Annotated in this window: 104 protein-coding genes (1 of these 104 running past the window's edge); 52 read left to right on the forward strand and 52 right to left on the reverse strand. The window is 59.6% G+C overall.

Annotated elements, in window-relative coordinates; genetic code table 11:
- Positions 1-658: the 3' portion of a LysR family transcriptional regulator gene (locus HDF15_RS17215; protein WP_184257718.1), read on the forward strand. Its footprint begins 266 nt before the window's first position; the window shows 658 of its 924 coding nt (coding positions 267-924); the start codon falls outside the window, past its left edge; the stop codon is at positions 656-658.
- 403 nt (positions 659-1,061) lie between these two features.
- On the opposite strand, the gene HDF15_RS17220 is transcribed toward HDF15_RS17215, so the two are convergent.
- The 11 genes from HDF15_RS17220 to HDF15_RS17270 form a co-directional block, all read right to left on the reverse strand.
- Complete coding sequence (locus HDF15_RS17220; protein WP_184257721.1) at positions 1,062-1,601, reverse strand: periplasmic heavy metal sensor; 540 nt, start codon at positions 1,599-1,601, stop codon at positions 1,062-1,064.
- A gap of 21 nt (positions 1,602-1,622) precedes the next feature.
- Entirely contained in the window at positions 1,623-2,219 is a 597-nt protein-coding gene (locus tag HDF15_RS17225) for a hypothetical protein (protein WP_184257723.1), read from the reverse strand.
- Positions 2,216-2,797 carry an RNA polymerase sigma factor gene (locus tag HDF15_RS17230; protein WP_184257725.1) on the reverse strand — a complete coding sequence of 194 codons (582 nt, stop codon included), beginning with the start codon at positions 2,795-2,797 and terminating at the stop codon, positions 2,216-2,218. The genes HDF15_RS17225 and HDF15_RS17230 overlap by 4 nt, the downstream gene beginning before the upstream one ends.
- A gap of 178 nt (positions 2,798-2,975) precedes the next feature.
- Entirely contained in the window at positions 2,976-3,944 is a 969-nt protein-coding gene (locus HDF15_RS17235) for a hypothetical protein (protein ID WP_184257727.1), read from the reverse strand.
- Positions 3,945-4,013: 69 nt separating this feature from the next.
- A complete protein-coding gene (locus HDF15_RS17240) occupies positions 4,014-5,315 on the reverse strand; it encodes an O-antigen ligase (RefSeq protein WP_184257729.1) in 1,302 nt (433 codons plus the stop codon).
- 62 nt (positions 5,316-5,377) lie between these two features.
- Positions 5,378-6,631, reverse strand: a complete 1,254-nt coding sequence (locus tag HDF15_RS17245) for a right-handed parallel beta-helix repeat-containing protein (protein WP_184257731.1) — start codon at positions 6,629-6,631, stop codon at positions 5,378-5,380.
- Between the two features lie 513 nt (positions 6,632-7,144).
- Positions 7,145-8,212 (reverse strand): AI-2E family transporter, encoded by a 1,068-nt coding sequence (locus HDF15_RS17250; protein ID WP_184257732.1) that lies wholly within the window; start codon positions 8,210-8,212, stop codon positions 7,145-7,147.
- Positions 8,213-8,554: 342 nt separating this feature from the next.
- On the reverse strand, positions 8,555-9,172 hold the full coding sequence (locus tag HDF15_RS17255; protein WP_184257734.1) for a shikimate kinase: 618 nt from the start codon (positions 9,170-9,172) through the stop codon (positions 8,555-8,557).
- Positions 9,173-9,431: 259 nt separating this feature from the next.
- Positions 9,432-9,746 carry a hypothetical protein gene (locus HDF15_RS17260; protein WP_184257736.1) on the reverse strand — a complete coding sequence of 105 codons (315 nt, stop codon included), beginning with the start codon at positions 9,744-9,746 and terminating at the stop codon, positions 9,432-9,434.
- A complete protein-coding gene (locus HDF15_RS17265) occupies positions 9,743-10,405 on the reverse strand; it encodes an RNA polymerase sigma factor (protein WP_014263877.1) in 663 nt (220 codons plus the stop codon). Before HDF15_RS17265 ends, HDF15_RS17260 begins: the two co-directional genes overlap by 4 nt.
- A 160-nt stretch (positions 10,406-10,565) precedes the next feature.
- A complete protein-coding gene (locus HDF15_RS17270; protein WP_184257738.1) occupies positions 10,566-11,621 on the reverse strand; it encodes a ThiF family adenylyltransferase in 1,056 nt (351 codons plus the stop codon).
- 281 nt (positions 11,622-11,902) lie between these two features.
- Between HDF15_RS17270 and HDF15_RS17275 the strand changes: the two genes are divergently transcribed.
- The 5 genes from HDF15_RS17275 (at position 11,903) to HDF15_RS17295 (ending at position 22,563) form a co-directional block, all read left to right on the forward strand.
- Positions 11,903-15,208: an outer membrane protein assembly factor gene (locus HDF15_RS17275; protein ID WP_184257740.1), complete on the forward strand. Its 3,306-nt coding sequence runs from the start codon at positions 11,903-11,905 to the stop codon at positions 15,206-15,208.
- A 17-nt stretch (positions 15,209-15,225) separates the two neighbouring features.
- A complete protein-coding gene (locus HDF15_RS17280) occupies positions 15,226-16,014 on the forward strand; it encodes a peptidylprolyl isomerase (protein WP_184257742.1) in 789 nt (262 codons plus the stop codon).
- A complete protein-coding gene (locus tag HDF15_RS17285) occupies positions 16,011-20,255 on the forward strand; it encodes a translocation/assembly module TamB domain-containing protein (RefSeq protein ID WP_184257744.1) in 4,245 nt (1,414 codons plus the stop codon). Before HDF15_RS17280 ends, HDF15_RS17285 begins: the two co-directional genes overlap by 4 nt.
- Positions 20,256-20,677: 422 nt before the next feature.
- The gene (locus tag HDF15_RS17290) at positions 20,678-21,448 is read left to right on the forward strand and encodes a BON domain-containing protein (RefSeq protein WP_184257746.1); all 771 of its coding nucleotides are present in this window, start codon (positions 20,678-20,680) and stop codon (positions 21,446-21,448) included.
- A gap of 248 nt (positions 21,449-21,696) precedes the next feature.
- Positions 21,697-22,563, forward strand: coding sequence for a UbiA-like polyprenyltransferase (locus HDF15_RS17295; RefSeq protein ID WP_184257748.1), 867 nt, complete (start codon positions 21,697-21,699; stop codon positions 22,561-22,563).
- A 296-nt stretch (positions 22,564-22,859) separates the two neighbouring features.
- On the opposite strand, the gene HDF15_RS17300 is transcribed toward HDF15_RS17295, so the two are convergent.
- Positions 22,860-23,165, reverse strand: coding sequence for a CsbD family protein (locus HDF15_RS17300; protein ID WP_184257751.1), 306 nt, complete (start codon positions 23,163-23,165; stop codon positions 22,860-22,862).
- 92 nt (positions 23,166-23,257) lie between these two features.
- Positions 23,258-23,407 (reverse strand): lmo0937 family membrane protein, encoded by a 150-nt coding sequence (locus HDF15_RS17305; protein ID WP_184257753.1) that lies wholly within the window; start codon positions 23,405-23,407, stop codon positions 23,258-23,260.
- Positions 23,408-23,567: 160 nt separating this feature from the next.
- Between HDF15_RS17305 and HDF15_RS17310 the strand changes: the two genes are divergently transcribed.
- A complete protein-coding gene (locus tag HDF15_RS17310; RefSeq protein WP_184257755.1) occupies positions 23,568-24,431 on the forward strand; it encodes a prephenate dehydratase domain-containing protein in 864 nt (287 codons plus the stop codon).
- Here HDF15_RS17310 and HDF15_RS17315 read toward each other — a convergent pair.
- On the reverse strand, positions 24,416-25,603 hold the full coding sequence (locus HDF15_RS17315) for a hypothetical protein (RefSeq protein ID WP_184257757.1): 1,188 nt from the start codon (positions 25,601-25,603) through the stop codon (positions 24,416-24,418). The two genes, HDF15_RS17310 and HDF15_RS17315, sit on opposite strands and share 16 nt — an antisense overlap.
- A gap of 301 nt (positions 25,604-25,904) precedes the next feature.
- On the opposite strand from HDF15_RS17315, the gene gnd reads away from it, so the two are divergent.
- Positions 25,905-27,368: a decarboxylating NADP(+)-dependent phosphogluconate dehydrogenase gene (gene gnd / locus HDF15_RS17320; RefSeq protein ID WP_184257759.1), complete on the forward strand. Its 1,464-nt coding sequence runs from the start codon at positions 25,905-25,907 to the stop codon at positions 27,366-27,368.
- Between the two features lie 66 nt (positions 27,369-27,434).
- Here gnd and HDF15_RS17325 read toward each other — a convergent pair whose 3' ends face one another.
- Entirely contained in the window at positions 27,435-27,716 is a 282-nt protein-coding gene (locus HDF15_RS17325) for a hypothetical protein (protein ID WP_184257761.1), read from the reverse strand.
- 137 nt (positions 27,717-27,853) lie between these two features.
- Positions 27,854-28,024 (reverse strand): hypothetical protein, encoded by a 171-nt coding sequence (locus HDF15_RS17330; protein WP_184257763.1) that lies wholly within the window; start codon positions 28,022-28,024, stop codon positions 27,854-27,856.
- A gap of 198 nt (positions 28,025-28,222) precedes the next feature.
- On the opposite strand from HDF15_RS17330, the gene HDF15_RS17335 reads away from it, so the two are divergent.
- The 8 genes from HDF15_RS17335 (at position 28,223) to HDF15_RS17370 (ending at position 36,230) form a co-directional block, all read left to right on the forward strand.
- Positions 28,223-28,600 carry an iron-sulfur cluster assembly accessory protein gene (locus tag HDF15_RS17335; protein WP_184257765.1) on the forward strand — a complete coding sequence of 126 codons (378 nt, stop codon included), beginning with the start codon at positions 28,223-28,225 and terminating at the stop codon, positions 28,598-28,600.
- 226 nt (positions 28,601-28,826) lie between these two features.
- On the forward strand, positions 28,827-30,017 hold the full coding sequence (locus HDF15_RS17340) for a type II secretion system F family protein (protein ID WP_184257767.1): 1,191 nt from the start codon (positions 28,827-28,829) through the stop codon (positions 30,015-30,017).
- Positions 30,018-30,061: 44 nt separating this feature from the next.
- On the forward strand, positions 30,062-31,696 hold the full coding sequence (locus HDF15_RS17345) for a GspE/PulE family protein (protein WP_014263899.1): 1,635 nt from the start codon (positions 30,062-30,064) through the stop codon (positions 31,694-31,696).
- 247 nt (positions 31,697-31,943) lie between these two features.
- Positions 31,944-33,068, forward strand: a complete 1,125-nt coding sequence (locus tag HDF15_RS17350) for a hypothetical protein (protein ID WP_184257768.1) — start codon at positions 31,944-31,946, stop codon at positions 33,066-33,068.
- Between the two features lie 3 nt (positions 33,069-33,071).
- The gene (locus HDF15_RS17355) at positions 33,072-33,878 is read left to right on the forward strand and encodes a PilN domain-containing protein (protein WP_184257770.1); all 807 of its coding nucleotides are present in this window, start codon (positions 33,072-33,074) and stop codon (positions 33,876-33,878) included.
- Positions 33,875-34,612 carry a hypothetical protein gene (locus HDF15_RS17360; protein WP_184257772.1) on the forward strand — a complete coding sequence of 246 codons (738 nt, stop codon included), beginning with the start codon at positions 33,875-33,877 and terminating at the stop codon, positions 34,610-34,612. The genes HDF15_RS17355 and HDF15_RS17360 overlap by 4 nt, the downstream gene beginning before the upstream one ends.
- Complete coding sequence (locus HDF15_RS17365) at positions 34,609-35,280, forward strand: hypothetical protein (protein ID WP_184257774.1); 672 nt, start codon at positions 34,609-34,611, stop codon at positions 35,278-35,280. Before HDF15_RS17360 ends, HDF15_RS17365 begins: the two co-directional genes overlap by 4 nt.
- A complete protein-coding gene (locus HDF15_RS17370; RefSeq protein WP_184257776.1) occupies positions 35,280-36,230 on the forward strand; it encodes a type II secretion system protein in 951 nt (316 codons plus the stop codon). Before HDF15_RS17365 ends, HDF15_RS17370 begins: the two co-directional genes overlap by 1 nt.
- 352 nt (positions 36,231-36,582) lie before the next feature.
- Here the strand turns inward: HDF15_RS17370 and HDF15_RS17375 are convergent, their stop codons facing one another.
- The 3 genes from HDF15_RS17375 to HDF15_RS17385 all read right to left on the reverse strand — a co-directional run bounded on the left by HDF15_RS17375 (position 36,583) and on the right by HDF15_RS17385 (position 38,735).
- A complete protein-coding gene (locus HDF15_RS17375; protein WP_014263905.1) occupies positions 36,583-36,756 on the reverse strand; it encodes a hypothetical protein in 174 nt (57 codons plus the stop codon).
- Between the two features lie 4 nt (positions 36,757-36,760).
- Entirely contained in the window at positions 36,761-37,177 is a 417-nt protein-coding gene (locus HDF15_RS17380) for a DUF6677 family protein (RefSeq protein ID WP_221314485.1), read from the reverse strand.
- Positions 37,178-37,559: 382 nt separating this feature from the next.
- A complete protein-coding gene (locus HDF15_RS17385; RefSeq protein ID WP_184257780.1) occupies positions 37,560-38,735 on the reverse strand; it encodes a Xaa-Pro peptidase family protein in 1,176 nt (391 codons plus the stop codon).
- Between the two features lie 148 nt (positions 38,736-38,883).
- On the opposite strand from HDF15_RS17385, the gene HDF15_RS17390 reads away from it, so the two are divergent.
- From HDF15_RS17390 to HDF15_RS17400, 3 genes are all read left to right on the forward strand, one after another.
- The gene (locus HDF15_RS17390) at positions 38,884-40,515 is read left to right on the forward strand and encodes a protease pro-enzyme activation domain-containing protein (protein ID WP_184257782.1); all 1,632 of its coding nucleotides are present in this window, start codon (positions 38,884-38,886) and stop codon (positions 40,513-40,515) included.
- A 336-nt stretch (positions 40,516-40,851) separates the two neighbouring features.
- Positions 40,852-41,307 (forward strand): hypothetical protein, encoded by a 456-nt coding sequence (locus tag HDF15_RS17395; RefSeq protein ID WP_184257784.1) that lies wholly within the window; start codon positions 40,852-40,854, stop codon positions 41,305-41,307.
- A 164-nt stretch (positions 41,308-41,471) separates the two neighbouring features.
- Positions 41,472-41,804, forward strand: coding sequence for a hypothetical protein (locus tag HDF15_RS17400; RefSeq protein WP_184257786.1), 333 nt, complete (start codon positions 41,472-41,474; stop codon positions 41,802-41,804).
- Positions 41,805-41,911: 107 nt separating this feature from the next.
- Here HDF15_RS17400 and infB read toward each other — a convergent pair whose 3' ends face one another.
- From infB to rimP, 3 genes are all read right to left on the reverse strand, one after another.
- Positions 41,912-45,136: a translation initiation factor IF-2 gene (infB, locus tag HDF15_RS17405; protein ID WP_184257788.1), complete on the reverse strand. Its 3,225-nt coding sequence runs from the start codon at positions 45,134-45,136 to the stop codon at positions 41,912-41,914.
- 172 nt (positions 45,137-45,308) lie between these two features.
- Positions 45,309-46,943 carry a transcription termination factor NusA gene (nusA, locus tag HDF15_RS17410; protein ID WP_184257790.1) on the reverse strand — a complete coding sequence of 545 codons (1,635 nt, stop codon included), beginning with the start codon at positions 46,941-46,943 and terminating at the stop codon, positions 45,309-45,311.
- A gap of 123 nt (positions 46,944-47,066) precedes the next feature.
- On the reverse strand, positions 47,067-47,648 hold the full coding sequence (rimP, locus tag HDF15_RS17415) for a ribosome maturation factor RimP (RefSeq protein WP_184257792.1): 582 nt from the start codon (positions 47,646-47,648) through the stop codon (positions 47,067-47,069).
- Positions 47,649-47,898: 250 nt separating this feature from the next.
- Between rimP and HDF15_RS26480 the strand changes: the two genes are divergently transcribed.
- The 7 genes from HDF15_RS26480 to HDF15_RS17450 all read left to right on the forward strand — a co-directional run bounded on the left by HDF15_RS26480 (position 47,899) and on the right by HDF15_RS17450 (position 53,506).
- Positions 47,899-48,336 (forward strand): nucleotidyltransferase domain-containing protein, encoded by a 438-nt coding sequence (locus HDF15_RS26480; RefSeq protein WP_184257794.1) that lies wholly within the window; start codon positions 47,899-47,901, stop codon positions 48,334-48,336.
- A complete protein-coding gene (locus tag HDF15_RS17425) occupies positions 48,257-48,637 on the forward strand; it encodes a HEPN domain-containing protein (RefSeq protein ID WP_260331156.1) in 381 nt (126 codons plus the stop codon). Before HDF15_RS26480 ends, HDF15_RS17425 begins: the two co-directional genes overlap by 80 nt.
- Before the next feature lie 2 nt (positions 48,638-48,639).
- Complete coding sequence (locus HDF15_RS17430; RefSeq protein WP_184257798.1) at positions 48,640-48,975, forward strand: DUF503 domain-containing protein; 336 nt, start codon at positions 48,640-48,642, stop codon at positions 48,973-48,975.
- Positions 48,976-49,057: 82 nt separating this feature from the next.
- Positions 49,058-49,471, forward strand: a complete 414-nt coding sequence (gene rbfA / locus HDF15_RS17435; protein ID WP_184257800.1) for a 30S ribosome-binding factor RbfA — start codon at positions 49,058-49,060, stop codon at positions 49,469-49,471.
- Positions 49,472-49,482: 11 nt separating this feature from the next.
- Positions 49,483-50,487: a bifunctional oligoribonuclease/PAP phosphatase NrnA gene (locus HDF15_RS17440; protein ID WP_260331157.1), complete on the forward strand. Its 1,005-nt coding sequence runs from the start codon at positions 49,483-49,485 to the stop codon at positions 50,485-50,487.
- 156 nt (positions 50,488-50,643) lie between these two features.
- Positions 50,644-52,422: a glycosyltransferase family 39 protein gene (locus HDF15_RS17445; RefSeq protein ID WP_260331158.1), complete on the forward strand. Its 1,779-nt coding sequence runs from the start codon at positions 50,644-50,646 to the stop codon at positions 52,420-52,422.
- A gap of 79 nt (positions 52,423-52,501) precedes the next feature.
- On the forward strand, positions 52,502-53,506 hold the full coding sequence (locus tag HDF15_RS17450; protein ID WP_260331159.1) for an N-acetyltransferase: 1,005 nt from the start codon (positions 52,502-52,504) through the stop codon (positions 53,504-53,506).
- 116 nt (positions 53,507-53,622) lie between these two features.
- On the opposite strand, the gene guaB is transcribed toward HDF15_RS17450, so the two are convergent.
- The gene (guaB, locus tag HDF15_RS17455; protein ID WP_184257804.1) at positions 53,623-55,149 is read right to left on the reverse strand and encodes an IMP dehydrogenase; all 1,527 of its coding nucleotides are present in this window, start codon (positions 55,147-55,149) and stop codon (positions 53,623-53,625) included.
- Between the two features lie 228 nt (positions 55,150-55,377).
- Between guaB and HDF15_RS17460 the strand changes: the two genes are divergently transcribed.
- The 3 genes from HDF15_RS17460 to HDF15_RS17470 all read left to right on the forward strand — a co-directional run bounded on the left by HDF15_RS17460 (position 55,378) and on the right by HDF15_RS17470 (position 59,834).
- Positions 55,378-57,177, forward strand: a complete 1,800-nt coding sequence (locus HDF15_RS17460; protein WP_184257806.1) for an amidase — start codon at positions 55,378-55,380, stop codon at positions 57,175-57,177.
- Positions 57,178-58,149: 972 nt separating this feature from the next.
- Positions 58,150-58,461: a hypothetical protein gene (locus HDF15_RS17465; RefSeq protein WP_184257808.1), complete on the forward strand. Its 312-nt coding sequence runs from the start codon at positions 58,150-58,152 to the stop codon at positions 58,459-58,461.
- A gap of 485 nt (positions 58,462-58,946) precedes the next feature.
- Positions 58,947-59,834: a TIGR03435 family protein gene (locus HDF15_RS17470; protein WP_184257810.1), complete on the forward strand. Its 888-nt coding sequence runs from the start codon at positions 58,947-58,949 to the stop codon at positions 59,832-59,834.
- A 70-nt stretch (positions 59,835-59,904) separates the two neighbouring features.
- Here HDF15_RS17470 and HDF15_RS17475 read toward each other — a convergent pair whose 3' ends face one another.
- Together HDF15_RS17475 and HDF15_RS17480 are read right to left on the reverse strand one after the other, a co-directional pair.
- Entirely contained in the window at positions 59,905-61,188 is a 1,284-nt protein-coding gene (locus HDF15_RS17475; RefSeq protein ID WP_184257812.1) for a POTRA domain-containing protein, read from the reverse strand.
- Positions 61,189-61,233: 45 nt separating this feature from the next.
- On the reverse strand, positions 61,234-62,508 hold the full coding sequence (locus HDF15_RS17480) for a POTRA domain-containing protein (RefSeq protein WP_184257814.1): 1,275 nt from the start codon (positions 62,506-62,508) through the stop codon (positions 61,234-61,236).
- Between the two features lie 640 nt (positions 62,509-63,148).
- Between HDF15_RS17480 and HDF15_RS17485 the strand changes: the two genes are divergently transcribed.
- The 4 genes from HDF15_RS17485 (at position 63,149) to HDF15_RS17500 (ending at position 66,078) form a co-directional block, all read left to right on the forward strand.
- Positions 63,149-63,967 carry a hypothetical protein gene (locus HDF15_RS17485; protein ID WP_184257816.1) on the forward strand — a complete coding sequence of 273 codons (819 nt, stop codon included), beginning with the start codon at positions 63,149-63,151 and terminating at the stop codon, positions 63,965-63,967.
- A 10-nt stretch (positions 63,968-63,977) separates the two neighbouring features.
- On the forward strand, positions 63,978-64,379 hold the full coding sequence (locus tag HDF15_RS17490) for a hypothetical protein (protein WP_184257818.1): 402 nt from the start codon (positions 63,978-63,980) through the stop codon (positions 64,377-64,379).
- Complete coding sequence (locus HDF15_RS17495) at positions 64,376-65,344, forward strand: hypothetical protein (RefSeq protein ID WP_184257820.1); 969 nt, start codon at positions 64,376-64,378, stop codon at positions 65,342-65,344. The genes HDF15_RS17490 and HDF15_RS17495 overlap by 4 nt, the downstream gene beginning before the upstream one ends.
- A 347-nt stretch (positions 65,345-65,691) precedes the next feature.
- On the forward strand, positions 65,692-66,078 hold the full coding sequence (locus HDF15_RS17500; RefSeq protein WP_184257822.1) for a hypothetical protein: 387 nt from the start codon (positions 65,692-65,694) through the stop codon (positions 66,076-66,078).
- Between the two features lie 362 nt (positions 66,079-66,440).
- Here HDF15_RS17500 and HDF15_RS17505 read toward each other — a convergent pair whose 3' ends face one another.
- Positions 66,441-67,433, reverse strand: a complete 993-nt coding sequence (locus tag HDF15_RS17505) for a tagatose 1,6-diphosphate aldolase (protein WP_184257824.1) — start codon at positions 67,431-67,433, stop codon at positions 66,441-66,443.
- Positions 67,434-68,015: 582 nt separating this feature from the next.
- Here HDF15_RS17505 and rph point away from each other — a divergent pair.
- The 5 genes from rph to HDF15_RS17530 all read left to right on the forward strand — a co-directional run bounded on the left by rph (position 68,016) and on the right by HDF15_RS17530 (position 73,999).
- Entirely contained in the window at positions 68,016-68,762 is a 747-nt protein-coding gene (gene rph / locus HDF15_RS17510) for a ribonuclease PH (RefSeq protein WP_260331160.1), read from the forward strand.
- Positions 68,763-68,988: 226 nt separating this feature from the next.
- Positions 68,989-69,255: a UBP-type zinc finger domain-containing protein gene (locus HDF15_RS17515; RefSeq protein WP_184257826.1), complete on the forward strand. Its 267-nt coding sequence runs from the start codon at positions 68,989-68,991 to the stop codon at positions 69,253-69,255.
- A gap of 51 nt (positions 69,256-69,306) precedes the next feature.
- Positions 69,307-69,534, forward strand: coding sequence for a CDGSH iron-sulfur domain-containing protein (locus HDF15_RS17520; RefSeq protein WP_184257827.1), 228 nt, complete (start codon positions 69,307-69,309; stop codon positions 69,532-69,534).
- A gap of 236 nt (positions 69,535-69,770) precedes the next feature.
- A complete protein-coding gene (locus tag HDF15_RS17525; RefSeq protein ID WP_184257829.1) occupies positions 69,771-70,928 on the forward strand; it encodes a hypothetical protein in 1,158 nt (385 codons plus the stop codon).
- 101 nt (positions 70,929-71,029) lie between these two features.
- The gene (locus tag HDF15_RS17530; RefSeq protein WP_184257831.1) at positions 71,030-73,999 is read left to right on the forward strand and encodes a TonB-dependent receptor; all 2,970 of its coding nucleotides are present in this window, start codon (positions 71,030-71,032) and stop codon (positions 73,997-73,999) included.
- Between the two features lie 433 nt (positions 74,000-74,432).
- Here the strand turns inward: HDF15_RS17530 and hmgA are convergent, their stop codons facing one another.
- The 10 genes from hmgA to allB all read right to left on the reverse strand — a co-directional run bounded on the left by hmgA (position 74,433) and on the right by allB (position 85,503).
- Entirely contained in the window at positions 74,433-75,731 is a 1,299-nt protein-coding gene (gene hmgA / locus HDF15_RS17535) for a homogentisate 1,2-dioxygenase (RefSeq protein WP_184257833.1), read from the reverse strand.
- A gap of 184 nt (positions 75,732-75,915) precedes the next feature.
- A complete protein-coding gene (locus HDF15_RS17540; protein ID WP_184257834.1) occupies positions 75,916-77,916 on the reverse strand; it encodes a M1 family metallopeptidase in 2,001 nt (666 codons plus the stop codon).
- A 103-nt stretch (positions 77,917-78,019) separates the two neighbouring features.
- A complete protein-coding gene (locus HDF15_RS17545; protein WP_184257836.1) occupies positions 78,020-79,330 on the reverse strand; it encodes a M20 family metallo-hydrolase in 1,311 nt (436 codons plus the stop codon).
- A gap of 15 nt (positions 79,331-79,345) precedes the next feature.
- Positions 79,346-80,107 (reverse strand): (S)-ureidoglycine aminohydrolase, encoded by a 762-nt coding sequence (allE, locus tag HDF15_RS17550; protein ID WP_184257838.1) that lies wholly within the window; start codon positions 80,105-80,107, stop codon positions 79,346-79,348.
- Between the two features lie 25 nt (positions 80,108-80,132).
- The gene (locus HDF15_RS17555) at positions 80,133-81,377 is read right to left on the reverse strand and encodes an allantoate amidohydrolase (RefSeq protein ID WP_184257840.1); all 1,245 of its coding nucleotides are present in this window, start codon (positions 81,375-81,377) and stop codon (positions 80,133-80,135) included.
- Between the two features lie 14 nt (positions 81,378-81,391).
- Positions 81,392-82,252, reverse strand: coding sequence for a factor-independent urate hydroxylase (gene pucL / locus HDF15_RS17560; RefSeq protein ID WP_184257842.1), 861 nt, complete (start codon positions 82,250-82,252; stop codon positions 81,392-81,394).
- 11 nt (positions 82,253-82,263) lie between these two features.
- Positions 82,264-82,599 (reverse strand): hydroxyisourate hydrolase, encoded by a 336-nt coding sequence (gene uraH / locus HDF15_RS17565; protein ID WP_184257844.1) that lies wholly within the window; start codon positions 82,597-82,599, stop codon positions 82,264-82,266.
- Positions 82,600-82,630: 31 nt separating this feature from the next.
- Positions 82,631-83,179: a 2-oxo-4-hydroxy-4-carboxy-5-ureidoimidazoline decarboxylase gene (gene uraD, locus HDF15_RS17570; protein WP_311733137.1), complete on the reverse strand. Its 549-nt coding sequence runs from the start codon at positions 83,177-83,179 to the stop codon at positions 82,631-82,633.
- 214 nt (positions 83,180-83,393) lie between these two features.
- Positions 83,394-83,969: a peroxiredoxin family protein gene (locus HDF15_RS17575; protein WP_260331161.1), complete on the reverse strand. Its 576-nt coding sequence runs from the start codon at positions 83,967-83,969 to the stop codon at positions 83,394-83,396.
- 130 nt (positions 83,970-84,099) lie between these two features.
- Positions 84,100-85,503 carry an allantoinase AllB gene (allB, locus tag HDF15_RS17580; protein WP_184257848.1) on the reverse strand — a complete coding sequence of 468 codons (1,404 nt, stop codon included), beginning with the start codon at positions 85,501-85,503 and terminating at the stop codon, positions 84,100-84,102.
- Between the two features lie 168 nt (positions 85,504-85,671).
- On the opposite strand from allB, the gene HDF15_RS17585 reads away from it, so the two are divergent.
- Both HDF15_RS17585 and HDF15_RS17590 read left to right on the forward strand, forming a co-directional pair.
- Positions 85,672-86,145, forward strand: coding sequence for a nucleoside deaminase (locus HDF15_RS17585; protein WP_184257850.1), 474 nt, complete (start codon positions 85,672-85,674; stop codon positions 86,143-86,145).
- A 22-nt stretch (positions 86,146-86,167) separates the two neighbouring features.
- Positions 86,168-87,478, forward strand: a complete 1,311-nt coding sequence (locus HDF15_RS17590; protein WP_184257852.1) for a homoserine dehydrogenase — start codon at positions 86,168-86,170, stop codon at positions 87,476-87,478.
- A gap of 210 nt (positions 87,479-87,688) precedes the next feature.
- On the opposite strand, the gene moeB is transcribed toward HDF15_RS17590, so the two are convergent.
- The 4 genes from moeB to HDF15_RS17610 all read right to left on the reverse strand — a co-directional run bounded on the left by moeB (position 87,689) and on the right by HDF15_RS17610 (position 90,776).
- Positions 87,689-88,918, reverse strand: coding sequence for a molybdopterin-synthase adenylyltransferase MoeB (moeB, locus tag HDF15_RS17595; RefSeq protein WP_184257854.1), 1,230 nt, complete (start codon positions 88,916-88,918; stop codon positions 87,689-87,691).
- A gap of 149 nt (positions 88,919-89,067) precedes the next feature.
- Complete coding sequence (locus tag HDF15_RS17600) at positions 89,068-89,349, reverse strand: MoaD/ThiS family protein (RefSeq protein WP_184257856.1); 282 nt, start codon at positions 89,347-89,349, stop codon at positions 89,068-89,070.
- Between the two features lie 15 nt (positions 89,350-89,364).
- Complete coding sequence (locus tag HDF15_RS17605) at positions 89,365-89,799, reverse strand: Mov34/MPN/PAD-1 family protein (protein WP_184257858.1); 435 nt, start codon at positions 89,797-89,799, stop codon at positions 89,365-89,367.
- Positions 89,796-90,776 carry a PLP-dependent cysteine synthase family protein gene (locus HDF15_RS17610; RefSeq protein WP_184257860.1) on the reverse strand — a complete coding sequence of 327 codons (981 nt, stop codon included), beginning with the start codon at positions 90,774-90,776 and terminating at the stop codon, positions 89,796-89,798. Before HDF15_RS17610 ends, HDF15_RS17605 begins: the two co-directional genes overlap by 4 nt.
- Positions 90,777-90,925: 149 nt before the next feature.
- Between HDF15_RS17610 and HDF15_RS17615 the strand changes: the two genes are divergently transcribed.
- Positions 90,926-91,345 (forward strand): hypothetical protein, encoded by a 420-nt coding sequence (locus HDF15_RS17615; RefSeq protein WP_184257862.1) that lies wholly within the window; start codon positions 90,926-90,928, stop codon positions 91,343-91,345.
- Between the two features lie 5 nt (positions 91,346-91,350).
- On the opposite strand, the gene HDF15_RS17620 is transcribed toward HDF15_RS17615, so the two are convergent.
- The 3 genes from HDF15_RS17620 to HDF15_RS17630 form a co-directional block, all read right to left on the reverse strand.
- Positions 91,351-91,641, reverse strand: coding sequence for an addiction module antidote protein (locus tag HDF15_RS17620; RefSeq protein ID WP_184257864.1), 291 nt, complete (start codon positions 91,639-91,641; stop codon positions 91,351-91,353).
- 67 nt (positions 91,642-91,708) lie between these two features.
- Positions 91,709-92,602, reverse strand: coding sequence for a 16S rRNA (cytidine(1402)-2'-O)-methyltransferase (gene rsmI, locus HDF15_RS17625; RefSeq protein WP_184257916.1), 894 nt, complete (start codon positions 92,600-92,602; stop codon positions 91,709-91,711).
- A gap of 56 nt (positions 92,603-92,658) precedes the next feature.
- Positions 92,659-93,765, reverse strand: a complete 1,107-nt coding sequence (locus HDF15_RS17630; protein WP_184257866.1) for a CBS domain-containing protein — start codon at positions 93,763-93,765, stop codon at positions 92,659-92,661.
- 36 nt (positions 93,766-93,801) lie between these two features.
- On the opposite strand from HDF15_RS17630, the gene rsmD reads away from it, so the two are divergent.
- A complete protein-coding gene (gene rsmD, locus HDF15_RS17635) occupies positions 93,802-94,377 on the forward strand; it encodes a 16S rRNA (guanine(966)-N(2))-methyltransferase RsmD (protein ID WP_184257869.1) in 576 nt (191 codons plus the stop codon).
- Between the two features lie 24 nt (positions 94,378-94,401).
- Here the strand turns inward: rsmD and HDF15_RS17640 are convergent, their stop codons facing one another.
- Positions 94,402-94,986, reverse strand: a complete 585-nt coding sequence (locus tag HDF15_RS17640; protein WP_184257871.1) for a hypothetical protein — start codon at positions 94,984-94,986, stop codon at positions 94,402-94,404.
- A complete protein-coding gene (thiL, locus tag HDF15_RS17645; protein ID WP_184257873.1) occupies positions 94,983-96,017 on the reverse strand; it encodes a thiamine-phosphate kinase in 1,035 nt (344 codons plus the stop codon). The genes HDF15_RS17640 and thiL overlap by 4 nt, the downstream gene beginning before the upstream one ends.
- A gap of 551 nt (positions 96,018-96,568) precedes the next feature.
- Here thiL and HDF15_RS17650 point away from each other — a divergent pair.
- The 3 genes from HDF15_RS17650 (at position 96,569) to HDF15_RS17660 (ending at position 100,078) form a co-directional block, all read left to right on the forward strand.
- Positions 96,569-97,909, forward strand: a complete 1,341-nt coding sequence (locus tag HDF15_RS17650) for an amidohydrolase family protein (RefSeq protein WP_184257874.1) — start codon at positions 96,569-96,571, stop codon at positions 97,907-97,909.
- A gap of 227 nt (positions 97,910-98,136) precedes the next feature.
- Entirely contained in the window at positions 98,137-99,141 is a 1,005-nt protein-coding gene (locus tag HDF15_RS17655) for a M23 family metallopeptidase (protein WP_184257876.1), read from the forward strand.
- 28 nt (positions 99,142-99,169) lie between these two features.
- On the forward strand, positions 99,170-100,078 hold the full coding sequence (locus tag HDF15_RS17660; RefSeq protein WP_184257878.1) for a hypothetical protein: 909 nt from the start codon (positions 99,170-99,172) through the stop codon (positions 100,076-100,078).
- Here HDF15_RS17660 and larB read toward each other — a convergent pair.
- The 3 genes from larB to HDF15_RS17675 form a co-directional block, all read right to left on the reverse strand.
- Positions 100,075-100,833, reverse strand: a complete 759-nt coding sequence (gene larB, locus HDF15_RS17665) for a nickel pincer cofactor biosynthesis protein LarB (RefSeq protein ID WP_184257880.1) — start codon at positions 100,831-100,833, stop codon at positions 100,075-100,077. The two genes, HDF15_RS17660 and larB, sit on opposite strands and share 4 nt — an antisense overlap.
- Complete coding sequence (gene larE / locus HDF15_RS17670; RefSeq protein ID WP_184257882.1) at positions 100,823-101,677, reverse strand: ATP-dependent sacrificial sulfur transferase LarE; 855 nt, start codon at positions 101,675-101,677, stop codon at positions 100,823-100,825. Before larE ends, larB begins: the two co-directional genes overlap by 11 nt.
- Positions 101,678-101,770: 93 nt before the next feature.
- Entirely contained in the window at positions 101,771-103,162 is a 1,392-nt protein-coding gene (locus tag HDF15_RS17675; protein WP_221314487.1) for a lactate racemase domain-containing protein, read from the reverse strand.
- Positions 103,163-103,477: 315 nt separating this feature from the next.
- On the opposite strand from HDF15_RS17675, the gene HDF15_RS17680 reads away from it, so the two are divergent.
- The 5 genes from HDF15_RS17680 (at position 103,478) to HDF15_RS17700 (ending at position 107,843) form a co-directional block, all read left to right on the forward strand.
- Positions 103,478-104,047, forward strand: a complete 570-nt coding sequence (locus HDF15_RS17680) for a helix-turn-helix transcriptional regulator (RefSeq protein ID WP_184257884.1) — start codon at positions 103,478-103,480, stop codon at positions 104,045-104,047.
- An 11-nt stretch (positions 104,048-104,058) separates the two neighbouring features.
- On the forward strand, positions 104,059-104,688 hold the full coding sequence (locus HDF15_RS17685; RefSeq protein ID WP_184257886.1) for a hypothetical protein: 630 nt from the start codon (positions 104,059-104,061) through the stop codon (positions 104,686-104,688).
- Between the two features lie 119 nt (positions 104,689-104,807).
- Positions 104,808-106,259, forward strand: coding sequence for a flotillin family protein (locus HDF15_RS17690; RefSeq protein ID WP_184257887.1), 1,452 nt, complete (start codon positions 104,808-104,810; stop codon positions 106,257-106,259).
- Positions 106,260-106,462: 203 nt separating this feature from the next.
- The gene (locus HDF15_RS17695; RefSeq protein ID WP_184257889.1) at positions 106,463-107,158 is read left to right on the forward strand and encodes a PspA/IM30 family protein; all 696 of its coding nucleotides are present in this window, start codon (positions 106,463-106,465) and stop codon (positions 107,156-107,158) included.
- A 130-nt stretch (positions 107,159-107,288) separates the two neighbouring features.
- Entirely contained in the window at positions 107,289-107,843 is a 555-nt protein-coding gene (locus tag HDF15_RS17700; protein ID WP_184257891.1) for a hypothetical protein, read from the forward strand.
- A gap of 34 nt (positions 107,844-107,877) precedes the next feature.
- Here HDF15_RS17700 and HDF15_RS17705 read toward each other — a convergent pair whose 3' ends face one another.
- Together HDF15_RS17705 and HDF15_RS17710 are read right to left on the reverse strand one after the other, a co-directional pair.
- Complete coding sequence (locus HDF15_RS17705) at positions 107,878-108,669, reverse strand: hypothetical protein (RefSeq protein WP_184257893.1); 792 nt, start codon at positions 108,667-108,669, stop codon at positions 107,878-107,880.
- A 376-nt stretch (positions 108,670-109,045) separates the two neighbouring features.
- Complete coding sequence (locus HDF15_RS17710; protein ID WP_184257895.1) at positions 109,046-109,798, reverse strand: SDR family NAD(P)-dependent oxidoreductase; 753 nt, start codon at positions 109,796-109,798, stop codon at positions 109,046-109,048.
- A gap of 15 nt (positions 109,799-109,813) precedes the next feature.
- On the opposite strand from HDF15_RS17710, the gene HDF15_RS17715 reads away from it, so the two are divergent.
- A complete protein-coding gene (locus tag HDF15_RS17715) occupies positions 109,814-110,482 on the forward strand; it encodes a TetR/AcrR family transcriptional regulator (RefSeq protein ID WP_221314488.1) in 669 nt (222 codons plus the stop codon).
- A 363-nt stretch (positions 110,483-110,845) separates the two neighbouring features.
- On the opposite strand, the gene HDF15_RS17720 is transcribed toward HDF15_RS17715, so the two are convergent.
- Positions 110,846-111,628 (reverse strand): LytTR family DNA-binding domain-containing protein, encoded by a 783-nt coding sequence (locus tag HDF15_RS17720; protein ID WP_184257897.1) that lies wholly within the window; start codon positions 111,626-111,628, stop codon positions 110,846-110,848.
- Positions 111,625-112,737, reverse strand: coding sequence for a sensor histidine kinase (locus HDF15_RS17725; RefSeq protein WP_184257898.1), 1,113 nt, complete (start codon positions 112,735-112,737; stop codon positions 111,625-111,627). The genes HDF15_RS17720 and HDF15_RS17725 overlap by 4 nt, the downstream gene beginning before the upstream one ends.
- Between HDF15_RS17725 and HDF15_RS17730 the strand changes: the two genes are divergently transcribed.
- Complete coding sequence (locus HDF15_RS17730; RefSeq protein ID WP_184257900.1) at positions 112,736-113,026, forward strand: hypothetical protein; 291 nt, start codon at positions 112,736-112,738, stop codon at positions 113,024-113,026. The two genes, HDF15_RS17725 and HDF15_RS17730, sit on opposite strands and share 2 nt — an antisense overlap.
- Positions 113,027-113,146: the final 120 nt, after the last annotated feature.

Consider the following 113,146-nt stretch of genomic DNA (forward strand, 5'->3'; position numbering starts at 1 on the left):
AGGCGAGTTCGATCCGGCAAAAGAAGTCGCTCGCTTTCGCATCGCCGTCACTGATCAGGCCGCCACTGTTTTTTCTCCTCTCCTGTGCCGCGAGATTCTGCCTGTTGCGGGGAAGGTGGCCTTCGAACTGATGGGATGGCGGCCCGATCGATTTGAAGCCCTGGCCCGCGGCAGTCTCGACCTGGTTCTCGATGCCGAGGAAGTGAAGATTCCATCTCCATTACAGCGGATGGAGCTATATGAAGAGGAGTTTGTCTGCGTGGTGTCGGCCAGCCGCGGCCGCGGAGAGAAACTTACGCTGAAGCAATATCTGGAAGGGGAGCACATCGGCGTGAGCACGCTGGGAGACTCGCAAACCATTCCGGACGATAGGCTGGCGGCTCTCGGACACAAACGAAATGTAGTCATGCAGGTCCCTTATTTCTCCGCTGCGATTCATTCGGTTCCCCAGACGAAGCTGATCGCAACGGTCCCTCGCAGGTTTGCGCAGGCCTACGCCAGGGACCGCCGTATCAAACTCCTCGTTCCGCCTGAGCCGATGCATTCCTTCAAGTATGTGATGGTCTGGCATCCCAGGGTGAACACGGATGCGGCGCATATCTGGCTAAGGAAGACGATCCAGATGCTTGGGCGTTCGCTGTCTGAACAGAACAGCTAGTGTCATCAAATTAGTATTTCGGTTGAAAATTGAGCCGTGCAAATCGCATCGTGAGGCAAGATCCGAAAGGGCCCGGCTTCAGCCGGGCCGCAGGAGTTGGGCGCAGTTTTATTCCACTCTGCCGAAGGCTGGAGCGCAGGCGTAGCCGGAGCGACTAAATTGCTCTTCTCGGTGCCGCCAAGACTGGGCAGGGCTCGCCAAGGATGTATTTGTGGTGAGGGTGGCGGTTTCACCACGACTAAAGAAGGCAATTCAGTCGTTGCGCCCTGCGGGCTTCACTCCGGCCTTCGGCAGAGTGGTACGGGCCTTTGGCGCGGCTTTTCGCGGCATAGCTGAAGCTATGCCCTTCCGCTCCATGCCTCAACAAACTGTTTGCTAAGCTATTGCTCAGACACATCGGCGCCTATTGCGAACTGGCGATCTCGTGATCCAGCTCCGCGAGTTGCGGTGGATCCAGCTCCTTGCGAATCTGCAGCAGGAGGTGGGCGTTGGCCTTCTCCAGATCGGCACGGGCCTGGGCTACGCGGTCAATCTGCGCGAAGACCTTGTTCTCATCCTGTAGATCTTCACGGGACATCGAACCGAATCGCTGCTGCTCATTCTGCAGATTGTTGTAGAGCGAAAGCAGATTGTCCTTGCTGGAGTTGAAGAGATCGTCCATCCGTTTCTGCTGCTCGGGACGCAGGTCGAGTTTTTTGACGGTCTTCTTGTCGTCCCAGAAGCGGCCGGGTGGCGCAAGCATGGGCCCACGATGAATGGTCTGACTCCCTGCGGAGGGGGTCAGACCGCGATCGCCCATGCGGCCTCCCCCCATACCCATCATGCCGCCCCTGGCGCCGCCACGGCCCTGCGCGTGCGCCTGGGCGGCACTGAGCAGGACCATGCAGGCAAGTAGCATGAAGCCGGCGAGCATGAGATGCCGAAGATGACGGAGCGAGGTCAAGAGCGATCCTTCAACCCTAAATCAATTTAGTTCTGTGAGGGGCGCTGCCTGCTGGTGGCCGTCTACAGGCTGTAGCGAGTAGGCGTCGGCAGGCGATTCGACGGGATTATCCAGAGCCTGATTGATGTTCTGGAGCATCTGGTTATCGCGGGCAATCTGCTCGTCCTGTTCGTTATCCGCGACGTCGGTCGTAGCCGCCTGGGCTGTAGCGGAGTTCCGTTTCATCGTGGCTGATAGTGCCGGAGCCGAAACCGCTGCTACTTCTGCCGTTGAAGATCCAGCTCTATGCCCGGCTGATTCCGGGGCAAACTGTAGCTCGCTTTTCGTCAGCGGGATAGCAAGACCGATCAGCAGGGCGGCGGTTGCGGTCGCCGCCAGGGCTGCGCGACGCTTCCAGGTCATGGAACCAGCCGTCGAAGACCGTAGCGGCAGGGTGGCCGACTGGCGCTCGCTCCAGGAGAGGGTGACAGCTTTGAAGCGAGTGATCGGTACCCTGGCTTCGGCCACACGCTGACGGCAATGTCCACATTGGGAGAGGTGGGCCGTTATCCCGGCGGCAGGTGCGCCGATCAGCACACTGTCGATCTCCCTTTCGGAGAGGTGCGGGGTGGAGTTCATCGTGAACCTCCAACCTGGGCCCGCACGGACTTCAGCGCCCGATGGAGGTGCGTCTTCACCGTGTTGAGAGGCATGTGGATGGCTGCGGCGATCTCGGCCAGCTCCATGTCTTCGGCAAAGCGCATAAGGAAGATGCTGCGCTGGTTGACGGAGAGGTGCTCGAGCGCGGCCTGTACCTGCCGGGTCTGCTCCTTGATCAGGATGCGTGATTCGGCGGAGCACTCTTTGCTGGGGAGAAAGTTTGCGGCCTCGTTGACATCGATTGCGGTCGCTCGCGCCTGTCGCCAGAAGCGGAACTTCTGCAGTCGCTGCTGGTCGCGGATGAGGTTCATGGCGATGCTGGTCAGCCAGGTATTGACCGCGCAGTCGCCACGGAAGCTGGCGCGGCCGTTGTAGGCCTTGAGGAAACAGTCCTGCGTGATGGACTCCGCGAGGTCCGCGTCGCCGATGGCGAAGGTTACGAAGCGCAGCAGGCGTGGGCGATAGGTCCGCACCAGGGCATCGATATCGTCAAGCTCCGAGCCAGTGCGCTCGGGAGCTTCCACATTCGTCAAGGTCGCGTTGAGAGCTAGCTGCATATAGAAGGAGACGTGGAAGTCCTCTATTTCAGGTTACATAGAAGCTTCCTCGCGGTTCAACCTGTTTTGGGAGAAATTCGAGGCCTGTAAGGCAGTTTAGGCTTTTCTTTCTGTCATTCCCGAAGGGAATCTGCTTCCCGCCTGTGCCACCGCCGCAGATTCGACTGCGAATCCAGGACTAATCTTCGACTGTTCCGGTCATGCTCTCCAGCCATTCCTGGCTGTAGACCGACTCCAGGTCGCTGAGTCTGCTGGTTTTACCTGTCTCCACGTTGACCACGGGCAAGGCCGAGATCAGCTTCAGCCGCCCGACTCCGCCGATATAGTTCAGTTGCCCGGATTCGTCCCTGGATTCGCGAACGAAGGACGGCAGCGCCTGGATATTTTGCAATGAGCTGTCCACGAATCGTTGCGCATAGTCTTCACGCACAAAGAAAGCGTCGTTGGCTGCGGAGTTTGTACCGACGAAACGGTATCCCTTCTTCACCGCCAGCGAACGGAGCGCGGCAATCGAAGCTCCGAAGTATAGGTTGCTGTGGTGAGCCTGGGTACGGTTGAAGCTGGGGGTATAGGGCGTCGAGATGGGGTGGACGTCTCCCAGAACCGCGTTGTATTCGCAGATGCAGATGATGGGCCGGATGACGTGGAGGGCTTCCCATACCCAATAGTCGTTGCCGTCGATGTCGATGCTGAGCAGCCCAACGTCGCCTCTGAACCCGGCACTTGAGATCAGGTCGTTGATATTCTCGCGCGTGATGAAGGCGGCCCGAACGGTGAGGTCATGCTTCCAGTTGAGGTTGTCTTCTTTCACGGCGGCGACCACGGCGGGACTGCCGTCCATAATGAGCCCGCGCCAGTTACGGTTTTGCAGGAGAAATCGAGTATTGGACTGACGGTAGGTTTCCACTCCGAACTCGATGAAGGATTGAGAGGCAGGAGGAATCTGGGCGCGCTCGATCAGCCAATCGATGATGCCGTCTTCTCCCCACTGTGAAGTCACCTTAAATTCGACGTCACGAAGCGAGGAGATCACTTGCCGTGGTCGGACCTGCCAACTGGCCATGCGTCCCATGAGCTGCAGGGTGTCCCCGGCAACCCACAGTCTCAGGCGCTGCAGCGCTCTCTGAATGGCTTCCTTCGCGAACATCTTTTTGCCTCTCTCTTTTCCAACTTAGGAGAGCGTCCTCCCCTGATCATTTTCAATCATTCAGCCGATTCAGCCGGGAGACAGAGTTTGTACGGGTAAGTTCGAAACCGGGAGCGTTGCGCCGGAGGAATCGAGCTGAGACGGTGAAAGCATGGCTTCCGCCATCAGGGCGGAGAACAAGGTCATTGCCCATAGCGGAAGCGAGAGATCAAAGGCTTCGGTATCGGCAATGCCGCGGATAAGGACGAACACCAGCAACCCGGACAGCATGGCCTTTAGCGGAGAGGCGGGCAGTTTTTTGATCTGGCGATAGAAGCTGCCATAAAGGCCGATCAACATGACGATGCCCACCACGCCATAGGCATAGAACTGCTGCAGTAACTCGTTGTGCGCGTGCCTGGCCTCGAATTGAGAGGTGTAGAAAGGGGGGATTACGTGCCAGACAGAATGAAATCCATGCCCGATCAAGGGTTTATCCACCGCTTCGTTCAAGATGTAAGCCCATATTCCAAGCCTGCCGCTAAGGGATTCCGCCTGATCTCCAGTGTCGGTGCCGGTGTCGGTATAGTCCGAAAAGTAGGAGACTAATAAACTCGAAAACAAGATAAAGATAACGATGAGCGAAAGAATCACGATGACCTTGGTCTTTCGGCTGATCGACTTATCCAGAAGCAACAGGGTGATTCCACTCGCGATGAAAGCAATGATGGTGGTCTTGCTGAGGCTGCGGAGAAGCGTGATGCCCAGAAAGACTAAGGAAAATTTCCAGGGTCCTTTCTCGCGCCGTACCAGGATCAAATACTCCGCAAAAAACATCGCGAAGCCGCAGGCATAGCCAATGGCATTGGGGCCGAGGAGGTCTTCGTCGCCAAGACGAAGGTCCGATTGTGCTGGCAAGATCCATGCCACCAGGGCAACGCAGCAGGCCCCGTAGACGATGCCTTTCATGAGGCTGGAAGATACCTCTGAAATAGAGCCTGAGCGAAGCAGCAGAATCACCATCGCCCAGTCAGCGGCCATCCCACCCCAGAAAGCCGCCGCTGCCGGCAACGAGTCTGCAACGCTCCAGATCAGACTGCAGCCGGAGAATCCAAGAAAAAACAGGACCCAGAAGAGGCAGGGCAATCGCAGGAGGGAACCCAGGGTTCTAGGTGCTGGACCGAATGTCTGAAACACGACGAGCAGCAACAACAGGAAATTAACACCAAGATTGATGGCCACCCCGACTTGAGGGTCTTGCTGCAGGACACGCACTGTCAGGACCACGGAGAAGATGCGAAAGGAGAAAAAGAATCCGATCAGCGCCGGAAGGAACAGGGTCGGCTGCGCCGTTGTGCTGCCTGCTTCGAAAGTTGTAGCGCTAGTATTCAAGTGTCCTCATACCATTCCAATGCCGCAGGGCAGTACGTCGAGCGTTGCCGGGTGTGATGGTTTCAACTGCAGGTACAAGCGCCTGTGGAGCTGTTCACTTTGGAGCAGAACCCAATCACTACAGGAGGCCCGGCTGACTTGATACAAGCTACATGCCCGGCCATGGACGATCCTGCTTGCGGTACCTCAGAGACCGTAGGCGGCGGTTCGTTGGTGCTATCGGAGCTAATGTCGATTCTTGCCTGGTTTGCATTCTTCAGGATGTAAGGCCACTGGGTGGGGAATTTTCCATCGGGGAGACGGCCACGATAACTCGTTACCTTATCTCCGATATAGACTCCACCCGTCCCGTCAAGAATAAATCCGCTAGCGGTCGAAGAAGAGGCATTCGCATTTCCTCGTGCATAGCCGTTTGAATCGGAGATACACCCAATAAATTCATCGTCGGAGCCGTTGTCGAAAAATCCGTTGGTGTAGTTATCTTCAGCTTCAACAGCCGTGAGGATATTTCTTCCTCCGGATACATAGACTGCCGCTTCGGTGCTGTTGGCCGATCCATTCCAGATGACTTCTCCGGAGGTAAATCTATTATTGGCGTTGGCGACATGTATTCCGGCTGTACCGCTACGCTCGATTTGAAAGTTTGAAAAGCTGCTGTTCGTTCCCTGGGTATAAATGCCGTACGAGCCATTATTGAAAATGTAGAAGTTATCGAAGAACAGCATGTAGTTATAGGCGTTGATGTGGATGCCGTCCGCCGAGCAATTCGTAAACATCACCTCTTCCATATGTCCCCACTTCTGGACGTTGATAGAAGCCGCTCGCTTATTCGCAGTATTCCACTCCACCGGACCAGTTGGGGTTGTAGCGGTAGAGAAGCAGTTTCCAGATCCACCCTTTGCGGAGTTTCCGTCAAGCGTTAATCCGTAAACACTGAAGTTGAAAGTTCCAGCCGGAACTGTAAGAACATCCGCGGAGGTGTGCGGTTTGAGCCGGAGGACAGAGGTTCCCCAGCCATCGCCTTTCATGTGCACAAACGATTGGAGGGCAAGCCCTGTCGTGATGTAGATGCCCGCCGGAAAATACAAGACGCAGCCGTTGGCTGGAGCCGTTTTGTTGGTGCAGGCTGTCATCGCCGAGTTGATGGCCTTTGTGTCGTCGGTGATTCCATCTCCCGTAGCCCCATAGCTCATAACGCTGATCCCGGACGTCCCAGTGCCATTACTCGCAATTGGCACCGCCTGGGAGTTCATAGAGAGTCCACATACGCTCATGCCCAGGGCTAAAAGGAGAGGAAGCGATCTTCTGGACTTCATTGAAAATTCTCCTTATTGCGTTGGCATCCCTTCAGGACGATGGCCCGTGGCGGTCCCGTCCGGACGAGCTCGGGGGTGAGCGGGGTTCTACGACAGATACAGTTTTACTTTGAATGCGGGCATGGGGTTGCCGCATTTATGTCACTTGTTTGTCGACAAAATGTCTCTGGTCGCGGCGATCGTATTTGCAAGTAATACCGCAAATGTCGTGGCCTCAACTCAAAATGGTCGTGTTTTTATCCCACCACAGAGACGTCATCCTGAGCGTAGCGTCCCGGTTTTTGGGGACGCGGAGTCGAAGGACCCCGAGGGTTGTAATTTTGCCTATACCCTTTGCACCTTTTCTACCTCAAGCGCTCGAGCTTGGACGTTCGTGCTGAAAAAGGTCCTGGCGTCATAGGCGAGATAGAGTCCCTCGGGGTCCTTCGACTGCGCACCTCGCAAAAGCGCGAGATGCTTCGCTCAGGATGACGCTTCTGTGGGGAGGAAGAAGCGTCATCGGGACGGTTGCAATCAGGCTTTTGCCGCGATGGCTTCGGTGGCTTCCGCCTCGCGGGCGAGTTGCTCTCCGTCCGCCTTGACGAAGTATTCGTCCATCAACACGGCGATCAGGGCGGCGGTCGGCACGGAGACGAGTGCGCCGGGGATGCCTGCCAGAGCTGTGCCGGCCAGCAATGCGACCAGTACGGAGAGTCCCATCAGGTTCACGCTGGTCTTCATGATGCGTGGTGTCAGGAAGCCGTTTTCGAGCTGCACATAGATCCCATAGAAGATGAAGACCCCGAGCATCTTCGACCAGGAGTCGAGCGCGGCCACGCTGGCCACCAACAGAATGGTGATGACGCCGCCGGCGACGGGAATGATGTTGAAGAGTCCCATCAGGACGCCCAACAGAACGAAGTAGCGCACATGCAGTGCGCCGAAGACGCAGATGCTGGTAATGCCGAGGATCAGCATCAGAGCGCCCTGCCCCAGCAGCCACTTGCTCATGCGATGCTCGGCCGTGATCAGCGTTTTGGCCAGGCGCGTGCGCTCGGAGGCAGTGAAAAAAGAGAGGAAGTAATAGTAGGCGTATTCGCCCTCAAGCATGAAGTAGATGCAGAGGATGAAGGCGGTAACAATATCGAGGATGCGCTTCATCCAGAGTGGAAGCGAGGCGAGGAGATAGCTTGCGACCGAGGAGGCAAGATCCTCCGAACGCTGGGCCAGGGAATCGACGCCCAGTTTATCGGCCATCGGCAGCTTGTGCAGCCGGGCGACGAGGTCGGGGATGCGCTTGGGCAGATCGGCGGCGAAGCGCTGGATGTCATGCACCACGGGCGGCAGACCGACGATCAGAAACAACGTCAGGGCGAAGAGCACGGTCCCGAGCAATACGACGATCGCGATGGGGCGCGAGGGGCTCCAGCCGCGAATCCTGACCCGCATGATCTGCTGTACGACCGGCATCAGAACTACCGCAAAGAGCGCGCTCACGTAGACGAGTTCCAGCACGTTGAGCAGCTTCCACGCCAGACCGAGCGCGATCAAAACTGCGAAGAAGAAAAGGATGTTGCTGCGCGTTGCACGGGACTCGCGCACCTGCTTCGGCGTGAGCTGCTGCTCTTCCGGAGGCAGCGGTTGTGCGGCGGGTGGCGGTGAGATCAGCGCGAAGCTCCTTTTGTTTGCTGTGAGTTAGATGCGGGGATCAGTCTGCCAGGTGTATGAGGCTATAGCCTATCGTACGGTGGCAGATTGCCTTTGTTTTTCTGGTTGTCATTCCGAGCGTAGCGAGCGAACCTGCTGTCTCCCGTTCTTCGTTCGTACTGCCCAGAAAATATGGGCAAAACCAAGATTGCATAGTTTGAACGGGCACGAGTTAAGAACGGGAGGAAGCAGGTTCGCTCGCTCCGCTCGGAATGACAACCAGAAAAGCAAAAGCCATTAGCTTTGCGAAAACGCTCTCAACACAGCCTCAACGGTCGCTTCGGGCGATAACGCAGTCGTATCGAGCGTGGAGTCCGCAATGCGCTCATAGTGCTTCAGCCGCGCCGCAAAGCGGGCCTCGGCTTTCTGGCGGTCGGCCAGCACGGGACGTTCCGTAGCGCCTGGCGTCGCTGCCTGCACCTGGCAACGGTCGTAGAGGGTCGCAAAGGGCGCGGTCAGAAAGACCACCGCTGTCGCTGGAGTCTGCTCCAGCAGCAGCCGGTTGCCGAGCTCTTCGGGGGCGCCCCCGCCCAGAGCGATCACAATGCGCGAGCGGCCCAGCACGGAGGCCAGTGCTGCCGTCTCCTGCCGGCGAAAGTGTGCCTCACCCAATTGGGCAAAGATCTGCGGCACGGTCAGGCCGCAGCGCCGCTCGATCTCCGTGTCCAGGTCGAGGAAGGTCCAACCGAGCCGGTCGGCCAGCAGCGCGCCGACGGTGGATTTGCCCGAGCCCATGAAGCCGGTGAAGACGATACGGTCATAGCCGGCCGGGGCGGGGTGGTGTGCCGCAGAGGGCACGGATCGGGCTGGAGTGGGTTCGGGCACTGCTTCAAGCGTAGCGGCTGTTGCGGTCATTGTCGTCTCCGTATCTTGTTTTTGGGGAACCGGGTTTGGGCAAAAGAAAAACCGCAACCTGTTAGGGTTGCGGCTCGGTGGATTTCGTTCCGTTTCTCTGGGTTCGCTCAGAGAAGCACGCACGTCCGCCGGGCCGCTGGTTGCCACCAGTAGCAATAGGTAAATCGGGCGGAGGTGCAGTGCATCGTCATCGAGAACAAGGTACAGCGTGGGGTTGGATTTTGCAAGTGCGGCCTTTTGCTGCCGCACCTGCAAGGATTTATTCGGTCGCTAAGTGTTCAGTGCCGTTGATTCCGTCTTCGTCGCCGACGATGCCGTTTTTCAGCTTGTCCGCGATGTTCGACCAGACGGAGTCGCTCGGTTCGTGGGTCGGTTCGAAGAGACTGCGTGCATGTTCGGCAATCGTTTCCAGGTCGCTCACCAGGGCGGCGCAATCGGGGTTGGCTGCGAGGAACTTTGTAAAGCGTGGGTCTTCGCTGACTTTGCCGCCCCCGGTGGCGAAGAGGTCGGGAAGATACTCCTCGAACTCCGCTACGGTCATGGTGTCGAAGTTGACGTTCGTGAGGTCGCTCACAGTGCTACCTCCTTCAGGCCTTCAACAGGCGGAAGCCGATCGGGCTGGCGAAGAAGTTCGCGCAGCTTCAGCCTCGCCTTATGGAGCTGAGACTTGCTGTTGCCGGTCGAGCACTCCAGCATGGTTGCGATCTCGTTATGCTCGAAGCCTTCGACATCGTGCAGAACAAAGACCATACGATAGCCGGGAGGCAGGGAAGCGACAGCGCGCTCCAGCGTCACCCGGTCCACGGAACCCGCCAGCTGCGGGTCGCGAGAGCCGAAGTCGCGCTTGGGAGCGTCCTCCTCGGAAGGATTGATCGTTTCTTCTAGCGAGACCAGTTGCAGTCCCTTTTTACGCAGGTGCATCAGTACCAGGTTCACCGTCAAGCGATGGAGCCATGTTGAGAAGGCGCTCTCTCCACGAAAGCTGCCCAGTTTGCGGAATAGGTGCAGAAACGCCTCCTGCGTCATATCCTCGGCCTCTGAGACATTGCCGAGCATGCGCAGGCAAAGGGTGTAGACACGGCGCTTATGAAGTGCGTAAAGCTTGGAAAACGCATCAGGGTCGCCATTTTTTGCGCGCTCGATGGCGTCAGCCTCGCCGGCGATAGGTGGGTTTCGTTTGAACAAACCCGGATTCGGTTTTGGCTGCATCGTCGAAAAGCCTTGAGTTCCCATAAGTAAGTGTCCGGTCCTTGCACTCGATCTACGCCGGAACGCTTGCTTCCAGCCTATAGCAAGCGGCGGTAAGTTCCGAGTGTTCTGCCAATTGGACTACATCATAGGGGGGTGGGTTGTATCTCCAGACTCGATACCGGGCACGGCCCATAGCAGGAAGCTACACCCCGATAAAACGCGCATACAGAGAGCGTGCCAGCCCGACATCGGTGGTGCCCTGCACCAGGGCGCGGCCGTCCGGGAAGACGGTAATCGAATGCGGCGGTCGTTCGAAACGCAGCAGCATGCCGTTGGAGCGCACCTTGCCAAGGGGCGAAAGGCGGTCGCGCAGCGCAAGCAGGTCCACGGGACGGTGGTGCTCGTGAATCTGCACGGAGTTTCGTCCGCAGAGGGTGATGTGAGGACGACCTTCGCCCGCGAGATAGCGGAAGCTGCGCGCCTCGCAGACCTCACAGCCCTTGCGCGGATGCGCGGTGGCGATCTCCGAACGTTCTCCGGTCCAGAGATCGAAGGAGAGCAGGGACCTGCGCATAAGCTCCGGTTGGCCGGTAAGGAACTTCAACGCCTCGGTGGTCTGGAGCGAGGCGGCGAGGTTGACCGCCGTGGAGAGAATTCCGGCGGTATCGCAGGTCTCGACGTTGCCGGAGGGGGCTGCGGGAAAGATGCAGGCGAGGCAGGCTGTCTCCTGAGGCAGGATATTCATCGTGGCGGCGTAGGAGCCTACCGCAGCTGCGTAGATCCAGGGCTTGCCCTCGCTGACGCAGAAGTCGTTCAGTAGATATCGGGTTTCGAAGTTGTCCGTGCAGTCGAGGACGATATTCGCACCTTCGAGCAGGGCTGCAATGTTGGCGGGAACGAGATCGGCCACCTGAGCGTCAACCTCAATGCCGGAGTTGATGCGGGCGAGATGCTGTCTGGCAGCCTCGGCTTTGGGCAGGGCAGCGCGGGCGTCGTCTTCGTCGAACAATACCTGACGTTGCAGGTTGGAGGGCTCGACGAAGTCGCGATCGATCAGGGTGAGGCGGCCGACACCGGCGCGGGCGAGCAGACCGGCCGTGGCTGCGCCCGTGGCACCTACGCCGATGACTGCGGCGTGACCTTGCTGTAGTTTCTTCTGGCCTTCCGCGCCAATGCCGCGAAAGAGCACCTGCCGCGAGTAGCGTTCGGCATCTTCAATCGGCGGGCCGGTTGGCGTAGCATCGACTTCGCTTGCCATAACTTCCATCCTTCGCAGTATACGAGGGGGGAGGTTGAGGTCGTGGAGGCGAGCGAACTCTTGCGCCGCTTTTGGCATCTGTAAAATGAAGCCCAGACGTATCGCGATTGCTTCCTTGTAGTACATCTCCGGACGAGTCTGGCTCAGCATGGCGCCTTACTTCGTGGTGGTTACAGTAGAGTATTTTTTTCGAGGGGATGCCGGCATTGGCGGGTTCAGAGGTTGGTGTCGTGAGCAAGGATGTCCGGCTCACCCCGCGCGGGGCGGCTTGCAGGAGAGCCTTGCGAAACGCTTGTCTTGCGGCTGTCACGGGCTTTTCCCTGCTGACCGGCGCGGGCGCGCAGACCGCAACGGCAATTCCCGACGCTCCAACTCCCCAGGCTGTATCTCCGGCCGTACCCCAGGCTACTGCCCAGGCCACCGCCAATCCGCAGGCCAGTGCGAGTGTGACCAATACCCTTCCGGCACTGGCTACCAGCATCTGGGAGAAGCGTGGTGTCAACGTGGAAGCCATTCGCTTCGATGGTGTGACCTTCGGTGAGAAGGATGCCATCCTCGCGGAATTGACCCAGAAGGCCGGACAGCCCCTCGATCCGGAGAAGGTCCAGAATGATCTGCGCCGTCTGTTTGCGAGCGGCCGCTATCGTGACATCGGCGTCAACGGATTGACGAACGGCAATAGCCTGACGCTCATCTATGTCGGAACGGCCCGTTACTACGTCGGGCGAGTTGAGATTCACGGCGTCAATCAGGAGCGGCTGACTTCGCTGCTGGAGTTCGCGACCAAACTCGACCCCGGTTCGCCCTATACCGAGGCGCAGATCCCCGCCGCCGTTGAAGGCGTGAAACAGACGCTGGCCCAAAACGGCTTCTACCAGCCCACCGTGAAGGTCGCTACGACGACGGATGATGCCGGCCACCAGGTCAATGCGACCTTTACGATTGAGACCGGACCGCAGGCGCGGGTGGGCGATGTTGCCGTCGGAGGCAAGGAGCCGGGGATCACGACCGATGAGTTCCGCCAGAAGGGGCATCTCAACTGCTCATGGATCGCTGCGAAGTTCAACAAGAGTTGCCGCCCCAAGGTTGGCCGCGAGACGACCAGTACGGCACTCTCGGATGTGCGGAAGTACTACCAGAAGCAGAACCGCCTCGAGGCCACGGTCAGTCTGCAGGGCCAGACCTATGTTTCGCCGACCAAGCGGCTGAACTACGACTTCGCGGCGGAGCAGGGCCCGTTGGTCAAGGTGATCGTGAACGGCGTCAAGCTGTCGAGGTCGCGCACGCATCTGCTGGTTCCGGTCTTCGAGGAAGGCGCGGTCGATAACGACCTGCTCAATGAAGGCTCATTCAACATTCGCGACTACCTCCAGCAGCAAGGCTACTTCGATGCGCAGACGAAGGTGCAGCTCCTTGGTGCGGGAACAAGCAATGTGACCGTGCAGTACGACGTGACACCGGGACAGCGCCATAGGGTAACGGGCGTTACTCTGAAGGGAAATAAATACTTCGAGACGGATGTGATTGAGGAACGCCTGCGGGTAAAGAAGGCCGATGCGTATGTGCGCAATGGAACCTATAGCTCGCAGTTGGTTACCGCCGATACGAACTCGATTCTTGCGCTGTATCGTGCCAACGGATTCAGCGCGGCCAAGGTAACTGCCGACGTCAAGGACATTGAGAAAGGGCCCGACTCGAAGATTGCGCAGATTCGCGTGACCTTCAATATCGTCGAAGGCCCACAGCAGAAGTTTGGCGCGATCAAGTTTTCCGGAGTGGACGCAGGGCGCCAGAAAGATGTGCAGTCGCTGCTGAACGCGCAGACGGGGCAGCCCTTCTCGCTGATCACTCTATCGGGCGATCGCGATGCGGTGCTGCACTACTACATCGCACATGGCTTCGACCACGCGAAGATCGAGATCGCACAGGGAGTCGAAGAGGCCGACAAGACCAGGACCAACGTTACCTTGAACGTGACGGAAGGTCAGCAGGTCTTCATCGACCAGGTGCTGCTCTCAGGCATCGTGCATACGAAGCCGTCCGTGGTGCAGAAACAACTCACTGTCCATGCAGGCGGTTCTCTCGATCAGGCGGCGTTGCTCGAGACGCAGCGCAAGCTCTACAACCTTGCTCTGTTCAATGAAGTCAACGCCCAGGTGCAGAACCCCACGGGCAATGCGCCGATGAAGAACGTCCTGGTGCAGTTGACCGAGGCCAAGCGATGGGATGTGACCTACGGCTTCGGCTTTGAGGCACAGACCGGAACTCCCGGTGTGGTTCCCGGTGGAATCGCCCCTGGAACCATTACCGGTACGAGCGGCAGTGCCGGCACTGCCGCGCAGAATGGTAAGGCCGGTGTCAGCCCTCGCGGCACGCTGGATATCTCGCGTATCAATCTGCGCGGTACAACGCAATCGCTCACGCTGCATACAACGTACGGCCTGCTGGAAAAAGTAGCGACGTTGAGCTTGAACACTCCGCAGTTGCTGGGCAAGCCTAACTACACCGCGACGCTCTCCGGCGGCTACTCCAACGTGCAGGACATCACCACCTTTGCTTCGTCCACGCTGCAGGGCGATGTGCGGTTGACGCAGAAGTTCCGCAAGGCCGATACGTTCATCTACGACTTCCAATATCGCCGGGTATCGGTCGATGCGGCGAGTCTCGAAGTCACGCCCAACCTCATCCCTCAACTGTCGGAGCCGGTGCGTGTCGGTGGACCGGCGATTACGTACTTCCATGACACGCGCGATCCCAGCCCCCTGGATGCGGGCAAGGGCACGTATTTCTCGATCCAGGAATTTATTGCTTCGTCGAAGTTCGGCTCGGATACCGACTTCAATAAGGTCGATGCCTCGCAGTCCACGTATTACACCTTCGGCAAGAGGAAGTATGTGCTGGCGCGCAACACGCGTATCGGCTTCGAGAATTCCTTTGGTCTGAACCCGAACGCGGCTGGCGTGGGCAGCGGCCAGATTGGTGTCAGCAATCTGGCCTGCGCGGGCATCCTGCTGCAGACGAACGCAACCTGTAACGCCGTTCCACTGCCGGAGCGCCTGTATGCCGGTGGTGCCACGTCGCATCGCGGCTTTGGAATCAATGCCGCCGGTCCGCGCGATCTTACGACCGGGTATCCCGTCGGCGGCTCGGGGGTGGTCGTCAATACGGTTGAGTTGCGCCTTCCTCCACCGACGCTTCCGCTGGTCGGAGACAGCATCTCCTTCGTCATCTTTCACGATATGGGGAACGTCTTCCAATATCCCGGAGACATGTTCAAGAGCATCAAGAACTTTCATCAGCCGAACGAACAGACCTGCAGGAATGTAACGATTCCTCCCGGAACGCCGGGCGACAATGAGCGGCAGCAGCAGGCGAATGCCGTGGGCACCTGCAGCTTCAAGTACTACTCGCACGCGATCGGCCTTGGCGTTCGCTATAAGACGCCCGTTGGGCCGATTCGTGTGGACTTCAGCTATAACCTCAATCCTCCGGTGTATCCCGTCTTCGACGACTACACCGGCGCTCTCCCTTATGTAGGCCAGGCGAGTCACTTCAACTTCTTCTTCAGCATCGGACAGAGTTTCTAAAACATCGTTTTCAAACCATGATGACGCGCACACGCCAACCCGACAGCCTTCGTCTCCGCCTTTTGGTGATTGCGGCGGTGTGCGTTCTGCCGGGAACGATGCGCGCTCAAAGCACAGCACAGAAGAACTCCGTTCCCGTGACCGCGCCGGAGCCGCAGGCTGTCGCGCCGCAGATGCCCCTCGCGCAGGGGATGGCACTCGACCGAGTGGTGGCTATTGTGAACGGCGATCTCATTCTCGACAGCGATGTCAATGAAGAGATTCGCCTGCAGGTCTTCCAGCCGTACCGTAATCCGAATGCGGATACCTCGCGCGACCGCGCCATCGAGCGCCTCATCAACCGAAGCCTCATCCTGCAGCAGTTGAAGTTGCAGCCTGAAGATCCCATTACGGACGATCAGGTCAGGAAAGATCTCGACAGCCTGCGCAAGAATATTCCGGCGTGCAAGCCCTACAACTGCGAGACGCCGGACGGATGGAACAAGTTCCTTGCCGCTAATGGATTTACCGAAGCAGTGTTGATCAACCGCTGGCGGTCGCGCATGGAGGTGCTGCGCTTTATCGAAGAGCGCTTCCGCCTGGGCATCAAGATCAAGCCTGAAGAGATCAAGGACTACTACGACAAGATGCTGCTGCCTGAGTACGCCAGGCAGAAGGCGACGCCGCCGAGCCTGGAGTCGATCTCCAGCCGCATCCAGGAGGTGCTGCTGCAGCAGGAGGTCTCCAACCTGCTGGGCGACTGGCTGAGGAGCCTGCGCGCGCAGGGCAGTGTGGTGGTGCTGCATCCGGAAGAGGGGGCGCCATGAGCGAGACTCCGAAACCCTCTACCGGCGAAGTCTCTTCCTCGCCTGCTCCAAAGCGCAGCCGCACCGCCCGTATGTTCGGGTGGATCTTCGGCTCGCTGGCGCTGCTCCTCGTGCTGCTGGTGGTGGGCGTTTCGTTCTACGCGACGACGGATGATTTTCAGCACCGGGTTGGGGGCGAGGTCGTCAAGGTGATCGAGGATTCGACCGGCGCTCGCGTCGAGCTGGGCCATCTCTCCTTCAGTCTCTGGCACCTGGCGATTGAGGCGGACGGGCTTGTTCTGCACGGCACGGAGGGCCCGGGGGAAGCCCCTTATCTCTCCGCGGACAAGATCTTTGTGCGTCTGCGCATCAACACGTTTCTCTCGCACATCGTGGGCAAGGGGCCGCAGTCGCACGTGGGTGTGAACTATCTGCGCGTCGAGCAGCCGCATATTCATCTCATCATCGACAAGGACGGCAAGACCAATCAGCCTGTCCCCAAGCGCAAGGGCACCAGTACGGAGCCGATACAGGACACCCTGCTCGACCTGCAGGCCGGCAAGGTGGAGCTGGCGAACGGACTTGCTGTCTTGAACGATCGCGCGATTCCGTTCGACCTTGCCGCACAGGACCTCAATGTTGAGGTGCATTACATCGCGTCGTCCGACCACTACGGTGCGACGGTCGACCTCGCGGACCTGCGCACAAAGATGGCGAAGCAGCCCGAGGTGCAATCGAAGCTGCATCTGACCGCCGAGATCGGGCGCGACATGGCACAGTTGCAGAGCCTGGACTTCCGCACCGGTGCGACGACACACCTCACCGCGAACGCGCTCCTGGAACACTTCAACAAGCCCGCATGGCAGGTCCAGGCAAAGGGCTCGGTGGAGATCAAACAGCTGGGCTTTCTTACTGGAGTCGAGGGCCTGACCGGGGGCTCGGTCGATCTGGACGTGCATGGCCGCAACTGCGTTGTCCCGCCTCCGGCCGCGCCCAAGAAGCACTTCTGGCAGCGGCATAGCAAGACCCCGGCCCCGGCCACCGCGACGCTGCAGCCACCCGATCCTGACTGCAAGTCCGGCTATCTGTTAGTGGGCGCGGTCAAGCTGCATAACGTGGGCTATCGCAATGAATATGTGCGGCTGCATGACATCAACGGCGCCGCTCAAATGCACTTCACTCCGGCACAGATGCTGCTGTCTTCGCTCACGGCTTCTCTGCCCGGTGGGGGCAGCGCGCAGGGCGAGCTGCGGATCGAGAACTGGCTGGGTGCGACTCCAGGCGGCTCTCGCGCCTTCGTTACGGCTACGATCGATCGCATCCCGCTGCGCACGATTATGGATATCACCGCGCCCGAACACTATGGCGATCTCGGCTTCGACACCGGAGTAACGGGGCCGGTCAAGGTCCAGTGGGGCGGGACGGACCCTGACGTCTCGAAGACCGTCCAGGTGGATGGCGACCTGAAGTTCGCACCGACGAACGTTGCACGCCGCGGTGCGCTCTCGAACATTCCTGTGACCGGCCAGACACTGGCGCACTATGACGGACGCCCGGAGTCTGTAAGCATTACGCATCTCGAGTTACAAACGCCCGCCACCGTGCTGCAGGTCAACGGAATACTGGGCGTCAACAATGGCGATCCGCTTACCTCCCTGCAGGTCAATCTGCAGGCACGCGATCTTGGCGAGTTTGACCAGTTGCTGCAGACGCTCGGCTTTGAAGCCAACGGCAAGAAGGGCACGGCTGCAATTCCTGTCGTGCTGCATGGGGCCATGGACTTCAACGGTTCCGCACGGGGCGCGATACGCAATCTAGACGTAAAGGGCCATCTCGTAGCGAATAACGCTGAGGTCAAACTGGGCACCGCCGCCGACGTGCAGATCGATTCCGCCATCGCCGATGCTGAGTACTCGCCCAACAGCGGCGTCGCCATCGCCAGTTCCACCATCAAACGCGGGACCGCTCTGCTCAATGTAACCGGAACGTTTGAGCCGAGGAAGGTCGTCTCCCGGCGTGGCGTTGTCGACTATGTATGGGACGACGATCTTGGCATCGATACCAGCGTGAAGCTGGCCAACGCCCAGGTGGCCGACCTGTTGCAGATCGCCGGGCAGCAGAGCAAGGTTCCTGTTACGGGGACCGCCAACATCAATGCCCACCTCTCCGGAACCGTCAAAGACCTGCATGGCAGCGGCAATGTCACACTGACCAACGGTGCGGCGTACGGAGAGAACTACCAGACTGTTTCTGTCGATGCGACCGCGCAGGGGCAGCAGATCAATGCCTCTCATTTCCTGGTGCAGGCTCATGGCATGACCGTTACAGGAAGTGGCGGGTACAACCTGACGAGCAAGCACATCAATGCTCATGTGCAGGGCGATAAGCTGCAGCTCTCCAAGCTCGATGTCGTGCATAAGGCGAATACGGATGCTGACGGCGTGCTCTCGCTCGACGCCACGGTCGATGGCACAATGCTGGAGCCGAATCTACAGGCGAAGCTCGCGGTGGCGAATATCACGGTCGAGGGCAAGCTGTTGGGTGAGCTCAATCTAACGGCCCACAGCACGGGCTCGACCGTCTACTACGACCTGACCTCGCACATGGTCGGAGCCCAGGTGGCGGCGAACGGACAGACGTCGCTGCAGGGCGACTATCAGACCCAGGCAAAGCTCACGTTCACCGGCTTCGATGTCTCCAGGCCGATGTCCCTGTTCTCGCCGGGCCTGGTTCAGACGAGTTCCATCATCGATGGCACCGTCACCGTGAACGGTCCTGCCGCCAAGCCGCTGCAACTGCAGGGCACGGCTGCCTTCGGCACCTTCGACTTCAAACTCCAGGGGGTCGAGCTGAAGACCTCAGAGCCTCTGCGCGCAAGCCTGAGCAACGGGGTCGTCTCGGTCGAGCAGTTGCACATCGTTGGGCAGGACACGGACCTCCATGCCGGAGGGACATTGCAGGTCTTCGGAGACGACAATCCGATGGGGGGAGCGATCAAGCTGAATGCGAACGGCAACATCAGCATGACGATTGCGCACACCTTCGACCCCAATCTCATTACTTCGGGCAAGGTCACGTTCAAGGTAGCTGCCGATGGGCGGTTGAAGCAGCCTTCGCTGACCGGCAATGTGCAGTTCCAGAACGTGAACCTCGCGATGGACGGCATTCCCAACGGTCTGAGCAATCTGAATGGATCGATGGTCTTCAACGAGAACCGTCTGACTGTGCAGGATCTGACTGCGACGACCGGGGGCGGGCAGCTCAAGCTGGGTGGATCGATCAGCTATCAGAAGGGCCTCTTCTCGGACCTTACCGCGACCGGCGATAACGTGCGGGTGCGGCTCTACGGCATGAGCGCGACGGCGAATGCGAACTTCCGCCTGCAGGGCACGCAGCAGTCTCTGCTGCTCTCCGGCTCGGTGCTGATTACTCGTTTTGGCATCGGGCCGGACATGGACTTTGCCGCGTTCGCTGGGTCGGGCGGAGTGGAAGCGCCGCCCGATCCGGACTCTGCGATGAACAAGGTTCATCTGGATGTCCATGTCACCAGCGCGCCGCAGCTCGACTTCCAGAACTCCTACGCGAAGCTCGCGGGCAACGTCGATCTCACTCTCCGGGGTACTCTTGGAACGCCCAGCGTGCTCGGCCGCATCCAGATCACCGACGGCAGCGCGACCTTTGCGGGGACGAAGTATGAGCTCGAGCGCGGCAACATCTACTTCAGCAATCCCGTGCGCATCGACCCGACGATCGACCTCGATGCCACCGCACGCGTCGAGAACTACGACCTCACGATCGGGCTGCATGGCACGACGACGAACCTGAAGCCTACCTATCGCTCCGAGCCGCCGCTGGCTGAAGCCGATATCTTCAACCTGCTCGCCCTCGGACGAACGCAGGAGGAGGCGCAGCTCTACCAGGAGCAGCAGGTGCAGGCCGGAACCGACCCGACCACCAGTGCGTTGCTCGGCGGGGCGCTCAATGCAACGGTCTCGAACCGTGTGGGCAAGCTCTTCGGTGCGGGCTCGTTCAAGATCGACCCGGCCTTTGTAGGGACGCTCGGCAACTCGGCGGCACGCATCACCGTTCAGGAGCCGCTCTCCAAGCAACTCACGCTGGTGTTCGCGACGAACGTCAACCAGAGCGCCCAGCAGCTGATCCAGGTGCAGTATCAGATCGACGAGAACAAATCGATCGTCGCAACCCGCGACGAATCGGGCGTGTATTCGGTCGTCTACAAGATCCGCAAGCGCTATCGCTAGGGGGCGCCATCCGATGGCGCGCAGCGCGTTCCCTGGCGCTTCAGCGTCAGGGAGACGGAGGGAGCCGTAGCCTTTAGGCTACGGAATAAGGGGGCAGGCAAGAATCGGGCTTTAGCCCCGGGCCTTTTGTGCGCATTCGAAAGAAGGCCCGGGCCTAAAGGCCACATCTTTGCTAAGCCTGAATTCCGTAGCCTAAAGGCTACGGCTCCCTCCGCCTCCCCGATGCTGAAGCATCGGGGAACGCGCTGCGCGCAATTTGATGACACGCCTCTATGATCCCCACAGCCCACACTCCCTCTTTACGTGATTTCTACCCCGTATTGGAATATATTTACTCGCCAGGTGTTTCTTAGGCATCTAATGTTGCGCAGTGGCAGTTACATAGCTGTTTACTTTTCGCAGTTTTCCGGAGTATCTTTCTTATGCGACTTGTCTCTCGAATCGGTTTTATCCTCTCTCCTGTTTTGAGCATCCTGCTCGCAGCACCCACCATGATCCATGCGCAGTCGCCCGCCGATGCGCAGATTAGTGCCGAGGTCCAGAAGTCGCTCGGCAACAAGCGATTCAGCAACGTGCATGTAGCGGTGAACAATGGCGTCGTTACACTCAGTGGCCGGGTGGAGCGCTTCAGTGATAAGGAAGAGGCCGATCGCAAGGCGAATCACGCGAAGAACGCCTCTGCGGTCAGTAACAGGATCGAAGTTGCGGTGCCGGAAAACATCAGCGATGGGGCGCTGCGAGAGAAGCTCGGCAAGGCTTTGGTCTATGACCGGGTGGGCTACGGAACGACGGTGTACAACAACATCAACCTGGGCGTCGACCATGGCGTCGTAACGCTGAGTGGCATGGTGTACGGACCTACCGATAAGGATTCAGCCCTTAGCCTCGTGGCGAATACCCCCGGAGTGCGTGACATCATCGACAACCTGGAAGTAGCTCCGGTCTCTCCGATGGACGACCGCATTCGCATCGCGGAGGCGCGGGCAATCTATGGCCATCCTGCGCTCAACAAGTACGCTCTGGACCCTGCAAAGACGATCAGAATTACCGTCGTCAATGGGCACGTGACGCTGAACGGCGTGGTTGACAGCAAGATGGACCACGACATCGCAGGTATTCGCGCGAATGGCGTTCCGGGAGTCTTCTCGGTCGAAAACCACTTGCAGATTGCGGGCCAGCAGGCGGGCCGGTAAGACTTTATCTGAAGCACGTAGTGTGATTGTCGTTGCTTGTTTTTCGTCGTCATCCTGAGCCGTAGGCGAAGGACCCCTGCATTCTGTGCCACCACGTGAACCTCGGGTTCATGCAAATGGTGACTGCCATACCTGCATAGGCAGACTTCGCTCCATCTAGCGCTGTGCACAATGCGGGAGTCCTTCGGCTGCGCTTCAGGATGACGACGAAAAGCGAGTGATGCCCCTCACCAATTACGATAGAAACAATGGAAAATGTTCTTCGCAGCACACGTGTCACGCTCGAGATGATCAAGTGGGAACACTCGATCTTCGCGCTGCCGTTTGCCTTGACGGGTGCGGTTCTTGCCGCAGGTGGGTGGCCTTCGCTTCGCGTTCTCTGCTGGATCGTCGTCTGCATGGTCGGAGCGCGCAGTGCGGCGATGGCCTTCAATCGCCTGGCAGACAGCGAGATCGATGCCGCAAACCCTCGCACCGCCACCAGGGCGCTCCCCAAGGGGGAGCTGTCCAAGTCGTTCGTTCTCTGTTTCACGATCCTCGCGGCGGGCGTATTTTTTCTCGGTGCCGCTATGCTCAATCGGCTGACCCTGGAGCTTGCTCCGGTCGCTCTGATCGTTGTGCTGGCTTACAGCTACATGAAGCGTATTACGCGCTGGTCGCATGTCGTATTGGGACTGGCACTGGGAATCGCTCCGTCAGCCGCCTGGATTGCGGTTCGAGGCTCGCTGTCGCCGCGGATCGTGCTGCTGACTGGGATCGTCATTCTCTGGGTAGGCGGCTTCGATGTGCTCTACGCCTGCCAGGACTTTGAGCATGATCGCAAGGCCGGGCTGAACAGTGTGCCCCAGGCGTTTGGTCTTGAAGGCGCCTTCTGGATCGCTCGACTCATGCATCTGGGAATGGCTGTGCTCCTGTTTGTCCTGCTCCATGCGTTTGGGCTGGGAATGATCGCGCTGGTGGGCATGGTTCTCGTGATCGTGCTGCTTGCGTATGAGCATGCCATTATTGCGCCGCACGATCTGCGACGAATGAATGCCGCCTTCTTTACTCTCAACGGGATTATTTCGATGGTGTTTTTTGTGTTCATCGCCACCGATGTGCTCCATCGCCGTTGAGGTAATGTCATCAAAGCTTTGTTCCAGATCTTGCTTTGAAGGGGCGGGGCTTCAGCCCCGCCGTTGTGACAACCTCTAAAGCGGCTTCAGCCGCGGAGGGAATGCGGCTTATCTAGCCATCAAATCTATCGGGCATCATTCCCTCAGTGGCTAAAGCCACTGTAAGCAACGGCCTCTAACGGCGGGGCTGAAGCCCCGCCCCTTCAAAGCAAGCTTTAGAGATTGAAAACTGAAAGGGGGCATGGCTTTGGCCATGCCCCCTTTCAGTTTGTGTTTATCCAAAGCTCTGGCAAGCCCTAGCGATTCTTGTGCTTGTCGGCTGCGTTCTGGATGCTTTCCTTCACGTTCCGTGCAGCCGAGGTCAGGTTTTCGCGAACATCATGCGCTGTCTGCTCCGCCGCCGGCTTATTGCGTTCATGCGTGTCGTGGGCCGCTTCTTTCACCGATCCCCAGGCTTGTTCCGCATGTCCTTTGATCTGCTGGGCTGTGCCCTTGTTGGCCAGCTTCTGATCGTTGAAGGTTTCACCGACACCCTGTTTGATCTTGCCGGCAACTTCGTCGAATTTACCCTTGATGGTGCTATCGCTTGTAGTTGTGCTCATAACAGTGCTCCTTCGTTGAAAAATCCTGGAGGGGATAAGGCCACAAACTCGCGCTCATCCCCGGCTGGTCTTAAACTGGATGCTGGGTATTACTAGAGACCCCTGCGGCTCGAAAGCAGGTTGAAGATAAGAATGATCACGGCTAATACGAGTAGAAGATGGATCCATGCGCCAAGTAAGTGGAATCCAACGAATCCGAGAAGCCAGAGAATGACGAGAACGATCGTGATAGTCCAAAGCATGATGTTTGTCTCCTGGAATTTTTCGTGACGGCGATAAATCGTTAGCCGTTGCGACGCCGGCAGTTTTACCGGCGCACGTTATGGTAAGTTGCCGGGTAGTGGGCCGAGGTTGTCCTTCGGCAGGAGATAGTTAAATGCCGAATTTTTCAGGGGTTGCCCCATGCCGCTAATTTCCAAGACGTCTCGCCCCCAAACCCCGTCGATACAACGTATTGCCATCCAGGGGGAGTGCGGCTCCAACAGCCACATGGCTGCTCTGGCGATGCTGGGAGCCGTGGAAGTCGTGCCCTGCAGTGTATCGGCTGAGGTCATTCAAGCCGTGCTGTTGAAAGAGGTCGATGGGGCCGTGTTGCCGATCGAAAATAGCCTGCATGGCTCGGTCGCCGAGCACTACGATCTGCTGCTTGAATATCCCGTCCGCATTGACCGCGAGAGCCTGCTGCGCATTCGGCACAATTTGATCGTCGCTCCGGGCGTCCGGATGGCGGGCATTCATTCCGTGCTCTCGCATCCGGTAGCGCTGTCGCAGTGCCGTCACTACCTCGCGACGCTGGACAGGGTCCATGCACTGCCGTTCTACGACACCGCGGGCAGTGTGAAACACATTATGGAGAAGGGCCTGCGCGATACGGCGGGCGTCGCTCCGGAGCTTGCCGCAAAGGAGTACGGCGCGGAGATTCTGGTTGCGGGCATTGAAGATCACACCGAGAACTACACGCGCTTTCATCTGCTGCAGCGAGCGGACGCTCCCCGTCCCGGAGGGCTGAAGCAGGCCGATAAACTCAGCGTCGCGTTTGCTCTTCAGCATCGTCCCGGCACGCTGGTGGCCGCGCTGCAGCGGCTCGCCGAGGCGGGCGTCGATCTCACCAAGATCGAGTCGCGACCGGTGCCGGGCAAGCCCTGGGAGTACGTCTTCTATGTGGACTTTCGCTTTACGGATGCCGCCAACGCGGACGCCGCCCTGCTCGCCCTGAAGAGGGACTGCAGCATGGTGAAGGAGCTGGGCCGCTATTCTGCCGCGTGATCGTTGCTGCGTGCAGGTTCTGGCTCGAAGGCCCCGCGAGCTCTCCACAGCAGCACCATCAATGTTGCGATGACGAGCACATCGAAGGCCATGCTTAGGGAAAGAGAGATGTTCATGAAGGCAGGGTTCTGGCTGAAGACGGTCGATGGCATGCCCATTTTGTGCGACAGCATTTGCTGGTAGTCGAGCAGCCGCTGGCGAGCGCTGGGCAGCAGCATCGTCAGAACATTCAAGAGTCCAACGACATAAAGCGCAAAAGTCAGCATCCACGCGGGCTTTTGCAGCTTGAGCAGGCCAACGCCGGCGAATCCCGAAAGGCAGGCGAGGACCAGATACGTTACATGGCTTGTCCAGCCCGATAAGATCACGCCGAAGAGAAACGCGGGAAAGGGCAGCAACGCTGCGATCAGCGTTACGCCAAGTCCGAGAAGCAGGAGGACAGCGATGACGGTGATCGAGATCGGGCGTGCGGATGCGGGCCGTAGCGGAGCCGCTGTGACGGGCTGCGGATACATCTCTGCCGGGACTATGAGCGGCACCTGAAGCGGCTCCTGGGGAAGAGGGCGTGCAACGGTGAAATCAGTGAGCGGCGATGTGGGTGGGGGATAGGCAGGAGCAGGATAAGCAGCAGCCATGCCTGTGCCCGTCGTTGGCAGGCCCTGTTGATCTTTAGCCTGGGCAAAGGCTTCCCGTGTGTTGCGCAATGCAAAGTACACCAGCCACCACAGGCCGATAGCGGCTATGAGCAGCCACATCACCGCGAAGACGATGAAGACGATACGCATCATGGTCGGGTCTGCTCCCGGGGTCGGGGGCATGGACTTCATGATGTGTGGCATGGCCATGCTCATAAGGGTGGAGAAGAGGCCGATCGCCGCCAGGCCGCCGCCAATGATCATGATCGAGATGCGCGCCCAGCTCCGCATGCGGAACAGTCCCACAACCGTGGCAATGGCCCACGCCGCCAGCGCGAGATAAAAGAGTATGGCGAAGATCATGAAGCCCAGCAGGAAGCCGGGCTGCGAAGCCATGCCTGGAGCCTCCACCGTTACGGGCATATGCCGCGCCATGACAGTCCCCAGTACCGATATGCCCGCCATCAGGCACAACATTGCAGCTGCCAGGCTGAGCACAATTGCTGAAACCACTACACCCACAGGTCGCCGAATCATGGCGCAAGTGTATCGCGAGGATGTTTCTGCCGATGACAGCGCGTTTTTTCGTTCCTGTAGAAACATGCGCCTTTACATTCGTTGTTCGGAACAGTTACGGTAAAGCGGTTTCATAGAGGGTGCGGCACAACGGCATCCAACGGTGTGTGGCGTTCGCTGAGATTCTGTGGCGTATTGCCGCTCGCCTGTCTTACCGGAATAGACAGAAGTCTTACTTCTTCTCTAGGATGCAGAGAGCACTTACACCTATCAATCAAGACAACAAGCCCGGCCACTCATGGCAGACGGGCAGGAGAATCTGATGGCAAGCGCAAACTGTGACATTGGCCTGATCGGCCTGGCGGTGATGGGACAGAACCTTGTCCTGAACATGAACGACCACGGTTACAAGGTGGCGGTCTTCAACCGCACCACGTCCAAGGTCGATGAGTTTCTCGCCGACGAGGCGAAGGGAACGCAGGTAGAGGGCGCGCACTCGATCGAAGAGCTGTGCAGCAAGCTCAAGTCGCCCCGCCGCGTCATGATCATGGTGAAGGCCGGCGATGTGGTCGACCAGACCATCGCAAGCATCGTGCCGCACCTCGAACAGGGCGACATCATCATCGACGGCGGCAACTCGCTGTTTACCGATTCGAACCGCCGCACCAAAGAACTGGCGGCGAAGGGGCTGCACTACATCGGCACCGGCGTCTCGGGTGGCGAAGAGGGTGCGCGCTTCGGCCCGTCGATCATGCCTGGCGGCGATCCTGCGGCCTGGCCTGCGGTGAAGGAGATATTCCAGGCCATTGCGGCCAAGGTGGAAGACGGAACGCCCTGCTGCGACTGGGTCGGCGAAGGCGGAGCGGGCCACTACGTGAAGATGGTCCACAACGGCATCGAGTACGGCGACATGCAGTTGATCGGCGAGGCCTACCAGTTGCTGAAGGACGGCCTGGGCCTCACGGCCGACCAGTTTGCCGAGATCTTTACCGAGTGGAACAAGGGCGAACTCGACAGCTTCCTGATCGAGATCTCCGCGATCATCTTCGGGAAGAAGGACGAGGATGGCCAGCCGCTGGTCGACAAGATTCTCGACACGGCAGGACAGAAGGGCACGGGCAAGTGGACGGCGATCTCCGCGCTGGACCTGGGCATGCCCGTGACGCTGATCGGTGAGAGCGTCTTTGCGCGCTGCCTGTCAGCCTTGAAGGACGAGCGTGTGGAGGCGTCGAAGATCCTCTCCGGCCCTGCGACTGCGGGCAAGTTTACCGGCGACCAGAAGGAGTTCATCGAGAATGTGCGGCGTGCGCTGTACTGCTCGAAGATGATCAGCTACGCACAGGGTTACATGCTGCTGCGCGAGGCGGGCAAGGAGCAGGGCTGGAACCTGAACATGGGCGGCGTGGCGCTGATGTGGCGCGGCGGCTGCATCATCCGCTCGCAGTTCCTCGGCAAGATCAAGGACGCCTACGACAAGAACCCGAAGCTCGAGAACCTGCTGATGGACGACTTCTTCTCCGGCGTCCTGAACAAGTACCAGGAAAGCTGGCGCAAGGCGCTGGTGGTCGCGATTGAATTGGGCATTCCGACGCCTGCGTTCTCCACGGCGCTGGCGTTCTACGATGGCTACCGGACGGCCCGGCTGCCGGCGAACCTGCTCCAGGCACAACGCGACTTCTTCGGCGCGCACACCTACGAGCGTACCGACAAGCCGCGCGGCGAGTTCTTCCACACCAACTGGACGGGCCGCGGCGGCAGGGTTTCGTCGTCTACCTATAACGCGTAAACGGCAATCTGTTTGAAGAAGGGCATGGTAGAACCGTGCCCTTCTTCAATCGTCCAATGTTTTCGTTTAGAAGTGCATGGTCGGTATCACTTCAGCGGCATAGACACCGATGATCAGCAGGGTCATCAATACGGTGACTCCGCCGACACCTTTGCAGATGGGTTGAATGAAGTTGACACGGCGAATGATCTCGTCATTCTCCCGGTGAAGGGAGGATGGCCCGCTCTCCTCGTTGAGGAAGAGTTGATCTGTTTCGTAATGCGTAAGGTGGGCGCGGTAGATCATCAGGCCGATAAAGCCGATGACCAGTAGGCTCCAGAAGGCGATCATAATCTGAAGTGCATCCATGGTATTTTCCCCCAGAACTGTATGTGACAATCTGGTCCGGGATACCGGGCGGCTCCGTTAGAGACACGCAGCCGGAGGGTAGGCAGGGCTTGACCCGAAACTATACGCCTGGAAAAGCTAAATTGGCTGGAATTTTTTTAGCTGTGCATGAAGTGGTACAGCACCATGCCGACGGCGACGACCACCGCCAGGGCGATCACCAGTAGCCCGAGGATGAACCACGAGGCGTGGCGACGGGTCTGCTCGCTCGGCTGGGTGATGCCAAAGGTGTTGATGAAGGCCGAAGCCAGGGCATCCAGCAGTCGCATGGCCCGATTCTACCCTGATAAATACATCGTTTCCGTGAGATGCCGGATAGGGCGCATCCTCCTGGTTTTTGCGGCATCCAATCCCCTCAGTGACGTCGATGCTCTTGCCGGGGCACTGTTTGACGACTACACTTGATATTGGATCTTGTGTATGGGTGCTTTTCCCATCCGCAAACCACCCGTAAGGAGATGAAAGCCATGGCTACTGCCGCCGTTACCCCCGAGGTCGTCAACGCTCCCGCACCCTCGACTCCCGTTGTCCTGACCCCCTCCGCTATCGTGAAGGTGAAGGAGATCATGGCTACGCAGGATCCGATTCCTGCCGGTCTGCGCATCGGTGTTGTCGGTGGCGGATGCTCCGGTTTCCAGTACTCCATGTCGTTTGAGAACGCCTCCGGCATGATGGACAAGGTTGTCCGTTTCGACGACCTGAAGGTCTTCATCGATGCGACCAGCGCGATGTACCTGAACGGCTGCACAGTGGACTACGTGGAGACTCTTGAGGCCGCCGGCTTCAAGTTCGAGAACCCCCAGGTGAAGAGCACCTGCGGCTGCGGTTCGAGCTTCAGCGTGTAGCTGGTTCGCAATTTTGGATTTACAAACGGTCTCGCCACGGCGAGGCCGTCTGTCGTTTTAATCCTGAATCCTTTGGGTTAGTTGGTGAATGAGTGTGGCCCCATAGCGCTTCGCGCCCCATTCTTCATTGAACTATCGATTCACCAAATTACTTCGGCCTCCCATTAAACTCTCGATGTGCCAAATCAAGACTCGACCGTCTAAGCTGTAAAGACAGTTCATTGCAATGACCGAATTCACCATCAAACTCGCCGACGACCGTGGCCGCGTCCAGGAGCAGACTCACTCTGCAGCTACCGCCGAGGAGTTGCGCGCGCGGTTTACGCAGGCGGGTTACCTGGTTTACTCCGTCAAAGCGCGTTCCGCGCTGAACAGCGGCAGCAAGAAGAAGGTCAAGCTCGACATCTTTCTGGTCTTCAATCAGCAGTTCCTCACGCTGATCCGCGCCGGCCTGCCGATCCTCAGCTCGCTGGACCTGCTCGCTAAACGACAGAAAGAAGAGAGCTTCCAGGCCCAGCTGGAAGATGTCACCTCCCGCATCAAGACGGGTGAGTCCATCTCCTCGGCCTTTGAGGCGCAGGGCAGCTTTCCGCTGGTCTACACCACGACGCTGCTGGCCGGCGAGCGTTCCGGCAACCTCGAAGAGGTCCTGCAGCGCTTTCTCGACTTCCAGCGCGTCTCGCTGACCTTCCGCAAGAAGCTGAAGGCCTCGCTGATCTATCCGGCCTTCCTCATCGTCATGGTGATCGGGCTGTTTATCTTCCTGATTACATTCGTAGTTCCGCGTTTTGCGCAGCTCTATGACCAGCTCGGCACCAAGCTGCCCGCGTTGACGCTCTTCATGCTCGCGCTGGGACAGGATGTGCAGCACTACGGCCTCTATATCCTCCCGGTCCTGATCCTCATCGGCTACCTGCTCGTCCGCTGGTCCAAGACCGACTCCGGTGCCACGACTATCGATAAGATTCGCGTGGCCATGCCGATCTTCGGCAAGGTCTGGTTAAAGTATCAGGTCGGCCTGTTTTCGCGTACGCTTTCGACGCTGCTCACCGGCGGCCTGCCGCTGGTTCCAAGTCTCGAGACGGCGGCCCGGTCCATCGATTCGCGGCAGATCGCTAAGGCGGTCTACAGCTCGGTCGAAACCGTCCGCGAAGGCAAGGGCCTCGCCTCCAGCCTGAACAAAACGGGAGTTTTTCCCGAGTTGGCGATCGAGATGATCGAAGTCGGCGAGAGCACCGGCGCGCTGCCGCAGATGCTGAACTCCGTCGCCGAGTTCTTCGAAGAGGACGTTCAAACCAGCCTCGCCGCCATTATGAGTATGATTGAGCCCGTCATCCTTATCGTGATGGGTGTGGTCGTCGTGGTGATCATGATCGCCCTGTACGAGCCGATCTTCAGCCTGAACGGTACGGGATAGACAAAGAAGTCCCCACGAAATTCAATTCAGCGAGTCCAATCCTTATGGCAACCATCCCTGTCGCTGTCCCTTACAGCAACGATGCTCTCTCCGAGGCCGAGCGCGCGCAGATGCTGGCGCGCCGCTACCATGCGGAGTTCGTTGACCTGAAGAACTTCAAGATTCAGCACGATCTCTTCAAGTCCGTGCCCGTGGACCTGATGTTCCGCTACAGCTTCGTGCCGCTGGAGCAGAGCGAGGGACGCCTGTCCATCGCGCTCTCCGACCCGTCGAAGCTGATGGTCATCGACGAGATCTCCGGCCTGCTGGGAACGAGGATTGTCACCCGGGTTGCGACGCTCAGCCAGATTACCGATCTGCTCAAGAAGACCGAGCAGTCGCAGCGCGTGCTGGACGAGGCGACCGAAGGCCTGGCCTTCGACGTCGTCTCCAGCGAAGAGAACGCCGACGAGAACATCTCGATCGAAAAGCTGACGGCCGACGACGATATCTCGCCGATCATCCGCCTGGTGGACACGACGATCTTTACCGCACTCGAACGGCGCGCGTCGGATATCCATCTCGAAACCTTCGACGACTCGCTGCTGGTCAAGTACCGCATCGACGGTGTGCTGCAGCAGGCGATGGCGCCGATCGCGCGCGAGCATCATCAGACGATCCTGTCGCGTATCAAGATCATGAGCGAGCTCGACATCGCCGAGCGTCGCGTTCCGCAGGACGGCCGTTTCCGCGTCCGCTACAAGGGCCGCCTCATCGACTTCCGTGTCAGCATCATGCCGACTGTGCATGGCGAAAACGCTGTGCTCCGCGTACTCGATAAAGAGTCGATGTCGGAGAAGTTCACCAAGCTGTCGCTCGATGTCGTCGGCTTTGCGGAGAAGGACCTGACGCGCTTTCGCCGCTACATCAAGGAGCCGTACGGCATGGTGCTCGTGACCGGGCCGACCGGTTCGGGTAAGACGACTACCCTCTACGCCGCGCTCAACGAGATCAAGTCGGAAGAAGACAAGATCATCACCATCGAAGACCCGGTCGAGTACCAGATTCGCGGCATCACGCAGATCCCGGTCAACGAGAAGAAGGGCCTCACCTTCGCCCGCGGCCTGCGTTCGATTCTGCGTCATGACCCGGACAAGATCCTGGTCGGTGAGATCCGCGACGCTGAGACGGCACAGATCGCCATCAACTCCGCGCTCACGGGCCACCTTGTGTTTACGACCGTCCACGCGAACAACGTGGTCGACGTGCTGGGACGCTTCCTGAACATGGGCGTCGAGCCGTACAACTTCGTCTCCGCGCTCAACTGCATCCTGGCCCAGCGGCTGGTGCGCCAGGTCTGCGAGTTCTGCGTTCAGGATGTGCATTACAACGATGCCCAGCTCGAAGAGAACGGACTGCGACCCTCGGAGTGGCGCGACGTCGTCTTCAAAGAGGGCCCCGGCTGCATTGAGTGCGGTGGAACGGGCTATCGCGGCCGTTCGGCGATCCACGAGCTGCTGGAACTCGACGATGAGATTCGCGAGATGCTGCTCGAAAAGCGTCCTGGGTCGGAGATTCGTAAGAAGGCCAAGGCCAAGGGGATGGCATTCCTGCGCGACTCGGCGTTGGAACGTGTCCGCGACGGCATTACGACGCTGAAAGAGATCAACAAGGTCACGTTTATCGAGACCGGGCGGTAGGGCAGCATCGTTAAAGGCTTTGACGCAAAGTTCGCAAAGGGAAGCCAAGTTTCGCCACGGGCGTCGTGGCGAAACTTGGCTCTTTTCTTTGCGAACTTTGCGTCAAATTTTGCTGTTGTTTGTTCTTCTCCACTAATTTGATTGAGGGAAGCTGCATTTTTCGCTAAACCCTGTCCGTTCCGATACGTCCAACACGCATAGCGTTGCCACTAAATCCACCCCGCAAGGTACTCTAGTTAGAGTCTCAATGAATCTCTTTCCCAAAGCCTCTGGAGCCCGTCCGCGTGTGGCCTGCGAGATCGCCGCACAGGGCGTCGTTGCTGCTCGATCGGTCGAGGCGATTAGCCCGCTTGCGGCGGTGGCCCGAGTGGAGCTTGCAGCCGGTGCGGTTACCCCCAGCCTCAAGCCCGGCAATATCGCTGACCGCGTCGCCGTCGTTGAGGCGATTCGCCGCACCCTCGAAAGCATCGGCGAACGTGCCCACTCTCGCGACGGCAATATTACGGTGGTCATCCCCGATGCCGCCGTCCGCGTGCTGCTGCTGGACTTCGACACCCTGCCCGCGCGCCTGGCCGATGCGCTGCCCATCGTGCGCTTTCGCCTGAAAAAGATGCTGCCCTTCGACGCCGATGACGCGATGGTGACCTATCAGATCATGAGCACCAGTAAGACCATCGTGCGTGTGCTGGCGGTGGCGATTCCTCGCGATGTGCTCAGCGAGTATGAGTCCGTCGCGCGCGAGGCCGGTTTTGAGCCGGGCGCTGTGATTCCAAGTACGCTGGCTGCGCTGGCCGCCGTCGACGACGAGAACCCTGTCCTCCTGGTCAATGCCAACAAGTTCGGTGTAACGGCGGCGATCGTGCGCAGCGGAATCCTGATGCTGCATCGCAGCGTCGACCTACAGGAGACCGCGGTAGGGGTTCCTGCCAATCTGCCTTCCGAGATCTTCGAATCAACGATCCCCCCGCTTCCTCTGGTGGATGTCTATGAAACTGCCGAGGAGTGGGCAGCACAGGAGCCGCTGCCGGAGCATGGCCGCAATCCCTATGCCAGCGAGCCTGTGGCACATGAACCTCTTGCTACCCTTGGTCTGTCCGCCCCCATCGTGCTGGGAGAAGAGGTTGCGCAGGCGGTCAGCGTAGCGGTTGCCTACTTTGAAGACACGCTGGCCGCGATGCCGTCAGGCATCCTGAGCGCCGGACCTTTGGGGAGCGATGCGCTCACCCGTATCCTCGCGGACCATGGCCTGGCGCAAGCCGAGGGCCTGCGCGTGCGTGAGTTGGTCGAGCCTGCAGACCTGCTGTCCGAGGCGGTTACGGCTGCAGTTCCACGAGGCTGGCTGGCAGGTGTGACGGGAGCGTTGCGAGGCTAAATCATGCGTATCTCCGTCAATCTCGCTTCGCGGCCCTTTGTCGAACTTCGGCCGTTCTTCCTGCGCCTGCGTATCCTGATGGGCGTGCTCGTGCTGGTTGCCGTGGGGCTTGTCATTACCGCCCACTCTTTGCAGAAGAACCTGGATCGCGCCCAGGTGCAGATGAACCGATTGGTCAATCGTACTGTCGCTATGCAGCAGGAGAAGCAGAATAACGAGAGGCGCATGCACCAGCCGGTGAACGCTGCCGTGCTTGACCGCTCGCACTTCCTGAACGCAGTCTTTCTGCGCAAGAGCTTCTCGTGGACGGCGGTCATGATGGATCTCGAAACCGTGCTTCCGGTGGGGGTGCAGGTGACCTCGATCGAACCGCAGCCGACGGCCGAGGGGGATGTCATCATCCGGCTCCGCGTCTCCGGTGACCGCGACAAAGCGATCCTGCTGGTGCGCAACCTGGAGCGCTCGAAGCGCTTTCTCGCGCCGCATTTGAGCAGCGAAAACTCGCAGGCCAAAGAGGGGAACGGAGCTCCCATGTTGGCCGGGGTGACGCCTGGTGTCGAGTTTGAGATTCTCGCCAACTACAACCCTCTGCCTGAAGGGCAGACCTATACCAAGTCCAAAGCCGCGAAAGATAGCTCGGATGCGTCCGGCGCAAAGACTTCGGTTGGCGGGGCGGGTACGCATGCGAAGTCTCACACGGTGAAGCCTGGCCCGCATGACGGTGTTGTGCTGAAACCGTATGTCGCTCCGCGGCCCTCAACCGGGCAACCGGCGCATCCTTTGATTCCGCAGCAGGGAGGTGCGCGATGAGTACAACCGCTATTGTTCCTCCAAATCAGTCGTCCTTCCTGCGCCAGGTTCCGCAACTTACCGCACGGGCTCGCGCGCTGATTACGACGATGAATCTTCACTACGCCGGCGTTGCGGTGCTGGTGATCCTCGATCTCTACCTGATCATCCACCTCGTTCTCGTTGGACAGGCCTTGAAGGCGCACAACGAGGAAGCCCTTGCGCAACAGGGCATCGCGCTGAAGACTGCCGAGCTTCAAGCCAAGCCGCTGCGCGGGCTCGACGCGAAGCTGGTCGACTCAACCAAGGTGGCGGACGCGTTCTACGCGAAGCGCCTGCCGTACGCCACCTCGCAGGTGGCTGCCGAGGTGGGTGCATTGACCCATCGCGAGGGTGTTCGCTGGAGTCGCGCGCAATATTCCTATACTCCCGCGCTCTCTGGTGCCGACGCTCTTACCGAGATGCATGTGGACGCCAGCGTCTCTGGCGACTACCGCCCAATCGTGCAGTTCATCAACGCCGTGGAGCGGGATAAGATGTTTTTCGTCATCAACGGCATCAACCTGACCGGCCAGCAGACCGGGCAGGTGAATCTGCGTATCCGCCTGACGACCTGGCTGCGCCAGCCGAACGGTGACGATATGACTGCGGATCTGCCGATCCCCAATGACAGTAAATCCGCAGTTGAGCCTGAACCTGTGCCTGTCACAGCCCCTGCAACCCCGAACTTCGCAGCCAGGGGAGGGAAGCGATGAAGGCCACCTCCAACGATCGCAAGAAGACAATTGCGGCAACCTCTCTGGGCGCGGTGGCGCTTGGGTGCGTAATCTACGCCTGCATCCAGCTCTTTGGCGGGTCAGGCACGCCTCCTCCAGCCGCGCCGCCTGTCATTGTGCCCGCCGGGGGGGCTCATTCGACTTCGGCCTCAGGCTCCAGCGCGCAGCCCGTTGTGCCGGGTGGCAACGCTCCGGGTGTTGCCGCGACGAAGCTGGCGAGCACCTCTTCGAGCCTCGACCCTACACTCGATCAGACAGCCATGCTGCGCACCGAGAGCCTGGAATACTCGGGTACCGGCCGCAACATCTTCTCGGCGCTCTATACGCCGCCCCCGCCGCCGATGGCCGTCAGCAAATTCTCTGCCCGCCCCGCCAACAAGGGACCGGTGCTTCCACCCCCACCTCCGCCACCCCCGCCGACGTGCCCGCCCACCTGTCCGCCGATCAACCTCAAGTTTTTCGGAACGGTAAAGCACGCGAACAGCCTGGTGCAGGCTTTCCTTTTACAAGGTGAGGACGTCTATATTGCGTCGCAGGGCGATATCGTCGGGCGCAAGTATAAGATCGTCAGTATTGCAGCCAATTCCATCCAGGTGATGGACCTGCAGAACAACAACACGCAGACGCTTCCTTTGCAGATGAACTGATGAAGCCCACACTCCAACTCGATCGCAGGCGGCAGGACGAAGCCGGTTTCATGCTGCTGGCCGTCGTGGTGATGGCGGCGCTGATCCTGATTGCGCTGTCGGTCGCCGCTCCTGTGGTCGCGCGCGATCTGCGCCGCGACAAAGAGTTGGAGAGCGAGCGTCGTGCCGAGCAGTATGTGCGGGCGATCCGGCTCTATCAGCGCTCGTGCAAGTGCACCTCCTATCCGCCGTCCATGGATGCCCTGGAGAAGAGCACGACCGTCCGTTTCCTGCGCCAGAGGTACATCGATCCCCTGACCGGGAAATCTGACTGGCGGCTGATTCATCAGCCGAAGACGACGATCAAGATTCCGTTCGGGCAGGAGCTCGCCGGATTGGCTGCAGGGGGCCTGGGATCGGCGGCAGGGTTGGCTTCGGGCATCGGCGGCACGCCGGGTGGGTCGGTTCCGGCACTGGGTGCTGGCTTTGCCCCCTCGCCCGGTGCAGGTACAGCCTCAGGCACTGGTGGTGGAAGTTCAGGTGCTGGCGGATCTACAGGTACCAGCGGCAGCAACAGTTCTTCCAGTAGCACCAGCAGTTCCAGCGGCGGTGGCATATTTGGCGATAGCAATGGTGGCGTGATCTACGGTGTCGGCCCGTCGCGCTCGGGCAACTCCATTCTGAATCCGAATCAGCAGACTACCTACGAGACGTGGGAGTTCTGGTACGACCCGCGCATCGAGAAGCTCTATGCCATGGCAAACCTGATGGGTGGCGGAGGCATCGGTTCGCAGTCGGCCAGCAGCTTCGGTCAGAGCGCGACCAGCGGCCAACCGAACTCAGGCGCAGGCTCGACGACGGGCGGTACGAGTCCCGGAGGCACCAGCTCTTTTGGATCGAGCCCCACGGGCGGCTCCAGTTCCTTTGGCAGTCCAGGCTCCAGCAGCCCAGGCAGTTCCTTCCCGCAGTAGAAGGATTTCGCAAGCGAGCGGTAGAGGAATTCCCCAAGACTTAGAGTGTGTTTTCGAATTGCGCGGAGCGCGTTCCGTGACGCTTTAGCGTCACGGAGACGGAGGAGCCGTAGCCTTTAGGCTACGGAATCAGGAGCAGGCAAGAATCGGGCTTTAGCCCCGGGCCTTTTGTTCGCAGCCGAAAGAGAGCCCGGGCCTAAAGGCCACATCTTTGCTGAGCCTCTATTTCCGTAGCCTAAAGGCTACGGCTCCCTCCGACTCCGCGACGCTGAAGCGTCACGGAACGCGCTATGCGCGATGGGGTGACATGCCTGACAAATCAAATTGAATGAGGATGAATAGCAACCTGCCCTTAGTGCTTGATCGCCCACATCAGCCAGCTCGCAACGATCGTTGCGCCGACGAAGAGCACGAAGCAATAAGCCCCGAAACGCACCATCATCTTGGGTTCTGTGCGCTGGGTAATGCCGAAGACGACCGACGTAAAGAGAGAGAAGAGCAGAACGGCGCTGAAGTGTGTGAGCATTTTCCTACGACGCCTTTCTTCCGTTAGCCAGCGAGTGTGCGTCGACTGCGGCGATGATGTTCAGGAGTCCGCCCACGACGAGGAACTTCGTTCCGTAGTCACCCAGCGTAATGGTGACGGAGCTGGCACCCCATCCAAACAGGCGCGTCAGCATGTACAGCAAGCCCAGACCGAGTTGCCCGATGAAGCCCAGGATATCCAGGATATCGCCGGTATTGGGCACATAGATCTTGCCCTGCAGGCCCAGCCCGATAAGATACATGCCGAGGATCGAGACGAAGAGCAGCAAGCCGCGCATCCATTTGCCCTGGATTGCATGTCCTGCTCCGGGAATCAGCCATCCGAGTACCAATGCGATCACCGGCATGTTGGAACGCTCGCCGGGAACTCGCTGCGTTATGCGCTGTGCGTCAGTTGCCATCGGTGTTGATTCTATCAGCGAGAGGCTGTCCGGGAACTCTATAGCCCCCAAGAACTTCACAGCCGATTAGCATGTTTCATCGAATTGCGCGAAGCGCGTCTCCCTGACGCTTTAGCGTCAGGGAGACGGAGGGAGCCGTAGCCTTTAGGCTACGGAAATAGACGATTAGCAAAGATGTGGCCTTTAGGCCCGGGCCTTCTTTCGGCTGCGAACCAAAGGCCCGGGGCTAAAGCCCAATTCTCACCTGCCCTTAATTCCGTGGCCTAAAGGCCACGGCTCCCTCCGTCCTGCGATGCTAAAGCGTCACGGTTTGCGCTTCGCGCTGTTGTGAAAGGTCTTGGTTCTTTGACGAACTAACGACTCATGGTCGAAAGCCCCAACCTCAAATCCGTACCAGCTCCCGCTGCATCGGCCCCGTCACCACGGCATTGCCCGGGCGCGTCAACATGTTGACCTCACTGCGCACGCCGAACTCGCCGGGGAAGTAGATTCCCGGCTCGACGGAGAAGCAGGTGTTGGGCAGCAGCAGGCGCTCGTCGTGCGTCTCCAGGTTATCGAGGTGCGCTCCATTGCCATGCAGTTCGATGGCGATATTGTGGCCGGTGCGATGCGTGAACCACTCTCCAAAGCCTGCGTTGCGAATCACGTTGCGGGCGGCGTCATCCGCCTCCCATCCGGCGATGGCACGGTTCTCGGTGTAGGCCTTCTGCACGGTGGCGATGGCGGCATCGCGGGCATCGCGTACGGTGCTGAAGATGAGCTGTTCGCGGTCACTTGGCTCGCGGCCGACGACGCCGGTCCAGGTGATGTCGTACCAGATCGCCTCGGGCCTGTTCGCGAGCTTCGCCCAGATGTCGATGAGCACGAAGTCACCGTTGCGGATAGTCCGGGAACTCTCTCGCGAGGGCTCGTAGTGCGAGTCGGCGGAGTTCGGCCCGGCGCTGCAGTTGGGGCCGTGGTCGGTCCACAGGCCCTCGCGCTCCATCCCCTGGTTGAGGAAGGTGATGATGCTGAACTCATCAGGATTGCGGCCGGCGCGGACTTCATCGCCGATGCGCTTCCACCCGGCGGTCAGTACGCCATCGAGCTTCTGTTGCGCGGCGTAGTGCGTCGCGATCTGCTCTTCACTCAGCACGGCCTCGAACTGGCTGACCAGATCGGCGGAACTGACAACCTCTTTGTCCATGGCGCGCAACACTTCGACCGTACCGGCGTCGACCATCGAGACGTACATGATGGCGTTGCGCGGCGAGTACTGCATGGCGATCTTCTTCGCGCCATTCAGCATCGACGCCAGTTCGCGCTCCAGCTCCTGCCATGACGAGTATTCATGCTTCGCGCCGGGCACGGCATCGAGCTTGCCGGATTCGATGCGGTGCACCAGTTTTTGCGGCTCACCCTTTGCCGGGATGAAGTAATACCAGCGTCGTGAGACGAACATCTGTGTGTCGAGTCCAAGAATACGGTAGGCGATGGGGTCACGGTGATGGTGATCGTAGAACAGCCAGCCATCGAGGTTGTGGTCGCGCAGAGCGGATTGGATTGCGTCGAGGTTCATGGATGTCATCTTAAAGCAGTCTCATCTGTTCTTGTTGTTAGCCGTTGCATTTGTCCTTGCCGCTGTTTGTTTTTAGCCACGATGAAAAACAAACAACAGCCACTCTACAACCTGCGCCTGAACGCATCCAACCAGCCAGGAGGAACACATGCCCACTTCATCACGCTTCGCCTCGCAATCTCGCGTACTTTTACCGGGAAGCGAAAGGAAGCCGTTTGTCCCGGCCGGAGATCCCAAAGCCGCGAAAACCCCGAAGGTCAGCACGTCTGTAAAGACGGTACCAGCCCCCGGACGCATTCGGGTCTCCCTCATCGTCCCACCGAAGCAGCCGCTTGACACGAAGCGTCTGGGCAAGCTGGACGCTCGTCTCAGCCGTGCGCAGTTTGCCGCGCGACATGGCGCGGACCCTGCCTCGGTGAGACTCGTGAAGGCGTTTGCCAAGGAGTTCGGTCTTACGGTCGAACCGATCACCCAGCCTGGCCGTTGCACGGTGCAGCTCAGCGGAACCTGCGCTGCCATGCAGAAAGCGTTTGGGATCTCGCTGGTGCAGCACACGACAGAGCAGGGCAAGTTCCGGCTGCGTGAGGGAGAGATCTCTCTTCCGGCGGAGTTAGACGGGCACGTCCTGGCGGTACTCGGGCTCGACAATCGCCCGCAGGCAAAGCCCCACTTTCGTATCGCGAAGCCGCGTGCCACGAACGTCTCGTACACACCGGTGCAGGTGGCGCAGCTGTATGGCTTTCCCGCCGGAGCCACGGCCACGGGCCAGACGATCGGCATCATCGAGCTTGGTGGAGGATATCGCGCGGCGGATCTCACGGCGTACTTCAAGACGCTGGGCCTGCCTGCGCCAACGGTGATTGCAGTTCCGGTCGATGGCGGAAAGAACACGCCAGGAAACGCCAATGGAGCGGATGGCGAGGTGATGCTGGACATCGAAGTCTGCGCGGCCGTGGCGCCAGGCGCGAAGATCGCGGTGTACTTCACGACGAATACAGACCAGGGATTCATCGACGCGATTACGACAGCGGTGCATGACTCGGTGAACAAGCCGAGCGTGATCTCGATCAGCTGGGGTGGGCCTGAGTCGAGCTGGACGCAGCAGTCGATGACCGCGCTCGACGCGGCATGCCAGGCGGCAGCGGCGGTGGGCGTCACGATTACGGTGGCGGCTGGAGATAACGGGTCGAGCGACGGCGCGTCGGGAGACAACGTTGACTTTCCGGCGTCGTCTCCGCATGTGCTGGCCTGCGGGGGAACGAAATTAGTAGGCTCCGGCTCGACAATTACGAGCGAGGTGGTGTGGAACGAGACGTCCAACGACGAAGGCGCGACCGGCGGCGGCGTCAGCACGGTCTTCGCGCTGCCGACGTGGCAGAAGAACGCCAGCGTCCCCGCTCCCACAACAAGCGCTGGAGGCCGCGGTGTTCCCGATGTCTCCGGAGATGCTGATCCTTCGACGGGCTATACCATTCGCGTGGACAGCGAGACGACGGTGATCGGCGGCACCAGTGCCGTAGCACCGCTGTGGGCGGGACTGATTGCGCTGGCCAACGCACAGAACAAAGTGGCTGCAGGATTCGTTAATCCAGCGCTGTATGCCGCCGGAGCGAAGAAGGCCTTTCGTGACATCACACAGGGTAACAACGGCAGCTTCTCCGCCGGCCCCGGCTGGGACGCCTGCACGGGGCTCGGCAGTCCGGTGGGGAACCTGGTAATTCAGACAGTCGCGCCGAAGAGCACAACCGCGAAGAAAGCCAAGAAAGGTAAGACGAAGTAGTTCGGGTACCACGATGAGTTCAAGAGCTCGCATCGACTACCTTCTCTATCTACCCGGGAAGTTATGTAGAAACTCTTGCCTGTTTTTCGTCGTCATCCTGAAGCGTAGCTGAAGGACCCCCGCATTGGAGGAGTGGCGCCAATGTGGGGTTTTTCGCTAGGTGCGATACAAGCGACGCCGCTACCATGACTTCAATGTACTGACCTACGAGGCTCCGGCATACTTCTCATTTTCGAACACGAGCCACTCAGCAGGCGAAGTGTTTGAGGCAGCGGATAGAAATGGCGTTCGGCTCGCAACCGCCAATATAAACTTCAACTGAATCGGACGGTAAGAATGTTTTCAATAGGTTTTACTAACGAAGAACTTGAGTATCCTTATGACGACACAAGCATCCCGGCACAGCCGGGATGCTTAATCCTGGACGGATCGACAGAAGATTTCCTGGCGAATCTGTCTTTATGGAGCAAGGCGGATTACGAATCTCATTGGAAACTGGAGCTAGGGGCGCTGCTCGGTGGACGTCGTAAGGTTGCTCTAGTGGTTTCATACGACAACCCTGAAGCCTCTTCAAATATGGAGATTTGGCGCGTATACCGAGATGGAGAATGGGCTCACCTTCAAAACCAACTCCTCCAGTACCGCCAGCTTCCAAAGAACTTCTCCGTCTCTGAGTTGAGCCAGTACATACAGGATCGAGTAGTGGTAACCGAAGAAGGAAATAAGATTTCTGAATGGGATGTTTCTGTTCACGACATAGAAGCATTTCTTTCGGGTGATGGACCAATCTAATTGCCGTGAACGTTCGGGTAGCGGGCACCCACACGTACTCCGAATAATTGGGATGGCAGCGGATCGGTGCCAGTGTGCTCATGCGCAAAGAACGCGCTTGAATGGGCACCCGGCTAACTGCCAGCACGCACCATAACTATCCAGGATAAAGATTGGGGCAAACTATGGAGCTGAGCACTGAAAAGAGTGTTTGGATCGGGATGGTGGCAGTGAAACCACGTCCGGGGTCAGAAATCTTAAGCGGTAACGTGAGCGGGGCCTTCGTAAATGTTCTTACGTGGGCATCAGACCCACTTGAATTCAGAGAAAAAGCAAAAGAGCTTATGGATTATCTTGCTCTAGACCTGATCGGAGTGAAGGATGAAGAACCACTTAGCGAGCGGCAGAAAACAGGAGATATGGAACCCGATATAGTGCAGATAGCACTAGAAATGGAAGACAATCCACGGTCAATTAGGTACACGACCTTTCACACTTGGTCGGAAACGAACGCCTGATGCATGAATGTGGCACCCGGCCAGGAGTTCCCCTTCAAATCGTTGGTAAAAACAGAAAGGCCGGGATCGCTCCCGGCCTTTCTGTTTGTGCTTGATGCGGTGATGAGTTACGCGTTAGCGGCTTCGGTCTCCCGTTCAGCGCGGGCTACTTCGTTCTCGCGGTCTTTGGCTTCTTTCAGGGCAGCCAGGTCGCGCTCTTTCTTGGCTTCCGCAGAGTTCTGGCCGAGTTCGGCAGCCAGCTTCTCCGTGGTGAAGGCCTCGATGATGTCGCCCGACTTGATGTCCTTGTAGCCGGCGAGATCGATACCGCACTCGACACCCTGACGCACTTCGCTGACATCGTCCTTGACGCGCTTGAGCGAGGAGATCTTGCCCTTCCAGACCTCTTCTCCGTTGCGCAGCACGCGTACCTGGGCGTCGCGTTTGATGATGCCGTCTCGGACCACGCAGCCGGCGATCTGGCCGACCTTGGTGATCTTGAAGACCTGCAGCACTTCGGCGCGGCCAGCGTAGTTCTCCTTGTAGACCGGTTCGAGCAGGCCGAACATCGCCTTGGTGATCTCGTCCTGCAACTCGTAGATGATCGAGTGCAGACGAATCTCGACGTTCTCGCGCTCGGCAACCTCGGCCGACTTGCGGTCGGGCCGCACGTTGAAGCCGATGATGACGGCGTTCGACGCGGAGGCCAGCAGCACGTCCGACTCGGTGATGGCACCGACGCCCGAGTGCAGCACCTTGACCCGTACCTTCTCGGTGGACATGCGCTGCATCGAGTCGGCCAGTACTTCGACCGAGCCCTGCACGTCGCCCTTGAGGATGAGGTTGAGGTCCTTGACGCCTGCCTGCTTGATCTGTTCGGCGAGGCCTTCGAGAGACACGCGCGAGCTCTTGGCAAGCTGCGCCTCGCGCTCCTTCATCTTGCGGTACTGCGCAATGCCCTTGGCCTTGTCGCGGTCCGCCATAACGAGGAACGTGTCGCCCGCATCGGGAATCGACTCGAGTCCGAGGATCTCGACCGGAGTCGAGGGACCGGCTTCGGTGATGGCCTGGCCACGATCGTTGAACATGGCGCGAACCTTGCCGAAGGTGTTGCCGACGATGTAGCTGTCGCCGATCTTCAGTGTGCCGTTCTGCACCAGGATGGAGGCGACCGCACCGCGGCCGCGATCGAGCTTGGCTTCGATGACCGTACCGACCGCTGGGCGCTCGGGTTGGGCCTTCTGTTCGTTGCTGTCGGCGACGAAGCAGATCATCTCCTCGAGGTCGTCGAGGTGGAGGCGCTTCTTCGCGGAGACTTCTACGAACTCGGTGTTGCCACCCAGCGACTTGGCCTGAATACCGCGTGCCGCGAGCTGCATCATGACCTTGCTCGGATCCGCTTCGGGCTTGTCGATCTTGTTCACCGCAACGATGATCGGCACCTTCGCCGCGTTGGCATGGTCGATCGCCTCAAGTGTCTGGGGCATCACGCCGTCATCGGCTGCGACCACGACCACGACGATGTCGGTGATCTTGGCGCCGCGAGCACGCATACGGGTGAAGGCCTCGTGACCCGGGGTATCGAGGAAGACGATCTCGCGCCCAAAGGCGGGAGAGTCGGGCTTGGTGACGTGAACCTTGTAGGCACCGATGTGCTGGGTGATGCCGCCGGCTTCGCCTGCTGCCACGTCCGTGGAACGGATGGCGTCGAGCAGGGAGGTCTTACCGTGGTCGACGTGACCCATGATGGTGACCACCGGAGCGCGAACCACTTCGACCATGTTCGAGGTGTCTTCGAGGAAGCCCTCGATGGCCTCGTTCTCAAGCTGTTCTTCCACCGTGATCACGGTGGCTTCGGCGCCGAACTGGCGCGAAACCTCCTTGACCAGTTCGCCGTCGAGCGACTGGTTGACGGTGACCATGACACCCTTCATCAGCAGGGTAGCGATGAGATCCTTGCCACGGATGTCCAGCTTTTCAGCGAGATCCTTGACCGAGATGCCTTCGGTGACCGTGATGGTCTTGGTGATCGGCACCTCGCCCATCGGAATCTGGGGCGCGCCGAAGCGTGGGTTGTAGCCCTTGAGGGCGACTTCCTTGTTCTTCTCGTAGCGTGGACCGCCACGGCCGCGCTGGCCGGGACGAGCCGGACGAGCGGGTGCCGGAGCGCCTTCCGCCGGGGGCAACATGCCACCAGGACCGCCGGGGCGTGGGCCGAAGCCGGGACGAGCAGGGAAGCCTGGACGGCCACCGGGAGCAAAGCCGGGACGTGCACCCGGAGCACCAGGGCCTCCGCCGGGACCGCCGGGGAAGGTACGGGTGGGATGCATCGGCCGCCGTGCGCCGGGAGCCATTGGGCGAGAGCCGGGACCACCAGGGCCGCCAGATCCCGCAGGACCGCTGCCGGGGCGCGGACGCTCGAAGATGGGGCGACGGACAGCACCGGGCATCACCGCCGGAGCGGTGTAGCTGGGCCGGGGACCGGTCTGCGGCATGACGACGCGGCGAACCGGAACTGCGGGAGCCGCAGGTGCTGCCTCGGGAACGGGAGCGGCAGCTTCTGCAGTTGCAGAAGCTACGACGGCTGCTGGTACGGCTGCTGGCTCTGGCTCAGAGGAAGGTGCGACAGGCTGCACAGGAGGAGCTGCTGCCACCACGGGGGCCGGTGGCGGTGTGGGAACGGCAGCGGGTCGCACGACAACCGGAGCGGCAGGCGGCGTGGAAGCCACCGCAGGTGCTGGCGTCGCGACAGCAGGTCTGGATACGAAGGGACTGCCTGCGGGCCGAGGCGGAGCCACGATGACAGGACCTGCCCCGCGGGGCAGGGGAACGATCCGCCGTGGGGCTGGAGCGCCCGGAGGGGTTGTCGCAGCAGGCGCGGGTGTGGGCGCGGGGGCTGGCGTCGGCGTCGGAGGTGGTGGGGCCGCAACGACTGCAACCGGAGGAGCAGGAGCGGCGACAACCGCCACAGGGGGCGGTGTTGCAGGACGTGCTACGGCTACGACAGGGGCTGCGGAAACGGGAGCGGCCACTGCCACAGCGGGCCGCTGTGGCGGTGGGGCAGCCTTTGCGGCAGCCTCAGCCTGCTTGCGCTCCAGAATAGCCTTCAGCGCATCGCCGGGCTTGGAGACGTTCGCGAGATTGAAGGCAGGCTTAGTCTCGGCCATAGGCTTTGTCGCTGCGGAGCGTGCACCACGATTGAAGTACGCGCGAACTTTCTCAGCTTCATCTTCTTCGATGGAGCTCGAATGCGTCTTTTTCTCGGTAACGCCTACCGCTATCAGAGCATCGAGAATCGGTTTGCTCTTTACTTCCAGTTCCCGTGCAAGATCGTTAATTCGAACTTTGCTCATCCGTCCCTTTTCAGTTCCACTGCGCGCTTAGCTGTTCATATCAGCCTCATGTCGGAGTAGGTGTTGGTTCAAGGCTATTATCCCTTGAAATTTCAAATTTGTAGCCATTGCCGACGACGTTTCTCTACGAAAAGCGTCGCCGGCCAGGCTTTGTGAGCGTGAATCGCAGCTGTTAACCACGGTCGCGCCCATCGTCGATGCCTTCGTCGGAAAACTCCTGGGCCTGATCCACCAGCTCATCTACGGTGTCGTTGTCCAGTTCGATGCCTTCTTCGCGAGCGTCGTTGGCATCATTTGCGTCGCTGTCGGATATTTCATCCTCAAGGTTTGCGATATCTTCGGTTGAAAATTCGTTGATTTCCTCGGCCCCGCCGTTATCGGAGGCTTCTGCTGCAAGGATCTCTTCCGGTGTCTGGCTCATGGAATGTATTGTGTCTCCTGCTTCATCGGATGCAGCAGCAGCGGCAACAGCTTCCTCGCCGGCGACCAGGGCAGGCTCGACGGGGGCGGGAACTGGCCGTTCTTCGCCTTCTTCGTACTGTCCGAAGTAGTGGCGAACGGCTACGGCGATCTTTTCGACCGTCTTGTCGCCGATGCCCGGGACCTCGCCCAGCTCTTCGGCGGTCATATCGGCGAGCGATTCGACCGTCGTGATGCCTGCCGCGATGAGCTTCTCCATGACGGACTCGCCCAGCTCGGTAACCTGTTCGATCGGCGTCGAAGGACCGCCGGTCATGGCCTGCATCTGCTGCTCGACCTCCTGGCGCTTCTCCTCTTCGCTCTTGATGTCGATCTTCCATTGCAGCAGCTTGGCCGCAAGGCGGACGTTCTGGCCCTTCTTGCCGATGGCCAGGGAGAGCTGAGTGTCGTCGACGATGACTTCGAGCTGCTTCTCAGCCAGGTCGGTGATTGAGACGCGCGAGACCTTGGCGGGCTGCAGAGCCTTCTCGGCGAAGGTCGTGATCTCCTCCGAGTACTCGATGATGTCGATCTTCTCGCCGCGCAACTCGCGGATGATCGACTGCACGCGCATACCCTTCATGCCGACGCAGGCGCCGACCGGGTCGACGTCCTTGTCGCGGGAGACGACGGCGATCTTGGTGCGCTCGCCGGCTTCGCGGGCGATGGCGCGGATGCTGACCGTGCCGTCGTAGATCTCGGGAACTTCGCTCTGGAAGAGCGACTGCACCAGTGCCGGCGCGGCGCGGGAGACGATGACCTGCGGGCCCTTGGCGGCGCGATCCACACGCAACAACACCACGCGGACGCGCTCGGCGACCGAAAACTGCTCCAGCCGCGACTGCTCGCGCTTGGGCATGCGGGCCTCGGCCTTGCCGAGGTCGAAGATCACGTCCATCGGCTCCAGGCGCTTGACGGTCGCAGTCAGGATCTCGCCGGCGCGGTGGGCGTACTCGTTGAACACGGTATCGCGCTCGGCTTCGCGGACCTTCTGGAAGATGACCTGCTTGGCCATTTGTGCGGCGATGCGGCCGAGCGGGGTGGTGTCCTTGTAGAAGCGCAGTTCGCCGCCGACTTCAACCTCGGGCGCGAGTTCGCGGGCCTGCTCCAGGGCAAGCTGGTTGTCGGCATCTTCGACGAGTTCGGGGGTCTCCACGACGGTCTTGAAGACATACGCGCGGATCTCGCCGGTTTCGCGGTCCATCTCGCCGCGCATGTTCTCTACGGTTTTGTAATACTTGCGCGTCGCCAGGGCGATCGCGTCTTCCACGGCGCCGACTACGATCTCCGGATCGATGCCTTTTTCGCGGCTCAACAACTCAATCGATTGATACAGGGGACTAGCCATTCGTCTTCTCGTTTCTCTTCCGTATTTCGTTCTGGGTTCTCAGTCGTCAGTTCCAAGTCGTCAGTTGAAGGCCGATCCGCCTCTCCTGAGAACTGGAGAGCGGACTACCGACGGACTCTCTGCCTAAATCTCTGCTACCAGGTTTGCTTTTTCTACGTTCGCTAACGAAATTTCGACGGTCTGCGCCGTTAAAGTCTTCTTTGCCTTACCTTTTTGCTTTACAGCAGCCAGATCGAGGGTCAGATTCGTACCCTCGAAAGCAATCAACCGTCCTGTAAAGTGCCGGTTGCTGTCGACCGGCGAGAATGTCTGCACCTTCACCAAGCTGCCTTTAAACCGCTCGTAATCAGCGGCCTTCAGCAGCTTGCGCTCCAGGCCAGGAGAGCTGGTTTCAAGGGTGTACTCCGCGCCGGGAATCAGATCTTCCACGTCGAGCACGGTGCCGAAATCGCGGGCAAAGTTGGCGCAGTCTTCATGCGTCACGCCCGAGAGCATCTCTACTCGGACACCTTTGGGCAGTCCGGCTTCTTCGTTGGATGCGGCTTCGGCGGCAAATTTAGCGCGAGCGGCGGCATCTTTTTCAAGAAACACCCGAAGCGTGCGATGTTTGGACCCGCCAGTGAACTCGAGGTCGACGACCTCAAGGCTGTGCGAGGCCGCGACGCGGTCGGCGGTGGCGCGAATTGTCTCTAACTGCAGGGCCATAGATCGTCTTGTGGTGCTTGGGTTTGCGGATGCTGTCACCGTTCCGCGAAAACCATATTTAGAGCAAACAAAAAGTGGGCTCTCGCCCACTCCTCTCTTCCGCCACTTTCCGGTATGCTCACGGCTGCTACAGCGGCAGAACAAATTCGTCTGCTTTAACGAGTGTAGGACGGAAACCGAGAAAATTCAAGGCGGGGGCGTCAGCGGGGTTTGGCGTCGAATAACATAGTGAGCAGGAAAGGGAGGCTCCATGGCTGTGTCTACCCAACCCGTTGCTGCTCGTGTCCCCCCCGTTTCCGACTGGGGTGTGACCGAAGAACGCGTCGAGGAAGCCGTCCGGCGGATCATTGAGGCTGCGGATCCCTTGCGAATCGTAGTGTTCGGTTCGCGCGCCCGCGGAGACCATCGCGCAGACAGTGACCTGGATCTAGCCGTTATGGTCGAATCTTTGGAAGATACCCAGAAGGTGACATACCATACGCTCGAAGGCCGTCGTATGTCGGTCGACCTGCTGGTCTACTCGCGCGAACGCCACGAGAAGTTCTGTCGCTCGATCAATAGCGTGCACAGCTACATCGACAGAGAGGGAGTAGTTCTTTACGAACGCAATGCCAATCGATCCCCAAGCCGAACTGCTATTGCTCAAGTCAGCGGAAGATCGCGAGTGCCTGAACTATCCGCTGCCTAGCACCAGCTTTGGATATCACGCGTCGCAGGCGGTCGAAAAGTTGATGAAGGCTCTCATCTCTGCCCGAGGCGAGGTCTATCCCTTCACGCATGAACTCGAAAAGCTACAGTCCCAATTGAAAAATGCAGGTGAAATCCTTCCTGCGCTGACATGCGAATTTGATGATCTGCAACCCTACGCGGTGTTGATTCGCTACGACGCGGCTAAAGAGCTTACAAGCGCGGAACGGGGCCGCTTCATCGAAACGGTGGATGTCCTCCGCAAGTGGATCGAAGCTCGCATTGCTGTCCTCAGCACATAGCCATGCCCATCGCTACTCTCACCCTCGAACTCGCTATCGAACATGCCCAGTCCCTGAAAGACCGTCGACAAGTCGTCCGTTCTTTGAAGGACAAGCTCCGTCACGGCTTCAATATCTCGGTTGCAGAACTGGATGAAGCCGTCGTCTGGAACCGCGCAACCCTTGGGATTGCGGCGATCTCGGGCTCGCCGGCCTATCTGGCGGGGCAGCTCCGCGAGGTTGAGGAAGCCGCCCGGCGTCTGGCCGCAGGGTTGGGCGCGGAGATCGTAGATAGCTTTCTGGAGAGCGATGTCGTGCTGGACGCGCTGGATGCCGAGACGGATACTCAGACGGAATAACCTGCCAGATGCTGCTCCACACTGTCCTCTCGTGAACTTATGCTGAAATCGCCTCCAAAAGTGCTATTCTGCTTGGCTAGCCATGCCTGAACAAAGAGCAAGAGATTATCACCGGGGCCGCGTCGTCAACACCTTCGCAGAAGAGATCACCGCCATGCTGGAAGGCGAGTTGAGCGACCCGCGAATCGCCCCCTGCCACGTCACCGAGGTCGTCCTCGCGCCGGGCGGGAAGAGCTGCCGTGTCTTCATCGCCGTTACCGGCAACGAGAAGGACGAAGCGGATACCCTCGCCGGTCTCATGACCGCGCGCGGCTTCATCCGTACCGAGATTCGCGATCGCATGGGGGTACGTCATGTGCCGGAGATCACGTTTGCCATCGACCGCTCCGAGAAGATCAATGCCCGCATGGACGAACTATTGGGGCGTATGGAGAAGCGTCGCGCCAAACAGGCCAAGAAAAAAGCCGCGGCTGCACCGCCCGAGAGCAAGGACTAATCCCAAGATCAATGGTCCACAGATCAATGGCCCACGAGGATTCGATCGCCGCACTGCTGTCCCTGCTTCATGCACGGGAGAGCTTTGTCGTGACCTCGCATGCCCGTCCTGACGGCGACGCCATCGGCTCGGCACTGGGTCTGATGCACCTGCTGGACGGCATGGGCAAGCGCGTCACCGTCGCCTTTGCAGACCCTATTCCCGTCATCTACCGCTGGCTTCCGGGTGTCGAGCGGATTCAGGTCGCGCTGCCGGTGGCCACCCCCATGCCGGACGCCGCTATTTTGCTCGAGTGCGACGGCTTTGAGCGCACCGGCTTCGAACGCCAGGCCTTCGACCGCATGGGAGCCGGGCTGACGATCAATATCGACCATCACCTCAGCGGAAAGACCTTTGCCAGCTTCAACTGGATCGATCCCGAGGCCTGCGCCGTAGGGGCGATGATCTACGATCTCGCCGTCGCTTCCGGCACCGAGATCACGGCGGACATGGCAACCTGCCTCTATACGGCGGTGCTGACCGACACGGGTTCGTTCACCTATCCCAGTACCATTGCCGCCACCTTTGCCCTAGTCGAGCACCTGGTCAAGCGTGGGGCGGATGCCAACAGGATCGCGCAGGCCGTGTATTTCTCCAATCCTCCCAGCAAGATACGGCTGCTGGGGGCGGCGCTCGGCAACATGCAGATCGAGGGTCCCGTCTCCTGGAGCTGGGTTACGCAGGCGGAGATGGCTCGCGCCGGTGCAGAGGTTGAGGACTGCGAAGGCGTGGTGAACTACCTGATCGGCATTGCCGGGGTAGATGCCGCGGTATTTCTGCGCGAGCTTCCCTCGCGGAAGGAGTTCCGTCTAAGTCTCAGGAGCAAAGGCGAAGTCGATGTCGCGCAGGTAGCCGAACGATTCGGTGGGGGCGGACATCGCAATGCCAGTGGATGCACTCTGGATGGCCCCCTGGATGAGGCGATCGAGCGCATCGTGGCGGAATTACGGCCGGATCGCAGGCAGCCTGTTCACTGAGATTCCAGTAAGACAGGGAAGTCTGGTAGCCTAAATCTCGTCCCGGACTCGATCTGAAGGCAGGCCCATGGCAAACCTCCAGTCGGTTCAAAGCACTCTGACGAAATTTTGACGGATACTCCACAACTCGAAGCGTTGGTCCCTCGCAGCAAGGGGTTGACCTCCCGTTTCGGACCGGGATGGTTGCGCGAGTTCGCCCGCACACAGTGGGGCTGTACGATCTGGGAGCTCATCGTCCTGGTGGGCGTATCCGGCTACTTCCTGCTCTTTTGTCTCATGCCGTACTTCGGTGGCGATCAACTGGGGCTGGTCGGCGCCGATGAGCCACGCTACGCGCAGATCGCACGCGAGATGCTCGCCGCGCATTCGGAGGACTGCCACGAGGTCCATGCCCGGATTACGCCGCACAGCCTGCGGCCCACGGACATTCACGCCTCCTACGTCTGCCTGATGGGCGGAACGGTGACCCCGATCCTCTACGGCAAGCCCTGGCTGGAGAAACCCGCGCTCTACTACTGGCGGGCGATGGGTTTCTTCAAAGAGTTTGGCGTCTCGGACTGGTCGGCGCGGCTGCCTTCTGCCTCCGGCGCGGCGGCCCTGATCTTCCTGGCGTTCCTGCACCTGCGACGATTCCGGCCCGGTGGCCACCTGGACGCGGCACTCATCATGGTCTCGACCGTGGCGATCTTCTCGTTCGCGCGTGGGGCCTCCACGGACATGCAGCTCGCCGCGCCCTTCTGTATCGGCATGCTCGGCTGGTACGGGTGGTATGAGACCGGCAAGAAGTTCTGGCTCTTCGATCTGTACTTCTTCGGGGCGGCGGCCACGCTCGCCAAGGGTCCGGTTGCTCCCTTCCTGATGCTTGGCATCCTGGTGCTGTTCTGTGGCCTGCGTCGCGAGTGGTCGGCGCTGCGGCGCACCATCTGGCTGCCCGGAATCCTGCTGTACCTGGCGATGGTGCTGCCCTGGTACATTGCGGTGCAGCGGCGCAACCCGAGCTTCTTCCGCCAGTTCTTTATCGAGCACAACCTCGAGCGCTTTGCGACCAACCGCTACCAGCATCACCAGCCGGTTTATTACTACCTGGTGGTCCTGATCCTGGGGCTTATGCCGTGGACGGCGCTGGCCATCCGCGCTCTGGTCGATGCGGTCCAGGTCTCTATCGCAGAGTGGAAGGTGCGGCATAACCCGCAGCGCTATCTCGGCCATACCCGCGCCGGCGATGCGTTCCCTGAATTCCTCGTCCTATGGGCCCTGTTTCCGGTCCTGTTCTTCTCGTTTGCGGAGTCGAAGCTGCCAGGGTACATTCTGCCGTCGATCCCGCCACTGGCGATTCTCACCGGCGATTATCTCTTTCGCACTCGCCGCGCCGGTCTTCCCTCGTGGCTGTTGAGCCTGCATGCCGGACTGACCGGCCTTCTCACGTTCGTCCTGCTGCTGTGCCCGCAGTACATGGTCTACCAGCGCATCGTTCCGGCGGCGAAGACCTTTGTCTGGACCGCTGCGCTTGGCGTGCTGGCGGCATGGCTCATTATCTTCGTCGTGCAGCGTTACGGGGTTCGCCATGTTCGCACCGTAACGTTGATTCCTCTGGCGGGTCTGCTCTTCTTCCTGCTGAAGCTGAACGGACGCGTACTCGATCTGAACTACTCGGCACGGCCTCTGGCTCGCGAGATCCAGCAGGCTGCTCCTGAAATTCCTGTGGTTGCCGTACAGGACGTTCGCCGCGACCTCGACTATGGCCTGGCCTTCTATCGCAACCAGAACGTCGTCCACTACGATACGGACGGCATTCCGGACGAAGAGCACGTGCTGGTGATCCCCACGCGCGAGGCCGATCAGATTCCTTCCCTGGTACAGGGCCGCGTCTATCAGCAGCTCTTTCTCTATGAGACACAGGGTCTCTCCGTCTACAAGATCTATCCGCACAGTTGACCCTGAGACTTCCTTATCCCATCGATTCGCCGATTTGCACGGACACACGCGGGGGCAGTGTGAGACGATTGCCCCTAACATGACCTCCAGCGCTCAGATCTTCGGGGCTCCCACCTTCGGCTCTCAGATCGAAGTGCTGGATTTGCGCCATTTTTCAGCGGCGCAGTTGCGGCCTCTGCTGTTCGACGAGTGTGAGCGCTGGCAGAGCAGGCTGCGCTGGGACTATACGAACTCGATGGAGCTGCTGCTGCAGTATCTCGACAGCCGTGTGCTGCCGGGGTTCGTCGCTCTGCATGGGGGCCGCGTCATCGGCTATACGTTCTGCGTCTTCGAGGCGGCCAAGGCTGTGATCGGCGATACGTATGCGCTCGGCGAGAGCGGGACGCTCAACAACCCTGTCTGCGAGACGCTGCTGCATCACCTCATCGAGATGCTACAGGCGACGCCCGGCGTCGACCGCATCGAATCACAATTACTGATGTTCCCTCTGGGCGCGCTAGCCAGTCCGTATCTGTCGAGAGGGTTTCACAGCTTTCCCCGGCTGTTTATGGAACAGGATTTCGCAGAGTCGAAGCCGCTTGCCCCTCAGCCGGCATTGCCAGCATCGTTGAAGCTGCAACCCTGGCAGCCGGAGTTCTACGAAACGGCTGCCGAGTTGATCCATCGCTCCTATGCGGGGCACATGGACAGCCATATCAACGATCAATATCGCAGCGCGCACGGCTCACTGCGATTTCTGCATAACATCGTCCGCTTTCCGGGCTGCGGCGCCTTCGATGCCGCGAACTCCTGGGTGCTGCGCGACGAACGCAGCGGCCGCCTGCAGGCCATGGTACTCAGCTCACGCGTGCGCTCCGATACCGGCCACGTAACGCAGCTTTGCGTTGCACCGGAGCTGCGCGGCTTTGGTCTGGGACGCATCCTGATGCAGCAATGCGCAAGCGAGCTGGAACGAAGCGGAGGAACTTCGCTCTCCCTCACCGTGACTGAAGAGAATTTAAACGCACGCCGTCTCTACGACGAACTAGGCTTCCGCACAGTACATCGCTTCGAAGCGATGGTGTGGGACGGCGGCAGCGAGTAAAGCAGAGTGCAGAAAAACAGAGTGTAGAGAGTAGAGGATAGAGCGTAGAGAAAGCTTGAAGTGCGATGGCGCTCCGGTTTTCTCTACACTCTATCCTCTACTCTCTACACTCTGCTCTATTCCACGTGATAGTTCGGAGCTTCGCGCGTGATCACTACGTCGTGGACGTGGCTTTCGCGCAGGCCCGCGCCGGAGATACGAATGAACTGGGCGTTGGTCTGGAGCTCTTCGATCGTTCCGCAGCCGAGATAGCCCATGCCGGAGCGCAGACCGCCGACGAGCTGGTAGATCATCGCCTCAAGAGGGCCACGATGCGGCACGCGGCCTTCGATGCCTTCGGGGACGAACTTCGCCAGGCGGTTGCCGCCGTTCGGAGCCTCGCGTGCGGTCAGTGAGACGCGCTCGCTGCCATCCTGCTTGAGATCGTCCTTGCTCTGGAAGTAGCGTTCGCCCGAACCCTGGGCCATGGCGCTGAGAGAGCCCATGCCGCGATAGGCCTTGAAGCTGCGGCCCTGGTAGAGGATCGTCTCGCCTGGAGACTCGTCGACGCCTGCAAACAGCGAGCCCATCATGCAGACGCTCGCGCCCGCGGCGATGGCCTTGGTCACGTCGCCCGAGTACTTGATGCCGCCATCGGCGATGATCGCGATGCCGCGCTGGCTGGCTGCACGATAGGCTTCGGAGATGGCCGTAATCTGCGGCATGCCTGCGCCTGTGACCATGCGCGTGGTGCAGATCGAACCTGGTCCGATACCGACCTTGACGGCATCCGCGCCCGCATCGATCAGTGCCATCGTGCCGGCGTAGGTTGCGACGTTGCCGGCCAGGAGGTCGACATCCGGGAAGCGCTTCTTGACCTCGGCAACGGCCTCCAACACGCGTGAAGAGTGGCCGTGCGCGGAGTCGATCGCGAGAGCATCGACGCGGTTCTCGATCAGTGCCGCGGCGCGCTCGAGGTAATCGCCCGTAGCGCCGATGGCACCGGCCACGCGCAGGCGGCCCTGGCCGTCCTTGCTGGCGTGTGGATACTTCAGCTTCTTCTGGATGTCCTTGACGGTGATCAGGCCCTTGAGCTCGTAGGCGTCGTTGACGACCAGCAGCTTCTCCACGCGATGCTCGTGCAGGATGTTCTCGGCCTCTTCGAGCGTCGTTCCCACGGGAACGGTGATGAGGTTTTTCTTGGTCATCACGTCGGAGATAGGAATGTCCGTGCGCGAGACGAAGCGCAGATCGCGGTTGGTGAGGATTCCGACCAGTTTGCCGTTCTTGGTTACGGGCACGCCGGAGATCTTGTAGCGGCGCATCACTTCGAGCGCATCGGCGATAGGACGTTCGGGATCGATGGTGACGGGATCGACGATCATGCCGCTCTCGGAGCGCTTGACCTTGTCGATCTCGCCGGCCTGCTGCTCGATCGTGAGATTGCGGTGGACGACGCCAAGGCCGCCCTGCTGGGCGATGGCGATGGCGAGACGGGATTCGGTAACGGTGTCCATGGCAGCGGACATCAGGGGGGTGTTCAGCGTAATGTTTTTGGTCAGGCGCGTCTGCGTGCTCACCAGGGCGGGAACAACGTCCGAGTAAGCGGGGACGAGCAGCACGTCATCGAACGTGAGCGCTTCGGGAATCGGGTTCAAAATCATAATTCTCTATTGTTGCACTCTGGGCGTGATATGGGGTTAAATCCGGGCCAGTTTCGCAGTTGCGTCGGCGATGGTATATCTGGCATACCCGCTTGACGGCGGATCCAGCGGTTTCGGCTTAGCCCTCTACAGGGGCGAAGACTGTTTGCATGGTTTTCCCCCAGGAAAACCATCTTTACAAGCTTTCCAGTGTAACGAGTAAAGCCGAAGCCGCTCCTTAGGAGCACAATGTCACGATCCCGTAGAGAGTTCCTTGCCCAGGGTTCACTGGGCCTGCTGGCCGCCGCTATCATTCCGCAAACCACTGAGGCTGCTCAGGTTCCACAGACACCGGGAGCTCCTCCGGCGTTCGGTACAGCACCCCCGGTCGGCCCGGCTGTATCGCCGGAAACCTTCGCGGCGGCTGAAAAGCTCGTGCAGGTAGAGCTGACACCTGCCGACCGCGCGCAGGCTGCGGGGAACTGGCAGCAGTCGATGGCGACTGTGTACGAGCGGCGGGTCGGCCCACGCAAAGTAGCCATCGAAGAGGCCATTGCGCCCGCGACCGTGTGGAATCCGGTATTGACTGCGCCGCAGGCTGGAGCCGTTGCTACTGGTAAGTTTCAGCTTGGCGAAACGACAGGAGCATCGCTTCCAGCACATGATGAGGACATTGCCTTTGCGTCGGCGCTGCAGTTGTCGCATTGGATCCATGAGCGCAAGATCACGTCGGAGCGGCTGACGAAGATTTATTTAGCCCGGTTGGAGAAGCACAACAAGCAGTTGAACTGCGTCATCACGCTGACGGCGGATCATGCGCTGGAGCAGGCGCGCAGGGCGGATGCGGAGCTCGCCGCAGGGCATGATCGCGGGCCGCTGCACGGGATTCCGTGGGGCGCGAAAGATTTGTTGGATACGGCAGGAATTCCCACGACCTGGGGCGCTGAGCCGTATCGCGACCGCATCCCCGCCAAAGATGCGGCGGTGACCCAGCGCCTGAATGAGGCGGGCGCGGTGCTGGTAGCGAAGCTTAGCCTCGGAGCGCTGGCGTTGAACGATGTCTGGTTCGGTGGACAGACGAAGAATCCGTGGCTGCTGGAAGAAGGAGCCTCGGGTTCAAGCGCTGGACCGGGTTCGGCGGTGGCGGCGGGATTGGTAGGGTTTGCTATCGGCAGCGAGACGCAGGGCAGCATCGTGAGCCCGTCGATGCGCTGCGGCGTGACGGGCCTGCGGCCCACGTATGGCCGCGTTCCCCGCACCGGCGCGATGACCCTGAGCTGGACGTGCGACAAGCTCGGAGCAATGACGCGCGGAGTTGTAGACACGATGCTGGTGCTGAACGCGATCTCAGGCCCCGACGGGCAGGACGACGCCTGCGTGCCCAGCAAGCTGGACTTTGCAGCAGGGAAGAGCGTATCGGGTCTGCGTGTGGGGTATTTCCCAGCGTGGATGAAGGAGGCTCCGGCAACTGCGGTAGATCGCGCGGCTCTGGAGACGGTGAAGAAGCTGGGCATGGTGCCGGTGGAGGTGTTGCTGCCTGACTGGCCCTACGACTCGCTCAACATCATCCTCTTTGCCGAATCGGCGGCAGCGTTCGAGGAGTTGACGCTCAGCCATAAGCTCGACGAGTTGAAGATGCAGGTTCCGGATGCGTGGCCGAATACGTTTCGTCAGTCGCGCTTTCTCTCCGCAGTCGATTTCGTGCAGGCCGACAGGCTACGCCGCAAGGTCGCGCTGGAGATGGCGCGGGTCATGTCCGAGGTCGATGTGCTGCTGGTTCCGTCGCTGCGCGATGAGGCGCTGGTAATCACGAACTTTACGGGGCATCCCTCGCTGACGCTGCGTGCAGGATTTGTGGAGATCACCGAGGCCCGCAGCGATTGGGCTCCCGACCCGAAGCATCCTCTGCCGAAGTTCGCGACCCCGCGCCGTGTGCCGTATGGAGTGACGCTGATCGGAAGGCTCTTCGAGGAAGGAACTCTTGCTCAGGCGGGGATGGTGTTGGAGCAGGCGTTTGGAGTAGCGTCGGAGCGGCCGACAGGGTTTTAATGGGGCAGTTTCGCAAAGAGTGTCGAAGTTTTTGCTTTTTGTTTTTCTGGTTGTCATTCCCGGAGGGAATCTGCTTTCTGTTCGTAGGACCACATGTTCTATGTGTCCGCGCTGGTGTTGGTCTCCCGTGTCTTTGCGATGTCCCCAACAAACAGCAGATTCCCTTCGGGAATGACAACAAGAAAAGCAAAAGCAACAGTCCTTTGCAGCGCACACTTTATCCACTATGCTCTTGGTGAAAATACTCTGACCAGCGCGTGAAGGTGATCGTCAGATCGACCATATGCATCTGTGGATCGGCTGAGGACTGAAAGCTTGCACGGGTAGCTGGCCGAACGTCGTAGCGCGGTGTTGTGGGCGATGAGAGACTGGACACAGCTCCCGTCTTAGTGAAAATTGCTGTAAAAAAAACTGTTTGACAAAAGAGGGGGGGCCGTACAAGTTATCCGTAGAGAATTTCAACTTTTTACAAGGATATACAAACACATGGTTGTGTCCAAGCCTTTCCCTCTATCGATCCGAAGAGTTGTGCTGATGACAACTGTTGCTGGAGCAATATTTGCTGGTCTAGCGTATAGAAACAATTCAGCCGTGCTTGCCAGCGCCAATTGTTCTTGTGACGGCACATACTCGCCAGGAAAGTGTTCAAGTGGGCAACGATGCACAGATCAGGGCGGTGGCAACTGTGCGTGGGTAGATGACAGCAGTTGTCCGCAGCCGCAGCAACCGCAATAAGGGAACTATTTCTCTAGCCTAATGAACGATGGACAGCCTATACAGGGATATGGGCTGTCCATCGCATTGTCTCCGCTGTATATGCAGCATGAGAATTTAGTCAGGTGTGCGGATTGAATTCTCGCCTGCCTATCTATCCAGTTGAATCTTTTCTGGTGAGATCGCTCGCCGCTTGTGGCGGCGATTTTTCATTGGTTTATAGCCAACCATCGCTGATGGTCGACGGAGATTAGTAGCATGGCGATTTTTTGGCAAAAGATTCGAAGTGCAGTTCCAACTGTAATTTTCGCCGTAAGTCTCGCTGGAAACGTGACGTTAGGCCTTTTAGCCGTCAAATGGCATCATTCAATGCCAGCAATGTCTATAGTTAATCCAGATGCTCCAAAGCTTGGTACTTATGTTAGCTCGCTAAATGTTTCCTCTCTGCACGGGGATGATGCGGTCCTATCGCTTTCTCAAAAGAACCGTCTAACTGTGCTCTATGTCTTCACCTACGTGCGTATGGTGTCTCAGGAACAAGCAGAAAATATTCAATTTAGCCGCAGCTGAACATGATCGTTATGATTTTGTGGGTCTTTCTTTGACGGCCAAGGGTATTAATCAATATTTGGCATCCTCCCCTTTCAACTTTCCTGTCTATGTTGTAAATGAGGGGAAATTGCCTATCAATTTTAAATTGACCCTTACCCCGGATACGTTTGTGTTCTCGCGAGACGGTGAGCTAGAGCATATTTTTGATGGCTACTATACTTCCGATACTGCAGCGAGTATTTCTTCGCTTTTCGGGGTGCATCTTGAATAGAGTGTTATGTTGCATTGTAATGGTAGGGGGATATTGAGTTGGATGTAGTTCTTCCGTTGCGCACTTAGATAGTAAGGCTTTTATTGATAAGCAGGTGCATTTAATTACATATAGTGGTGAGCAATTGCAGACTGTGTGGATCTTAGATTTGGGATTCTTTTTGAGGCAACCTTCGATTGGCTTGCTGAGTCAGGTCCCGTCCCTCCGGCGTCAATGTTGAGAAAGAGGTACCGTGGCCGAACTCTTTGCGAGTAACAGCAGGAAGTTATTGCTCCTTGTGACTACATGGATGGCCACCGTCTCGGTCATGCCTGGGCAGGTAAATGCAGCAAGAAGTTCGTCTGAAGAGCAGATCTCAAACTCAGAAGCTAAAGTGCTTACCTTCGAGGTCGTTTCTGTTAGACCCCACAAGAATAATGACGGACACGCTTGGAATTTCAGTTATAGAACCGACGGGGTCAATGCTCCAGGGATCACTCTACGGAGATTTATTGAGCGTGCCTACGGAATCTTCAATGATGATCTGATTTCAGGATTGCCTGATTGGGCCAATTCTGCAAGGTATGACATCGAGGCGAAGGTGGGCAATTCAGATATAGCTGAGTTCCAGAAACTCAATCTGGATCAGCGCAGAAGTATGGTGCAGGCGCTTTTAGTGGATCGTTTCAAGTTGGTCGCCCACCATGAAGCCAAAGATCTTCCAATCTATGCGTTGGTCATCGCAAAGGATAGCTCTAAGCTTCAGGAGTCGAAGTCAGGCGCTTTTACCTCGATCAAAGGGGTAGATTGCCTGGTAAAAGCAAGCGAACCCAACTCCCTGGTCGTCCAATACTGTTCCATGGCGAGTTTGGCTCGGATGTTACGTGACGAAGCGAATTTAGATCGCACCGTTGTCGATAGGACAGGACTTACGGGTCACTATGATATTAGCCTGCATTGGGCTGCCGATGAGGATCCCCCTCCTGGTAGTAGCCAACAAGGGACTGGCCTTCTGCCAGAAGCTCCTGGGTCTTCTATCTTTGCGGCGCTTCAGAAACAGCTCGGGCTGAAATTGGAATCGACAAAAGGCCCGGTAGATACAATTGTCATCGATCACATCGAGACACCTTCGCCCAATTAGTAGAGGAATGACAACCAGAAAACAAAAGCAAAAGTACCTGTTGGGATAACAGGTGTGAAGCTCCTCGCTACTAACGAGCCCCCGCACCACGCACAAACGTAATCGTAAGGTCGACAAGATGCGTCTGCGGATCGGCAGACGCTTTGAACCCTGCTGAGTACCCATTCAGCGCCTGCAACGCGGTGTTGTTTTTCAGAAAGCCTTTGATGTACTCCGCATCGTAGGGATCGCCCGGCTTCATGCGCCAGCCCGTATCGAAGTCTTTTTGCGCGACGGGCGAGAGGTTCAGCGGCGTCACGCTACGCAGGTGGTATTGTTCGCCCGGAACAACCGTAACGTTGTAGTTCACGGTGCGCGCGGCGGCATCGAGCGTCGCTCCCGGCTCGACGAAGACATCCATGTAGCCCTGGCGTTTGTAGGCTATGTCTATTGGAGCAAGTGTATCCAGCAGCAACTTCCGTGAGGCTATATCGCCGGGATGCAGCTTAGCCGTGGACAGTACCGCATCGGCGGTGACGATCGGAGTTCCCGCAAAGGCCAAAGTCCCAACATGGTAGGGCGTGCCCTCCTCTACCGTTGCGCTAAGGTCCACCTCGACGCCGGAGGATTCCGGCTGTGCGATCGTCCGGCTTACATGGACCAGCTTTGCATCCAGGTAACCGGCGTCGCGATACGGCTTGAGCAAAACGCTGGCTGTAGTTTCACCGGCGAGGCCTTCGTTGTAAGCCGCGCCGTGCAGCTTCAGGGCGAGCTTGTCTACATCGCTCGACATGGCAGGTGTAGTCCCTTGCAGCGCGATGCTGTGAATATGCACTCCCGGACGGTCAACGCGATATTCGACGACTCGCAGGGGCTGCGCGGTGGAAGGTTCGAGTGTCTCGTGGATCACAGTTGCCGTCACACCCTTCGCAGCCAGTGCCTCTTGAATGGCGGCGTTGATGGCATCCGGCTGATTGCCTGCATCGGGCAACTGACCCTGGAACAGGGGAGCGGCCTTGTGCAGCGCTGCTGTCAATTCCTCGGGCGTGAGCCAGACAAAGTTTTCGAAGCCGGTCGCGGACAGATGCTGCGGGTCCAGTGGCTTCAGTGTGAAGGTGACCGCGAGCGCTCCCGAGGGACCCTCAACGCCTACGCCGACATCGTCGAAGTAGCCCGTGTCGATCAACCGTTGTGCCGCAGTTTGCAGATTCGCGGTCGAGACCTTCTGCCCACTATGGATTCCAGCCGCGGATTCCAGGTCAGCCTGGGCCCTCTTGCCGGGGTTCTTGAAGATGATCTTTCCGGAGGTGTATTGCGCGCAGGCAGGAACGCTCGCAAGGAGCAGGACGATGGTCGCAAGGCTGAAACGTGGCATGGGTGGGCTCAGAGTAATGGAATGCCTGGCTGTACGCAAAACCTATTAAGGCTTGGTGATTATGGATGTCAGTATAAAGGTTACCGTGTGATGGGCTCGGTCGCGTTGCTCGGCAATCCTGGTCGTTTTCAGTGCTTGCTGATCTTTCAGTGTGCGGAAGATCTCCTGCTGGACCTCCCGGTCGGCCAACACACCGGCCTTCAGTTTGGGGTCGTGTGCGAACGCAGACTGTTGACTGGCGGGCAGCGCGGAGCTGTCCACGCCGGCAAGGTGATAGACCTCACCTACTGTAATCGCGAAGGAATAAGCAACGGTATGTGCGGCGCTGTTCTTGTTCGCGCTGGGTTTGACCACGGCATCGAGAAAGCCCTGGTCCGTATACGCTCTCTGCAGCAAACCCTTCCCGATCCGCAAGGCCATGGGTGAGGCAGGATCTCCCACCTTGATCTCCGTGGTCTTCTCCTGCTCAGCGTGTGAAAGAGGAGCAGCAGCCTGGATATCGATCTGGGCAACGCGATAGATCTCCCCTTCGCGTACGGTTGTGCTGGCATCGACCACAAACCGGTTTCCATCCTTGCGAGGCACGGTAAAGGCCGGAGGATCTGTCGCGATGTCGAGATATCCAGCATCCTGAGAGAGGTCGGCGATGTTGTCGCGGATGGCCTTGGAGGTCTCGTAGAGATCAAGGTCTTGCCCGGAGAGCGCGCGTTGAACCTCTACGAGCTTTGGAGCCAGGGCAGGCGATACGCCTTGCAGATGGATCTCGCCCAGAACGATTTGCGGGCTTGAGATGAGTAGCGTGTTGGCGGCGATCGATCCATCGGGACCGCCGGCAGTCTGCATCGCCGTTACCTTCGCATCGACGCCTTTCTCGCGCAGAAGATCGGTGAGAGCCGCTTCTACCTGGTCGGGGAGATTTCCGCTAAGGGGCATCGTGCCGTGAAAGAGGGGGACGCGTGCTTCAACCAGTTGTTCGAGTTCGGCGGGCTGCCACCAGGTGAAGTTGGCATAGTGCACCGGCTGCGACTGGCTGGCTGCGGCAGCGGTCAGCTTGAAGACCAGCGCGTCGCTGTTCACGGTATAGCTCAGGTCGGTGAACATGCCGGTGTCCGCGATTCGCTGTAGCGCGGCTTCAATCTCCTGTTTTGAAAGCGTCCCGGGTTTGAGGGCGGCGATGCGAAGGAGATTGGCGGTATCGGCATCTCCTGCGCCTTCAATGCGGATCTGCTTCGGGGTGTAGGTCTGGGCGGAGAGAGGCAGTGTGCAGAAGAGGCAGAGCACGAGAGCTAAGGCAGAGAGTGCACGAAAAAAGGCTTGCATGGGAAGAAAGGAGAAATCCTCAATAAAAATAAATTGGAATAAGTTAGCAATCGCCGTTCACTGATTTCTGTTCTACGCGTCACGAGTGTATCGCCTAAGCGCAAGTTTTCTGAGGAGTTTTGTATGAATAAATTCATGGTCTCTTCGTGATCCGCTTTATGCAGTCCGACAGGGTGTATCCCTCTGAATCCGTCACACCCCTTCCGGTCACAATCCTGATTCATCTTAAGTACAGGAGCTCACTTACAAAGTGGGCAGTTTGTTTTTAACCAGTCTTGGATAACCAGTCTTGTAAACACGGTAGCGAAGAGTGCTTGTCGATTCGATCGGATGACAGGATCATCCCCTGGCAGATTTTTTTGTAACGTTTTCGTTACGCCCCACACTATCGAGATATGAAGCGGGAAGCGAAGCGTCAATGCTCGTATTTCTGTTTCAACCCGTGTCCTTCTTCTCTCCCGATTCCAGGAATCTGGTTCTCAATTCCTGGCTAACTGGCGGTATGTTTTTGCGCGGGTAAACGAAATGGAAGCAAGGGTATGACTTCTTTTTTGTTCTCAAACGGTCTTCTTTGCTGCATCCCGAAATCTCGTTTCAGGTATTCCGAGAACGGTAGAAAAAATCTCCGAGGAGGATGTTTATGGAAAATGCTGCCGAAATTTCAAGAAATGCGGCCTCAAGTTCGAGGTGGTCCCTCTGCTCGGCTCGTCCTAAAAGCCGCAGCGGTTGCTGCCTGAAGGTGCCGCAACAGATCGTCCACGATCCTGATCCCGCTACCTACGATCAGCAACTCGTCTTCTCCACGGGTGGAGCTCCGACCTTCAATAGTCCCGATCTCAATACCGTGGACCTCTGGCCGCTGCGCCCCATCCCCATCCTTACGGCGACCGTGCGCAACCTCTCCTCCGAGACCTCGGCAAACAATACCCGCATAGATCTCAGTTGGAGCGCATGGGGTATCGGCATGCCGCGCACCGCCATTGGCTCGACCTTCGTCAATCTGGCCCGAGCGGGCTATGCGGGTGCAGAGACAACGCTCTCGTGGCCCACGCCTCCAGTCGTTACCGCGGCTGGCCGCTACGGCATCTTCGTCAGCATTGTTCATCCCTACGACACCGATCCTTACAACAACAACGGCGAACAGACCATGGATGGCTTTCAAACCAGCACAGGCCGCTCCAGGACCTTCGTCGTTCCGGTTCGCAATCCCACCGGCTCAACCCAAACCATTGATCTCACCACGGGCCCGGCACAGGTCGCTCCCTGGACCACCGTTGTCCCCTCCACCCTCACCCTGGCTGCCGGTGCGCAACAGGACGTCATGGTCCACATCAACATACCCTCTTCCGTTCCGCCCTCACCTTCCGGAACCCTGGTCAGCGCGGGCGTCGATGTCCTCGCAACGATCGGCGGAGTCTATCTGGGCGGAATTAACATCGCCATCCTCTTCGACGCTTAAGGAGTCACCTATGAACACAAGAATTTGTACGCGAATGGGTCTGATAGCCGGTGGCTTTGTCGGGGTGCTTGTCTCCCTGGTGAACACGCAATCCAACTGCTGCGGCAACCCCGTCTTTCACGCCACCTTTGCCCAACTGGCTATGGATGGCCTCGTCGTCGCACTCATCGCCGCCTTTCTCACCGCGGCGTTCATCTGCCTGGTTAGCCATCTACCCGTCAAGCCAGTCTTTCTACTCGCCCTTTACATCGGAGTCGTCACCGGCGTTCTGCTCGGATGGCTGGCTTACCACATCCACAATCCTGGTCTGGCGCTGGCTGTCTGTGCCTATCTCGGAGCAGCCCTGGGCTCGCTCGTCTGCCGCATCCTTTGCGGTGACGCCGGCGCCCTGAGAACGGTAGGTGCGCGATGAGTACTATGGCTCCAGCTTGCGGCGCCCAGCAGCCCGGCAATATTCCTACTCCCTTCGATTGGTGGCCTTTCGTAGCCGCGCCTATTATTGGCGGCGCTCTGGTCTATGTCTGGACGAACGGCATTCCCATCATTAACGGGATCGTCGGCGCTAGCGGTGCCGCACTCGGCTTCTCCACGCTCACCGGCGGAGCCGCGGGTGCTGCCAGCATCGCTACCCTCGTCCTCTACTACGTGCTCAAGGCAGATGGCTGCATCCGCTCCGTTCCCAAGGGAGCGAACATCTGCTTCTCGGGCATCGTCAACGACACCACCGACGAGAACTCTACGGCTGTTGACATCCTCGCCCCCTTCGCGATGGGCCCAGCCGGCGTCTTCGATGTCGTGGTCAAGTCGACGTACTGGCACTATGTGACCGATGACTCCTTCTGGGTCTATTGCGACGATGCGGGCGCAGCCATGCTCCCCTGTCTGGTCAAGAGCGAGACTGCCTGCGGAGGCCATATCGGTTCTCTGGTCGGCGTCACCGTTGGCGCCATCGGCGGCGTCATCCTCGGCTACTTGGCTGCAGCCGCAGTGGGCATCGCGATCGGTTGTACCGCCACCGGGTTCTTCTATTTGCTCTGCCTGATCATTGCTTTCATCATCGCCGCTATCGTTGCTGCCGTCGTGGCCTATGCCGGGGCCGTCATCGGCGGAGCGGCCGGAGAAGGCATCGCTGCCGCTGCCAACGCCAACGATCCTGTTGTCAAGGCCTGGAAAGGTCTCAGTCCCGGCGACATCGTGACTGTCCAGGGGAATTGGGTCACCGACGATTCCCTGGGCAACAACGAGATCTTTTACACCACCAGCATCAACCGGACAGGCAACGTCGGCTCGCCAGGCCCTTACACCACGGCACAGGCAGACGACGCTATCCCGTCCGACGACTGCAATTCCAATTCCAACCCGCCGCCGCCCAGGTAACCGCTGGACAAAGGGACAAAGGAATCTGCTTGAGCCGTGCTGTGCTTTTTGCAAATCGGCTCAGGCAGGATTGCAGTGGTTCTCCAATCGGTGCAGAGAGAAATCACCGGGACGGAGTGGCTGTTCTCTCAAGAAAAGGCCGCTCTGCACAAAGTTGGAAGTGCTCAATCATTCGATGGAAGAAAGGTTTTCAGAGTATGTCATGCCCTTGCAGCAGCACGAATTCGAGATCGGGACCGGCAAGATTCCCCTCATCCGGAAGCCTGCCGACCCTGTCTGATATCAAGGCATTTCGCTCCGGGCAGCCCGCCGTGCCTTACGTGGTACATAGGCCGGCAGACCTGCGCATGCTTCTCCGCCCACAAGCCATTCTGCGTCCTTTTCTCAAGCCAGGAGTTTTAGTCAGGATTCCTGAACTCTCTCCAGCCGAGTGCCAGGCCTGGGAGCAACGCCTCACTCCGCTCGTCCAGGAGTGCGGTTGCAACGCCGGCGCCCTTGCCGTGGGTATCTTCCTGGCCCTATCCGTCCTGGCCCTTTTCTTCACTAACATCCCCGACGACTTTCGTTTTCCCTTGCAAACCTATCTCATCGGCTCCGCATGCTTCGTGGCTGGCCTCATCCTGAGCGCCTTCCTCGGAAAGCTGAGCGGGCAGGTGCTGGCGGCCCTGCGCCTTCATCGCGCCTGTCAGGAACTGGAGACAGCCTTGAACCTGCAGCCCGGACCAAGCCGTTGAAAGCATTTACGGCACCCGTTCGACTGCACGCGGGACAGGCTTTAAACTCGTGCCCTTAACAAGCGTGTCATCGAAACTTTATTCGAAGGTTCGGCCGAACTTTTGTTTTGAAGGGGCGGAGCTTCAGCTCCGCCGTTGGTACAACACAGGACGTAAAGCGGCTTCAGCCGAGGAGGGAACGATGTCTATTGGAGCAGTGGCTCCGTCCCCTTGGAATCTCTTTGCTCTTCAGAAGCGCCTGGGTTTGCCCAGGTATCGTTCCCTCGGTGACTAAAGTCACTGAATCCGGCGGTTTCTAACGGCGGGGCTGAAGCCCCGCCCCTTCAAAGCCAAAGTTCTGGGACAAGATTTGATAATGCTCTCTACAGCGTGACGTTCAACTTCTTCGTCCAAGGTGTGGCTGCAGTGAGCGCCTTGTTCACGTTCTCGATGTTCTCGACGCCAACCGTGTTGAGCCAGTCGCGGAACGCGGCCTCACCCTTTACGGCGTAGATCGGGATGCCATCTTTCCAGGTCGCGCGGCCGCACAGAACGCCGTTGAACGCGACACCGGACTCACCGGCGAGCTCCAGGGTCTCGATGAACACCGGGTTCGAGACACCGGCCGAGAGATAGATGAACGGCTTCTCGGTGACGGCTGCCGCATCGCGGAAGTGCTGCAGGGCCTCTGCACGGGTGTAGGCGCTCTCGCCCTTGAAGGCCTTAGTGCCCGCGACATGCTCCATCACGATGGGCACTTCCACCTTCAGCACATCGACGCCGTACTGGGGCTTGGAGAACTCGGTCATGGCACCGGCAACGATCGACGGCTTCTTGCGCGCATAGGCGACGGATTTTTCGTCGCCACCGTCGGCGTCGTAGCCGACAAACTCGAGGAAGAAGGGGATGTCATGCGCCCGGCACTCATCGCCGATGCGCTCGATCCACGCATGCTTCAGGTCGTTGATGTGCGGCTTCTCGAAAGGGGTGTAGTAGAGCAGAATCTTGATGCAATCGGCTCCGGCATTCTTCAGACGCCGCACGCTCCATACATCGAGCAGGTCAGGCAGGCGGCCCGGAGTATTGGAGTCGTAGCCGGTCTTTTCATAGGCCAGCAGAAGGCCCTTGCCGTTGCGCTGCGCTGCTGCCGGGAGGCCGAACTCGGGGTCCAGCAGGATGGCGGAGGCATGCTTGGTGAGCACCTCGGTGACGAGGGTCTTGAAGACCTCGAGGTCGTGTGCGTCGGCGGCTGAGCCGCGTTCTTTGGCCAGCGACTTCTGCAGCGATCCCCGCTGGTCCATGGCGGCGGCGGCAATGACGCCTCGCGCGTCGGAGACGGCCTTCAGGCCTGCGAGTTTTCCGGGAGTGATGGTCATATGGGCAGTACCCCTCAAGGTTCGATTTCGACTGCGATTGTACACAGCGTCGGGGGGGCGGCGCACCCGGCAGTGTGCGGTGTTCGCGCGAGATGTTATCAGCACGTGAATTATTTCCAGATGCCTTGACGCAAAGGGTGCCAGGGCGTGTCACCCTTTCGAAGGTTCAAGCTGAGCCTGAGAGCGGGGCCAGAGTTCAAGTTTTTGTTTTGAAGGGGCGGGGCTTCAGTCCCGCCGTTAGAAGCCACTGGATACAGTGACTTTAGTCACTGAGGGAATGGCTGCTGGGGCAAGCGAGTACTCTTCCGCTTGCAAGAGTGCCTGCCTGGTTGGGGAAAGGCAGGCTTTGATGAGCAGGCCAAAGGTATTCAATGGACAAAGCCGCTCGCTAGATTGACATCGTTCCCTCCGCGGCTGAAGCCGCTTTAGACGCTGCTTCAACGGCGGGGCTGAAGCCCCGCCCCTTCAAAGCGGGCAATCAGGCGAAGAGCTGGAACAACGTTCGATGACGCGCCCTGGGAAACAGCGCTTTTCCCTTTGCGTACTTTGCGTCAAGGCTTTTACAACCGCAGGGTTTCTATAATGGCTGGAATGGAAAAAGAAGAGTTGTTCCGTAGTGGTGGGCGGGCTGCCAGCCAGGCCCGTGCTTTGCGTTTAACGCCGGGGTTTGTTGCCACGGCAGAGGGTTCGGTGTTGATCGAGGTGGGTCATACCCGCGTACTGTGCAATGCCACAGTCGAAAACGGCGTTCCGGGATGGATGCGCAACTCCGGCCGCGGCTGGGTAACGGCGGAGTACGGCATGCTGCCGCGCGCCACGCTGACCCGCACGGCCCGCGAGTCCGAGCGTGGCAAGATCGGTGGCCGTACTCACGAGATTCAGCGGCTCATCGGCCGCAGCCTGCGGTCGGTGGTCGATATGCGCCTGCTGGGCGAGCGCACCATCATCCTGGACTGCGATGTCCTGCAGGCCGATGGAGGAACGCGGACGGCAGCCATCACCGGGGCCTGCACGGCGCTGGCGCTGGCGCTGGGCAAACTGGTGCAGTCCGGTTCGCTCAAGGAGTCGCCGCTGAAGCAGATGGTGGCGGCCACCTCGGTGGGGATCGTCGATGGGCGTGTTCTGCTGGACCTGGCTTACGAGGAAGACTCGCGTGCCGAGGTGGACATGAACGTGGTCATGACAGCCGATGGCGGCCTGGTGGAGACCCAGGCAACGGCCGAGCGTGGAACCTACACGCGCGCCCAGTTGAACGAGATGCTGGACGTAGCTGCGGTGGGGATTGAGGAGCTGTTGAAGGCGCAGCGGGACTGTTTGGCGCTGGCGTAGAGTTGTTGTTGCTTGTTTTTCGTCATCATCCTGAGCCATAGGCGAAGGACCCCCGCATTGGATGCCACCACGGACGCCAGGAGAGACATCACCAATGCTTGTAGTGCGCTTTGCGTCTGTGCCACCACGCCAGAATGCGGGGGTCCTTCGTTCGCTACGCTCTCTCAAGGATGACGACGAAAAACTAACAACAGCAAAAGCTGGTTTGTAACCACCGGAGGGATTCATGAGTTGTCATCATTTCGACGATCTGAAACCAGTCAAGCGTTCATCCACCAGGGGCTGCGAAGAGTGCCTGAAGATGCACAGCTACTGGATCCACCTGCGCGAGTGTCTCGTCTGCGGCCATGTTGCCTGCTGCGACTCGTCGCCGAACAAGCACGCGACCAAGCACTTTCATGCGACGAAGCATCCGGTAATGCGGTCTATCGAGCCGGATGAAAGCTGGGGTTGGTGTTTTGTCGACGAGGTTATGGTGGAGAGCGTCGAATAATATCCGCATGGGTGCCCCTGTTATTCTGGGCTTACACGGAGGGTTTTAGAAATGGCAGAAGAAGCGGTTCATATTACGGTGCGGCCCAATGGTCCACTGCGGGTAGAAGGTCACATCATTTTGAAGGATGCCGATGGCCAGGAATGGGACCTGACCGGCAAGCCGGCAGTCAGCCTCTGCCGTTGCGGCCTGAGCGAGAAGCGGCCTTTTTGCGATGGCGCGCACTCGCGGCAGAACTGGCAGTGCATGGCGACTCCAGGGAATCTCACTGGTAAATAGCTCGTCGCCGAGCCCCATTTTCCGGCAAATTGCCTTCACGGCCCTTTCAGGGGGCCGTGAAGTCGTTTTGGCTCCCATAAAATAGCTTTATATCTTCGATAGAGGTTAGAAACTTTCGCGGTGCTGGTGCGTATCAAGAGTAGACACCTCTGTACGCTTTTCTTTCTGCACATGATTTTTGATTTGGATTAGGTGTCGGCGGTTCATCAACCGCCGGGTACGTTAGGAGCTACGCGATGCAAGCGACGTCAGGCATGAAAACAAGGACATGGTTGGGAACAGGCATGCTGGCGTTGGCCGGAGTGCTTGGCTCCGCAAGTGCTGGGGCGCAGACCCCGGCCGCCGCTCCGCACGCCACCGGCACGGTAAAAGCCACGACGGCTACAGATCTGACAGTAACGGCGACGACGGGCCAGGACTATACGGTCACCGTGCCCTCGGCTGCCAACATCCTGGAAGTAGCTCCCGGCAGCCACGACCTGAAGTCCGCCACGCCCGCGCATCTGGGTGATATCGCGGTCGGCGACAAGGTCATCGTTACCGGAACGGCTGGAGATGCGGGCACGTCGCTGACGGCGCAGCGGATCATCGTCATGAAGTCCGCCGCGATTGCGGAGACGCATGCCGCGGAGTCCGCCGCGTGGACCCAGGGGGGCGGCGGAATCGTCAAGTCTGTGAATGCGTCGGCGGGAACGATCTCGGTCTCGAGCGGCCTGAAGATATTGACCGTCCAGACGGCCCCGGCAACAGTGGTTCGACGCTACGCAGAAGGCTCGGTGCGTTTTGAGGATGCGGTGGCGAGCTCTATTGGAGCCATTCAGCCCGGCGACCAGCTCCGTGTTCGCGGTACGAAGTCAACTGACGGCAGCAGCATCACCGCCGACGAGATTGTGACCGGATCGTTCCGTAACTTCTCCGGTACGATCGCATCGCTCGACAGCGCCGCCGGTACGCTGACCTTGAAGGACCTCACTACGAAAAAGATGGTGACGGTTGCTGTCACCCCGAACAGCGATGTGCGGCGTATCCCACCGGACGCTGCGGCGAGAATGGCTGCGCGGTTGCGCGGCGGCGCCGCTGGAGCTGGAGCTGCCGGAGCCAAGAACGTCGGTGGAGCTCAGCCTCCTGCCGAAAGTGGAGAGCACCGCGCCGGTCGTGCCGGAATGGATCTTTCGCAGATGCTCTCTCACCTGCCGACAGAGACACTTGCCGGTCTGAAGACAGGAGAGGCCGTGATGATCGTCGCTACCGCGTCCCAACCGGGCAAGGCAACGGCCGTCACGCTGCTGGCTGGTGTTGAGTCAATTCTTGCAGCCCAGCCGGCTGGCGAAGCCATGACCCTGTCTCCCTGGAGCATGGGTGGGGCGCCAGAAGGTGGCGGTGGACCCCAGTAAGACCGTTATGCCGTACGCGGCAGATAGAACAAACGCATTGAGATAACGGACCTGCCGCCGCGTATGTCCGAGGTGTAAGTTTTTTTGAACTTTTAGGAGTGATGATGTTTTTGCGCAAGGCGCTGATATTTGCATTTGTGTTTTCGTTGACAGCTCTGCCGGGTGTGGCTCAAACCTCCCAGGCCCCTTCGAGCGGTCCTATTACTGCGACCTTAACGCCTGCCGCCAAAGGGGGCACAAAAGTTCATGGAATCGTCACCGATCCCGACGGCGAGTTGATTCCGGGTGCAACCATCACCCTGACGCCGGCGCACGGCAGCGCCAGCACGGCAACGTCGGGCAGCGATGGCACCTATAGCGTCACGATCGCGCCGGGCAGCTATACGCTCCTGGTTACGATGAAGGGCTTCGCCTCCTACTCGATGACCAATCTGAAGGTCCCCGCGGTGGCCAGCTCGACTGTCGATGCGCAGTTGAAGATCGGTGAGGAGACGCAGGTCATCAACGTCGAAGCCAATGCCATGCAGCTCAGCGTCGATCCGGACTCCAACGCGAGCGCGCAGATCATCACAGGCAAGGACCTCGACGCGCTCTCCGACGATCCCGACGAGCTCTCGTCGGAGCTCTCCGCGCTGGCCGGCCCTTCCGCCGGACCCAACGGCGGCCAGATCTATGTCGACGGCTTTACCGGTGGCCAGTTGCCGCCCAAGTCTTCCATTCGCGAGATCCGCATCAACCAGAACCCGTTCTCGGCGGAGTTCGACAAGCTGGGTTACGGGCGTATTGAGGTGTTTACCAAGCCCGGCACGGATAAATTGCACGGCTCGTTTCAGATCAACGGTGATCCCTCGCAGTTCAACTCGGACAATCCACTCGTGACCACGGTTCAGCCGCCGTATCACACGCTCTTTATGTTCGGGAGTGTGACGGGACCGATCAGCAAGAGCGCGACCTACTCCCTCGGCGGATCGCACCGCAATATTCAGGACGACTCGTTCACCAACGTGAACATTCTTGCGCTGCCTGGCACGACGACTCTCTGCGCTCCGGGACAGATCGGCTGTTCGATCATTGCGTTCCAGACCTCGACGTACTATCCCCAGGTGCGTACGGACATCAATCCGCGCCTCGATCTTCAACTGGGCGATAAGAACGTACTGACCACGCGGTACCAGTATGTGCAGAACGATGCCACCAACGCAGGTATCGGAAACTTCACGCTGCCTTCGGCCGGGAATAACAACACCAGCCTGAGCAACATTCTGCAGGTGAGCGACGCGCAGAACTTCAGCTCGCGGCTCATCAATGAGACCCGCTTCGAGTACGAGCGCGAGCATGTAGCGACAACCGCTCTCAGCAATGCGCCGTATCTCAATGTTGAAGGCACGCTCCAGGCCGGCGGATCCACGGGGCAGAGCAGCACCGACCATCAGGACCACTTCGAGGTTCAGAACTACACATCACTGCAGTTGAAGAAGAACTTCATCCGCATGGGTGGACGCCTGCGTGCCACACGCGAAGCGCTGGACACAGAGAGCAATACCAACGGCACGTTCACCTACACCAGCCTGGCCGCCTATCAGCTCGGCACCCCCAGCCAGTTTCAGATCACCCAGGTCAACAACCATAAGATCGGCGATACCTTCACGGACCTCGGCCTCTATGCGGAGACGGACTGGAAGGCGCGTCAGAACATGACGGTCAGCTATGGCATTCGTTATGAGACGCAGAACCATCTTGCGGATCATCACGACTTCGCACCGCGTGTCTCCGTGTCGTATGGATTGTTCGGCGGCAATGGTGCCCCCAAGACGGTGCTGCGCGGCGGCTTCGGCTTGTTCTATGACCGTTTTTCTCAGACCAACATCCTGACCCTGGAGCAGGAGAACGGCACGAACGAAACGGTATATTCGCTCAACAATACGACTGGCAGTGCGCAGATCCCAGTCGGTTGCACTCCGGGAACCCCCGGAACGCCTCTTTCAGCGTCCCAGATCGCTACCTGTATCGAGGGCGTCTCTGCTTCTTCCCAGACGGTTTACTCTGCGGCCAATAACCTGCGCACGCCGTACATCGTGCAGTTCGCGGGCGGCGCTGACCAGCAGATAAGCCGCATCGGCAAGATCTCGGTGAACTATCTGCATTCGCAGGGAGTGCACCAGTTGGCGACGCAGAACATCGGATTCGATGTAGCTACCCAGAAGCTGAACAGCCAGAACTATCAGTACTTCAGTGAAGGTGTGTTCAACCAGAACCAACTGGTCATCAATGGCAATGTGCAGACGACCAGGTGGCTGTCGCTGTTTGGCTACTACTCGCTGAACTCGGCGCACGGCGATACCTCGGGTGCGGGTGCGTTCCTGACGACGCCGGGCAATATCGCGGCGGACTATGGACGCACGACCTTCTCCGTGAAGAGCCGTTTATTCATGGCCGGCTCGGTGACGCTGCCGAAGTTCATCCAGTTCAGCCCGTTTATGATCGCGCAGAGCGGCAACCCGTATAACATCACCACGGGTTCCGACGACAACGGTGACAGCATCTTCAACGATCGCCCCTACCTCGCGGCTCCGGGCACGCCGGGCGCTAAGACGATCAGTTGCGGAACCTTCTTGGATTACGCACCGGGAACCGCTCCTGCCGGAGCAGTGAAGGCTCCGATCAACTCCTGCACCGGCGGCGGTCTCTTTACCTTCAACTTCCGCTTGACCAAGACCTTCGGCTTTGGACCGTCGACGGTGGTCAATCGCGGCGGCGGAAGCTCCGATGGGAGCAGCCGCGGCAATCGTAACGGCGGTGGTGGTGGCAATCGCGGTGGCGGCGGTCGTGGTGGTGCTCCAGGCGGTGGTCCTGGCGGGTTTGGCGGCGGTGGAGGATCCAGCACCGGCAAGCGCTACAACCTGGCTATCGGGTTGCAGGTGCAGAACCTGTTCAACAACGAAAACCTCGCTACCCCGAACGGAACTCTCTCCTCGGCGAACTTTGGTCAGGCGACGCAGATCACCGGCAACCCCTACACCACGAACAGCGCTCTGCGGCGCATCGCTCTGCAAGCCTCGTTCAACTTCTAGAGGCAGGAAAAAGGAAGTAGGAAACAGCAAACAGTGAAGGCCTCCTGCATGGGAGGCCTTCGCTGTTCTTACCTGCTGTTTGCTTCTCGTGTGGTGAGTCGTTAATTCGCTAAAGACGAATGGTCTGTTCAATACAGCGCGAAGCGCGTTCCCTGATGCTTCAGCATCAGGGAGACGGAGGGAGCCGTAGCCTTCAGGCGACGGAAATAGAGGCTTAGTGACGATGTGGCCTTTAGGCCCGGGCCTTCTTTCGACTGCGGAGAAAAGGCCCGGGGCTAAAGCCCGATTCCTGCCTGCTCCTTATTCCGTAGCCTAAAGGCTACGGCTCCCTCCGTCCCGCGACGCTAAAGCGTCACGGTTTGCGCTTCGCGCTATGGGGTAAGGCTGGTTCTTCAATGAATTAACGACTCACCACACTAGCTGTTTCCCGTTTCTACTTCCTGCCTTGAAAATTCTTCTTCAGCCCCTGCCAGCACTCGTAGTACTCGTGTTGCAGCATGGCTGTGTCCATGGCGAACTTTGTCGGGCGGCAGGCGAAGCGAGTTTCGAACATGAACGCCAGCGTGCCGTCGAGTTTCACCGGCTTCAGCTCCGCCTGGCTCGCGCGCTCGAAGGTTTCGGCATCCGGTCCATGGCCGGACATGCAGTTGTGCAGTGAAGCGCCGCCGGGGACGAAGCCCTCGGCCTTGGCGTCGTACTGACCCTGCACCAGGCCCATGAACTCGTTCATGAAGTTGCGATGGAACCAGGGCGGACGGAAGGTATGTTCGGCCACCATCCAGCGCGGCGGGAAGATCACGAAATCGACATTCGCCGTGCCAGGCAATTCGCTCGGAGAGGTCAGTACAGTGAAGATTGAAGGGTCCGGATGGTCGAAGCTCACCGTGTTGACGCAGTTGAAGAGCCGCAGGTCATACTTGTACGGCGCGTAGTTGCCGTGCCACGCGACGACGTCCAGCGGTGAATGATCGAACTCCGAAACCCACAGGTTGCCGAGGAACTTGGCTACTACCTCGAACTTCGCTCCGTCGCGGTCGTCATAGGCGGCGACCGGGGTGAGGAAGTCGCGCGAATTTGCCAGGCCGTTTGCGCCGATGGGGCCGAGGTCGGGCAGGCGTAGCGGCTGTCCGAAGTTTTCCAGCACATATCCGCGCGCTTCTTTGCCTGCTAATTCCACCCGAAATTTGATCCCACGCGGGATGACTGCGATCTCGCCGTTATCGATGTCCAGGATGCCAAGCTCGGTGTGCAGCCTCAGGCCGCCGAGCTGCGGCACGAAGAGCAGTTCACCGTCCGCGGAGTAGAAGAAGCGATCCGTCATGCTCTTGTTCGCCGCATACAGATGGATCGCGACGCCGGAGTGCATTGAGAGGTCGCCATTGCCCGCCAGCGTCGTCAGGCCATCGAGAAAGTCTGTCGGCTGCGTCGGGAGGGGAATGGGGTCCCAGCGCAGTTGGCTGGGCGTCGTTTCGACCTCGTTGAACGGAGTTGAACGCACAAGCCCGTTGGAGAGACGCGTGTAAGGGGGATGCATCACCGAGGGCCGTATGCGATAGGTCCAGGTGCGGCGGTTGAGATGTCGTGGCGCGGTAAAGGGGCTTCCGCTCAACTGCTCGGTGTAGAGGCCGAGCGGCGCGTGTTGTGGCGCGTTCTGGCCCACGGGAAGACCGCCGGGGTGAGCCTCGGTCGCAAACTCATTGCCGAAGCCGGATTGATAGTGCAGGTTGCTCATCGGGCGTGTTCTCCTGTGCCGCGCCGCTTACTCGCACGCAACAGGAAAGCTTACTCCGAATGGAGGGCGATTGGCTTGGGTTGCCCCGATCAATTCACGGTTGGAGAAACGAATCGGCGGGACACGCCTGAAGCCATGTCCCGCCGATTCGTTTGTGCTGATCCTCTTTGCCTGCTTCGCAAAACTACCGGGGCACAGCGAACGTGTTGTTGCTGCGATCGCTGTCGGGAATCTTGTGCTCCGGGTCGAGGGTTACAGCGGTAACGCGCGTGGTCGTGTCGACGAGGAAGGTATGCGTCGTATTCTGCATCCAGGTCTCGACAGGAATCTTTACATCGATGGGCTGGCCGCCTTCGCGTTCGATCCGCAACGTCGCGGGGAGAAGCAACTGGCCGTGATTGGCGACCGTTACGCGCAGGCCCTTGGCGGGATCGCCATCGACATACTGTGCGTCTGTAACCGCCAGATCGAGCTGCCAGTTGTTGAAGTACCAGCCCCGCCAGAAGTAGCTGAGGTCCTCGCCGCCTTCGGATTCCATGGCACGGAAGAAGTCAGAGGGTGAGGGATGCTTGAACGCCCAGTCGCGAATGAACCTGCGGAACGCGAAGTCGAACCGCTCTGGCCCCAGAATGTCCTCGCGCAGCAGGGTGAGGCCAAAGGCCGATTTGAAGTACGTCACCGAATGGCGGTACTTCTCCTGGATAGCGTCGGCGCGTGTCAGGATGATGGGTGCGGCGGGGTTGGCGAGCACCTTCACGATCTCGTCGGCGGGTGCTCCGCCGCCGGGAGCATACTCGGAGTCGCGCTTGGGCCCATCAATGCCGCCTTCGAACTCATCCGACTCGAAGGTGTCGATGAAGGTGTTGAAGCCTTCGTCCATCCAGGCGTTGCGGCGCTCGTTGAAGCCCATGATCATCGGAAACCACGTGTGGCCGATCTCATGCGCGGTGATCCAGAAGAGCTCCTTGCCTTTGTCGTCGATGCCGTCGAAGAGGATCGCCGGGTACTCCATGCCGGAGGAGAAACCGGCTACGTTGATCGCATTGGGATAGGGGTACGGGTACCAGCGCGCGGAGAAGTGCTCCACGGAATCTTTCAGGTACTCGGTGGAGCGCCCCCACGCCGCATCGCCCGCGCTCTCCACGGGATAGACGCTCTGTGCCAGCGCCGCATGTGCGGGGTGACCGGCACCGGCTGCAATGTTCATCCGCGCCGCGTCCCAAAGAAAAGTAGCCGAGGCGGAGAAGGAGACATCGCGGGTGTTCTCCATCGCGAAGTGCCACGTCTTCGTCCCGCTGGGTTTGGCGGCAACGGCTGCCGCTGCGTCCTCCGCGGTGCGAATCATTACGGTCTTGTCGCTCTTGCGAGCCTCTGCGATTCTCGCCAGTTCAGGCTTGGAAAGAACTTCGGTCGCATTCACCAGTTCGCCGGAGCCCGCAACGATCATATTGGTGGGCACTGTAACGAAGTAATCGAAGTTGCCATATTCCAGGTAGAACTCGTTGTCGAGATAGGGCTGCGTGTCCCAGCCGTGCAGGTCGTCATAGACGCACAGGCGCGGATACCACTGCGCGAGGTCGTAGATCTCGCCCTGCTTCGCCATGCCCCACGAGGTGCGTCCGCCGAAGAGCCCGGGGATGGGGTAGCTGTAGTGGATCAGGACGCGAATCTTTGCGCCATGCGGCAGCGCCGACGCTTCGGACAACTGGATCTGCAGGCGCGTATCGCTGACGACGGTCTGCGCCTTCACGGCAGCTTTGCCGAGGGGCTGCACTTCGACCGAATCCAGGGTGTATCCCTCGGTGAATTCCGTCGATTTGCGCGCGTGCCGTCCGCTGCTGGCGAAGGCCGCCGCACGCGAGTTCTGGCGATAGGTGTTCTGCTCGAGATTGAGCCAGAGCGAGGTCAGGGTGTCCGGCGAGTTGTTGGTGTAGGTAATGACCTCGGTGCCGGTCAGGACCTTGTTCGCCGTGTCGATGGTTGCGTGCAGTTCATAGTCCGCGCGGTTCTGCCAGTACTGCGGCCCCGGCGCGCCGTTCGACGAACGATACGAGTTCACAGGATCAGGCAGCGTGAGCGGCGCGAAGGTCTTCAGCGGATCGTAAGACGCAGGGCTTTGGGCGAGACCTATCGAAGTGAAGGTCAGGGCAGAGGCAAGAAGGAAGGCTGCACGCGAAGGGTTCACACCTTAATCGTACATGGGGATTTCAGCGTCGAATCTCTCGCCACTCGAAACTCGTGACTCGAACCTGAAAGCATCCCTCTGAATGATCGGCGATGCGACCACACTACTCATTAGCAAGCTTCGCCAACGCCAGCGCCAGTACCCGCGTGCCTACCGCAATGGACTCCGGTGTGGAGTACTCGTCCGGCTTGTGCGAGACGCCCGCACGGCTGGGAATGAAGAGCATGGCGGTGGGTGCGACCGCAGCGATGAAACTCGAATCGTGATACGCGCGGCTGACCATCTTTTTGTAGCCCACTCCTTCTGCCTTGCAGATCGCCTCGACCGTTTCGACGATGTGCTCGCTGCTCCTGGCGGGAGCGTCGGCATTGACGATCTCTTCCTGCACGCTGACTCCGCGACGCTGCTCGATCTCTGCGATGTCCGCGTGGAAGGCGCTCAGCACACCGTCACGACGCGCAACATCGGTATCGCGAAGGTCGAGGATCAGGGTGACGCGCGAGGGCACTGAATTCACCGCACCCGGATACACGCCGACCATGCCGATGGTGGCGACGGTATCGACGCCGCCGGAGCTCGTGTTGGCTGCGCGTGCGTGCCGCTCGACGGAGAGAATCATCTCGGCCGCGGCGCACAGGGCATCGCGGCGATCAGGCATCAAGAGTGCTCCGGCATGTCCTCCGAAACCTTCGACTGTATAGCGATAGCTCGCCGGTGCGGCGATGTTGGTGACGATACCCAGCTCGATCCCTTCGCGCTCCAGCAGCGGGCCCTGCTCGATGTGCAGTTCCACCCACGCGTGATAGTGCCCGATAGGCAGTTTCACGCTGGCGAGCGATCCGTGAAAGCCCGCGGCCTGACGCACGTTTGCAAGCGTAAGGCCGGTGGGCGCAGAGGCGTCGGTCTCAGGCAGGCGGTCGAGCATCCTGTCGGCCGCCTCGGGATCGATGACACCGCCGAGCAGCCGCGAGCCGATGCAGCCGATGCCGAAGCGCGTGGGCTCCTCGCTGGTGAGCATCAGCAGTTCAATCGCGCGCTTAGGGATGAAACCTGACTCCTTCAACGACCGCATGGCCTCGAGACCGCCGAGAACTCCGACCGTTCCGTCGTACATGCCCGCATATGGAATCGCATCGGTGTGCGATCCGGTGCCGACCGCGCCGAGGCCCGGGTCGGTCCCTTCCCAGCGCAGGAAGGTATTGCCCACGGCATCCTCGCGCACCGTAAATCCAGCGGCGAGAACCAGCTCTTTGAGCCAGGCGCGCGCTTCAAGGTCGCGCGGCGTAAACACGATGCGTGTCACGGCCTGCGTGGTTCCGGGCAGCGGCCTGTCCTGTATCGGCGGGCAATCGGTGATGAGCGCGAGTTGGTCGAGTTCGCGAAGGAGGCGGTCGGTGTTGATGGTCAGCGTCATATTTTTTGTCAGGTATTAGACGAGGGTATGCCGATTGAAATCTTTATAGATCAGATATTTCGCAGGCTTCTTGCCGATGGCCCCAAACCACTGCGGACAATACGGTGCCATCCAGATGAAGTCGCCCGAAGACGTCGGATACCAGCTATCGCCGAGCCGATAGATTCCACCGCCTTCGAGCATCAGCAGGCCGTGTTCCATGTAGTGAACTTCGACCTGGTTGAGAGAGGCTCCGGGGGCGTACGTCATGGTGTTGCAGGCGAAATCGAACGAGATGGAATCAGGTAGCAGAGCGCGCACCTGGAGGTCTTCATCGCCATTGAGCGCGGTCGCGGGAATCTCCGGCTCGCGACCGATCAGGAACCACGGATAAGGGACTTCGAGCGCTTCCTGATCGGCTGGATCGAGCGGGAGAAAGGGCTTGTCGATGACCGCGACGCGAGCCTTGGTAACGGCCGTCAGCGTGTGCGGGTAGTCGGTCGGAAAGTACGCATAGCCGCCGGCCACGAGCGTGTGGGGCTCGGTTTTACCGGGCTCGTCGAGCGTGAGCTCTCCTTCGAGCACGTAGATCAACCGTTGCGTTGGCCCCTGCGTCAGCGTGCCCTTGGGCTCGAACTCGACGGTCATCTGCGTAAATGCCGCTCCCGCCTGGGGTGCGACGTGCACGATGGCGAGGCCCCCGCTGAGCCCAGGTAGCGGCGTGCGGATGAAGGTGTCCGGCGTAAGCAGCAGGTGATCGCGGCGATTGGAACTGCGAGTGTGTCCAAGGTTGTGCATGGTGTCCGATTCTAAGCGGTTGGAGTTAATGTTTTGCGTGTGGCTTCAGGTGCACCAGCAGGTTAAGCACAGTAGCCAGTGCGGCCTCGACATCTTCTTCACGGACGCTCTCGCCCGGATGGTGGCTGAGGCCGCCGGGCGAACGCACAAAGAGCATCGTCGTCGGCACATGCGGAGCGAGGATCATCGCGTCGTGTCCAGCGCCGGAGAACATCGGCTTCGCATCGTGCCCGGTGCGCTCGGCGGCCTGGTGCAGATGCACGGTGAGCGCGCGATCCATCGGCACGGCCTTTTGCTCCGCCAGCAGCTTCGCGCGAACGCTGACCCCGCGCAGGGCTCCGGCGGCCTCGGCCTTCGTGAGCAGATGAGCAACGGCTGCGTGGCGTGATTCGTCCTTCGGATGGCGCACATCGAGTGTGAGGTGCGTCGTGCCGGGGATAACATTCATCGCTCCGGGCAGGGCTTCGATACGTCCAACGGTGGCGACGAGTTGTGTGTGGTCGGAGGCGTAGCGTTCGACTTCGACGATCCACTGCGCTGCAGCCGCCAGAGCATCGTGACGCAGCGGCATCGGCGTCGTGCCCGCGTGGTTTGCCTGGCCTTCAAAGGTCAGATTTAGCCGCGACTGTCCGACGATAGTTTCGACGACGGCCAACGAGGCGTTGTCGCTTTCGAGCACAGGGCCCTGCTCGATGTGGACCTCGAGTGCGGCAAAGGTATTGGGCGCGAGAGGGCAGCTCTGCGCGATGCGGTCGGAATCGAGGCCGAAGTCGCGAAGAGCCTGCGACACGGAGATACCTGCGCTGTCGGTACGTGCGAGCTGTTCCGCGCTCAACTGGCCGGTGACCGCCAGCGAGGAGAGAAAGGGAAAGCCAAAGCGTACCCCTTCTTCTTCCGAGAAGGCGATGAGTTCAAGGTGGAAGGGAAGCGGCGTTGCTCCGAGTTCTTCTATCGCCGCCAGGCCCAGCAGTACGCCCAGAGGACCATCAAAGGCCCCTGCGTTGGGCACGGTATCGATGTGCGAGAAGAGCACCAGTGTCGGCGCATCGGTCTTGGCGGAGCGGCGAACCGCGCGCAGGTTGCCGGCGTCATCGAGGCGCGCTTCGAGTCCCCCCTGGCGCATCCACCAGGTTAGCAGCGTGTGCGCGTCACGCGTCTTGGGCGAAAGAAACAGGCGCGTCGTCTCGCCGGGAACGTCGCTGATACGCGCCAGCTCGCGGCATCGGGCGATCACTTTAGCAGCACGGGTTGAAATAATCTGGTTCGTCATGGCCCACCGTTTTATCAGACACGCCGTACGGTTGCTTCGATGGTGCCGTGTGGCTCATCGGTTGGAACGAAGATGTGATTCGGGTTCTCCTGCCCAAAGCGGCCCAGGTCGACCAGCAGGTTGTGTTTGTTCGGCATCAGCATGTAAACCTCGTCGATGATGTCGGTGTGATGCAGTGCCGCCTCGGCCATGGCGTAGAGTGTTTGCTGCACCGACAGCGAATCGTGTTTCGCAAAGGTCGTGATGAGGATGTCCCGCAGGTGGCCACGAACCTTGTTGAAGTCGATGCCTGCTTCAATTGCAGCTTTCGTGTAAAGCCATTCGGCTTTGACGGCCGTGGCGAACAGCCGGTCGCTGGTCTCGGGCAGCGTCGTCAGCGAATCTTTGATGAAGCCCATAAAGCCGGATTGCGCGGTCTTGAGCACCGTGAGCCGCTCGAGCCCGCTGGTAATTGCGAAGGCCTGACCCTGCTGCCGCGAGACCGTTGTGGTCTGCCTCTCGTCCGACCCGCGCATGAAGGCCGTCGGATAGGGCTGGCCATCGACGGTAAGCCGCTTCCACAGCGTGGACTCGACGCTGACCTCGACGCTCTCGGCCTGCGGGTTGCGCCCCAGCAGGAAGTCGATGAGCTCCTTGGCATAGTCCTCCATGCTGGTGGCCTTCGACTCTCGCGCGACGTGATAGACCGTGTTCTTCATCGTGTCGGTTGGAAGAATCTTCGCGTTGTCGCCGAGAGTATGCGCGGTATCGAAGTCGCCGGTGAGCAGGACCTGCACCGTCCACTCGTCAAGGTTGTGATGCTGCTCATGCCTGGTCACACGCATCAGTCGTACGCGCGATTTGCCATAACGATTGGAGACAAGTTTTACAGGCATCTGTGTCCTCTTTAACTTCCTCGATAGGTGGTGTAGCCATTGGCCGTCAGCAGCAGAGGAATGTGATAGTGCTGCGCCGGGTCGGCCACGGCGAAGACGATCTCAATCCAGGGATACAGGCCCATGAGTTTCTGTGCCGAGTAGTACTCCGCGGTCGCGAAGTTGATCTTGTACGTAGCAGCTTCGAGCGGCGCGTCGCCAAGCAGCGTCTTGCAGCGGCCATCGGAGTCGGTCTGGTCGCGGCCGATCTCGCGCCAGGTGCCGTCATCGAACTTCGAGAGCGCAAGCGAGACATTCGCCGCGGGGAGGCCGATGGAGGTGTCGAGAATATGTGTTGAAAGTCCCATAAGAAGAAGTCACCGGATTGCAGGAAGTTTACTATGCAATGCCCAACCACTTGCGGAGACGGATCTGGGTGATCTGGCGCTGTTGCTCGGTGGCTTCTTTCAGTTCCGTCGCCGGATCGTTCGCCAGCCGTGCCTGCAGGATAGCCAACATCTCCGCCGCGCTCTTGCCCGTGGCACAGACGATGAAGATGCGGCCGAACTTTTGTTCGTACTCCCGGTTCGCTGCGGCAAGCGCCTCCTGCGTTGCCGTGTCGGGATTGGCAGCGCTCTGTTCGCCTGCAGACCACTTCAAACTCTGGGCCGTCGCGGCTTTGGCCTTGTGTTCGCCGATGCGTGGGTGCGAGTCGAAGGCCTGCTGCCAATCTTTTTCAGGCAGCGCCAGCCATACCTTGTCGGAGGCGGCAAGGAGTTCCTCTGGCGTGTCGAACGGATAGAGGTTCACGACGCCGAGGGCCCAGGCCAGCGAACCGTTGCAGGGCAGGATGATCTTGGCCGCCGTCTCCTGTTCGAGGCGGTTCCAGTCTTCCAGCGTTTGATTGACGGGACTTTGCTGGCTCATCATCACACTCTCTCTGGCCACGATTCTCTCTGCTCAGATCCTCGAAGCTCTTGGCTGATCGAAACCCCGCGGGGCAAGTCAGCTAAGAGCTTCGAGGATCTGCAAATCCAGATGCAGCAGCCAACGTACTAGCTGAGGATAGACTGGCGCAAAGACAAGGACAGACAGAGACGTGACGAGAAAGGTGTCCGGGGCGGCCACATGGACGTTACACCCATGTGCCCCCCGGTTTTGGTCAACGCTTCGATTCCGCCCGCTGCAACTCCGTCAAGGTGTCCGCAGCGGTCGTTCTATCACCGTGCCCGCTGCTGATCTTGCGGAAGAACACCCTACCGTGACGATCGATCAGGAAGGTCGAAGGATAAGCAGTCTCATGCGGCGCATCCCAACGGAGGCCATACTGATTCGTGAATTTGTAGTCAGGGTCAATGACGAGATGGATATTTTCGGGCAGAGGATTCTGTTTGGCCAGAAACTCTTTTGCATGCAGGTCGAGTTCGGCAGGGGGCCCCGGATAAACCAGTAGTACTTGTGCGCCAGCGCTTGCAAACCCACCGGCGTTCTCCACAAAGTCGTGAACCTGACGGACACAATAAGGGCATTGATAACCGGGATATCCACGCAAAACAATCAACACCACGGATGCTTTCTCCGCGAAGCCGGAGAGCATGACTGGCTTGCCTTCCGGCGTGGATAAGGCGAAATCCGGCGCCTTTTGTCCTATGTCCGGTGTCTGAGCTAGAGCTAGAGAGAGTTGAGAACCAAATAACAAGCCGAGCGTGAGCATAATCCCAAACTGCCTTCGTAGCATACGTCTCCTCCGGATCTTGCAGCGATGCATGTTGGAGCCGATTCTTCGCCAAAGGTTACAGTGCAATTCAGATTCACTGAGCCGCAGCCTCAACCTCTTTAGGGTTACTGCAAAGGCGTTGAGGCAACAACTAGGTGAGCGAACAGGATAGCGAGTACTCGCGCCCGCGCAGGGCGGCAGGGAACGCACCGGGCCCGGAATGGCTCCGTTCGAACACGCGCTCCCCCCGTAGCCAGGTGGAGCGCACCACGCCGCGCAAGGTCTCCCCCATGTAGGGCGAGATCGCATGGCGATAGTGCAGCAGCTCAGGCACGACAGTAAAGCTCGCAGACGTATCGAAGGCGACGAGGTTCGCATGCTTGCCCGGCTCGATGGAGCCGACCTCTGTGCTCAGTCCCGCGAGCCGAGCGGGCGCGGCCGAGGTCCACTCGGCCAGTTGCAGGAGCGAGAGCCCACGCCGCTCGCACTCTGTCCAGAGCAGGGGCAAGGCAATCGAAAGCGACGCGATGCCGCCCCAGGCCTCGTCGAACCGCCCGGTCTCTTCGCCAAGCTGCGTCGCCTCAAGCCGCTTCATAGCGGGCGGGCACGGGGAGTGGTCGGTTACGATCAGGTCGATCGTCCCCTCGCTCAGAGCCTCCCATAGCGCCTCGCGATTGGCCGCGCTGCGAATCGGCGGGGCGCACTTGAACAGCGTGGCTCCATCGGCAATCTCCTCGGCGGCGCAGTGGAGATAGTGGGGGCACGTCTCCACCGTCACCGGCAGGCCCTCGCGCCTGGCTGCCGCCAGCATCGGCAGAGCCTTCGCGGTGGAGAGATGCACGATATGCAGGCGGAACCTGTAGGTTCGGCAGAGTTCGAGCAGCATCTCGATGGCCTCAAGCTCTGCCTCATCCGGCCGCGAGGCGAGATAGGTAGCGTACCGGTGCCAGTCGGCTCCGGAGGAGTTGAGGTGCGCGACGGCGGTGTTGATGGAAGGCTCAAGCTCGGCGTGCACCAGCAGCGGCAGCCCGGTGCGGACGATATGCGGAAGCGCGAGCTCCAGGTTGGCACGGTCGATGGCGGTGAAGCCGTCGCAGCCGGGATAGATCAGGAAGCTCTTGAAGCCGGGCACCCCGGCCAGCGCCAGCGGCTCGAGCTCGTGCTGGTTGCCGTCGACCGCTCCGCCCCAGAGCGCGTAGTCGACCAGGCACTGTCCGCGAGCGGCCTTGCGCTTCGTCTCCAGGGCATCGACGTCCGTTGTCTCGGGCAGGCAGTTCAATGGCATGTCGACGATCGTCGTAAAGCCACCGGCCGCCGCAGCGCGAGTGGCCGTGGCAAAGCCCTCCCACTCCGTGCGGCCGGGTTCGTTGATGTGGACATGGGTGTCGACGAGGCCGGGCAGCAGAGCGAAGTCGCCCAGGTCCTCTACGGGTATATCGGATGCGAGCTCGGAGGCGGGCTTTATAGCGGCGATGCAATCACCGTCAATGACGACGGCTGCATCGCGCAGACCCTGGGGGGTGATGACGCGTCGCGAATGGAGAGCATGTACCATGAGGCTGATTAGAGCAGCATCGCAGCTACCTGGGCATCGAAAAAATATTGCAATGTGGTTTTCATTGGGTGAAAACCGCGCAAATACCCCTCTTTCGGCTCTACACTTATAACTTACTTACATGCTGCTCCATGTCCTAGGATTCAGGGGCTGAATGGAAACGAATCGATGCAGGGAAGTCCTGAGTTTATGCAGCAGGCTATTCAGCTTGCGACCGATAACGTTGTCAGCGGCCGCGGCGGCCCGTTTGGAGCCGTCGTCGTCAAAGACGGCAAGGTGATCGCCACGGGCGCCAACCAGGTGACGGCGACGAACGATCCAACCGCGCACGCCGAGGTCACTGCGATCCGCAATGCCTGTACGGCCCTGGGGCACTTTCAACTGGAGGGCTGCGACGTCTACTCAAGCTGCGAGCCCTGTCCGATGTGCCTGGCCGCGCTCTACTGGTCGCGCTGCCGTGCCATCTACTACGGCAACTCCGCGGCGGATGCAGCAAAGGTCGGGTTCGACGACTCTCGCCTTTACGAAGAAGTGAAGAAGCCTCTGAGCGAGCGCACGATTCCTATTGTTTGCATGCTGCCCGAGCAGGCCTGGGAGAGCTTCGTTGTGTGGGAGAAGAGCCCGTTCAAAGTGGATTATTGATTACCGGAATTCAGGGAGAAAAATGACGGCAGAGCAGGAAAACGGTAACGGAACAACGGAGAAGGTTTTGCGCGTAGGTTTGCTCGGTTTTGGAACGGTCGGAAGTTCCTTCGCCGAGGTGCTCGCTGCCTCGGGAGCACAGGATGTGCGCATTACGCATATCTTCAATCGCGACGTCGAGCGCAAGCGTTCGCATGCACGCGCAAGGTTTGTGCCTGCCGATGCCGTGTGGACGGAGCGCGTCGAAGACGTGCTCGAAGCAGCGGACGTAGATGTCGTCGTCGAACTGATGGGCGGGCTCGATCCCATCGAAGGCTGGCTGCGTTCGGCGCTGAATGCAGGCAAGCATGTTGTAACAGCCAACAAGCAGCTCATCGCGTATCGCGGGGCGGCACTCTTTGAGCTTGCGGCGAGCAAGGGCGTGCAACTGCTCTACGGCGCGGCGGTAGCGGGCGGGGTGCCGGTCATTCCGGGGATGTCGCAGGGACTGAGCGGTGACCAGATCACGCGCATCAGCGGCATCGTCAATGGGACGTGCAACTTCATCCTCAGCTCGATGGAGGCCGGCGCGGACTACGAGGAGGTGCTGAAGACAGCTCAGAAGCTGGGCTATGCCGAAGCGGATCCCTCGGCCGATGTCGATGGCTTCGATGCCCGCGCCAAGCTGTGCATCCTCGCGCGGATCGCGCTGCGTGCCGAGATCAATCCCGAAGAGGTTCCCGCGCAGAGCATCTCCCAGATTTCGGCTGTCGATTTTGCCTACGCGAAGGAGCTTGGCTGCACGGTGCGCCAGGTGTCGCGTGCCCAGATCGACGGTGACAGAATTAGCGCCCGTGTCGGCCCGATGCTCGTACCGAAGAACTCGCCTATCGCGTGGTCACATGGCACACAGAACATGGTAGTCACCAGTGGTCGCTTCGGCGGCGATGTGGTCTTCAGCGGCCACGGAGCTGGCGGCCATCCGACCGCCGTTGCCGTGATGAGCGATGTGCGCGCAGTGGCCGAAGATAGTCATGCCGTCCGCCTGCCCGCAAAGAAGGTCGAGGTTTCGGGGGGTGTCATCGCGCCGCACTACCTGCGCTTCGTCGTGGCGGACAGGCCGGGCATCGTTGCGGCGATAGCAGGCGCGCTGGCGAAGTTCGGAGTCAATATCGATTCCATCCTGCAGCATCGCGGATTCGGCGGCGACAGGCTGCCGTTCGTGGTGACCACCGAGCCCTGCAACAGTGCGACGCTCGATAAGGCCATTGCGGAGATTGGCACGATGGATTTCATGTTGGAGCCGCCGTTGTGCCTGCAGATCCTTGTGGTGGATGATCCGGATACGGACTAGCAGGATTGGCTGGTCAGATATCGGCGTCTGGTTGCGTCAAGGGATGTCATTATTGCAATTGACTTAAGGTGCGCTGTCCCATTGCGCGAAGCGCGTTCCCTGACGCTAAAGCGTCAGGGAACGCGCTTCGCGCTATTCGCAACTCATCACATTAGGCTTAAAAACAAAGGCCCTCACCTCGTGAGGGCCTTTGCTTTTAAGCCTGGCGAATTAGTACTTCGGCAACGACTTGTCGATCTTCTCCGCCCACGCGGTGATACCCCCCACGAGGTTGGAGACATTGGTAAAGCCGTTCTCTTTCAGGATGAGCGAAGCCCGCTGCGAACGTGCACCGGACTTGCAATGAACCACGATCTCGGTGTCCTTCGGGATCGTCAGTTCGCCGATACGCGAGGCAAGCTGGCCGACCGGAATCAACGGAGCTCCGATATCCACGATGGCGTATTCATGCGGCTCACGCACGTCGAGAAGGAACGGTTTATCGCCGGCATCCAGACGAGCCTTGTACTGCTCGACGGAGATCTGGGGAATGCCCTCCACCTCGGGAAGATTGGCAACGGCGCTGAAGCTGGAGACCTCAAGCGGGCCGGTCTCTGTAGGCTTCGGGATACCGCAGAACTGGTCGTAGTCGATCAGCTCTTTGATCTCGTGAGTGCCGCAGGCCGGGCAGTCGGGGTTCTTGCGCAGCTTCAGCGTACGGAAGCCCATGCCCAGCGCATCGACCAGGAGCAGACGGCCGATCAGAGGCTCGCCGATGCCGAGGATCAGCTTGATCACTTCGGTAGCCTGGATAACGCCGACGAGACCCGGCAGAATGCCGAGCACCCCACCCTCCGCGCAGGAGGGCACCAGGCCCGGCGGCGGCGGTTCGGGGTAGAGGCAGCGATAGCAGGGGCCTTCCTCGGTGGCGAACACGGAGGCCTGTCCCTCGAAGCGGAAGATGCTGCCGTAAGCATTGGGCTTGCCGGTGAGGACGCAGGCGTCGTTGACCAGGTAGCGCGTCTGGAAGTTGTCGGTGCCGTCGGCGATGACGTCGTATTCCTTGAAGATCTCGAGCGCGTTGGCGCTGGTGAGCATCGTGTTGTGCTTCACGATGTTCGTGTTCTTGTTCAGGCCCTTGAGCATCACCTCGGCGGAGTCGACCTTGAGCATGCCGACGGTGGCCTGCGAGTGGATGATCTGGCGCTGCAGGTTCGACTCGTCCACGACGTCGAAGTCGACGAGCCCGATGGTGCCCACACCCGCGGCGGCGAGATACAGCGCCATCGGCGCACCCAGACCGCCGGTGCCGACGCACAGGACCTTCGCGGCCTTCAGCTTCTGCTGGCCCTCCATGCCCACCTCGGGCAGGATCAGGTGGCGCGAGTAACGGGCGATCTCTTCGTTAGAGAGCTTCGGGAGTTCGGTAGCGGTTTCGGGGGCTTCGAGTGTAGCGTTCATGGTGTCCTTCAAGTTTAGCTGGCTACGGTCGCCAGAGAGCAGATTCCCTCAGAATGACCGAAAAAAGCAAAGGCCTACAGAGAACAGATGCTCTCAGTAGTGCTTGCGATTCGATGGGTAGAAGGAGGGGGGTGGGGTGTTCGCGCTGGTTAGCGACAACAACCGCCGGCAATGGAAGGGATAATCGTCAGTTCGTCGGTCGCCGAGACGGCGGTCTCTTCCTTGGCCGGAAGGTAGCGAACATCGTCGTCGTTCAGGTAGACATTGACGAAGGAGCGCAGCTTACCCTCGGGGGTAAAGAGGTGCTGCTGCATGGCCGGATGCGCCGCAACCAGCGCGGCAAGCCCTTCGGTGACGGTCGTGCCTTCTACCGACACAGATTCCTTCTTGTCGGTGTAAGCACGCAGCGGTGTGGGGATATTGATCGTCATTACTTTGATTATCGCCTATTCCACCGCGATGGTTTGCGGCTCAAATGCCTTGTCGTCCTCACCCTTGCCGGTCAGCAGGAAGGAGTTGGTGATCTTTGCAGCGCCCTTTTCGACCGCCGTGATGACATAACTGCAGCCGAACCAGTGGGCTTCGGCGAAGTCGGTCGGTGACCACTGTGCCGGGTGGTCGGGGTGCGAGTGGTAGAAGCCGACGATGTCGTATCCGGCCTTACGGCCCTCGCGCTGCGCCTTGATAAGCTCCTGTGGAGCAATGTGATAGCGGTTGTGCGCGGAGTCGGTGCGGGTGTTGCCCGCGCGAACCAGGGCGGCCACGTGAAGGCCCTCGTCCGAGGTCTTGCCCAGCATGATGCCGCAGCACTCGTGCGGATAGGTCTCCTCGCCGTGGGCGCGGAGTTCGTCGTAGAGCTGCTGCGAGAGCTTCAGGCTCATTCTGTGTCGCCCCCTAGATTTTCCGAAGACTCGGGATGCTGTTTCTCCGTCCAAAACCGTTCAGACAGGTACTTGTCCGCCGAATCGCAGAGGATGGTCACAATCACTGCCTCACGGCCGGCCTTGGCCTCCGCTTCGGCGACATCCAGAGAGGCCGCCACCGCCGCTGCCGCCGATACTCCGACCAGCAAGCCTTGCGTGCGGCCAAGCTGCTTGGCCATTAGGTAAGCCCGTTCGGTGGACATCGCGATATTGGCATCGGCCAGGTGCGGGTCGTAGATCGGCGGAACGATCGCCGTTTCCATGTGCTTGAGCCCTTCGAGGCCGTTGAACGGCGAGTCCGGCTGCATGGAGAGGCACTTGATCTTCGGATTCAGCTCGCGCAGCCGCCGCGTGGTGCCCATGAACGTGCCGCTGGTGCCCAGTCCGGCGACGAAGTGCGTAATCGCGCCTTCGGTCTGCTGCCAGATCTCGTTGGCCGTGCCGTAGTAGTGCGCACGCCAGTTGTTGTCGTTGCCGTACTGGTCGGCGTAGTAATAGCGGTCAGGCTGTTCGGAGGCCAGCTTGCGGGCCTGGCGAATCGCGCCGTCGGAGCCGTCAGCGGGATCGGTCCATACGATTTCAGCGCCATAGGCATGCAGGATGCGCTTGCGCTCCGGCGAGACATTCGACGGCATACACAGCACGACAGGGAAGCCCAGGGCCGCGCCCAGCATCGCATAGGCGATGCCGGTATTGCCCGAGGTGGCGTCGAGCAGGGCCTTGCCGGGGGTGAGCAGCCCTTTGCGCTGGGCATCCGAGACGATGGCCGAGGCTGCGCGGTCCTTTACGCTGCCGCCGGGGTTCGCCCACTCGGCTTTGCCCAGAATCTGGACGCCCGGCAGGTGCTGCGTCAGGCGGTCCAGCCGCACCAGCGGCGTGTTGCCGATGCGGTCGAGAATCGTGGTTCCAAAAGTTTTTACAGGTGCAGAGGTCATGATTAATCGTTTATTCGGTCGCTTCTTCCGGCCTGCGATTGAAGCCGCTGGTGCCGATGTGCGACAGTTGATTTGAGTCTAATGGAACTCCGCCGGTCTGCAACCCAAGGATCGCTGCGGCAAAACGAGATTGCAGGTCTGAAGATCCGATGGCAAAGACAAAAAAGTTACCTACCTTCGATGAAGTACTGTCCTCCCTCGGCAACGAGAGATTTGATGTCGCACCGGCCGGTGCGGGTGCAAACCACGGTTCGGGAGCGTATCGCGTGAGCAAGTACGGCTGCGCGGCGGAGATCGCCCAGGGGCCGGACAAGGACGCGCCGCTGCGCATCGTCTCCCGGCCGGGCTTCGTGCTCGGCGGCGAGATCGCGCGTCTGCTCGACCGCGGCTACCAGAAGTTTTTCAAGACCAGCCGCCTGGAGATTCCGGCTACCGCCGACCATCTGCGCGACATCCACAGGTTCAGCGAAGAGCTGAAAGAAGCCGCCGGCGCCCAGACCCTTTACAACGAGGCCCTGGGGACCACCAGCGACAGCTACATGTACGACCGGGTCAAGGGCCGCGAGTAGACGGTTTAGGCCGCGATTGAAGCTGACAGGCGAACTCCGAGTGCGTGCATGACTTTGAGTACCGTGCCGAACTCTGGATTGCCTGTGTCGCTCAGTGCACGGTAGAGAGCTTCTCGTGAAATGCCTGTATCTTTGGCGAGCTGCGCCATGCCGCCACGGGCACGCGCGACCGTACCAAGGGCCTTTGCGATATATCGCGGGTCGTCGCTCTCTAACACTTCGGTCAGGTAAGCCGAAATTGTCTCTTCATCGGTCAGATAGTCTGCGACATTGAATGGTTCTGTATATATGGCCATAATCACTCCCGTCGATTTGGGATGCCAGTGCATACTGTAACCCATAGGTTACTTCGGCGCGAACGCTTTACCGTCGCCGCGTCTGCGCCCTTTGCCACTCCCGATAGGCCTCGCTCTTGCCAATCCCGCGAGACTTGGCCACACGCTTAAGCGCATCCATCTCGGAGATCTTTTCGCCGATCATCATCGCCGCGACCTCTTCGGCCAGTGTCGGTTGCCCCGTTGCAGCCTCAGCTTCCGAGGCCCCTCCCGCCGATTCCCCCGCAAGGAGCAATACCATCTCGCCGCGCACGCTGGGCCGTGAACGAAGCTCCGCCAGTAGCTCTGAGGCCGTGCCACGAAGAAACTCCTCATGCAGCTTGGTCAGCTCACGCGCCAGGGTGACACGCTTCTCCGAGCCAAAGACCGCAACAACGTCCGCCAGGGCATCGACGATGCGGTGCGGCGTCTCATACACGATGTGCGTGGTCGCCTCTTCCGCGTGGGCCATGGCAGAGCGCAGCGACTCCAGCGCCGACCGCCGCTGGCCTTCTTTGGCCGGCAGGAATCCATGAAAGCTGAAATGCTCCGAGGGCAGCCCACTGGCGATCAAGGCGCTCAGCGCGGCGTTTGCGCCGGGAATAGGAAACACATCGATCCCCGCCGCAATGGCTTCGGCAGCAATCGTCGCGCCGGGATCGGCGATGCCGGGCATACCGGCGTCGCTGACGACGGCGATACGGCCACCCGCTCGCAGGGCCTCGATCAACTCGCTCGCCCGCGCATTTTCGTTGTGCAGGTGATAGCTCACCGTCGGCGTCCGAATCCCAAAGTGGCCCAGTAGCTTCGCTGTCTGTCGCGTGTCTTCACAGGCGATGCGATCCACCGAACGCAGCACCCGCAGGGCGCGCAACGTAATGTCCTCAAGATTGCCGATAGGCGTAGCCACCAGATAAAGCCCCGGCGCCAACGGCTTGTCTATCGACTCACCAACCCGCTGACCCGCTGACTCGCTGACTTGCTGACTCGCTGTTTCACTCACGACCGCTCCTGTGCCTCGCGGGCCGGGCGTGTCAGCTTCATCTGCTGCACCGCGCGCGAGAGGCTTTGCGGCGTAAGGATGCCCAGGATCGCTCCGTCTTCGACCACGGGAATAAATTCACTCGCTCCTTGAGAGCCTGCCCGCCGCAGCGCGACCACGAGCTTTTCCGAAGGCGATGCCAGTTGCAGGCCGCGCGTCATGACACCCTGCAGATAACTGTCTCCCGTCGCCTGCAGGTGGTCCGCAATCGTCTGCCGCGAGACCGACCCCACCAGACGGTCTCCACGCACGACAGGGAAGACGTCCTGCAGGCTGTGCAGGGTGCGATCGAGCGCTCCCTGCAAGGTGTCCGAGCTCGACAGCAGAGTGAACTCCGTCAGCATGACATCCCTTACCAGGATGGTGTCGTCGTTGGCGTTGAGCGTCTGCCGAGCCTGCATCTGGGCTCCGAACAGGGCAAGGCAGCCGAACAGGAAGATCCATAGATTCATCAGCACGATGCCGGCCACCAGCATCGCAATCGCGAGCGCGGTGCCCAATCCAAAGGGAGGCCTTGCCGCCCGCGGTGCCGGAGCGGCGTTAGCACCGGCCGTGCGCGAACGCAGTATCTGCGTCGAAGGCAGGGCTGCGGTGGGCAGCAGGTTGACCGCACCCATCGCGAACTGCGTCCACACAAAGCTGCGCAGGATGTGGCCGATGGAGATCCAGGGCTGCGCCAGCAACGGTACATGCGGATCGATGGAGTAGCTCAGCCCCAGCAGCAGCAGGCCCATGCCGAAGTTGGCCAGCGGCGCGGCCATTACGATGGCCTGCGTTGGGCCAGGAGCGCCGTCTTCGCGCGGAGCCATGGCCATGACACCGCCGACGGGCAGAAGAAACAGGGCACGCAGGTGCATGCCAGTGTAGGCCGCTACGATGGCTCGCGCTGCCTCACGCACCACGACAGCGAATACCAGCGCCAGCCAAAGGCCAAAGCCGCGTAGCGGACTGCCGGTTGCGGCGATGGAATAACCCACTGCCAGCGCCAGCAGCACCGCGAAAGAGATGTGGATTCGCAGGTCGACACCCATGAACCGGCCAACCGGAAACGAAAAACGCAGCATAGCCTCCATTGTAGGCTCGCTGTATCCTCGGAGACGATGCGCGTTATCGGTGGGAAGTTTCGGTCAAGAGTTTTGCAGTCGCCACGAGGGCTTGCCACGCGTCCTACCAGCGACCGGCTCCGTGAAACTCTGTTTAATATTCTTGCGCTGCGTATTGAGGGCGCTCGCTTCGTCGACCTCTATGCGGGCTCCGGCGCCGTAGGGATCGAAGCCCTGAGCCGTGGCGCACAGTTCTGCTGGTTCGCCGAGAAGGCTCCTGCTGCTGTCACTGCTATTCGTACCAATGTCGCAGCGTTGAGGCTCCAGGGTGGCTATGCGATTGAAGACCGCAGTACCGGACGTCTCCTGCACGGGATGGTCAAAAATCTGCATGTAGCGGATATTGTCTTCCTCGATCCACCCTACGAGGCTGCCGAAGACTACAGCACAACCCTGAGCTTCCTCGCACAAAATCAAGCGACGCTGCTGGCCGAGGGGGCGGTCGTCATCGCGGAGCACTCCCGCAAGAAGCCACTCTCGGAAAGCTACGGAAACCTTGTCCGCACACGCGTTCTCGAGCAAGGCGATGCAGCTCTGAGCTTCTACAGCCTCTCTTCGCTGAGCTCCTCATAGCTCTTAGCTGAATCCATCCCCGCACTACGGTGTGAAGCCGCCACCGGTATGCTCTCCGGTCCGCAGATCGATAGCAAAGGGAACATCGCGATCCGTTCGCATATTCCATCCGCTGCCGTGCAGCTTTCCGTCTGCGACTTCGCCAAGTTGCACGCCCTCCCAGCTCAGGCGTCCGCTCTCCCACAGCAATCCCTCGTTTCCGACGGCTGCAACGTGATGAAAGCCTGCCAGCAGCAGAAGGCCTTCAATCGGAGCGGCAAGAATCTGTGTCACAGGCCGCAGCGGCAGATGCAGGCAGCGCTCCGGCTGCAGCGTGTCGACGAGATAGGCATAGCCTCCGGCAACCGCGAGCAGGTCATCGCCGCGCGGGCAGGCGAACACGCCGGAGGGCAGCGAGGGGTCGCGGAACCCCAGCGCGCAGGTGGCAAGAAAGACTCCGCCGGCCGCGGGCTTCACGTTGAACAGCAGCGCGCCACGGGCCATGGCATCCTCTTCGCCGGGCACGTAGAGCGGGTAGACGAACTGCCTTGCCGGGGCAATCAGTGGAGGCGCCGCCAATACCTGTACCGACCACGTATGAGGAAACTCTTCGTGCACGATCGCGTTCATCGCAGATGCTCCCAGCCCTGCGGCGCAAGCGCGGAACGCGAGCCATCGGCTGCAATCAAGGTCACTTGAGGCGCACGGCGTTTCTTAGCGACGACACGCCCGATGACTGTAAGAGGCACGCCGCCCAGCTTGCGCGGCATCTTTACCGAAGCTTTGGCCGTGAACAGAAGCTCGTAGTCTTCGCCGCCATGCAGCGCCGCCTTCAAGGCTGCTTCAGGCTTCAGTGGTTGCGCGAGAGGATGCAGCGGAAGGTTGGCTGCGTCGATCTCCGCGTTTACGCCCGAGGCCTCGCACAGGTGGGCCAGGTCCGTTGAGATTCCATCGCTGGTATCGATGCAGGCCGTCGCCAGTTTGCGCCGGAGCAGCGCCTGTCCCGCAGCCAATCGCGGTTGAGGAAAGAGATGAGGATTCATCGACGAGGCTGTCTGGGTCTTTCCTCCACGTCCGTCCTGTACCTGCGCGAACTCCGCCGCCGCACCGCCGAGTGCCCCGGTGCAATAAATCAAATCTCCCCCGCGAGCGCCCGAGCGCCGCAACGCCTGTCCTCGCGGCGCAGAGCCTAACAGGATGATGTCGGCCAACACCTGTTCGCTGGGCGACTCTGAGGTGTCCCCACCTGCCAGCGGCACGCCATGCTGCTTGGCGAGTTCCAGCAGTCCATCGAGAAAGCCATCGAGCCAGTCTGTATCGCGAGCCACGGCACGCGGCAGGGCCAGCGAAAGAAACGCAGCCATAGGATGTGCGCCCATCGCCGCGAGATCGCTCAATCCCCGCGCCAGGGTGCGATGCCCGATCGACTGCGGCGAGTGCCAATCGCGGCGAAAGTGCCGGCCTTCGAGCGAGAAGTCCGTGGTCACCAGCAGATCTTCTCCCGCACGAGGACGCAGAATCGCGCAGTCGTCGCCGATGCCCAGACGCAAGGCCGTTGACGCTCCTCCGCCAGTCCGTCGGCGAATGCGTTCAATCAGGGCGAGTTCGCCGCCTTCGTGCAAGGGCGTTGACGAACTCCGAGGATGCGAGATGCGAGGCATGTCTTCTCAGGATACTTCGCAAGTTTTGTTTTGAAGGGGCGGCGCTTCCAGGCTACGGAAACCCTTAGCTGAGAAGAGCGTCTTGATCTTTAGGGCCAACGGCCCGTTTCATACCAGCCTGGGGTGGAGCGCAGCAGCGAGCGATTTCTAGCTCGCTGCAAGAGTAGCCCCAGGTATAGGATGAACAAGAAAGCAGAGGGCTGTAAGCCCGATTCATCGTGCAGGCATGATGAGTCGGGCCTACAGCCCTCAACTTCTTACTCCTGCACGTGACCTGGGGCGTCGCTCCCCGAGCCACCACGCTATCGCGTGCCGTCTCGGGTTTGCTTTGCCCCAGGCTGGTATGAAACGGGCCAACGGCCCTAAAGATCAAATAGGGACTTTCCACAGATGCTGAAGCCCCGCCCCTTCAAAAAAAAATCTGGCGAAATCTGGGATGTGGCTTGATGACGCACTCTGAACTTCGACGCCGGAGGAGACGACCCGCAGTCGTACGATAGACTCGCAGGCACGCTGCCGCGATCTCTCCAGACTCTTCCCTTTGAGGACTTATGCACCGAAGACTGTCCCTGTTGTCTGCCTGCCTCTGCCTCTTGTTTGTTCCGCTTGCTGTCTACGCGCAAAAGAATCCGATTGCGCTGACGGGCACCCTGGTCATGCCGCAGGAGGTCATCCCGCAGGGCACGGTGCTCATCCAGAACGGCCGCATTCTCGCCTCGGGCGCAGACGTCAAACTGCCTGCCGGGACGAAGGTCGTACGTACGGAAGGCATCATCGCGCCTGGCCTGATCGATCTGCACAATCACCTTACCTGGAATATCTTCCCGCGCTGGAAGCCGGTTCAGGAGTTCGGCAGCCGCTATGACTGGCAGCAAAAGCCCGCCTATAGCGTGCTGATGGCAGTGCCCCACAACGCCCTGGTCAAGCAAGGGCTGGAGTGCGAGATGGAGCGCTACGCGGAGGTCAAAGCGATCTCCGAAGGCGAGACCAGCGTCACCGGCAGCCTGCCCTCTCCCTGCGTGAAAGGGTTGGCCCGGACCCTCGATTACGACCCGGAGTTGCAGGGCTCTTTCGGCAAGATCATCTACAACGTCTTTCCCTTCCAGATGAGCGAGCAGGAGCTGGCTGACGTCACAGCAGCGCTTTCAGCCCAGCCCCGCGGTGCGCTGCTCATCCACGTGGCGGAAGGAGCGCCGAACGACGCCTCGGCCGCGCGTGAGTTCATGCAGCTCAGGGGACGCGGCCTGCTGCGGCCCGGCGTCTCGCTCATCCATGGCGTTGCACTGAAGCCTGCAAACTTTGCGGAGATGGCGAAGCAGGGCGTCGGCTTCATCTGGTCTCCGCGAAGCAACATCGAGCTCTACGGCGATACCGCCAACGTTGCCGCCGCACGGGCCGCGGGCGTACGCATGGCCCTGGCCCCGGACTGGAGTCCGACCGGCAGCGACGGCCTTCTCGGGGAGCTGAACTATGCCTCGGTCTGGAACCAGGGGCAGTCTCCGGCCCCGTTCACGGAGCGCGACCTGGTCCTGATGGCCACCTCCAACGCGGCGGAGCTGGCCGGGTTGTCGGGGCAGATCGGCTCCCTCGCTCCTGATCATGCCGCAGACCTCCTGGTGGTCCGCAAAGAGGGGCAGGACGCCTACTGGACCCTCACTCACTCCACCCCGCAGGACTTGCAGCTCGTCCTGATCGGCGGCGATCCCCTGTACGGCGATCCTGTTCTGCTGCAACAGGTTACGGGAAATCAAGGGGAGCGTCTCAAGGTGTGCGGCACGTCAAAAGCGGTCGTCGTTGACGGCAAACCGTTTGCGGAGACCGAGAAGACGCTCGATCACGCTCTCCATCAGTTTGGGCGGCACCTGGCTCCGCTGTCGGAATGCGGGAATTAAAGCCGCATTTGAGATGCCCGTGACCAACCCAGGGTTGCCGCAAGAGTCCCACTCCCCTAGAATAGGGAGTGCTGGTTTGCGGTATCCCTGAAAGCGGGCCTGAGCTTTTCAAAGCCGTTTCAAGGATTACCCCAGTCGTGTAAACTGCGATTGCAGTCGCAATAATCTCCGGCCTCCGAGTGATTTGTTCCTCACCTCAAGAGTTCGGGTTCGAGGCCGTCATCGTTTTGAAGAAGCGCTACATCGTATACGTCACACGCGGAGAGAACGGCACGGTAGACCGTGTCCTGATTCCTATGCGCTACGTGACTGTGTTCGTAGCGTCGGCCATCGTCGGTATGTTTACCATCGCGGGCATGGCGGGTTCGTACTCCCGGATGCTGGCCAAGGCCGAGACGACTAACCGCCTGCGCGATGAACTGGCGCTTACCCGCAAGGACTACGCTCACCTCGAAAAGACCGCGCACGAGAAAGATGTGCAGGCGGCCAGCCTTGGTTCCCTGGCCAGCGAGGTCTCCGCGATCTATGGTCTGACGGCGGGCAAATTCATGCTGTCGCACGGCCTGCACACGCCGAAGACCGTTGTTGCCGACTCCGCGAAGGCTCCGCTGAAGGATGACTCCACCGATCTCACGGACGACAACTACTACAAGTCGCTCGACACGTTTTACGCTCTGCGGAGCACGGCTGCCCAGGGCCTGGCGGCACGGAACCTGGGACAGGGACTTGATCAGAGCCTTGGTGCTCGTGGCACGTTGAACGGTTTTGCCGGTCTCGATGCTGATTCGAACCTGTTCAACATGCCCGATATGTGGCCCATCCTTGGGCCGATCACCAGCGGCTTCGGCGAGCGCATCGATCCTGTGCTGGGCATGGGCATTGGCGAGTTCCATAAGGGAGTCGATATCGGCTCCCCCGATGGCACACCGGTGCACGCTCCTGCCGAAGGACGCGTCATCAAAGCAGGCATGGGCTCAGGCTATGGCCGTGAGATCGAAATCGACCATGGCAATGGCATCGTTACGGTGTACGGCCATCTGCAGGGCTACAACGTGACCGAAGGCCAGACAGTGGCAAAGGGCGAGGTCATCGGCTTCGTCGGCCACAGCGGCCACGCGACCGGCTCGCACCTGCACTACGAAGTCCAGGTTCGCGGCACGGCGGTAAACCCGCACAAGTATCTGCGGACGACCATGGCACAACTCGGTGGCGGACCGACCGGCGGCCTGTAAATACCTGTAAAGCCATCAAAGGAGTTCTGTGCGTCACTTCGCTCGACTCGTCCTTTGTCTTACGCTGTCAGGGCCTTTTCCGCTTTTCTCGCAGACAGTAGTTGTTCCTGCGACCCAATCCACGCTATCCCGGCACTATGAACCAGGCGAACGCCTTGTCTACAGAATGCACGGCATCAACGAAGGCCATTCCTCCACCCGCCGGTACGATGCTCTCGCAACGGGACTCGTCATAAAGGACGCCTCGGGAAACTTCATCGAGCAGTTTCACTGGTCGGACGTACATAGCAACGGCGAAACCTTCACCCTCTCTCCCGAAAGCCAACAGCTTCAACAGACTGTCTCCCTCGATCCGGGCCACCGTCTTGCCATGCCCAGCCTCACGACGGTGCAGCCGGCACTCATCGGCCCCATTGCTGACCTGCTCACGTTCTACGCCGATGTCCAGCTCGCGATGCGGCAAAAAGGCCTTATCCATGTGGGCGATCATGTATTCGTCAAACGCAGCATCCCCAACTCCTGGGCGTACGGCACTCGTGTTCTTCTCGGTCAGGATGTTATCGACTTCGACATCACGTTGCAGTCGGTCGACGAGGCCACGCACACGGCCATGCTGATCGTGCGCCACGTTCCTCCCGCGGAGCTTCAGCTCAAATTGCCCGCTGCGTGGATGCTCAAGCCCGTCGGCTCTACGCCGAACAACTGGGTGCAGGTGGAAAAGACCGAGGAGGGGAAGTACATTGCCGGCATCGGTCACGAGACCTTTGAAGCCGACATCAAGATTTCGCTGCCGTCGGGCCGCATCCTCTCCACCACCATGGACAACCCTGTAGATGTCCTGGAGCGGACGTGCGATGACGCCGACCTGGCAACCTGTGGTGAACCCTCGAGCTACCGCATCCGGCGCCAGATCAGCCTGGACGCTCAGCCGAATTAGCGCGAACTGCGTGGCCCGCGAGCAATCAACGTCGCCACATACCCCGCGCCAAACCCATTGTCGATATTGACCACCGTGATATTCGGCGAGCAGGCATTCAGCATCCCCAGCAGCGCCGCGACGCCTTCAAACGCCGCCCCATAGCCGACACTCGTCGGCACGGCAATCACCGGTGCTTCAACCAGCCCACCCACCACGCTCGGCAACGCGCCTTCCATGCCCGCACAGCAGACGATGACATCGGCCGCCCGCAGCTTGTCGAGCTGCGCCAGCAGACGCTGCAACCCAGCCACGCCCACATCGGTGATGCGTGTCACTTCGGCCCCGAAGATCTCCGCAGTCACCGCGGCTTCCTCCGCAACCGGCAGATCGCTGGTGCCCGCGCAGAGGACTGCGACGCGTCCCTGCACCGGTGGAGCGTTCTGGGCCAGCGTAATGCAGCGCGCAAGTTCGTGGTGCTGCGCCGCAGGCACGGCTTCATGGACGGCGGCGAAGTGCTCCTGCGAGGCGCGAGTAGCAAGCACGCTCACGCCGCTCGCAGCGAGCCTCCCGAAGATGGCCGCAACCTGCTCCGGCGTCTTGCCGGCGGCAAAGACGACCTCCGGCATCCCCGAACGCAGCGACCGGTGATGATCGAGCTTGGCGAAGCCAAGATCCTCAAAGGGCAATGAGGCTAGCCTGTCGGCGACCTTTTCGGGAGTGGTTTTATTGGCTTCGAGCTGCCGCAGCAGCTCGAGCACGGCCTCACGACGCATGGCTGGAACGCGCTCCCATCAGCATTTCCACGGGCAGCAGGGCATTCATCGAACCAGAGCGATACCCCTGCGTGTCGAGCGTGACATAGGTGAATCCAGCCGCGCGAACCGCTGCGGTGATGCTGTCCAATGTTGTCAGCGTCAGCCCCTGCGCAAGCGTGCCGCGATCCAGCTCGACGCGCGCCAGCTCCCCGTGATGCCGCACCCGCACATGCAAAAATCCAAGCTCGTGCAGCGCATCTTCGGCCTGCTCGACCTGAAGCAACGCCTCGCGGCTTACGGGCCGGCCATACTCCAGACGCGACGACAGGCACGCCGAGGCGGGCTTGTCCCAGACGCTTAGATTCGCGGCCTGCGCCAGGGTACGGATCACCTGCTTACCCAATCCAGCCTCGGCCAGGGGAGCGGCTGCATGATGCTGTTCCGCGGCCTTCTGGCCGGGACGAAAGTCGCCGCTGTCATCGGTATTGCGGCCATAGGCGATGGTGGCAAAGCCCAGTTCAGCACGCAGCACTTCCATGGCGTCGAACAACTCGTCCTTGCAGTGGAAGCAGCGCTGACCATCGTTGCGCACGTAGTCGGCGCGCTCCATCTCGTTCGTCTGCAGAATGTGCAACGGGATCGCATGGGCCTCGGCAAAGGCGATGGCGGCAGCCAACTCCTTGCGCGGCAGGCTGGGCGAATCGGCGATGACGGCGAGCATGTTCGCGCCGAGCACCTCGTGCGCCTCCCACGCGAGATAGGCCGAGTCGACGCCGCCGGAGTACGCCACCATCAGGCGCTCATGCTGCGCGAGGAGGTTGCGGAGGCAGGTGCGTGCTTCGTCGTGTGGTGGTTTGTTCATCATGGTGGTGTTTGCAACAGTCGCTTTTGTTTTGCCCTTGCTTTTCTTGTTGTCATTCCGGAAGGGAATGACAACAAGAAAAGCAACAACCTTCTACTGCGCTGCCTTCTCCGCCTCGGCTAACTGCTCCGGGCTACTCAAATCACGGCGATGCGGATCATTCAACTTATCCTTCGTCGCCCAAAGCCCCGCCGAAGGCGTCGAGATATAGAACACCTCTTCTCCATCCGGCATCGTGTTCCAGCCTTCCTTCATCGTCGCCGGGTTGTAGCGCGCCTGCATCTCGGCGAGATCGGCATAGTTATACCCGACCTGCTCGATCTCCGCCTTCGTCAGGTGGCCTGGCGCGTAGGTAATGGTGAAGCGGCCCTCGCTGGAGCCGTGGATGAGATGCGCCACGCCGTGCGGAATCGCCTGCATGTCGGCTTCTGTCTTGTAGAGCGCGAGTGTGTAAGGCGTGCCCTTGTAACCATACTTGCGGATCAGCGCGTCGACTTCGGGCTGCTCGCCGAAGCGCTCAACACCCGGTGCGAGGATGAGCAGCTCACCGCCATCGGCGATCGCCATGCGCGTGCGATAGACGGCCTTGTTCGCCACCCAGGTCGCGCGGAACTCGTCAGCCTGCATTACGGCGACGACCTTCTTGATCGGCTTGTCGAAGACCGTGATGTTCTGTTCGCGGCTGCGGCGCGCGGCCTGCAGATAGGTCTCGAGATCGTCGCCGACGAAGAGCCCGCTGGTCACCAGCTTGTTCTCCTTGTCGCGCTGCATCACGATCTGGATATAGCAGTCGGGAACGTTCTTCATGTACTTCTCTTCGGCGTAGTTGAAGCACGCGCGCAACGGTGTCACCAGGCAGCCGAGGTTGTTCTCGATGCCATACACCGCGGCTGCGATGTGTGAGGCGCAGATCGTATCCTTGCCCGCGACACCGATGAAGTAGTTCTTGTTGTGGTTCGCAAAGCCCAGCACTTCATGCGGAACTACATGCCCAACGTTGATGACCAGGTCCCACTGCTCGGTCATGAGCTTCGTATTCAGGTCGATGGGGATATCCCAGTCAGCAGCGCCGCCGGTCGTCGCGTCCACATATCTTCCCGGCACCACGCCGACATGCGTGCAGCCATTGCGCCAGTCATGCGCGAAGATGCGCTCGTGCGGAATCGAGCCGAACATCCATTTGTTCTCAGCCTCGGTGTGCGGCACATGCTGTCCCAGCGTCGGGATGACCTCGACGTGCGCCCCTGCTGCATCGAGCTCGCGATAGAGCAGTTCGGTAATATGGCCCGCGCCGGAGTGCGCACGCGTAAGATCGGGCGGCAGTAGCAGGACCCGCTTGAGGTCGCCGTTGATGCGGGTGCGGGCTTCGGCGAGCAGGCGGGTGCAGGCTTCGGCGATCTGCTGCTGCGAGAGGGCGTCTTCTTCGATAGTGAACCAGGGCACGGCGGAACTCCTAAGGGTCTTTACGATCTTACGGTCTTTCAATCTGCGTCTCCGACTCTACCGAACGCTCTTACAAGAAGGCAAATTTGTAAGACAGCATGGCGAAAGGAAAGCGGCATCTCCGCGGAGCACGCTGACCGGTTTTCAATCGGTCGAGGCACCCCATCCTTGGGCGATTCCTCAAAACACCAGGGCGTGCCATCGCAACTGCGCGAAGAGTCAGGGAGCGCTTCGCGCAAATTAGCCAGGACCAGTCGACTCTTAATCGACTGGTCCTGGCTTCGATGTATGCGCTCTTGACACATATCGCAATATGCAATACATTTATTGCAATCCGCAATACACGGAGAGTAAGAAATGAAACTGTGCGACAAAATCCGGTACCTGCGCGAGGTCGAAGGCAGCCTGCGCGGTCTGGGCCGTGCGATGACCCAGGGCGAACTGGTCAAGGCGATCGCGGCGGAGATGGAAGAGTCGATCAGCCAGAGCTATCTCTCGCAGATCGAAAGCGGCGCCCGACCGCACCTCACCAACACCTCGCGGCTGCTGCTGGCGAAGTTCTTCAAGGTCCATCCCGGCTATCTGGTCGATGACCCCGAGGGTTATCACGCCGAGTTGCTCAGCGACCTGCGCGGCCTGGAGGACAAGCTCGACCTCTGGCTGATCGGCGGCGCGGAGCGTTTTCGCCGCGACCCCGAGCTGAGGCGAGCCTTGCTGGCCGTGGCGCGGCATGAGGACTCACGCGGCTGTCTGCTGCTGCTTGAAAGCGTGCTGGAGACGCCGTCGCTGGCAGAGCGTCTGCTGGAGCTGTTGCGCCCTGTGCCAAAGCTGGCAACGCGGCCGCTGGCCCTGGTGGAGCCAGCCGCAGAGAGCGCAAGTGTAAGTAAGCGTGTCACGAAGAAGAAGTCCGGGCCCCGTACGAAGTAAGGAGAGGGACGATGACAGCAGCATGGGATTGGAATGCGATTTATCTGACGTGTTTCGGCGTAGGGCTGGTACTGAGCTTCATCGCCTTCTTCGCCGGCGGCATGCACCTTCACATAGGGCACTTTCACTTTGGCGGACACCTTGGAGTGAAGGGCCACACGGGCGGTGGCGCACTCTCACCGATCAACGGGTTCACCCTGATGGCGTTCCTCTGCTGGTTTGGCGGCACGGGCTACCTGCTGCACGGTGCGAACGTCTTCGGCGTCACGCTGGTGCTGCTGTTGTCGGCGATCAGTGGCCTCGTGGGGGCGGCGGTAGTCTTCTGGTTTCTCGTCGGAGTGCTGATGCCCCATGAGCGCACGCTGGAGCCCGCCGACACGGAGATGACCGGAGTCATCGGACGCCTGAGCGGAGCGGTTCCCGCGCACGGCGTCGGCGAGATTCTGTACTCGCAGAACGGCTCGCGGCGCAGTGCTCCCGTGCGGTCGGACGATGGAATCGCCATCGAGCGCGGCGCCGAGGTGATCGTGATGCGCTACGCGCGCGGCATCGCCTATGTGCGGCGATGGGACGAATTTGAACACGGCTTGTTGGCTGAGATGCCGGGCCGTGACCTTGAGAAAGAAAGCAAGGAGCAGTAAGCCGGACTGCGCGAAACAGTGCAGCCGGTCGGGCCATAAAAAGTAAAACGTGATTGGGACATAAACGTAGAACTTGATCGGTCCATAAGAAGTAGAACCTGATTTGAGAGAGGCAGGAGATGGAAAACCATTACATAGTTGTCGGTGGGTTAATCGTTCTTGGAACCCTTGTGCTGATGGGGCTGATGGCGAAGATGTTTCGCAAAGCCGGCCCGAATGAAGCAGTCATCCGTTACGGCTTTCGCGGGCCGAAGGTCATCAAGGGCCACGGCGCGCTGATCTTCCCGGTGGTGGAGCACTCGCGGATGCTGTCGCTGGAGCTGATGAGCTTCGACGTAGCGCCGTCGCAGGACCTTTACACCAAGCAGGGTGTTGCCGTAACCGTTGAAGCCGTCGCGCAGATCAAGGTGCGTTCGGACAACGAGTCGATCATGACGGCGGCAGAGCAGTTTCTCTCCAAGACACCCGCAGAGCGCGAGGGCCTGATTCGTCTCGTGATGGAAGGCCACCTGCGCGGCATCATCGGTCAGCTCACGGTCGAGCAGATCGTGAAGGAGCCGGAGATGGTGGGCGAGCGCATGCGCGCCACCTGCGCCGAGGACATGAGCAAGATGGGGCTCGAAGTCGTGAGCTTCACCATCAAGGAGGTACGCGATAAGAACGAGTACATCACCAACATGGGCCGTCCCGATATTGCGCGTATCAAGCGCGACGCCGAGATCGCCACGGCCGAAGCCGAGCGTGACACCGCGATCCGCCGCGCAATCGCTCTGAGAGAAGCTGCAGTCGCCAAGGCTGCCGCCGACCAGGAGCGAGTGCTCGCCGAGACGATGTCGCTGGGCAAACAGGCCGAGGCGCAGCGCGACCTCGACATCCAGAAGGCGACGTTCACCGAACAGTCCCGCCGGCAGGAGGCGCAGGCCGACAAGGCGTATGAGCTGCAGACCAACGTCATGCAGCAGAAGGTCATCGCCGAGCAGGTGAAGGTGCAGCAGATCGAGAAGGAAGCGCAGGTCAAGGTACAGGAGGCCGAGATCCTGCGTAATGAGAAGGAACTCATCGCGACTGTCCTGAAGAAGTCGGAGATCGAGGCGCAGCGCATTGGAAACATGGCGAACGCCGAGAAGGCGCGCATCGTCGCTGAGGCGGAAGGTAGGGCTCAGGCCATCCGTACCCAGGGTGAAGCGGAGGCTTCGATCATCTTCCAGAAGGGCGAGGCGGAAGCCAAGGCTATGAACATCAAGGCCGAGGCCTATCAGGAGTGGTCGCAGGCTGCGGTCGTCGACAAACTCATCACGAACATGGCGGATGTCGTTCGCGCCATGAGCGAGCCTCTGAGCAAGGTGGACAAGATCACCATCGTGTCCACCGGCGACGGCAAAAACGTCGGCGCGCACAAGCTCACCGGTGAGATGACCGAGATCGCAGCGCAGGTACCCGCGCTCTTCGAGGCTCTCAGCGGCATGAAGATGAGCGACCTGATGGGCAACATCAAGCAGATGACGCAGCGCCCGAACGGCGGCACGTCCGATGTTCCACCCACGATCGAAGGTGATCGCAAGAGTGAATAACCGGCACGGCGCGCGAGACAAACGTCTCTCGCGCCGTCGCTTATACAAGTTGTTTTGAAGGGTACGGCCTTTAGGCCGTACGTAAGTAACTACACTCTGCGGCGCGGCTTTAGCCGCTGAGGGAATGACGCAAGCACGCCACAGATTTACGGCGGGACCACAAGCCCTGCGCTTTCAAAGCAAAGAAGAAAAGGAGAACCGTCATGGCACTATCGCTAATGGAAAGAGTAGCAACCCTGCTGCGCGCAAACGTGAACGATCTGATCGACCGCGCCGAAGACCCCGAAAAAATGTTGAAGCAACTGGCTCTCGATATGGAGAATCAGTTACTCCAACTGAAGACGCAGGTAGCAATTGCGATCGCCGACAAGCACCTGCTCGAAAAGAAGAGCAAGGAGCAGTCGCAGACTGCCGTGGATTGGCGCTCCAAGGCGGAGCTGGCGGTGACCAAGGGCAAGGACGACTTGGCCCGTGCCGCGCTCGACCGTGCCCTGACCCACGAGAAGATGTCCGGGGACCTGTTGCACCAGGTCGAAGAGCAGACCGAAGAGGTTGAAGGGATGCGCATGACGTACAACAAGCTGCAGGGCAAGTTGAAAGAGACGCAGGCCCACTGTGTGTTGTTGATCGCGCAGCATCGCCGTGCGCAGATGGCGGGCAAGGCCATCACGGCGCGTGAGGCGGCGGAGCAGGTGGCTGTAAGCCTCGGTCGAGGCCCGGCGCTTGACCGCGTCAAAGCCCGCATCCAGAGCGCCGAAGCGCATAACTACGCCGGCAAACAGATGCTCGAAGACGACACGCTGGAAGACGACTTTGCAAAGCTGGAACGCGACGAAAAAGTCGAGCGGCTGTTGGGCGAGTTGAAGGAGAAGCAGGCCCACATGCTGGAGGCCGGCTGAGTCTTTTGGGTGGTTTGCCTGGAGGGCTGTACGCGCGATTCATTCATGGCAGCAGGATGAGTCGCGCGTACAGCGATCGCTGTCACGACGCCTGCAAAGAACCTTTTCAAATGGACCATGGGGAATTGATATGGATTTTCCCGGTAACAGTATCGAGTTGCATGTAATCGCTCTACTTGCGCTGATCGCGGTATTGTTTCAAGGATATTCCGCAAAGCCTTTCAGCGTTAAGCACGATGGAATGGTGCCTGTGCATGCGGCCGCGCGGAAGGGTTCCCTGCCGCAGGATTCATCCATGGGACCGGAATATCCACGGTTCAAGCAAGGTATATGGCTGGTGCAGATAACGGATGGCTCCGGAAACAAACTGGAGCCGAAAGAAGAGGAGTTTTGCGGCTCACTGGAATATGTAAATCTCTTTCCTCACGTTGCGCACAAGTCTAAAAAACAGGTGCTTATGGACCCGGAAGGTGGGCTCTTTCAACGCTCCCGAAGCCTGGGAAGCGGAAAATTTCTGGTGGAATTCAAAGATAATTCCTTCGAGGGGAACTCAAGGCTGGAGCGGCATACCGTTACAGCCGACAACGGAACAGCGTTTACAGACTCCGCAGTGATGCTGCTTGATCAAGGGCACAAGAGCAAAGTGTTTGCCGAAGCCAGTTGGCAAAGGCGTTGCTCCCAATAAAGTCCGTCCTTTAGTCGGGCTTCATTGGGACCCGTTACTTCTGAACGGTGCAATCGACAAGGCGCATCTTGAAGGTCGCTACATTCGCAACAACGAACGAGAGCGAATCTGGTAGCTGGAAGGATTCGACTGGCTGAAACGTGGCTGACATCGTTACATGGGTTGCAGGCCCATCGGCGGACCCCTGGTAGGTGCCGTCGAGTTTTGTCAGAAGCAGGCCTTTGGCGGAAGGCGTGTAGGTTGTATCCAACTCTCCGTTGATTTTTGCTGATGTGGTCGAAAGGTGATGGATAACGAGTTTTTTATCCAGGGTCAGTTCATCGATAGCTTTGCTGGCGCCGTCGACGATCACATAGCCTGTGGCCGTGGCTTTTACGGACGATGGGGTCAGGGTAATCAACGTACCGTTGAGGCTTGGCATCCAGGATTGAAAGAACCCGTCAAGCGTCTGTTTCAATCCGTTGACTAACTGATTGGCGCTCTGTTCGCGATCTTTAGGAGGTGTGCCTGCACTTACCCAGGAGATATTCGGATGACTGCTCAGGTCTGAAGAAACAGACAGATGGGAGCCCTGGAGATACTGCACCATCGGATCGTCTGCGGGTGGTGTCTTCCCATTGATCGAAGTAAAAAGTGCGTCCCAATCTACGCTTGCGTTGCAGGAAAAACCTTTGAGTCCCGCTGCACGCAGGTTGTAGTACTGCGACCTGGCGGTGGTCAGAAGCTGGGTCTGCTCCTTTTGCGGGACGTTCTGTGCCTCCAGGCTGGGAGAACAGGCTGCGATGAAGATGGCAATAAGCAGAACGACGCGCGGGTAGAGTGACATGACAAAACTATAACCGCAGCCATTGTCGTGCATGCGCGATGGTCGTTCGGATGCATGTATCCACCGAAGAAGGCGACCCGATCTTTAGGGCCAAAGGCCCGTCTCATACCAGCCTGGGGCAAAGCGAACCCGAACCAGCGCGCATAGCGTGCTGGCTCGGGGCGCGTCGCCCCAGGTTAGGCGTAGGAGTAGAAGTTGAGGGCTGTAAGCCCGACTCATCTTCTGTGCAGGCACGATGAATCGGGCTTACAGCCCTCTGCTTTCGAGTTGATCCTGTACCTGGGGCTACGCTTGCAGCGAGCTAAAAACCGCTCGCTGCTGCGCTCCACCCCAGGCTGGGATGAAACGGGCCGTTGGCCCTAAAGATCAAGACACCTTAGACCTGCGCGAATCCGCCGTCGGCCTGGATGTCAGCTCCGTTGATATAGCTGGCCGCGTCGGACGCCAGGAAAGCCACGACCTCTCCCATCTCTTCCGCCTCGCCCGCGCGGCCTATCGGAACTGCGCCGACGACGTTCGTCATATAGGCTTCCTTGACCTTTGGATCGGCGAAGGTTTGCTGCAGCAAAGGCGTCAGGATCGGTCCTGGGGAGAAGACGTTGACGCGGATGCGGCGAGCTTTGAGTTCGTTAGCCCAGGTCCGTGCAAAGCTACGGATCGCGGCCTTGGTCGCGGAATAAACTGTGCGCTGGGGAATGCCCTTCACGGCCGTCGCGGACGATGTCAGGATGATCGACGCGCCGTCGTTCAACAGCGGCAGGGCCTGCTGCACGGTGAAGATGACGCCCTTGAAGTTGATGGCCAGTTGATAGTCGATTGCTTCTTCCGTGATCGACCCGAGGGGTTCTCTTGTCTGAACACCGGCGTTCGCCACCAGGATGTCGATCTTGCCCTTCGACGCGCGAACCGCTTCGTAAACCCGATCGAGGTCGGCAGGCTTGGACACGTCGGCTTGCACAGCCGTCACGTCGCCACCGATCTCGGCGACGGCCGCGTCCAAAATGGTCTGACGACGGCCTACGATGAAGACAGACGCGCCCTCCGTAGCAAGCCGCTTTGCGGATGCCAGTCCGATCCCTTCACCACCACCCGTAATCACAGCTACTTTGCCCTGCAGAGAACCACTCATAAGATCACTCCAATAATGATGATGACCATTATTGATATGTTGACATTAACAATGATGACCGTCATCATTGTCAAGCGGGCAATTTGTTTTTCACGCGGAGCAGATCACATGCGTTTGACCGGCGAACAAGCCAAACAAAATCGGCAGCTCATCCTTGAAACCGCATCGCGGATGTTTAAGCTGCACGGCATGGAAGATGTCAGCGTCGCTGACATCATGAAGCAGTCTGGTTTTACCCACGGCGGTTTCTATAACCACTTCAATTCCAAAGAGGAGCTTGCGGCTGAAGCGGTTGCGTGTGCCTTCGAAAACTCCGCGCAAAGATTATCGGAGAAGTTTGCCTCAGCCGGAAGTCCGCAGAAAGGCTTTGAGAAAGTGATCGCGGAATACCTCAGTCCGGCGTATCGCGATTCATCCACCGGAGGGTGCCCGGCAGCGGCGCTGCCAGCCGATGCTGCCCGCAATGGCAAAGAGGTTCAAACAGCTTTTGCCGGCGGAATTGAATCCTATCTTGATATATTCGCCGCCGGGATGGACGGAAACAAACAAGAGGCACGGCAACAAGCCGTAGCGTTGCTGAGTAGCCTGGTGGGCTCATTGATGTTGTCCCGTGCCGTGAAGAAAAGCAATCCGAAGCTTTCCGACGAATTGCTCAGCTCCGTGCGGAAGCAGCTTTGTAAATAGAGCACTTTGGCTCTAGTGTGATGAGTCATTCGTTCATTGAGGAACCAGCGTTACCCCATAGCGCGAAGCGCAAACCGTGACGCTTTAGCGTCGCGGGGCGGAGGGAGCCGTAGCCTTTAGGCTACGGAATCAAGGGCAGGCGAGAATTGGGCTTTAGCCCCGGGCCTTTTTACCGCAGCCGAAAGAAGGCCCGGGCCTAAAGGCCACATCTTTGCCAAGCCTGAATTCCGTAGCCTAAAGGCTACGGCTCCCTCCGTCTCCCTGATGCTGAAGCATCAGGGAACGCGCTGCGCGCTGTGCTGACAGACCTTCATTCTTCAATAAACAAATGACTCACGACGCTATGCCCGCACCGGATAGGGATCAAAGACTTCGCGCCGTGCCCGTAGTCAATAAATTCTCCCACCCCGCCTTACTCATCTTGAGCCTCTGTCCGTCTGTCAATACAACCCACAGATCCGCGCGACCCTCGCGAAGAATCTCCTTCACCCGATCGATGTTCACAATCGTCGAACGATGAACGCGAACAAAGCGCGCAGGGTCGAGAGAATCAACGAGCTGCTTGACGGTCTGGCGCAGCATGTAAGTTTTGGGGCCCACATGCAGGCGGGAATAATAGTCGGCGGCTTCGATCCAATCGATGTCGGCTACCTGAACGATCGTCTCGCGGGCCCCGTTCGGAACAAGAAGGCGTTTCACATAAGGTTCGGCCGGCACCTCTACCCGTTGGAGGCTGGAGGCGATAGCCTGCATCTGCTCCTGCGTGATCAAGGCGGCTTTCGAAGCAATGCGTTCGCGCACATGCTCCAGGGCCGATTGGAGGCGTTGTAGCTCCACCGGCTTGGTCAGGTAATCGAGGGCATGGACCTCAAAGGCGCGCACGGCGTACTCATTGTGCGCGGTGACGAAGACCGTTGGAGGCATCCGCGCAATGCCAATCTGTTCCACCACTTCAAAGCCGGTATTGCCGGGCATCTGGATATCCAGAAAGAGCAGGTCGACCGGTTCGGACTTGAGCAGCGAGACAAGCTCTCGCCCATTGCGGCACTCGCCCGTTACTTCGACAGAGGTTTCACCGAAGAGCATGGCTTTGAGCCGATCCCGGGCGAGTGGCTCATCGTCGGCGATGACGGTTCTAAGTCTCATACCGCGAGCTCGTAGGGAATCTTGATGGAGACCTCAAAGCCGCCTTCTGCAAGGGCGTTCGCGCTCATGGCGTAATCGTCGCGATAGAAATGAGTAAGCCGGTCGCGCGTATTCCTGAGCCCGATTCCGTGCCCTGGTTTTGTCGGCGCGTTGCTGCCGGGACCATTGTCACGGATACGGAGTTGCAGGTGCCGTCCCTCGCGTCTTGCCGAGGCTTCGACGACGCCATCACTTTTGCAGTGGGCGATGCCGTGGCGGATAGCATTCTCTACCAGCGGTTGCAGGAGAAAACAGGGAACCAGGCCTCTTAGCGCGTCGGGCTCTATGCGCACGTCTACGCGAAGCCTGTCGGCGAACCGCACCTGTTCGATGGCGAGATAGCTTTCGATCATCTGCAACTCTTTGCCGAGGGGCACCTTCTCCGGGCTATTGCTGGCGAGCGTTGTGCGCAGAAGAGTGTTCAGGCTCCCCAGAGTCTCCAGGGCCTCGTCCTTGCGATCGAACTCAACCAGCGCGGTCACGGTGTTCAGCGTATTGAAGAGGAAGTGAGGATCGATCTGCATCTGGAGCGCGCGCAGGTGTGCCGTAGATAACTGCTTCTCCAGTTCGATGGAACGCAGGTTATCTTCCTGGGACTTCAGATAGAGATGAACGGCAAGACAGGCTCCCAGGATGAAGCCGTAGAGCAGAAGCTCCAGACTGAAATGGCCCAGGTTGAGATACTGCAGCTCGGCATAGCCTGCCTGGTACAAGCCGGGCCACGTGCGAAGACACCAGGCGACGGTCGCCTGCATCAGGTAAGAGTGCACGACACTGACCGCCGTACCGAGTACAAGATGAAGGAGGAGTAAGCGCCAGGAGAGGAACGAGGCCTTCGGCCAACGCCGCAATCCAATCCACTGACAGTAAGCGACTACGCCCCACCATCCCCAGAGAACCAGGCCATACACAAGCGAGGGGAGAAGAGGCGCTGCCGCATGGGACGCCACGACGGCTGAATGACACTCTGCCGCTGCTGCAAGGGCCAATAACGAGGAAACGCACGCGATCAGGGTGAAGGCGTGAACATGGCCTTCGCCGGTGTTGGAAGATTTGAGGTATCTCAACATGACAACCTCATCGCAGCGTTTCAATATCTCCGATTCCACTGGTCTGCCGCAGGGAATCTACGCTGATGGTACAGCCGGAACATTGCCTCTGCCGAGGATCGCTTCTGAGGCCGGGATACTTCATATCTCTACACTGATCGTCGGCAGAGGGAGAGGACAGCGATTTGCTGTCAACCGTGCGGCTTTTGCAGGGAAGGTTCGTTTTCGTGCAGGTAGCGTCTGTGGCACTGTCGTTGCTTTTGCTTTTCTGGTTGTCATTCCGACCCTGAGCGAAGCCGAAGGGGAGTGAACCTGCTGTCTCCCGCTCTTTGTGTTGCCCAAAACATAGAGGTCAAGGCCGAAATGTTATCGTTTGTGCCAAAACATAACGTCCGTGGCGAAGCTGGCGAAAAACGGGAGACAGCAGGTT

The organism is Granulicella mallensis, assembly GCF_014203225.1.
GTDB classification, from domain to species: domain Bacteria; phylum Acidobacteriota; class Terriglobia; order Terriglobales; family Acidobacteriaceae; genus Granulicella; species Granulicella mallensis_A.

What these genes read in the sequence shown, in the direction of transcription:
- HDF15_RS17225 (WP_184257723.1), bottom strand. Translation starts at nt 2,219, where the DNA reads ATGAACTCCACCCCGCACCTCTCCGAAAGGGAGATCGACAGTGTGCTG.
- HDF15_RS17230 (WP_184257725.1), bottom strand. Translation starts at nt 2,797, where the DNA reads ATGCAGCTAGCTCTCAACGCGACCTTGACGAATGTGGAAGCTCCCGAG.
- HDF15_RS17235 (WP_184257727.1), bottom strand. Translation starts at nt 3,944, where the DNA reads ATGTTCGCGAAGGAAGCCATTCAGAGAGCGCTGCAGCGCCTGAGACTG.
- HDF15_RS17245 (WP_184257731.1), bottom strand. Translation starts at nt 6,631, where the DNA reads ATGAAGTCCAGAAGATCGCTTCCTCTCCTTTTAGCCCTGGGCATGAGC.
- HDF15_RS17255 (WP_184257734.1), bottom strand. Translation starts at nt 9,172, where the DNA reads ATGACCGCAACAGCCGCTACGCTTGAAGCAGTGCCCGAACCCACTCCA.
- HDF15_RS17265 (WP_014263877.1), bottom strand. Translation starts at nt 10,405, where the DNA reads ATGGGAACTCAAGGCTTTTCGACGATGCAGCCAAAACCGAATCCGGGT.
- HDF15_RS17270 (WP_184257738.1), bottom strand. Translation starts at nt 11,621, where the DNA reads ATGGCAAGCGAAGTCGATGCTACGCCAACCGGCCCGCCGATTGAAGAT.
- HDF15_RS17280 (WP_184257742.1), top strand. Translation starts at nt 15,226, where the DNA reads ATGATGACGCGCACACGCCAACCCGACAGCCTTCGTCTCCGCCTTTTG.
- HDF15_RS17285 (WP_184257744.1), top strand. Translation starts at nt 16,011, where the DNA reads ATGAGCGAGACTCCGAAACCCTCTACCGGCGAAGTCTCTTCCTCGCCT.
- HDF15_RS17290 (WP_184257746.1), top strand. Translation starts at nt 20,678, where the DNA reads ATGCGACTTGTCTCTCGAATCGGTTTTATCCTCTCTCCTGTTTTGAGC.
- HDF15_RS17295 (WP_184257748.1), top strand. Translation starts at nt 21,697, where the DNA reads ATGGAAAATGTTCTTCGCAGCACACGTGTCACGCTCGAGATGATCAAG.
- HDF15_RS17300 (WP_184257751.1), bottom strand. Translation starts at nt 23,165, where the DNA reads ATGAGCACAACTACAAGCGATAGCACCATCAAGGGTAAATTCGACGAA.
- HDF15_RS17305 (WP_184257753.1), bottom strand. Translation starts at nt 23,407, where the DNA reads ATGCTTTGGACTATCACGATCGTTCTCGTCATTCTCTGGCTTCTCGGA.
- HDF15_RS17310 (WP_184257755.1), top strand. Translation starts at nt 23,568, where the DNA reads ATGCCGCTAATTTCCAAGACGTCTCGCCCCCAAACCCCGTCGATACAA.
- HDF15_RS17315 (WP_184257757.1), bottom strand. Translation starts at nt 25,603, where the DNA reads ATGATTCGGCGACCTGTGGGTGTAGTGGTTTCAGCAATTGTGCTCAGC.
- gnd (WP_184257759.1), top strand. Translation starts at nt 25,905, where the DNA reads ATGGCAAGCGCAAACTGTGACATTGGCCTGATCGGCCTGGCGGTGATG.
- HDF15_RS17325 (WP_184257761.1), bottom strand. Translation starts at nt 27,716, where the DNA reads ATGGATGCACTTCAGATTATGATCGCCTTCTGGAGCCTACTGGTCATC.
- HDF15_RS17330 (WP_184257763.1), bottom strand. Translation starts at nt 28,024, where the DNA reads ATGCGACTGCTGGATGCCCTGGCTTCGGCCTTCATCAACACCTTTGGC.
- HDF15_RS17335 (WP_184257765.1), top strand. Translation starts at nt 28,223, where the DNA reads ATGGCTACTGCCGCCGTTACCCCCGAGGTCGTCAACGCTCCCGCACCC.
- HDF15_RS17340 (WP_184257767.1), top strand. Translation starts at nt 28,827, where the DNA reads ATGACCGAATTCACCATCAAACTCGCCGACGACCGTGGCCGCGTCCAG.
- HDF15_RS17345 (WP_014263899.1), top strand. Translation starts at nt 30,062, where the DNA reads ATGGCAACCATCCCTGTCGCTGTCCCTTACAGCAACGATGCTCTCTCC.
- HDF15_RS17350 (WP_184257768.1), top strand. Translation starts at nt 31,944, where the DNA reads ATGAATCTCTTTCCCAAAGCCTCTGGAGCCCGTCCGCGTGTGGCCTGC.
- HDF15_RS17355 (WP_184257770.1), top strand. Translation starts at nt 33,072, where the DNA reads ATGCGTATCTCCGTCAATCTCGCTTCGCGGCCCTTTGTCGAACTTCGG.
- HDF15_RS17360 (WP_184257772.1), top strand. Translation starts at nt 33,875, where the DNA reads ATGAGTACAACCGCTATTGTTCCTCCAAATCAGTCGTCCTTCCTGCGC.
- HDF15_RS17365 (WP_184257774.1), top strand. Translation starts at nt 34,609, where the DNA reads ATGAAGGCCACCTCCAACGATCGCAAGAAGACAATTGCGGCAACCTCT.
- HDF15_RS17370 (WP_184257776.1), top strand. Translation starts at nt 35,280, where the DNA reads ATGAAGCCCACACTCCAACTCGATCGCAGGCGGCAGGACGAAGCCGGT.
- HDF15_RS17375 (WP_014263905.1), bottom strand. Translation starts at nt 36,756, where the DNA reads ATGCTCACACACTTCAGCGCCGTTCTGCTCTTCTCTCTCTTTACGTCG.
- HDF15_RS17380 (WP_221314485.1), bottom strand. Translation starts at nt 37,177, where the DNA reads ATGGCAACTGACGCACAGCGCATAACGCAGCGAGTTCCCGGCGAGCGT.
- HDF15_RS17385 (WP_184257780.1), bottom strand. Translation starts at nt 38,735, where the DNA reads ATGAACCTCGACGCAATCCAATCCGCTCTGCGCGACCACAACCTCGAT.
- HDF15_RS17390 (WP_184257782.1), top strand. Translation starts at nt 38,884, where the DNA reads ATGCCCACTTCATCACGCTTCGCCTCGCAATCTCGCGTACTTTTACCG.
- HDF15_RS17395 (WP_184257784.1), top strand. Translation starts at nt 40,852, where the DNA reads ATGTTTTCAATAGGTTTTACTAACGAAGAACTTGAGTATCCTTATGAC.
- HDF15_RS17400 (WP_184257786.1), top strand. Translation starts at nt 41,472, where the DNA reads ATGGAGCTGAGCACTGAAAAGAGTGTTTGGATCGGGATGGTGGCAGTG.
- infB (WP_184257788.1), bottom strand. Translation starts at nt 45,136, where the DNA reads ATGAGCAAAGTTCGAATTAACGATCTTGCACGGGAACTGGAAGTAAAG.
- nusA (WP_184257790.1), bottom strand. Translation starts at nt 46,943, where the DNA reads ATGGCTAGTCCCCTGTATCAATCGATTGAGTTGTTGAGCCGCGAAAAA.
- rimP (WP_184257792.1), bottom strand. Translation starts at nt 47,648, where the DNA reads ATGGCCCTGCAGTTAGAGACAATTCGCGCCACCGCCGACCGCGTCGCG.
- HDF15_RS26480 (WP_184257794.1), top strand. Translation starts at nt 47,899, where the DNA reads ATGGCTGTGTCTACCCAACCCGTTGCTGCTCGTGTCCCCCCCGTTTCC.
- HDF15_RS17425 (WP_260331156.1), top strand. Translation starts at nt 48,257, where the DNA reads ATGCCAATCGATCCCCAAGCCGAACTGCTATTGCTCAAGTCAGCGGAA.
- HDF15_RS17430 (WP_184257798.1), top strand. Translation starts at nt 48,640, where the DNA reads ATGCCCATCGCTACTCTCACCCTCGAACTCGCTATCGAACATGCCCAG.
- rbfA (WP_184257800.1), top strand. Translation starts at nt 49,058, where the DNA reads ATGCCTGAACAAAGAGCAAGAGATTATCACCGGGGCCGCGTCGTCAAC.
- HDF15_RS17440 (WP_260331157.1), top strand. Translation starts at nt 49,483, where the DNA reads ATGGTCCACAGATCAATGGCCCACGAGGATTCGATCGCCGCACTGCTG.
- HDF15_RS17450 (WP_260331159.1), top strand. Translation starts at nt 52,502, where the DNA reads ATGACCTCCAGCGCTCAGATCTTCGGGGCTCCCACCTTCGGCTCTCAG.
- guaB (WP_184257804.1), bottom strand. Translation starts at nt 55,149, where the DNA reads ATGATTTTGAACCCGATTCCCGAAGCGCTCACGTTCGATGACGTGCTG.
- HDF15_RS17460 (WP_184257806.1), top strand. Translation starts at nt 55,378, where the DNA reads ATGTCACGATCCCGTAGAGAGTTCCTTGCCCAGGGTTCACTGGGCCTG.
- HDF15_RS17465 (WP_184257808.1), top strand. Translation starts at nt 58,150, where the DNA reads ATGGCGATTTTTTGGCAAAAGATTCGAAGTGCAGTTCCAACTGTAATT.
- HDF15_RS17475 (WP_184257812.1), bottom strand. Translation starts at nt 61,188, where the DNA reads ATGCCACGTTTCAGCCTTGCGACCATCGTCCTGCTCCTTGCGAGCGTT.
- HDF15_RS17480 (WP_184257814.1), bottom strand. Translation starts at nt 62,508, where the DNA reads ATGCAAGCCTTTTTTCGTGCACTCTCTGCCTTAGCTCTCGTGCTCTGC.
- HDF15_RS17485 (WP_184257816.1), top strand. Translation starts at nt 63,149, where the DNA reads ATGGAAAATGCTGCCGAAATTTCAAGAAATGCGGCCTCAAGTTCGAGG.
- HDF15_RS17490 (WP_184257818.1), top strand. Translation starts at nt 63,978, where the DNA reads ATGAACACAAGAATTTGTACGCGAATGGGTCTGATAGCCGGTGGCTTT.
- HDF15_RS17495 (WP_184257820.1), top strand. Translation starts at nt 64,376, where the DNA reads ATGAGTACTATGGCTCCAGCTTGCGGCGCCCAGCAGCCCGGCAATATT.
- HDF15_RS17500 (WP_184257822.1), top strand. Translation starts at nt 65,692, where the DNA reads ATGCTTCTCCGCCCACAAGCCATTCTGCGTCCTTTTCTCAAGCCAGGA.
- HDF15_RS17505 (WP_184257824.1), bottom strand. Translation starts at nt 67,433, where the DNA reads ATGACCATCACTCCCGGAAAACTCGCAGGCCTGAAGGCCGTCTCCGAC.
- rph (WP_260331160.1), top strand. Translation starts at nt 68,016, where the DNA reads ATGGCTGGAATGGAAAAAGAAGAGTTGTTCCGTAGTGGTGGGCGGGCT.
- HDF15_RS17515 (WP_184257826.1), top strand. Translation starts at nt 68,989, where the DNA reads ATGAGTTGTCATCATTTCGACGATCTGAAACCAGTCAAGCGTTCATCC.
- HDF15_RS17520 (WP_184257827.1), top strand. Translation starts at nt 69,307, where the DNA reads ATGGCAGAAGAAGCGGTTCATATTACGGTGCGGCCCAATGGTCCACTG.
- HDF15_RS17525 (WP_184257829.1), top strand. Translation starts at nt 69,771, where the DNA reads ATGCAAGCGACGTCAGGCATGAAAACAAGGACATGGTTGGGAACAGGC.
- HDF15_RS17530 (WP_184257831.1), top strand. Translation starts at nt 71,030, where the DNA reads ATGATGTTTTTGCGCAAGGCGCTGATATTTGCATTTGTGTTTTCGTTG.
- hmgA (WP_184257833.1), bottom strand. Translation starts at nt 75,731, where the DNA reads ATGAGCAACCTGCACTATCAATCCGGCTTCGGCAATGAGTTTGCGACC.
- HDF15_RS17545 (WP_184257836.1), bottom strand. Translation starts at nt 79,330, where the DNA reads ATGACGCTGACCATCAACACCGACCGCCTCCTTCGCGAACTCGACCAA.
- allE (WP_184257838.1), bottom strand. Translation starts at nt 80,107, where the DNA reads ATGCACAACCTTGGACACACTCGCAGTTCCAATCGCCGCGATCACCTG.
- HDF15_RS17555 (WP_184257840.1), bottom strand. Translation starts at nt 81,377, where the DNA reads ATGACGAACCAGATTATTTCAACCCGTGCTGCTAAAGTGATCGCCCGA.
- pucL (WP_184257842.1), bottom strand. Translation starts at nt 82,252, where the DNA reads ATGCCTGTAAAACTTGTCTCCAATCGTTATGGCAAATCGCGCGTACGA.
- uraH (WP_184257844.1), bottom strand. Translation starts at nt 82,599, where the DNA reads ATGGGACTTTCAACACATATTCTCGACACCTCCATCGGCCTCCCCGCG.
- HDF15_RS17575 (WP_260331161.1), bottom strand. Translation starts at nt 83,969, where the DNA reads ATGCTACGAAGGCAGTTTGGGATTATGCTCACGCTCGGCTTGTTATTT.
- allB (WP_184257848.1), bottom strand. Translation starts at nt 85,503, where the DNA reads ATGGTACATGCTCTCCATTCGCGACGCGTCATCACCCCCCAGGGTCTG.
- HDF15_RS17585 (WP_184257850.1), top strand. Translation starts at nt 85,672, where the DNA reads ATGCAGGGAAGTCCTGAGTTTATGCAGCAGGCTATTCAGCTTGCGACC.
- HDF15_RS17590 (WP_184257852.1), top strand. Translation starts at nt 86,168, where the DNA reads ATGACGGCAGAGCAGGAAAACGGTAACGGAACAACGGAGAAGGTTTTG.
- moeB (WP_184257854.1), bottom strand. Translation starts at nt 88,918, where the DNA reads ATGAACGCTACACTCGAAGCCCCCGAAACCGCTACCGAACTCCCGAAG.
- HDF15_RS17600 (WP_184257856.1), bottom strand. Translation starts at nt 89,349, where the DNA reads ATGACGATCAATATCCCCACACCGCTGCGTGCTTACACCGACAAGAAG.
- HDF15_RS17605 (WP_184257858.1), bottom strand. Translation starts at nt 89,799, where the DNA reads ATGAGCCTGAAGCTCTCGCAGCAGCTCTACGACGAACTCCGCGCCCAC.
- HDF15_RS17610 (WP_184257860.1), bottom strand. Translation starts at nt 90,776, where the DNA reads ATGACCTCTGCACCTGTAAAAACTTTTGGAACCACGATTCTCGACCGC.
- HDF15_RS17615 (WP_184257862.1), top strand. Translation starts at nt 90,926, where the DNA reads ATGGCAAAGACAAAAAAGTTACCTACCTTCGATGAAGTACTGTCCTCC.
- HDF15_RS17620 (WP_184257864.1), bottom strand. Translation starts at nt 91,641, where the DNA reads ATGGCCATATATACAGAACCATTCAATGTCGCAGACTATCTGACCGAT.
- HDF15_RS17630 (WP_184257866.1), bottom strand. Translation starts at nt 93,765, where the DNA reads ATGCTGCGTTTTTCGTTTCCGGTTGGCCGGTTCATGGGTGTCGACCTG.
- rsmD (WP_184257869.1), top strand. Translation starts at nt 93,802, where the DNA reads ATGCGCGTTATCGGTGGGAAGTTTCGGTCAAGAGTTTTGCAGTCGCCA.
- HDF15_RS17640 (WP_184257871.1), bottom strand. Translation starts at nt 94,986, where the DNA reads ATGAACGCGATCGTGCACGAAGAGTTTCCTCATACGTGGTCGGTACAG.
- thiL (WP_184257873.1), bottom strand. Translation starts at nt 96,017, where the DNA reads ATGCCTCGCATCTCGCATCCTCGGAGTTCGTCAACGCCCTTGCACGAA.
- HDF15_RS17650 (WP_184257874.1), top strand. Translation starts at nt 96,569, where the DNA reads ATGCACCGAAGACTGTCCCTGTTGTCTGCCTGCCTCTGCCTCTTGTTT.
- larB (WP_184257880.1), bottom strand. Translation starts at nt 100,833, where the DNA reads ATGCGTCGTGAGGCCGTGCTCGAGCTGCTGCGGCAGCTCGAAGCCAAT.
- larE (WP_184257882.1), bottom strand. Translation starts at nt 101,677, where the DNA reads ATGAACAAACCACCACACGACGAAGCACGCACCTGCCTCCGCAACCTC.
- HDF15_RS17680 (WP_184257884.1), top strand. Translation starts at nt 103,478, where the DNA reads ATGAAACTGTGCGACAAAATCCGGTACCTGCGCGAGGTCGAAGGCAGC.
- HDF15_RS17685 (WP_184257886.1), top strand. Translation starts at nt 104,059, where the DNA reads ATGACAGCAGCATGGGATTGGAATGCGATTTATCTGACGTGTTTCGGC.
- HDF15_RS17690 (WP_184257887.1), top strand. Translation starts at nt 104,808, where the DNA reads ATGGAAAACCATTACATAGTTGTCGGTGGGTTAATCGTTCTTGGAACC.
- HDF15_RS17695 (WP_184257889.1), top strand. Translation starts at nt 106,463, where the DNA reads ATGGCACTATCGCTAATGGAAAGAGTAGCAACCCTGCTGCGCGCAAAC.
- HDF15_RS17700 (WP_184257891.1), top strand. Translation starts at nt 107,289, where the DNA reads ATGGATTTTCCCGGTAACAGTATCGAGTTGCATGTAATCGCTCTACTT.
- HDF15_RS17705 (WP_184257893.1), bottom strand. Translation starts at nt 108,669, where the DNA reads ATGTCACTCTACCCGCGCGTCGTTCTGCTTATTGCCATCTTCATCGCA.
- HDF15_RS17710 (WP_184257895.1), bottom strand. Translation starts at nt 109,798, where the DNA reads ATGAGTGGTTCTCTGCAGGGCAAAGTAGCTGTGATTACGGGTGGTGGT.
- HDF15_RS17715 (WP_221314488.1), top strand. Translation starts at nt 109,814, where the DNA reads ATGATGATGACCATTATTGATATGTTGACATTAACAATGATGACCGTC.
- HDF15_RS17720 (WP_184257897.1), bottom strand. Translation starts at nt 111,628, where the DNA reads ATGAGACTTAGAACCGTCATCGCCGACGATGAGCCACTCGCCCGGGAT.
- HDF15_RS17730 (WP_184257900.1), top strand. Translation starts at nt 112,736, where the DNA reads ATGACAACCTCATCGCAGCGTTTCAATATCTCCGATTCCACTGGTCTG.
- HDF15_RS17725 (WP_184257898.1), bottom strand. Translation starts at nt 112,737, where the DNA reads ATGTTGAGATACCTCAAATCTTCCAACACCGGCGAAGGCCATGTTCAC.